The organism is Pseudomonas sp. MOIL14HWK12:I1 (genome assembly GCF_000510705.1).
Lineage (GTDB): Bacteria > Pseudomonadota > Gammaproteobacteria > Pseudomonadales > Pseudomonadaceae > Chryseomonas > Chryseomonas oryzihabitans.
The window spans coordinates 445,062-555,327 of sequence record NZ_KI783307.1 but is presented as its reverse complement, the minus strand read 5'-3'; the positions used below and the strand labels follow the sequence as shown (position 1 = coordinate 555,327).

Below are 110,266 nucleotides of genomic sequence, written 5' to 3'. Positions count from 1 at the left end.
CCCGCAAGAGGGACGAACATGATGACGATGGCATTGGCGCGGCCACGCTCGTGATCTGGGAACCAGTTCGCGACCATGGTCAGCACCACTGGCAACATCCCACCTTCGGCTACGCCTAGTGCAAAGCGCAGAAACAGCAATTCGTATTCGTTGCGTACCAGACCGGTGAGCACTGAAATGACCGCCCAGGCCAGCAGTGACCAACCGATAAAAGCTTTACCACTGCCATGCACGGCGATCTTGCCACCCGGAATCTGCAGGAACAGATAACCGATGAAGAAGATACCGCCCGCGAGTCCGACCATACTAGCCGACACTCCCAGATCGCTGGCCATGCCCCCGGGCATGGCAAACGCGATGCTGATGCGATCAACGTAGGACATTATGCAGGCGATAAGGATAGGCGGAATGACCCTGAGCCAGCGCTGCTGGGGCACCTGCGCATCAACCTTAGCTGCGGCGGACAGGCCAGATTCTTTAGTAAGGCTGCTCATGGCCGTAGCTCCTTCGCGAGCGAGACAGCCAAACGACGGGCAATAGCACCCATAGTGATACTCCTTTTTTGTTGTTGTGGAGGGACAAACCTTTAGCGTTTCGTGCTACCCATGCGACAGGCGACCTCGAACGCTTGGCGCGTAGCGCCAACGTTGGCGCTACCCAGACCAGCAATGTCGAAGGCGGTGCCATGGGCGGGCGTGGCGATGGGAATGGGCAAACCGCCCTGCACCGTCACGCCGCGGGAGAACCCCATTAGCTTGATCGCGATCTGGCCCTGGTCGTGGTACATGGTCACCACCGCGTCGAAGGCGCGGTTATCGCCCTGCACCTTGAGAAAGATGGTGTCAGCGGGATAGGGGCCATCGGTGTCAATGCCCAGCGCCTTTGCGCGCTCTATAGCCGGGCCGATGATGTCGATTTCCTCGCGGCCGAAGCTGCCGTTGTCGCCATTGTGCGGATTGAGGCCGCAGACACCGATACGCGGCCGTGCCAGGCCGCTGCGTTTGAGCTCGTTATCGATCAGTTTGATGGCTTCGATCACCCGCTCTTGGCTAAGCAGGTTTGGGACGTCCTTGAGGGCAACGTGGGAGGTCACCCGCGAGGTCCAGAGGTCGTCGAGCACGTTAAATTCGCAGAATGGTCCCTGGTAGTTCAAGTGCTCGGCGAACCAGTGCAGCTCGTCACTGTGGTCCATGCCTGCCAAATGCAGCGAGGTCTTGTTTAGGGGGCCGAAGAGGATGGCATCGGTGTAGCCGGTTTTGGTCAGGTCAAGGGCGACGGCTAGAGTGTCCAGGCTGTAGCGGCCGCCGACTACACTAGGTTCTCTGCGTGGAAAGCGACCTTCGGCGGCTCCGCGATACGGGTATAGCAGGGGGAGACCGTCTTCGAAATCTAGTGCATCGAGGCAGTCAATGGCACTGTAAGAGAAACTGCAGCCAGCAATGCGCATACCGTTACGCACTTCGTCCTCATCAGCGATCAGGATGATGTGCGCGCTGCGACGGACTGCCGGATCAGACAACAGACGTGCGATCAGCTCAGGACCGATGCCCGCCGGGTCGCCTAGAACTACGGCTAGTCGGGGCAGTGAAGAAGTCGTCATAGAAAATCCTCGGAACAGTAAAAACGCAGCGAAAATTGGCTGCTGGGGAGAGCGCTACAGGGCTTAGTTACCGGAAAGGTCATGATGCTGAGATATGCGGCGCGACCATGAATAGGCTTGCGCTACCCATGCGTGGGCACTACAAACTCGAAGGGCGATGTTCATGGGAGGCTTTGCTCAGTTGTTCTTCTGCACTGACTATCGCCATTGTCTGCCATAACCGTCCAATCAAAGCTGCTCATAGGTACATAGCCTACGGTTATGTCTAGCACGGGCGCTTCAGGCCCTAGGCAGGTCGCCGAACGCCAGCGCATACTCGGCTGATAATCGCGATAATAAGAAGTGTGCCGATGATTGATCTGCGTCAGATGCGCCAATTTGTGGCCGTGGCCGAGACACTCAACTTCCGACGTGCAGCGGAGCGTCTCAATATGGCCCAGCCTCCACTAAGTACGGCGATCCGCCGCCTCGAAGAGGAACTTGGCGTACTTTTGCTGGAGCGCGACAATCGCTCCACTCGCCTCACCGCGGCCGGTAGCCTGTTTCTGCTAGAAGTCCGACGAACCCTCGCCCAAGCCGAGCGCGCCTGCAGTGCGGCGCGCCAGGCGGCAGCGGGTCTGACTGGGTCGTTGAGAATTGGCTGCGTCGATAGCCAGGTCGGTGGCCTGCTGCCGCGCCTGTTGCGCCACTACCGGGCGCAACATCCTCACGTAGCCATAGAGCTGTTGGAGGCGACGCCACCAGAACAACTCGAGCTGCTGCGCCAGGATCGGCTCGACGCCGGAGTGCTGGTATTGCCCGTCGCCGATACCGGCGACATCCAGTTCGATCCGTTGTTCGAGGATCGTTTGGTGGTGGCGCTGCCCTTGGGGCATCACCTGGCCGAGCACCCGACACTCGGCCTCGCCGATTGCGCCTTGGAACCCTGGATCCTGTTCGCCCCTCATGATGGCCCGGGCATGTACGCCCGCATCCTGCTCGGCTGTGCCGAGGCCGGCTTCGTGCCTAGGGTGGCTCAGCATTCGAGGCAGATGCAGACCACCGCCGGCCTGGTCGCCGCGGGGCTCGGCATCGCCCTGATGCCACGCCAGTACGCCCGGCGGCAGACTGCGGAATTGGCTTGGCGTGAACTCGAAGGCGCTGGAACACCACTGCCCTATGCCTTGGCGTTGGCCTATCGCGAGCCTTCGCCCTGCGTGCAGGCCTTGCGTGAGCAAGCCCAGTCGCTGCTGGCGCCCGCGGAATAGGCGACGCTCCTGGATATTCATCCTAGCGTATGAGCCGGCTGATCGAAGGCAACGCGATAGAGCGAGGTGGTCGCCAGGATATAGAGCGCTTGCTCGTGCTCGTCGAAGGTCAGATTGCCGACCATCTCGGGGACGTTAATGAGCGCCAGCCGGGTACCATCGGGATGATAGACCTGCACGCCACAGGCACTGCTGGTATAAAGCCAGCCATTGCGCGAGACACGGAAGCCATCTGGCAGGCCAGGCCCCACCTCGGCGAAGATTCGCGGATTAACCAGCGAGCGACCAGCGATAACGTCGAACGCAACGATGTGATGGCGCCCGTCGGCGCGGCGCGCGGCCGAGGTATCGGAGACATAGAGGATGCTTTCGTCCGGCGAGAAAGCAAGGCCATTGGGGTCCTCGACGAAGTCGCTGACCACGTCCAGTTGGCCGTCCGCGGGATCATAGCGAAAGACGTACTGGTGACGTTGCTCTTGGGGCGCCAGGTGGCCCTCGCGATCTGAGAGGATTCCGTAGGGCGGATCACTGAACCAGATTGTCCCGTCGCGCTTGACCACCAGGTCATTGGGGGAATTGAGACGACGCTCCTGGTAGCGGTCAACCAATACCTCCTCTGTGTCGGCCAAACAGCCGTCCCGACATGGCGTTTTCAAGATCGCCCGGTGGCCGTGGGAACAATGCAGGACCGCCCCGTCCGCTGCTAGTGCATGGCCATTGGCAAAACCAACCGACTGCCGCCACACGCTCAGGCCATCCACTGCACTCCAGCGCAGCATGCGATCGTTGGGAATGTCGCTCCAGAGCAGCGCCTGCTCGGCGGGCAACCAGACCGGCCCCTCACTCCACAGAGCGCCACTGGCCAGGTGTTCCAGCGGGCGGCATGCGTGCTGCAGCGCGGCACCTCGGGCATCGAACAAGGTAACGGTGGATTCCGACATCGCGAAAGCTCCTTGATCTGTCAAACGAACGGCCAGATGCACGCGATACAGCCCAGGGCAAACAGGCTGGCCAGGGTGGTGAGCAGGGTCCAACTGCGCAGGCCGTCGGCGACGCTCAAACCGAGCAGGCGCGTGACGATCCAGAAGCCAGCATCGTTGACGTGGGATAGACCGATGCCACCAGCGCCCATAGCCAGCCCAACCAGCGCGGTCTGGTTGGGGTTCAGGCCCAGTGTCTGGATCATCGGCAGGATAATACCGGCGGTGGTCATCAGGGCTACGGTGGTGGGGCCCTGGGCGGCTCTGATCATCAGCGTGATGAGGTAGGCAAGCAGCAGGATCGGCAGTCCGGTGGCCTGCATGGCAGTAGCCAGCGCCGCACCGATGCCGGTCTGTACCATGATGCTGGCGAAGGCGCCGCCCGCGCCGGTGATGAGGATGATCATCGCAATGCCAGGGATAGCCGCCGCGAGCTGTGCGGATACGTCACGGAGCGGCATGCCCCGTGCCAACCCCAAGAGTCCCATGGCGAGAAAGACGTCCGCGAGCAAAGCCACATAAGGCACCCCCAGGACCTCCAGGGTGGCCCGCATCGCGGGCGGCAGTGGCAGGCTGGGGGCTAGCACACCCAGCAGGATCAGCACGATGGGGCAGACGATCACCAACACTACCCGTCCCGCCGCGGGCCGCTCTTCTACCAGGCCGGCCACCGGAGCCTGGGGTTCACTGGCGAAAGCACTGGCCCGGTAGGAGCGTTCGAACAACCGCCGCCCCGTGATCAGTAGAAGTACGCAGGTCATGGCAGCGATCGGCAAACCGAAGGCGAGTACCCTGCCCACTTCCACGCCGAAGGCTGTGGCAACGGCGACCGCGCCCGGGTGAGGCGGCAAGAGGGCGTGAACCACCAGCAGGACGCCGCACATGGGCAGGCCGAGCCGATACAGCGGCCATTGCCGTTCCGTGGCCAGTCCCGCGGCCAGAGGGATGAGCATGATGACGCCCACCTCGAAGAACACTGGCACACCGACCGCGAAGGCCGCCAGGGCCAGCGCCAGCAACACCCGATGACTACCCAGGCGGGTGACTAGCAGTCGCGACAGCGCCGTGGCACCTCCGGAGATTTCAATCATCCGACCGACCATGGCACCGAGAGCGATGATCACAGAGACATGCCCCAGTGTTTTACCCAGCCCGCCCTCCACGGCTTGCGCCAACTGCGCTGGTGCGACGCCGGATACCAGCGCGGTAGCGGTGGCCACACTGATCAAGGCGATGAAAGGTGGCAACTTCAAGGGAATGATCAATATCAACAGCGACAGGATCGATAACAAACCGATCAACAGCAGATTAGTCGTGGCCATGGCATGCTCTTTTTATTGTGAGAAAAATGGCGATAACAGCAAGTTAAAGCGTTGCTAGCCGCGCACGAAGCGTGCACACGATTGAATTTCCGGCCGCATAGATGTCTCTCGTTCAGGGTGGCGAAATACGCCCCACCCTATGGGCCTCAGATGGTTACCGGGGTGACAGTCAGCCGGCCCCCAGATAGCTTGGTATGTATCCAAGCAACCACGCCGCCGCTGTAGAGCGATCATTAGAATGACCAAGGTCGTCCACCATAGAATCAACACTAGGAACATCCAGCGCGGTGCATCGGCCACTACCAACCCAGCCAGAACGACGGGCACGGACAGCACCAAGGCCAACCACCCCAGCGTCTTGTGGACGTATTCGAAAACCAAGCGGCGAGGAGTCATGAGGTAGTGATCTCCCGGGATGCCCGGTCCACCTTTGGTGCCTCTCAAGCGTCCGCCGACGACTTGGATGACTACACCGGCGACCAGGCCCCACCCCCCCAGCGCATGCCAGCGCGCCAGGCTCGACGCGCCCTGCGCGGCGACCAAAATAAGGCCGAGCGCCAGAAGCATGAGCAGGCTACCTAGGCTTTGCAGAAGCAAGTGCAGACGCCACCAGAGCCTGTTATCCAGCTCATCAGGCCAGCGCTGTCGTGGTGTGACCTTGACGTATCGAGCGATCAGGATGCCTGCAGGAAATAACAGCCCCCAGGTCAGTACCATCAAGCGCCCATGCCAGGCGGCCAATGGCGTCAGGTGATGTTCGGCGGCACCCGATAGCGGCCGCCACAGCCAGTTAGAAGGCCCCAGCGCCAAACCTAGCCCAAGCGCAACCAGGCTGCACAGACCCGCGGCATACAGATACAGAGCAGTTCGGGACATCATCGTGTACCTCGATAGCCGCCGAGCACAGGCCCAATCATCTGGACATGCAGGCAGCCATCACGGGAAAATTCCCGCGTCATCAGTTATTTTTGTTGTTTGACCGAGAAATAGTAATCCGCGGCCTATTTAAGACAGGCGAACATGCCTTTCGCTACTGAGCATCAGCTAAAGCCACCGACTTGCCCAATACTTTAAAACAGCTCGATATATATAAAAAAAATATCAGTCCGCTCTAATTCACGTCATGAGTGAGGGAGCGATATATCCCAGTGCGCAAACAGGAAGAACGAAAAGACAAACGGTAGCGGCCGTAAGAAGCGAGGCAAAGAGATGCCGATCCAGACGATCTACTACTAAAAAAGAATGCGCTGATTGCGAGTGGCGCTGGCACCTAGCCGTGCTCCTGCTCATAGCCACGCTGATTGTAATACTGGCTGGCCTAGTGCTCACCTGCATGGGCTCCGGCGCCGCTTTGCCGCAATTCCAGCAACTACCTTGACCTTTCTCAGCCACCGGACTCTGGCCACCGACAGCGGACTGATTAGCTCCGTGAGCAGCATCGTCTCCTCCACCGTGCCGTTGTTCATCGGCTGGACGCGCGACACCATCCAGAGCAGCACCTTGACGCTGCAGGTACTTGCCCTGCTCATCACTCTCGGCGCTCTGCTGGTACTGCGCATCACCTAGGTAGTGGGGCTGGCCATCAGCGTCTGGAAGCGCATGATCGACCTGCAGGACGCCGGCGTGCAGATCACCCACGACGGCTACCTCAAGCTCTACCAGATGAGCCGCCCGGACCTGTCCAACCGCTTCGGCGCCATCCTGCTCGATGAGGGCCAGGACGTGAACCCGGTAATCGCCGACCTGGTGCAGCGGCAGCGCACCATCCAGGTGATGGTGGGCGATCGCCACCAGCAGCTCTACCGCTTTCGCGGTGCCCAAGATGCCCTTAGCGCGGCCTGGATGGCCGATGCCGAGAAGCACTACCTGACCCAGTCGTTCCGCTTCGGCCCCGCCGTGGCCCATGTGGCCAACGTCATCCTGTCGTTCAAGGGTGAGACGGTGAAGCTGCAGGGCCTCGGCCAGCGCACCCTGGTGAAGCGCTCGCTGCCTGAGGACCTCGCGCACCGGACCTGGCTGCATCGCACAGTCAGCGGCGTGATCGAGAACGCCCTGCGCCTGGAGAAACAGGGTGGTCACCGCATGTTCTGGATTGGCGGGATCGACAGCTATTCGCTGCGCGAGCTCGAGGATCTGTTCCAGTTCAGCCGAGGCCGCAATGATCTGGTGCAGCAGAAGAAGCTCTTGCGCGACTACCGGGACTTCGAGCAATACGAGGAGATCGCCAAGGCTACCCAGGATCCGGAGATGCAGCGCTCGGTGCGGATCATCGAGGCCTACTTCGACCTGCCCAAGCGGATCGAGCAGCTACGGCGCTGCGCGGTGGCCAGCGAGCTGGATGCCACGGTCACCCTGACGACCGCGCACAAGGCCAAGGGCCTGGAGTGGGACTTCGTGGGGCTGTACGACGATTTCAGTGCGGATCCGCTTGCACCCGAGATCGATCGGGCCAGCCGCGACGATGAGCTGAACCTGCTGTACGTGTCGGTGACCCGGGCCATGCAGATCCTGGCGATAAACTTGCTGGTGATCGACATCATGCAGCGGTACAAGGATCTGCATGGCAGTATAGCCACTCACGATAGGTCGGCTTAGTGCTCGATACCGATACGCAAGGCCTAAGTTCATCAGCGAAGTTTACGCACACCGATAGGGTCGCGGGCCAACACAAGCCATACTGCCAATCCGACAACCAAAGCGCCCACAATAGCTTTCGGTGAAAAGGTCTCGCCCAACACTGAATATCCCCAAAGCACACCGAAAGGCGGAATTAAAAAAGTGACGCTTAGCGTTTGCAAAGGACCGATATCGTTTAGCAGGCTAAAGTACAGAATGTAGGCCAGGGCAGTACACAGCAGGCCTAGTGTGATTACGCATAGCCAAGCTTCTAACGGTGGCCAGGCCAGAGGAGGGGAAACGACAATAGAGCTGAGGCAGAAAGGCAGGAGAAATACCGTAGCTCCCAGCTGGCTACCTAACGCTATCACCCTTGAGTCCAGATTTACGCAGTCTGTGATCCAACGCTTCGTCAAGAAACTCGCTATTGCATAGCACGCCGTCGCAAGAAGACATGTTAGAACGCCTATCGCTACTTTACTGTCAGCTGCCAGAGCGCCATGCGGAATAATGAGCGCAACGCCTATGATACCGGCCCCTACGCCTAGCCACTTCCGCCAGCTCAGCGTCTCGCCAAAAAAAGCAAAGCCAATTATTGCGCCCATCAGCGGTGTAGTAGCGTTTAGCGTTGCCGAATAGCCAGTCGGCAAGTATTGAGCCGCGATGCAATACAAGCCGAATGGCAGCCCAGAGTTAATTACGCCTATGAATGCTACGGCTTTCAGCTGGCCAGCGAATCGATAAGGAATCCTAAGGATCAGCAACAAAGCGAGCAGCCCCACCGCCCCGAATAACACTCTAAGAAAAGCGGTGTTAAATGCGCCAAAGAAAGGCACGGCGATCCGCATAAAAAGGAAGCTCGCGCCCCAAATTGCCGCCAGAAAAAATAGTCTCATGCCAGCTGCCATACGCATTTGCAGTTCCTCGCCACAAAGCCTTTTGATGAGCAGCAGTGTCTTGAATTGCATTAGGTAGTACTGGCCGTTTTCGGCCGCTAATGGAAAAATGTAGATACCAAATGCTCGGTAGCGGTCTTTTTACCAGCGACCCAGCAGGATGCTTCGAAGCTGATAACCAGTCCTTCCACGCCGGTAGCAAAGAATTGGTCCACCTATGATCGCAACCTAAAAGGACGTAGGTACGGTTTCACCTGGTGAGCTTCACGTGGCGAGCTGAGGATGGCCGACCCCATCGAACTGGAGCCGTCCATGTCCCCTGCCCGCTTCGAATACCACACCGAATTCTCCCCCCTCACCTACCGCGTCCAAGAGCGCGGCTGGCTGATGTTCAAGCACGAACAGCAGACTGGCACCCCTGACGTCGCTGCTTTCCTAGCCGATCCAGAACGGAAGGCTCGCCTGCAGGCCCTGGGCGCGAACGGCTGGGAATTGGTCAGCGTGCAGCCAGTGCTGGAAGGCCGCGCCCAGATTGGTCAGCAGACCGCCCAGGGCAACCAGGGGTGGGGCGTGGGCTACGCGGTGGCCACCGGCTTTCTGCTGTTTTTCAAACGCCTCATCGTCCCTGCGTAAAGTCAGTAACCAAGCGGGTTTGCAACCTATTTGGGTGCAGTAATGGTTTCCCGCTGACCTCCTTGGTGGCCCTCGGCATCCTGTGCGGCATCAACCCGCTGCCCAGGGCCCCGCTGTGAAACTGTCCTCTTCCCCACGCAAGCCTTTCGTTCACTTCGGACTCGTCAGTGGCCTGGTCGTCGCACTCGGACTTATGGCGGGTCCCGCACTCGCCGCTGGCACCGCCAGCGAGCAGGCCAACGTCGACGTGATGATCCGCCAGCTCAACGCCGTCGAGGCGGTCGCCCGACGCAGCGCCGAGCTGCCACGCGACGGCAGCTCCCGCTATCACTTGGACTACAACCGTCTCGCCGCCGACATCGCCCGGATCCGCCAGGGCCTGCAGGACTATCTGGCCCCAAGCCGTGCCCAGCCCCGCGATGCGGCCGAACTCTCCGGCCAGTATCAGCACGAAGGCGCCCAGCCATGAGCATGACCGCCGCTCAGACCGCTGCCTTTCAGGCGGCCAGCGGCCTTACGCCGGCGGCCAGCAACACCTTCTGGCTTTCGGTAGCCATGGCCATCACCACCCTCTGGTTCGCCTGGCTGTGCACCAGCCTCTACAAGGGCTGGGCGAACCAGAACCTCAAAGCAGCCGCCGCCAAGGGCGCCCTCATTCGTGGGCTGCTCCTGTACTGCGTCCTGAGCTTTCTCATTTTGCATTAACCCCTCGAGGAGAAATCCATGCTGTCCCTCAAACACCTGTTCACCCTCGGCGCCCGCGCCAGGACGCAAGCCGCCCTGGCAAGCGCCGCATTCCTGCCGACAATCAGCCTGGCAGCTCTGCCCCAGGCGCAGGCCCCTTCGCGCGGCGAAGGCGCTACCTGGCTGGAAACGCTCAAGAACTATGGCTACGACGGATTCATGCTCATTGGCCTGGCGCTCTGCGCACTGGGCCTGGTCGTGGTCGCAGCTCATGGCATCGGGGTCTACCACGAGATCCATACCGGCAAGAAAACGTGGAAAGACCTCGGCTCGACGGTAATCGTCGGCGTGATCCTTATTGGCCTGGTGATCTTCATCGTCACCAAAGCCACCAGCATCATGTAAGGCAGGACGGGCGCCCAGATGGATATCACCCAGGACCTGAATGAGGACGGCACCCTTCGGTTTCTACCGAATCGCCTCAACACCCAACCCGTCGTCGTGGGCGGCCTGACCACCGATGAAATGTTCGCCACTGTCGCCATCTGCGCGTCCTCCGGCTTTTTGATTGGCATTCCACTCGCGTTCTTCACCACGCCAGCTATGCCGATCTTTTCTGCACTGGCCTGCGGCTCGCTGGGCCTTGCGCTCGCTGGACGGATCCTGCGCCGCTGGAAGCGCGGCCGCCCGGAAACCTGGCTCTGGCGCCAAGCCGAGTGGCGCCTCGCGCATTGGGGACTGGCGGGTCGCCGCCTGGTCATCCGTAGCGGTGCCTGGACCTGCAAGCGGATGGTGGGGCTATGAGCCGCGCGTGGAAGCTGTCAGATTCGCAGCGCGCTCACATCACCACCCTGCGCCTTGCCCTGTGCCTAGTCAGCGGCATCGCGATCTGGAATGGCTACGGCTGGTACAGCGCGCCCAAGGACCTGACTGTGCACGTGCCACCGGACCTACGCTCGGGGAGCACACGTCCCTGGTGGGAGATCCCTCCCGAGTCGGTCTATTCCTACGCCTTCTACATCTTCCAGCAGATGAACAGCTGGCCAGCTGACGGCGAGAAAAACTACAGCGACAACATCACTCGCCTGACCCCTTTCATCACCCCTTCGTGCAAGACCTATCTGGAGGGGGACGAAGCGCTCAAACGCAACAGCGGCGAGCTGCGCAAGCGCGTGCGCAACGTCGCGGAGATCCCAGGATCAGGCTACGGCGACGACCCCACCCGCCGCGTCCAGGTGCTCGGCAATAGCGAGTGGACGGTCATGCTCGATGTCGTTGCCAACGAGTACCTAGGTGGCGAGAAGGTCAAGACGGCGCTCACGCGCTACCCGCTCCATATCGTCAGATCCGACGTCGATCCCGAGAAGAACCCCTGGGGCATGAAGTGGGACTGCTACAGCGGTCAGCCGCAGCGGATCGAGGCCGGCGTCGAAGTCAAAGTTCGAGGTACACCATGAGATACCGCCCCTCCCTCGCCCTGGTGCTGGGCGGCCTGCTGCTGAGCAGCCTTGCCCAGGCCATCGAGATCCGCAAGTGGGAGCGTGTTCCCCTGGCCATCCCGCTCGTGGTGGGCCAGGAGCGAATCCTATTCGTTGATGCCAACGTTCGGGTCGGCGTCCCTCCCGCCATCGCTGACAAACTCAGGGTGCAAAGCACCGGCGGAGCGATCTATCTCCGGGCCAAAGACCCGATCGAGCCCAGCCGGCTGCAGCTGCAGAATGCGGCCACCGGCGAGATCATGCTGGTCGACATCGCCGCAACGCCGGCCCAGGAAGGCCAGGCTGCGCTTGAGCCGATCAAGATCGTGCCAGGTGACACGACCCCGGCCCGCTATGGTCAGGCGGTAGCGGCCGCTCCCAAGTCGTCGGCCAAGGCAAGCCGGCAAACCGATGAGGATGAGGACGAGCCAGCCCCTCCCAAGCGGGAGACGCCGATTCCTGTCGTGCTCACCCGCTACGCCGCCCAAATGCTCTATGCGCCGCTGCGCACCGTGGAGCCGGTCGACGGCGTCGCCCAGGTCAGGATCGACAAGCGCCTGGACCTGTCGACGCTGCTGCCGGCGCTACCGGTTGAGGCCAGTCAGCTGGGCGCCTGGCGCCTGGACGATCACTGGGTAACTGCCGTGAAGCTGCGCAACCAGACCGGCCAGCGCCTGGCCCTGGATCCGCGTGAGCTCATGGGCGACTTCGCCACCGCGACCTTCCAGCATCCCTACCTCGGCGCCCGGGGCGATGCCAGCGACACCACCGTGCTCTACCTGGTCACCCGGAATCATGGCCTTGGTCAGTCACTGCTGCCCAGCCTGGGCGCTGCAGATCCTCGCGTCACCACGGAGGCCCGCCATGCAGCTCAGAAGTAATCCACTCCTCAAGTATGCACTGCTGGGGGTTCTGGTCCTGGTGGTCTATGTCGGCGTGACCCTACTGGGTAAGAGCAAGCCTCAAACGCCCGAACAGCCACAGTCCGCCCAGCTCACGCCTGAGCAGGCCAAGGCGCTGGGGATCGAGGGCGACACGGCAAACGACACCTTGCGCACCATCGTCGTCGAGAGCCGGCAGCTCAAAGAGCAGATGAGCAAGGCCCTAAGGGACAACGAGGAGGCCAAGCGGGAGAACGACGCTCTCAAGGCTCAGCTGAACAATATCAACGCCACGGTCGATAGTCGCGTCCAGGCGGGCATCAACCAGAGCCTGGAGAACCAACAGAAGCAGACACAGGGTCTGTTCGATGGTCTGCAGAAGCAGCTCAACACCCTGTCGCAGATGGGCAACCAGACGGGCAGTGGCACTGGCTCCAGCGCCGACATGCCCATCGGGCTCGGCATCGCTCCTGGGGAAGGCAATCAGTTCAAGAAGGGCAGCGGCAGTTCGGACCTGGTCTGGATCGAGCCGCAGGACGCGACGGCCATTGACGCCAACGGCAAGCCGATTAGCGCCGGCAACAGCCAGGCCGCCAGCGGCTTCGCCTTTCCGACCGCCTTCGGCGCCGCTGGCCAGAAGACCCTGGATGCTGCCTCAGGTGGTGCGCAGCGCGCAGCCGATGGCATGGGCGGGGATGAGCAGTCCCGCAAGAAGGTCCGCAAGGTCTACACCCTGCCGCAGAACTCGACGCTGATGGGTTCGGTGTCCATGACCGCCCTGGTGGGCCGCGTGCCGGTGGACGGCACGGTCAACGACCCCTACCCCTTCAAGGTCCTGATCGGCCCCGACAATCTGACCGCCAACGGCATCGACCTGCCCGACGTCGCCGGCGCCGTGGTAAGCGGGACGGCCTCGGGCGACTGGACGCTGTCCTGCGTGCGCGGCCAGATCCGCAGCATGACCTTCGTCTTCACCGACGGCACCGTGCGCACCCTGCCCGCGCCGCAGGAAAACGCTGGTCAGCAGAACAACGGCCAGAACAATCAGAACGCCTCCACCAATGGCCAGCCTGCCGCGGTTCAGGGTGGCATGGGCTGGATCAGCGATCCCTACGGCATCCCGTGCATCGCCGGCGAGCGCCGCAGCAACGCCGCCCAGTACATCGGCTCTCAGGCCCTCATCACCGCCGCCGGCGCCGGCGCCGCCTCGCTGATCAAGAACGACGGCACGACCTCAAGCTACGTCCAGACCCCGAACGGCACCATCGGCACGAGCGGCATGTCCGGCAACAAAGCCATGGGCAAGATCATCGGCCAAGGCGTCAACGACATCTCGACCTGGGTGAACAAGCTCTACGGCCAGGCCTTCGCCGCTGTGTACGTGCAGCCCGGGGCGAAGGTGGCTATCCACCTCGACCAGGAGCTGGCCATCGACTACGAACTCAAGGGCCGCAAGGTCGACTATCGGACAGGAGCTCGCCATGCCTCGGCTGCCCTCGATTAATCGCACACGACTTCAGATAGCGGCTGTACTGGCCCTGGCCCTGCTGGCCAGCGGCTGCGCGGTCGACAAGGAGAAGATGCTCCCCCATGGCGACCAGACCATGATGGACGTCTGGAACGCCGGTACTACCGGCACGGCCGGCAGCAGCCAGGGTCGCCAACTGGTCGATGCCCGGGCGGAGCTGCGCCGTCCGGTGGACACGAGCCAGGCTCGGCCGCTGGCTGACAACGCCGACTATTCGCGCACCGCGCAGAACGAGATCTACAGCCAGTTCAAGCGCCTGCCCAATCCGGACCTGGTCATGTACGTCTTCCCGCACCTGGCCGGCTCCGACCCGGCCCCCATCCCCGGCTACACCACCGTGTTCCCGCTCTACCAGCGTGTGCAGTACGCCATGCCCGGTGAGCGGGTGGAGAACTACTGATGGGCATCTTCGAACGCCTACGCGGCAAGAAAACCACCGACACCTCGACGGCGGAGCCAGATCCTGTACCAAGCCAGTCAGAGCTTACTGAGCCGGTTGAGGAAGCGGATCTATCAGCCAGAGCTGAGCCGGCTCTGCATCCCGAATCCATCCGTGCCACCCGCGCCCTCGAGGTCGACGAGGAAGCCGCCTACCAGCGCTACCTGGATCGGCTGAAAGCGCACGGTATCCCGGAGCCAGGTGCCTGGATGACCGGCAAGGAGAAACCGGCAACTGTGGCAGATGTGGCCAGGCTCTACGACGTCAACCCTAGCTTCACCAACCTGCTGCCTTGGGTCGAATACCTGCCCGAGCACCAGGCCATGCTGCTGGAGGACGGCAAGTCGCTGGCCGCCTTTTTCGACCTGGTGCCGATCGGCACCGAGGGCCGCGAAGCCAATTGGCTTCGCCAGGCCCGCGACGCCCTGGAGAACGCCCTGCAGGACGCCTTCGATGAGCTGGAGCAGAGTCCCTGGGTCATCCAGTTCTATGCCTTCGACGAAATCCAGTTCGATGGCTATCTCACCGGGCTGGCCAACTACATCCAGCCGCGGGCTCGCGGCTCCGAATTCACTCAGCTTTATCAGAGCCTGATGAAGCACCACCTGCATGCCATCGCCAAGCCTGGCGGTCTGTTCAAAGACACGGCCGTATCCCACCTGCCCTGGCGTGGTCAGCATCGGCGGGTGCGGATGGTCGTTTCCCGCCGCAGCATCGGCGACGGTCTGGTCAGGGGGCAGGCACCTGCCGCCTACCTTGCGAACATCTGCAGCCGGCTGACCGGCGCCCTGCGCAACGCCGGCGTGACGGCTCACCGGATGGACGAGCGCGCCATTCGCCACTGGCTCCTGCAGTGGTTCAATCCGTGCCCGGATCATCTGGGCACCTCGACCAAGGACCAGCAGCGATTCTTCGAGGTGGTCAACAGCGCCGTCGACCAGGACGAGCTGCTGGCCGAAGGCACCATTCCCTTCCTGGCCAGCGGGACCGATTTCTCCCAGTGCCTGATGTACCGCGAGCCTCGCTCGGATGCCCAGAAGGGCCTGTGGTTTTTCGATGGCCAGCCCCATCGTGTCGTGATGCTGGATCGGCTGCGTAAAGCGCCGATGACCGGCCACATGACTGGCGAGCGCACCTTTGGCGAAGCCTTGCACGCCCTCTTCGATAAAATACCCGAGGACACGGTGCTGGCTATCACGCTGGTGGCCACGCCCCAAGACACGCTGGAAGCCCACCTCAACAACCTGCACAAGAAGGCCGTCGGCGACAACCAGGCCTCTGCCCTCACCCGTGAGGCCATCAAGGACGCCCGCCAGCTGATCGGGCGTAAGCACAAGCTCTACCAAGGCAGCGTGGCCTTCTATGTTCGGGGCAAAGACGAGCAGGAGCTGGAGCAGCGCTGCAACGACCTCACCAGCATCCTGATCGGCGCCGATATCGAGCCTGTGCGGCCGGAGGATGAGGTGGCTGCACTCAACAGCTACCTGCGCTGGCTGCCCGGCAACTTCGATCCCAACCAGCCGCGGGCGCTGCAGTGGTACACCCAGCTCATGCTGGTTCAGCATGTCGCCAACCTGGTGCCCATCTGGGGCCGCTCAACCGGAACGGGACATCCGGGCATCACTCAATTTAACCGCGGTGGCAGTCCGCTGACCTTCGATCCGCTCAGCAAGCTCGATCGGCAGATGAATGCGCATGGCTTCGTCTTCGGTCCTACCGGTGCTGGCAAATCGGCGACGCTCAACAACCTCTTGATTCAGTGGCTGGCCATCTACCGGCCGCGCATCTTCGTGGCCGAAGCCGGTAACAGCTTCGGGCTGCTGGCGGACTTTGCCCAACGCCTCGGCTTGACTGTCCACAAGGTCCGCCTGGTTCCCGGCGCTGGCGTCAGCCTAGCGCCGTTCGCCGACGCCATCCGCCTGGCCGAGGATCCGGCTCACGTCGCCGTGCTCGATGCCGAGGACCTCGACGCCTCAGACAAGGCCAGCAGCCCGAAGCCCGACCTGGAGGACGATCAACGCGACGTGCTCGGCGAGATGGAGATCGTGGCTCGCCTGATGATCACCGGCGGCGAAGAGAAGGAAGACGCACGCATGACACGCGCCGACCGTGCGGCCATCCGGCACGCCATCATCAATGCCGCCAAGGCCTGCTCCAAGGCAGAAAGGACAGTGCTCACCCAAGATGTGCGCGACGCACTGAGCGAGGCCGCGCACGACGAGAATATCCCTGAGAAAAGACGCGAGCGCCTGCAGGAGATGGCCGAAGCCATGGAGATGTTCTGCATGGGCGCTGATGGCGAGATGTTCAACCGCCCCGGCACGCCCTGGCCGGAGGCTGACCTGACCGTGGTGGACTTTGCCACCTATGCACGCGAGGGCTACCAGGCGCAGCTCGGCATCGCCTACATCTCACTGCTGAACTCGATCAACAACATCGCCGAGCGTGACCAGTACAAGGGCCGGCCGCTGATCAAGCTGACCGACGAAGGCCACATCATCACCAAGCACCCGCTGCTGCTGCCCTATGCGATGAAAATCACCAAGATGTGGCGGAAGCTCGGCGCCTGGTTCTGGCTGGCGACCCAGAACATTGATGACATCCCGGTTTCCGGCGCGCCGATGCTCAACATGATCGAGTGGTGGATCTGCCTAAACATGCCGCCGGATGAAGTCGAGAAGATCTCCAAATTCCGCAATCTGAGTACCGCGCAGAAGGAGCTGATGCTGTCGGCGCGCAAGCAGAGCGGCGCCTATACCGAAGGCGTGGTGCTCTCCAAGTCGATGGAGACACTCTTCCGCGCGGTGCCGCCCAGTCTCTATCTGGCGCTGGCTATGACGGAGCCTGAGGAGAAGGCGGAGCGCGCCCAGCTGATGGAAGAGCTCGGCACCGACGAGCTGGGCGCCGCGCTCGCCGTCGCCGCCCGTTTGGACCGGCTACGGGGGATCGAACCCTACCCCTTCAAGCTGCCACCGGCTCGAGGAGCCCGGCGATGAGAGTGATGGACCAATTCACCCAGGACCTCATCGACAGCCTGACCGGCTTGCTTCGGCAGCCGCATCTGCCGGAGACGCTCACCGCCCTGCAGATCTGCGCGCCGGTCTTGATCAGCAACCTGCAGGCAGTGAAATCACGCGCGGTGGATCGCCGTGAGATCGAGGCCCAGCTCGACACGGCGCTCAAGGACTGGCTGGCCAAGCATCCGCAGCCGGATGACGCACAACAGGCGCTGCTGGAGGTGCTGCATCGCGACGTGTTGAGCCGGCAACTCGATCAGCCTTCTGCCCATGAGGCTTTGGCATGATTAGGGGAGCTATATCTCGGCAACCAGCGGCAATGGCTCTCATACTGCTCGCCGTTTTGCTCTATGTCCTATGGCACCTCTTTGGATGGCTCGCAACAGTAGAGCCACGAGTCACTCCTGAGCCACCGACGTTCATCTATGGGGCTGCCAAAGCCCGCTTCACGCTGATCGAGTACGGCGACCTGGAATGCCTTTACTGCAAGGAAGCCTTCCCGCAGGTCAAGCAGCTGATCGATCGGCACGAAGCGCTGAACTGGCAGTGGCATCACCTGCCGCTGCCCATGCACGGCGAAGCAGCGCAGCAGGAGGCACGCCTAGTTACGTGTGCGGGATGGCTGGGCGGTAATCCGGTGTTCTGGCAGGCGGTTAAAGCGGTCTACCAGCACAGCCGTGGCAACGGTGCCGGCCTGGCAGTCCCGATCGAACAACTCGGCCTGCAACCCGCCGTATCGCTGCAGCACCTGCAGGCGTGCATCCAGGAAAATACGACCGTGCGGCGAGTAGTGGCTAAGCAGACCGCAACCGCAGGGCAGAAGCGGATCGATGCCACCCCGACCTTCGAGCTCCGGGACAATCGGTCCGGTCGTACGATCCGGCTTCCATCGTTGCTGGACGACTCCGGCATGCTATCGGCCATGGACTGGCTGGCGAGTCAGGGAGGTGCGGATGCGCAGCAGCGCCAATGACATCCTCCCCTGGCTTGCCAGCCTTTCCGATCAGACCCTACGGCGGCTCAACAGCCGCCTCACCCATCTGCTGCGGATGATCGATGCCGAGATGCAACGCCGCGATGCCCCGCACCAACGTTCTCCACTGCCAGGCAACTGCGATGAGCAATCCCGCTGATGACTCCCTCCCCCGTGTGACCGGTGAATTGCCGAAGCCCATGATCGTGTTTGAAAGCGGCAGCGCACTTCCGCCGATCAAGCTGGCACGAGTCACCCAGGTATACCAGTCACCAGTGGCTGTTCCGAGTGGGCGCCTATGAACATCAAAAGTCATACGGCAGTGAACGCGAAGCCATGGAATCGGCCGAGCGATTGCTCTTCACCCTTTTTCGTGACATCGCGGATGAACAGATACTGGCTGCCCTTAGCCGAGGTGATACTGCCCTCGCGGTGCGGTATGCCGAACGCCGAGGCTATTGGCAGGGACGTCGAGAAGAGAAACATCTGCACCAGGTAGCCGTAGGCAGTGCCTTGGCAGCGCTGAGACATCTCACATGAAGCAGACGCCGGCTTTTAAAATCGTTGTGGAATTCTGAAATTACCGAAATAGCGAATGACAGCAATCGACCCATAGCGGACGTTGGGCAGTCAGTCTGGCCGAGTCAGAGCGGTCGGCTTGCCGGCGTCGAGGTAACTGGCCGCTAGTTCCAGAGTGCCTCTTCCTCCACGACGTAGGCACGCCTGAAGTGATAGTCATGGTATGTCGGTGACTATCACTTCTACCGCTGGGAGGGCCCTGACCTCACCAGCTGTACCTCCGGTTGGGCCGCCATCAGGGATATAGAACAGCAGCCAATCTCCTTGGGTTTCCAGGATCAAGCCCAGTCGAAAGCCACCACCTTCGCTGACCATTCCGACTCCTGCACCTTCGATATTTCCAAGGCCGGCAAGCACCTGGTTTACCGCCTCGCGTTTGAAGGATTCGGGAAACGTCGTCTGGTCTGGGTCATGAACACTTCTTGCGGTGGATATTCTCCACATTAAGTCAGTGTCCACTCAGCCCGGGGCGGACCACCCTGAAAGCTTCATGGTCAGTACGCTGCGCCTTCAACGGATTCGAAAGGATTGACTTTGCAGAGCCACTCACGGCTAGATAGCGGCTGGAATCGCCTAAACGGCATTCCTTGGACACGAGGCGTGGGCATCTCCTGTCTGTGAACCACCTACGTACAAAGTGCGTTACTGACGGCCATTAGCTTGCCAATGGCTGTCCCGTTCATCCGCGGATTGGTCCGTGGGTGCGCTAGGAAAACAAGCCCACAACGAAAGTTTTCTTAGTCCACCTCACATGGCACAAAAACCGAGGATCACCATGAGCGCACAGACGCGTTTCAAACTGCTCGTATCCCACCTTACGAAGCTGCTCAACGAACACCCCACCATCAGCAAGCTGGAGAACTTCTCTCCGCGCCACGCTGAAACTCTTGCAGCAGCCGGCTTCGGCTATCGCAACCAATTCGACTACCTCAAAGCCGTCAAAAACCGCGTAGAACACTGCGTTGGGTACTACATCCCCGACAGCAAGATGATCGCGCAACGGATGGTTAACGGCCTCCAGTACCCCGAGCAACTGCTGCCGGTGCTGGTCAGACTGTTTGAGAGCGCCGGCACCTACGGTGCTGCAGTCAAATGCCGCATGGGATATGACGATGACCTCTCCGGTCCCCGGAAACTCATAAACGGTACCAAGGACTACGCCAACCGCGAGAGGTTGAAGCGCGAGTTCATCGATGATCTGGATGACGATGAACACCGCCCCCTGCGCCGGTGGTTCTGGAAATTCATTCGTGACGACAACCCAGAAGACCACTTCACCTACGAGCTCAATGTCCCGCGCGACTTCCCAAGCAGCTACCACCTGGGCCGCACCACCAGCTTTCCGCTGACCGTCAGCTACGACCTTGATCTGGGCGCCGATCAAGAAGCCTCGTTTTTCAAATACAACCGCCAGCTCGCCTTCAGTGGAACCGTACGGATAGTGCCCAGTGGCCGTAGAGGCTGGCGTTACCCCACGTTCAAGCTGAACGAAACGCCCACATACGATCAACGCACCGACGCTGAACGGGATAAGGTACCGTACGTGCAGCCTGGCGAAGACCTCGACGATGACGAATTCGAAGCGGGTAGGGCCGCAGGGCGCATGTGCGCCGAAATCCCCGTAGAGAAAAACGGTTCGCTCGCGTGGATGGCTGGCTACGTCCTGAACTGGAAGGACGGCCTGGCCTGGGGCCACATGTCCACGGGGCAGTCGTACAAGGCCTTCCATTTGGCGCTTGATACTGCTGAGTCACTCGACCTCCTAGAACTGGAGCCTCTGAGAGTTGCGGCGGAAGGCTGTCGCCACCTGGCGTCGACCCGATGCTCCAGGCAACTGGAAGACGCCATCGCGGATGAAATCGCAGAGCGCCAGGCGCTCTGATTCGAGCCATTCCCAACGCTGACCCTGAGTGCGCGAGCTAGAGAGCAGCCGCGCGCTTCTACTCCCTATTCAGGAGATCCGACATGAAAGAGTTCACCCCCAGCACCCAGGTTGAGCACACTGAACAGAACATCGGCATGCCCAATGGGGTCATGCATTACACCGACGCCACCGCAGACGCCATGCGCATCCATCTGCGCCTTGTTCTCAGCACTGGTGGAGATGTCGCAAAGAGCATCGACGCCGCAACAGTCATCACGAAACTTGCAGCCCGAGCACTGGTGAAAGAGGACCTGGGCAACCTAAGCGGCTCGGAATTTACCCATCACCTGGCGAGCCTGCCGAAGGTCCCCGAACTGCACCATGCAAAGCCCGCCGCGGTGACTGGTACTTGCGCTGATGCAATCGAGTCCTTGTTCGAGGAAATCAACACCTGATCCAACGGTTGGGTGGGGGGCCAAAGCCTCCGCCCAACCCATCCAGGTAGTCACCAAGCCCCCGACACTAAACCGACCCAGTCCCCCGAAACGCGGTGAATCGCGCGCCTAGCTTCCTAGACGCCAGACGATCCCTAATGGCCGGTTCAAGCCATCCACAAAGGGCAGCAATTGGCCGCTAGCTGCCCTACGGCAACGGCTGCTTTGGGTCGATAGCAGCCCCACGAGCTTTGCCGAGGCCATTAAAGCCATCCCACGACAGTCCACGCGAAATCCCGCAGACAGTCGCAATTACTTCGGAAACATGCAGCAGGCTCCTTCCGTCCGGATGTGGGTATCTCAACCTCCAGCGACGTAGATATGGTTTCCCACTGACCCAGCCCTCCTGATCGCGTTTCCTGTACCAGCCACTTCTCTGCCTGGTACCGCGCATGTCCATTTCCCCCCCTACCCTCTCAGCAGGCTTGAAAGCCCCCCTGCTGGGCTTTGTCCTGGCCACCGCCTGCGTCCTCTTCGCCAAAGCGGACGTACTGGCCATCTCCGACGCCGCTCATCCGCTCGTCAACAGCGCCGGCGCACGGGTTGTGCTCTTGGATGCCCCGGAGCGCTTTGAGCAGCAGCTTTCCGAAGGCCTGCCGGCGGATCCGCGACAGGCCGTAGCCATCATGCAGCAGCGGATGCGTTCGGCCTCCGCCCAGCAGCTGGGACGTGACCTCGCCAAGGCGCACCAGGACGTAGCCGATGCCTGGAGCCTGGGCGTGGCCAAGCTGCCAGCAGTCGTGGTGGATCGTCGGTATGTGGTCTATGGCCAGCCTGATGTGGCGGCCGCCGTGGCCAGCATCGAGCGCTACCGGAGCAGCGGACGATGAGCCGCCCCTCTTCACGCGGATCTGTGCAACGTCTACGGCGCCTTGCCCTGGCGATCCCGCTGGCTACCAGCCTGCAGGCCACCGCGGCGGTCACCACCGCAACCATCGTGTCGTCCTCGCTCTCGCCCGACTGCCTCGAATACAAGGTGGTCGGCATCTGCTACTGGCTGTTCTGCACCCCATACGGATGCAAGGTGAAGACCTCGGCCAAGGTACGCCACTTCGTGCCCGATGCCGTGGTGTCCAGCTATGCCAATACCGGCGAGAACCCATGGACGGAGATGGCCTCTTTCAGCCCCGTCAGCAGTGTCGCCGCCGGCGGCAATGACCCGGGCGACAGCGCGACCCAGGCCAACACCACCATCAGCGCGCGCTTCAAGAACACGGATGTCATCGGCCACCCGGGCGGCTACGCGTTCAGCCAGTTCGCCAGCGGCTCTGGCTATGTCTGCAAGGGCGCCGGTACCGCCTACATGCCGTATCTGCTGAGCAACTACGACTACCTGGCTTGGCGGTACGGCATCCCCGAGGTCGTCTATCCGGGGGCCCTTATCCCGGGCAAGCGCGAAGTGGGCGGCACCTTGTCCGGCGACCTGTGGGGCAACGTCTATCCGCGCAGTGGATTCCTGCATCAGCCCGATGACTACAAGGCCGCGGCGGTAATGGCGCAGCGCGCCGGCGATGTGGTCACGCGCTCCGGCCAGGTCCACGTCTACCAGTCGCTGCTGGCCCAGGCCGAGGACGGCTACTGGCCTGCAGGCGAGCTGCTTGAGGGCGATGCCACCACAGGCAAGTGGCAGGAGCTCACGCCCACGCTGAGCCAGAGCTGCGCAGCCTTCCCCAACCCGGGCCCACACGTCCAGGACGCCGTGGGCGCCTATGCCTGGGCGCTGTGGCGCCCCTACAGCTGCTGCAAGCGTGAAGGCCAGGTCTTCCTGGGCAGCACCGACTTTCAATGATCAGGAAGCCGTCGATCATGAACACTACTCGCCTTACCCTGCTGGCCAGCACCTGCCTGGCTGGCCTTCTCCTCGGCAACGCTGTCCAGGCAGCCGAACCCTACCGTGTGCAGTCCCAGGGCAGCGTCATCGGTGACGACGTGCTCTACAGCATCGGCGGCGGCAATGCCGTGTCGATGGGCAGCGTCGGCAACATGGACAGCATCCAGATTGGGGGTGGCTGGAACACCAACCTGATCTGCGGAAACATGAGCCTCACCAACACCCTGCAGAACCAGCTCAACGGGGCCACTCAGGGCTTCCAGACCATCATGAGTTCGGTGATACAGAACGCCACCGCCGCGGTAGGCTCCCTTCCAGGCCTGATCCTGCAGCGCGCCAACCCGGGGCTGTACAACCTCATCACCAACGGCATTGGCCAGGCACGCCTGGACTTTGATCGCTCGAAGGGCACCTGCCGCGCGATCGGCGACAAGATGCTCGATGTCGCCGGCGGCCAGGTCGGCTGGAACAAGCTCGCCGAGGGTGAAGCGATGAAATCGGCCGCTGCCGGCACCACTGATGCGGTGGCCGCAATCAACCAGGTCGAGCAGAAGAGCGGGAATGAGGGCGTCACCTGGGTCGGCGGGAGCAAAGCCGGGGGCAGCGGCCAGCAGCCTATCAAGGTGGTCGGCGACGTCACCAAGGCCGGCTACAACATGCTCAGTGGCCGCTCACCCACCGCTACCGGCTCGATCCCGGCCAGCAGCTGCAACGGTGGCCTCGTTTGCAGCACCTGGTCGTCGCCGCAGGAGGCCGCGACCTTCGCCACCCGCGTCTTGGGCGAGCAACAGCAGCAGACCTGCGACAACTGCCAGAAGAACGTGACCCAGGCCGGGGTCGGGCTCACCCCGCTGATTCAGGAAACCTACGACACCAAGCTCAAGGCGGTGAATGCGCTGATCGCCGGCACCCAGCCGATGACAGCTGAGAACCTGGCCGCGGCCGGTAGCAACTCCATCCCGATTACCCGCGGCATCATCGAATCGCTGCGCACCGAGCAGGACCAGGACGTACTGGCCAAGCGGCTTGTGTCCGAGGTGTCCCTGGCAGATGTCATCGAGAAGGCGCTGTCGCTGGTTCGTACCTTGGCCGCTGGCCGTCAGGAGCCCAACGTCGCCGCCAACCAGGTCGCCCAGACGCAGGTCGACCAGAACGCCGCCAACCTGCAGGCCGAGATCCAGAACCTCAAGACCGAGCTGGACATGCGCCGGGAGCTGGCCGGCAATTCGCCCACCACCATCCTGCAGCGCGCTGCGCTGCGCAAGGATGCTTCCAAGACCATCTTCCAGGGCGACCCCATGCCGAACCGGCTGGATCGCGTCGAAAACCCCGTCAAGAAGGGCGAGTGATCATGAGCAATGTTTCTTCGGATAGTCGTTCGCAGATCAACCGTGAGCGGAAGCAGAGCCCGGTATTACGACTCGCCAAGGGCGGCTTGAAGCGCTCCGCATGGGTGGCGGTGATCTTGCTCACCACGGTGCTGCTGGCGCTGGCCAGCAGTCTGCTGATCCAACAGCTGTTTGGCGACGTTGCGGGTTACCGGCAGTGGGCAGAGGCCCACCGTAGCGGTCTGCAGGTCTGGAGATTGATCGTGTATGCAGCCTTGGCAGCCGGCTGGTGGCCCGTTCGCCAGCGGTTGCGAACGCTGCCAGAGGGTGCCGGGCGCCTGGCCCGTTGTGAGTGGTTGGCGATAGCCGTCATTGCGCTCTACGAACTGCAACTCCACCTGTAGCGCCACGCAGAGAAAGACACCCATGGTTCTCTACACCAACGACTACCTCGAGTATTACCTGACCCTGGTGGGCTGGCTGATCAATAGCGCTATCTGGGATTTGATAGGAAGCACCGGCCTATTCGCTGCGCCCTTTGCTGCCATCGTCATTCAGGAGTGGTTGCGCGCCCGCGGCGAAGGCCAAGACGAGGGCAACAAGGGGGCGCTGAGCCTGGCGCGGATCGAAAACCGATTCTATGTCGCCATCTTCGTCATCATGCTCGGGCTCATGCCCTTGCCGAACTCGGTGCTGAGTTTCTCCACCCTTGAGTACGATAAGACACGCTCCAAGCAGTGTCAGGTCGACGTGCTGAAGCCATCCGAGACGGGGTGGGGCACCAGCTTCAGCACCCTCAATGGCAAGAGCGCCCGGATTCCCATCTGGTGGGCAGTGGTACATGCCCTTTCGAAGGGCTTTACTGCAGGTGCGGTCGCCGGCATTCCATGCGGACTGGATCTGCAACAGCTACGCATGGAGGTGAACGCCACCAGGATCGGCAATCCGCTGCTGGCCCAGGAGGTCGCGGACTTCACAAATGACTGCTACGCCCAGGCCCGAGCCAAGCTGTTCATGACGCAGCCGAACCTGTCCGCCTCGCAGTTCGAAGATGTCAGCTGGATTGGCTCGAAATTCTTTCTGAGCACCAGCGGCTACTACAGCGATGGTGCTTCAGGGTTTCGCTCACACACACCGCGCAAGGCCTGGCCCTATGACAAAACGCGTGATGCGGGACTGGCCGAGACCACCGGGGGCGGCGGCTACCCAACGTGCTCGCAGTGGTGGTCTGACGGCACAATCGGATTGCGTGCACGGCTGTTGGCGGCGGTGGAGCCCAGCCTGATCACTCAGCTCGCCCAGTGGGCGAAACTGATGAACCAGCAAGAGGTAGAAGACCAGGTGATCCGCGACCTGGTATCGCCCCGCAAGCAGGTACTGACCCAAGGGCAGGTCTATGGAGACTACGGTGGCCAGGTAGGCGGCAGCATCGGCAGCAGCATTTCGCGCGTCGCAGCCACTGCAGGTCAGGCAGTGGGATCGCTAGCGATGTACCCGGCCATCGACAGTGTTCGTCAGGCTGCGCCGATGGTCCTGGCCTTCCTGAAGATGGCCTTCATCATCTGCATCCCCATCGTGCTGGTGCTGGGCACCTATGATTTGAAGGTTGCCATGACGCTGACCTTCGCCCAGTTCGCACTGATCTTTGTCGACTTCTGGCTGCAGCTGGCCCGCTGGGTCGACAGCACGATTCTCGACGCACTGTACGGAAACATCATGGGTGCCTCACCCCATCTGAACTTCAACATCATGATGGGCATGAACAACGCCCAGGGCGACCTGCTGCTGGACTTCGTGATGGGCACGATGTTCTTGGTGCTGCCGGCGTTTTGGATCACAGCGATGAGCTGGACTGGCGCGAAGATAGGATCTTTGGCGGATGGGTTGGTTACAGGTACTAAGCCTGCTCATGAGGCAGGCGCTAAAGGTGTAAACACTCTCACCAAAAGCATTTTGTAACTATCACAGCAAGTACCTCTACGACATTAGAGGTACTTGCTATCGTCCTCGAACCAGCCCTTCGTTTGCCCGAAAACATTCCGCTCTACGCCGTAGGCAGGCTCATCATCATGGCGAACTTTGTCGTATCTCCCGCTCGATTGAGCGAACAGCCACAAAGCTAGGCAGATGAGGATGAGGGGGACGAACAAATACAAGGAGTAGACGGCTGCAGCAGCCAGGACGAAGGCACGCACCGTCCATTTCAACACCTTGATGATGCCGGCCGGAACACCCACCGCAGCCAAACCGGTCCAAATGGCGCCTTCAGCCCGTACGAGCAAACGGCTCGTATCCAGCTTTCCAAGGTGAGTCCAGTCTTCGGTAGATCCCGGTTTGCGAGTGGTCATGGCTACTGCCTCATTCCATGGAGCGCGATGGCTCTATGGTGGCACTTATACGTCGCAATTGATGACGCCGCAAGTGCCATGGCATAAGATGCCAATCACCTTCACCTCCACCTGGAGTTGCCATGCCGACCCGAAATATCGTCATCCCAGACCCCCTCTCTTACGAGATCGATCGCTTGGTCGCGAGCGGCCGCTACCAAAACGCTAGCGAGGTGGTACGCAATGGGCTCCGCCTACTGATTCAGCAAGAGGCTATGGTCTCGGCCAAGGTCGAGGCCTTGCGCAACGCCACGGGCTCAGCCCTCGAGCAGCTGGAGCAGGGAAGATTCGACGAGGTGAACGGGGGGGACCTGGAGCAGTACCTGGAAGGCTTGTCGGTTGAAGACAGCCGCATAGGCCACTGAACCGATGAAGTACCGTATCTCCGTCGAGGCCCGACAGGACCTGGCCGACATCCTGGTGTATTCCGCTCAGCAATTCGGCTCAGCGGCCCGGAAGCGCTACCAGAGCTTGCTAGTAGGCAGCTTCAATCTGATTGCAACCGATCCCTATGGGCCTGTGAGTCGCGCCCGCGATGAGCTGCACGAGGGCCTGCGCAGCCTCCACCTGGCCCATGCCCAAAGGGGTATCCCGTCCGAGCAGCGCGTCGGCCAGCCTCGTCATGTGGTGTTCTACCGGATCGCGGCTGACGACGTCATCGAGATAGTGCGGCTGCTGCACGACCTAATGGAGCCCAAGGAACATCTGGCCAGCCCCCGGTAACCGAAAGGGCCAAATGGGCCGGAGCAAAGGGGGGGAATGGAAGGGGGCTCTAAGGGTAAAAGCCCTACCAGAAAGGGCTCCGCCGCTGGCTGCGAAGAGCAAAGGGTACCCAGGCTTCCGGCCATAGTAGCCATATGCCGCCCCAACCTTCCGAGTAGTGATAGCGGTTTACCATTGTTCGCTTACCGCTGCTGATCGACAACGCAGGCCCAAGAATTACCAAGGGCATGCCATGTTCGATCTCTTTTTCAGGAAGAAAGCCCCACCCTCTGCGCCTGCAGGGTCCAGCAAACAGGGCTTCACCCAGCCGTCTGCAGGCCAGGATCTCCTGGCGCTCCCCCGCCGGCAGAAGCTCATGGAGAACATCTGGCAGCGGACGTCGCTGTCCCGCGAGCAGTTCGCCTCACTCTATCGGGATCCTCTCGGGCGCTACGCTGACTTGGTCCAGCAGCTTCCCGCTTCGGAGAACCACCACCACGCCTATCCCGGGGGCCTGCTCGATCACGGGCTGGAAATCGTCGCCTACGCACTGAAGATCAGGCAGAACTACCTCCTACCCATCGGCGCACCGCCCGAATCCCAAGCAGCCCAGGCGGAGGCGTGGTCAGCAGCGGTAGCTTACGGCGCCCTCCTCCACGACTTGGGCAAGATCGCCGTCGACATCGAGGTCGTCCTCGAGGACGGCAAGCCATGGCATCCCTGGCACGGTCGCATTGAGAAGCCCTACCGCTTCAGGTACGTCAAAGGTCGCGACTATCAGCTTCATGGCGCTGCCTCAGCACTCGTCTATTTCCAGGTGCTGCCTCCCCACGTGCTGGACTGGCTCAGTGGCTACCGTGAGCTATGGTCATCGCTGATCTTCGTGTTGGCCGGGCAATGCCAGCACGCTGGCGTACTGGGCGAGATGATCGTCCAGGCCGACCAGGCGAGTGTCGCCCAGGAGCTCGGTGCCAACCCGCAACGTGCGATGGAGGCCCCCAGGAACTCGATCCAGCGGCAGCTGGCCGATGGGTTGCGGACCCTGGTCATTGAGAAGTTCAAGCTGAACCAGCCAGAAGGGCCCTCGGACGGGTGGCTGACCCAGGATGCGCTATGGCTCGTCAGCAAGCCTGCCTCAGACCAGCTGCGGGCACTGATGCTCTCCCAAGGCGTAGAAGGTATCCCCACGTCGAACGCCCCGTTCTTCAACCTAATCCAGGACCAGGCCATCATCCAGGTCAATGCTCAGGACAAGGCTATCTGGAAGGCAACGATCGACACGGGCCACGGCTGGAAGAACACCTTCACCTTACTCAAGGTTTCTCCTGCACTGATCTGGCCAGATCCTGCAGATCGACCAGCTCCCTTTACCGGCACACTCACACTCGAGCAGCCAGACGGCGCAGAGCCAGATCAGCAGCGGCCTGAACAAGTGAGTGGTAGCGTTGGGCCAGCATTTCCGCTAACACAAAATGTGACACATGTCACATCTTCACAAGAGATGCCTTCATCCGAAACACTGCCGCCGCCCGCATTCCAGACCGGTTTAGACTCCATGGACGAGACCCTTGCGCTAGCAGATGAACTCTTTGGTGAGGCGGCTCCATCTGCCGCAATTCCAACCCATCAGCCACTTCCTGACGTTGTCGAAGACGGCTTTATCGACCACATCACCGAGCACTTAGCTAAGGCACCTATTTCGTCTACGAACGCAGCTGATCTCGGTCAGGCTTTCGTAGCCTGGACAAGGCAAGGCGTGCTTTCACACAAGCTAGTGATTAACGATGCCAAGGCACTGATCCACACAGTGGATGGCACCGCATTTCTTGTCAGTCCGGGATTATTCAAGCGCTATGCCCTGGAGCATCCTCACATACATGCGGATGCCAAGGCGCGTGGAATTGAAGCCTGGCAATTGGTCCAACGAGCTTTTGAAAAGCTCAAAACTAATCGTAAGACAGCGGACAATCTGAATATCTGGATATGCGAGGTCATCGGCCCGCGAAAATCTAAAACGCTTAAAGGCTATCTGCTGGAGAACCCTACTGCGATCTTTACGCATCCGCCCTTCGATAATGTAAGTCTGCGACTGCAGGTCACAGGAGCTAGCGAAAGTTGAATATCATTGATATCGCTAGCGAATACAACGAAACTCACGACCTCAGACCAGCGACTAGAGTTATATATCTAGCAGCGGCCCGAGCACTAAGTCGCAGATTCGGTGACGACGTCGAACTGGAGAAGTTACATCATCGCGACATTCTGATCTGGCGCAAAGAAGCTCTAGATTCCGGACTGGCCAAACGCAGCTGGAATACGTACGCGAGCCATCTCAGAACACTCTTTAGGTACGCCATTTCTCAGGACCTATTGAGCATCCGGAAAAACCCCTTTACCGACACCTCTGTAGTTCCGCCTAGGAAGCGGAAGAAGACCGTACCTCACGAGGCCATTACCCAGGGTCGCAACCAGCTGATCAGACTCCAAGAGATAGAACGGGTGTCAGGCGAACGCAGCAGCATAACCCCTGCTTGGTTCTGGCTAGCCGTGTACGAGACCTTTCACTACACCGGGATACGTCTAAACTCTTTATTGAGCATACAGAGGCGAGACATCTGCTTAAGACGCAGAACAATTAACATTAGAAGCGAAGGAGATAAGACTCACAAAGAATTTCTCCTACCAATTCCTGGTCCTCTTTATGAGCACATAGACCGCATTGCAGCATGGGCAGATTCTTTGCACTTCAAAGCCACGGACCAACTATTTAATGTCAATAGGTTCTCCTCACATTACAGACGAGAAACTATGGATATCAATCAGATTGAAGCAATGTATAGAAAGCTCACGGCCATGGTAGGGACTCGGATGACTCCCCACCGGTTCAGGCACACCTTGGCGTCTGACTTGATGCGACAAGCTGATCGTAATATCCACGTAGCTAAGGCCCTACTGAACCACTCCAGTATCGCTACCACGATGGAATACATCGAGACGGATCCACACCAGATGCGTCATGTGCTGGAAGAACGTGCCGATAAGGTACCGAAGAACATGATCGTTCGAGTTGATTACAGCGCCCGGCAGCACCAGGAGCAACCACTAGATTCACCCAAGCCTTCCTCCCTGCCCTTTCAGCAGCCGGCGAGCATCGCAGGACCTGCCACGCTAGAAGCGTTCGATCAGCTCGCAGAATGGATCAGCAACGGGGCACGACCGCTTACAGCGGTAGTAAGACGTGGATAGCTGAGCAGCGGAATACAAAGCGAAATGGCGCCCAGACCAGTTTGTGCCAGGCTCCGGGCGCCAGTTGATTCAGTTTGACATCATCAAACTGCGGGGCTAGATTCCGCCACAGACGGCTGCTTGTCTGAGCTGAGGGAACGCAAAAACCCTCCTTGCGGAGGGTTTCTGGTGAAGATGGTGGGTCGTGTGGGATTCGAACCTACGACCAATTGGTTAAAAGCCAACTGCTCTACCGACTGAGCTAACGACCCGTTAGTGGGCGCCATTCTAGCGATTTTCTCAGGAGAATCAACACCCTAGATGAAATTTTTTACTGGTAGCGCGTAGGGTCGGAAATTCCCGCCGCCTTGAAGCCTTCGGCGCGCAGGCGGCAGCTGTCGCAGCGACCGCAGGCCTGGCCTTCATCGTCGGCCTGGTAGCAGGAGACGGTCAGGGCATAGTCGACGCCCAGCTGGCTGCCAGCCTGGACGATCTGCGCCTTGGAAAGGAACTGCAGCGGGGCCTCGATCTTGAAGGTATCCCCTTCCACACCGGCCTTGGTGGCGAGATTGGCCAGGCGCTCGAAGGCCTCGACGAACTCCGGCCGGCAATCCGGATAGCCGGAGTAGTCCACCGCATTGACCCCGATGAAGAGATGACGGGCACCGAGCACCTCGGCCCAGCCCAGGGCTAGCGACAGGAACACGGTATTGCGTGCCGGTACGTAGGTGACCGGGATGCCCTCGCCCGGGGTCTCCGGGACGGCGATGTTTGGGTCGGTGAGCGCCGAGCCACCGATGCCATTGAGATCCAGGCCGATCACCTTGTGCTCGACGACGCCCAGCTGGCGCGCCACGCGTTCGGCGGCTTGCAGCTCGGCGCGATGGCGCTGGCCGTAGTCGAAGCTCATGGTGTAGCAGGCGAAGCCCTGGGCCTTGGCCATGGCGACGATGGTGGCGGAATCCAGGCCGCCGGAAAGAAGGATGACCGCTTTGGGCTGACTCATGCTCAGTGTCCCGGTTCGTCGTTCCAGAGAATCTTGTGCAGCTGCAGCTGGAAGCGCACCGGCAGGTTATCCGCCACGATCCACTCTGCCAGCTCACGCGGCGCCACCTGGCCATGGCTGGGTGAGAACAGCACCTCGCCCGCCCGTTGCTCCAGGCGATATTCGATCAGCTTGGAGACGGACCAGTCATAGTCCTCGCGGGAGCAGATGACGAACTTGACCTGATCGTTGGGCGTCAGGTGGTCGAGGTTGGCGTACAGGTTGCGCCCCACCTCCCCCGAGCCCGGCGTCTTGAGGTCGACGACCTTGCTGACACGCCCGTCCACGCCACTGACATCCAGGGCGCCACTGGTTTCCAGCGACACCTCGTAGCCGGCGTCGCACAGCTGCTCGAGCAGCTTGAGGCAGTTGGGCTGGGCCAGCGGCTCGCCGCCGGTCACGCAGATGTGCCGCGGGCGGTAGCTCGCGACCTGCTCCAGGATGGCATCGAGATGATGGATCTCGCCGCCGGTGAAGGCATAGGCCGTGTCGCAATAGTGACAGCGCAGCGGGCAGCCGGTGAGCCGGACGAAGACGGTAGGAAGACCGGCGGTGCGGGCTTCACCCTGGAGCGAATAGAAAATCTCGGTAAGACGTAGGGTATCTTTTTGCATGGAAGCCACGGGCGTGACGGCTACACAGGCCATCCGCCTCCGTTGCGGTAGATAGAAGAAAAAAGCCTGCGCTAGGGCAGGCTTTTCAGATCCCGCTGCGCCAGTTGCGCAGCGGAGGTTCCGGGATATTGGCTGATGACCTGCTGGTACATGCCCTTGGCCCGATCGGTGCGGCCGAGCTTCTGCTCGACGCCACCCAGTTTGTACAGCGAATCCGGCACCTTGTTGCTGGTGGGATAGGCCTGACTGACCTTGGCGAAGGCCTGGCCAGCAGCCTGCAGATCGCCCTTGGCCAGATTCACTTCACCCAGCCAGTACTGGGCATTGCCCGCATACTGGCTGTTGGGATACTTGCGCAGGAAGGCATTGAATGCCTGGCTGGCTTTGTCGAAATCCTTGGCCTTGATCAGATCGAAGGCAGCGTCGTAGTACAGCTTTTCCTTCGCCGGATCACCCGGTTCACTGCTGGCAGCCGGTGCTCCTGCGGAAGCAGGCGGTGTCGGCGCATTGTTGGCCGCGATGGCACCACCCTGGGCGGCACCGGCAGCGGATCCGCCGCCCGCATTGGCAGGCGCGGAAGAAAGCTGGGAAATACGGCCATCCAGATCCTGGTAACGATCCAATCCTTCCTGCTTGAGCTGGCGGATCTCGTTTTCCTGAACCTCGACCTGGCCACGCAGGCGAGCGATATCGTCCTGCATCTGTTGCAACTGCATGAACAGTTGACCCATGCCGGAAACGGGAGCCCCGTTTCCGGCACTGGCCGCGCCTGCATTGCCATAGCCTTGCCCAGCGGACTGGGCAACGCCATAACTACCATCCTGTACGGGGACCTGAGCCCCGGCGACAACCGGTACACCAAGGGTCAGGGCGATCAAGAACTGCAGGCGCTTGGACATCGTTTATTACTTCTTCAGCTCGACGCGACGGTTCTGAGCCCAGGAAGCTTCGTCGTGACCGACGGCAACCGGACGCTCTTTACCGTAGGAAACCAGCTCCAGCTGAGCCGGGGACACGCCCTGCAGCACCAGGTAGCGCTGAACGGCCTTGGCACGACGCTCGCCCAGAGCCAGGTTGTACTCGCGGGTACCGCGTTCGTCGGTGTTGCCTTCCAGAACGACGCGCTGGCCGCTGGCCTTCAGGTCACGAGCGTGAACGTCCAGAGCGCGCATGGCTTCCGGCTTCAGGTCGGAGCTGTCGTACTCGAAGTAGAAGGTGGTGATGGCGCGCAGAGCGGCTTCGTCGCCCATGCTGCCGTCAACGGCACCCGAGTTGGCGCCGTAGCCAGCGTTCGGGTCGACAGCACCGGCACCAGCGCCAGCACCAGCGCCTTCACCGGAGGCGTCGCCGCCCTTGGAGGAACAGCCCACGGCCACGGCCATGGCCAGAGCCAGTGCAGCGAACTTGCCGAATTTCAGCATTTCCATCATGTAACTCCTAAAAGAACCGCAATGTTGGTGTAACTAAGGACTTTTCTAATTAGCCGTCAGTTCAGGTAAGGAGACCAGGAAGGCTCGCGCACGTCACCCTGGGCGGTGGGAATAGGAATCCGGACGCGACCATTGATGGAGACAAGCATCAGGACGCCTCGGTCCTGCTGGCGGGTGGCGTAGATTAGCATGGTGCCATTGGGCGCAACAGTGGGCGAGTCGTTGAGGCTGGTGTTGGAAAGTACCCGCACAGAGCCGCGTTGGAGGTCTTGCGCAGCGATCTGGAAGTTGGTGAAACCTTCCTGGCGATGCACCATGACCAGCGTCTTTTCATCCGCCGAAAGTTTCGGGTTGGCGTTGTAGTTACCGACGAAAGTCACGCGCTCAGCACCCCCGCCATTGGCGTTGGTCTTGTAGATCTGCGGCTTGCCGGAACGGTCGGAGGTGAAATAGATGGTCTGACCATCCTTGCCCCAGAAGGGCTCGGTATCGATGGCCGAGTCATTCGTCACACGACGAATGGCACGCGAGCCGAGGTCCATCACATAGATCTCGGGGTTGCCGTCCTTGGACAGCACGAAGGCCAGGCGATTGCCGTCGGGCGAAAACGCCGGCGCGCCATTCAGGCCTTCGAAGTTGGTCAGCTGCTCGCGGCGACCGGTGTCGATGTACTGCATGAAGATGCGCGGGCGCTGCTGCTCGAAGGAGACATAGGCGATGCGCTTGCCATCCGGCGCGAAACGCGGCGACAGGATCGGCTCGCGTGACTGCAGCAGGGTAACGGCACGGGCACCGTCATAGTCGGCGCGCTGCAGGGTGTAACGGGTGTTGGTGGCGGAGAAGCGCTCGGCGGTCACATAGAGGATGCGCGTCGAGAAGGCACCCTTCACACCGGTCAGCTTTTCATAGGCCTGGTCGGAGATGAAGTGGGCCATGTCGCGCAGCTGATCGGTGCCGCCGCCGACGTTGCCGGTCAGGACCTGCTGTTCGGTGGAAACGTTGAACAGGGCGTAGTTGATCTGCAGCCGACCGCCATTGGGCACGATGTTGCCCACCAGCACGTAGTTGGCACCCAGGGCCTTCCAGTCACGGAAGATGACTTCGCTGGCCTGGCTCGGCTGGCTCAGCATGTTCTGGCGCGGAATCGGCGAGAACACCCCGGAATTGCGCAGGTCGTCGCTGACGATGTTGGCCAGGTCTTCCGGCAGTGGCTGACCACCCTGCCACCCGAAGGGCACGACGGCGATCGGGATGGCGCGATCACTACCGCTGGAAATCACCAGCGGATCGGCCGCCTGGGCGGAGCCCACCACCAGGACCAGGCCCAGCAGGATGTAACGGATCAGGGTGTTCACAGACTCAGGTCCTCCGGTTTGAAGATCATGCGGCGCTGACGATACAGCTGATCGAAGGTCTTGCGATCCAGCTGCTGCAGCTCACGGATACGACCGACGTTACGCACGGCCGATACCGCTGAATTATCGAATTCCTTGTTGCCACTGGAGCGGGTCACCGTCGCGCTGGTGATGGTGCCGTCCGGCAGCATGTTGATCTGCACCTCGACGCTCATGCCGTTGCGCGCCGACTGCGGACGCGTCCACTGCTCGCTGACCAGCCGCACGATCAGGTCATCGAAACTCGATGCCACCTCGTCGCCCTGCTCTTCGGCCAGTGCCTGCTGCCGCTGGGTATCATCGGACAACAACTCGGCGAGGGCCTGCGCCTTCTTGTCTTCCGCTGCCTTGCGCGCAGCCGCCTGGGCAGCCTTCTTCTTGGCGTCGTCCGCCGCTTTCTTCTTGGCGGCCTCCGCAGCAGCCTCTTTCTTGGCCGCCTCGGCTGCAGCCTTCTGCTTGGCTTCTTCGGCCGACTTCTGCTTGGCTGCCTCTGCCGCAGCCTTCTTCGCCGCTTCCTCGGCCGCTTTCTGCTTGGCTGCTTCGTCAGCCTTCTTCTTGGCGATGTCCGCCTGCTTCTTCTGCTCGGCGGCCTGCTTGGCTTCCGCAGCCGCCTTGGCGGCCTCGGACTGTTTCTCGGCCTCAGCCTTGGCTTCGGCGGCCTTGGCCGCCGCTTCCGCTTGCTGCGCCTTTCGAGCGTCGTCGGCTTTCTTTTGTTCCGCGGCCTGTTGCTGGGCTTCCTTCTGTTGCTGAGCCGCCTTGGCCGCCGCCGCTTCACGCTGGGCTTCCTGTTGCTGACGACGCTGCTCCAGTTGTTCCTGCTCGTACTGCTTGGCCGCGGTCTTCTTCGCCTCCCCCGCCAGTTTCTGCTCGGTCTGCACCTGCGCCGAACTCTTGGATTTGAGCTGGACCAGGGTCGCCTGGACGACCGGACGCGACTGGGGCAATTCAGGGGTGAAGGCGAAGCTGACAAACAGCAGGCCGAAGATCAGCACATGCAGGGCGACTGCCCAGATGACCGGCCAGAAATAACTTTCGGACGACGAACGCTCGCGGTGTCGCATCAAGGCGCCTCGGTAATCAACCCGACGTTGGGGACGCCGGCCTGTTGCAAGGCACCCATGGCGCCGGCGACGACGCCATAGTTGGCGGCCTTGTCACCGCGGATGAACACCTGGGTGTCCGCACGCTGACGCATGATGGCACCGACCTGCTGACTCAGTTGCGGCAGGGACACCGCGGTGGAGGACTTGGCCTTCTGATCGGTATCCACCTCGGAACCGACGTTCCAGTAGTAGGTACCGTCGGCTTTCACCGAGACGGTGAGGATCTGCTTGTCGTTGTCCTGCGGCAGGGCCTGGCTGTCGACCTTGGGCAGGTCGACCTTGACGCCCTGGTTGAGCATGGGCGCCGTCACCATGAAGATGACGAGGAGCACCAACATCACGTCGATGTAGGGCACCACGTTCATCTCGGCGACGGGCTTGCGTTTCTGGCGGCGAGGGACCATGGGATACCTCTTTATTCGTCGCTGGTGTGGACTTTGCGGTGCAGGATGGCCTGGAATTCATCCGCAAAGGTGTAGTAGCGGTTGATCAGCATTTCCGAGCGGGCGGCGAAACGGTTGTAGGCCACGACGGCAGGAATGGCGGCGAACAGACCGATGGCGGTAGCGATCAGGGCTTCGGCGATGCCGGGTGCCACGGTGGCCAGGGTCGCCTGCTGGGCGGTGGACAGGCCGCGGAAGGAGTTCATGATGCCCCAGACGGTACCGAACAGACCCACGTAGGGGCTGGTGGAGCCGACGGTGGCCAGGAACGGCAGGGCCTGTTCGAGCTTTTCTTCCTCGCGGGAGATGGCCACGCGCATGGCGCGGGAGACACCTTCCATGACCGCATCGGGATCCACGCCGGGCTGCTGACGCAGACGGGAGAATTCCTTGAACCCGGCGCGGAAGATCTGCTCGACGCCGGAATCCGGATCGGGGTTGCTGCCAGCCTGGCGGTACAGCTTGGACAGATCGATGCCCGACCAGAATTTCTCTTCGAAGGCATCCAGGGAACGCTTGGCGGCGCGCATGGCGTTGCCACGCTGGATGATCATGATCCAGGACGTGACAGAGGCTGCGACCAGGATGAGCATCACCAGTTGCACCACCAGACTGGCGTTGGCGATGAGGCTCCACATGGACGTATGGTCGACGTTGGGTTGCACGCTTAATCTCCTGATTGAATTGACGCCGGACTTCCGGCAAGAACCGTTCGCATGGCTTCGGGCATGGCCCTCGGCCTGAAGCTGTCAGCACGCACGCAGGCGACCGTTACCCACCCTTCGCAGAGCAGGACATCGTCCTTAGCACGCCGGACCTCCTGGTGAAACCTGAGGCTGGCGCGCTTCGCTTCAACCACCTCGGCACCGATCAGCAACTCGTCATCCAGCCGCGCGGGCGCATGGTAGCGCGCTTCGCTGCTGTGGACGACGAAGAGCAGACCGTCCCGGGCGAGTTCGGACTGGGCATAGCCCAGCGCGCGCAGTCGCTCGGTGCGGGCGCGTTCCATGAACTTGAGGTAGTTGACGTAATAGACGATGCCGCCGGCATCGGTATCTTCGTAGTAGACACGACACCTGAGGACGGACGGCGACGGGCTCCGCGATTGCGCGTGCATACTCTAGAACCTAGCCTCGCCGTTGCCAATCAGAAATGTTCGCAACTGCATTTAGTTACCATTGACCTCGAACAGATCGGGCGTACCGCCCTGGGCCAGACGCGTCGGCAGGTTGAGTCCGAAGTGCAGATAGGCATGCCGGGTCACCACCCGCCCGCGCGGCGTGCGCATGATATAGCCTTGCTGAATCAAATAGGGTTCCAGAACGTCTTCGATGGTGTGACGCTCTTCGCTGATGGCCGCCGCCAGGCTGTCCACGCCCACCGGACCGCCGTCGAACTTGTCGATCATGGTCAGCAGCAGCCGGCGATCCTGGTGATCGAAGCCCTGGGCATCCACGTCCAGCAGATCGAGGGCACGACTGGCGATGTCGTGGCTGATATGGCCCTGCCCACGCACCTCGGCGAAGTCGCGCACCCGCCGCAGCAGGCGATTGGCGATCCGCGGCGTGCCCCGCGCGCGGCGGGCAATTTCCATTGCGCCCTCGGCTTCGATGGCGAGGCCGAGGATGCCGGCGGAGCGGGTGACGATGGTGGCCAGGTCCGCGGTGCCGTAGAACTCCAGGCGCTGGACGATCCCGAAGCGGTCGCGCAGCGGATTGGTCAGCATGCCGGCACGGGTGGTCGCGCCGACCAGGGTGAAGGGCGGCAGATCCAGCTTGATGGAGCGCGCCGCCGGCCCTTCGCCGATCATGATGTCGAGCTGGTAGTCCTCCATCGCCGGATAGAGGACCTCCTCGACGATGGGCGAGAGGCGATGGATCTCGTCGATGAAGAGCACATCGCCCGCTTCCAGGTTGGTCAGCAGCGCGGCGAGATCACCCGGGCGTTCCAGTACCGGACCGGAGGTGCTCTTCAGGGACACCCGCATTTCCTGGGCGATGATGTTGGCCAGGGTGGTCTTGCCCAGACCGGGCGGGCCAAAGATCAGGGTGTGGTCGAGGGCCTCGCCCCTGCCCTTGGCCGCCTGGATGAACAGGCCCATCTGGTCGCGCACCACCGGCTGACCGATGTAGTCCGCCAGCCGCACCGGGCGAATGGCGCGATCCTGGACTTCTTCGCGGTCGCGGCCACCGGCCGAGATGAGACGATCGGTTTCTATCATGGGATCAGACCATGCCCTTCAGGGCGCGACGGATGAGTTCCTCGCTGGAAAGGTCTTCCCCTTCCACGGCGGCGACGGCGCGGCTGGCTTCCTGGGGCTTGAAGCCCAGGGCGACCAGGGCGCTGACCGCGTCGGCCTCGGCGCTGGCCGCGACGGCGGCCTGGTTCGGCAGGACCAGGGGGGCGATGGCGGGCAGATTTTCCCAGGCCTTGAACCTGTCCTTGAGCTCGACCAGCAGACGCTCGGCGGTCTTCTTGCCCACCCCGGGCACCTTGACCAGGGCGGCCGTGTCCTGGGCTTGCACACAGCGAACCAATTCATCCACCTCGAGACTGGACATCAACGCCAGGGCCAGCTTGGGGCCGACACCATTGAGTCGGATCAACTCGCGAAACAGCTCTCGCTCGCGTTTTTCCCCGAACCCATAGAGCAGGTGCGCATCTTCCCGTACCACGAGGTGGGTATGCAATGTGACGACTTCGCCCTGGGCCGGCAGCCGATAAAGGGTCGTCATGGGCACTTCGACCTCGTAGCCGACTCCGCCCACGTCGAGCAGGAGATGGGGCGGCTGCTTTTCCGCCAGGGTGCCACGTAGACGACCGATCACTGGGATACCTTCCTAACGTTGGAGCGAGATGAGAGAGCGGATGGCGCTAGAGACGCAGGCGACCGCCGCGGCGGCGGGTCGCCAGCAGGCCATGGGGAACCAGGCTCTGCCGGGTGTGGGCATGGCACAGGGCAATGGCCAGGGCGTCGGAGGCGTCGATCTGGGGTTTCTCGGTCAGGCGCAGCAGGTGCATGACCATCAGCATCACCTGCTGCTTGTCCGCCCCACCGTTGCCGACCACGGCCTGCTTGACCTGGCTCGCGGTGTATTCGGAAATCTCCAGACCACCTTCGGCGCCGGCGACGATGGCCGCTCCCCGGGCCTGACCCAGCTTGAGCGCCGAATCGGCGTTGCGCGCCATGAACACCTGCTCGATGCCCATGGTGACCGGCCCGTACTGGGCGATGACGTCGCGCACCCCGCGATAGACGATCTGCAGCCGCTCCGGCAACGGACCGTTACCGGTCCGGATGCAGCCGGAGGCGACGTACTCGCAGCCGCGCCCGGTGTCGCGCACCACGCCGAAGCCGGTCAGCCGCGAACCCGGGTCGATGCCCAGCACCAGGGTGCCGGGCGCATCGGGCGGCAGGCGCTCGTAGAGGGACATCAGCCGAGCTGCGCCATGACATCCTCGGGGATGTCGGCGTTGGAGTAGACGTTCTGCACGTCGTCCAGGTCTTCGAGCATGTCGATCAGCTTGAGCACCTTCTGCGCGGTTTCCAGATCCAGGGTCGCGGAGGTCGAGGGGATCATGGTCACCTCAGCTTCGTCGGCCTTGTAGCCGGCGGCGGTCAGGGCTTCGTTGACGGCGATGAAGTCGGCAAAGCTGGTGAAGACGTCGATGGAGCCATCGTCGTTGGCGACCACGTCGTCGGCACCCGCTTCCAGGGCGGCTTCCATCAGGGCGTCCTCGTCCAGGCCGGGGGCGTAGCTGATCTGGCCCTTGCGCTCGAACAGATAGGCCACCGAACCGTCGGTGCCCAGGTTGCCACCGCACTTGTTGAAGGCATGGCGGACTTCGGCCGCGGTGCGGTTGCGGTTGTCGGTCATGGCCTCGACGATGATGGCGACACCGCTCGGGGCGTAGCCTTCATAGGTCAGTTCCTCGACGTTCTCGCCTTCGCCGGCGCCCACGCCCCGGGCGATGGCCCGGTCGATGGTGTCGCGGGTCATGTTGGCGGTCAGCGCCTTGTCCACCGCCAGGCGCAGGCGGGGGTTGTCGGCCGGAACGCCGCCACCCTGGCGCGCGGCCACGGTCAGCTCACGGATGATCTTGGTGAAGATCTTGCCCTTCTTGGCATCCTGACGCTCTTTGCGATGCTTGATGTTGGCCCATTTGGAATGACCGGCCATAAGCTACTCCAATGTCTTGACGAAGACGGCGCCGCGGCGATGACCGCGGCGCACTGAAAAGGGAAACGGCGGGCACCCGTCCGGGCGCCCTCCTCCGATAAGGCTTATTCCGCCTTGGGCTGCTCGCGCAGGCGGATGTGCAGCTCGCGCAGCGCCTTGGCGTCGACGGCGCCGGGCGCCTGGGTCATGACGTCGGCGGCGCTCTGGGTCTTCGGGAAGGCGATGACTTCACGAATGGACGAGGCGCCGGTCATCAGCATCACCAGGCGATCCAGGCCGAAGGCCAGGCCGCCATGGGGTGGCGCGCCGAACTTCAGGGCGTCCAGCAGGAAGCCGAACTTCTCTTCCTGTTCCGCTGCGCTGATCCCCAGCACCTCGAACACCGCCTGCTGCATCTTCTTGTCGTGGATGCGGATGGAACCGCCGCCCAGCTCGGTGCCGTTGAGCACCATGTCGTAGGCGCGCGACAGCGCCGCACCCGGGTTGGCCTTGAGCTCGTCCGGGCCGCACTTGGGCGAGGTGAAGGGGTGGTGCATGGCGGTCAGGCTGCCATCGTCGTTTTCCTCGAACATCGGGAAGTCGACCACCCACAGCGGCGCCCACTGGCAGGTCAGCAGATTGAGGTCGTGACCGAGCTTGATGCGCAGCGCGCCCAGGGCCTCGGAAACGATCTTGGTCTTGTCCGCGCCAAAGAACACGATGTCGCCATCCACCGCGCCGACGCGGTCGAGGATGACGTTGATGTTGTCCAGGGGGATGTTCTTGACGATGGGCGACTGCAGGCCCTCGACGCCGGCGGCGCGCTCGTTGACCTTGATGTAGGCCAGCCCCTTGGCGCCGTAGATGCCGACGAACTTGGTGTAGTCGTCGATCTGCTTGCGCGGCATGCTCGCCCCGCCCGGTACGCGCAGGGCGGCGACACGGCACTTGGGATCGTTGGCCGGACCGGCGAAGACCTTGAAGTCGACGTCCTTGAGCTGGTCTTCCACGTCCACCAGTTCCAGCGGGATACGCAGGTCCGGCTTGTCGGAACCGAAGCGACGCATGGCCTCGGCCAGGGTCATGTGCGGCAGCTCGCCAAATTCGACGTCCAGGACTTCCTTGAACAGGTTGCGCACCATGGTCTCGGTGATGTCCATGATGTCTTTTTCATCGAGGAAGCTGGTCTCGATGTCGATCTGAGTGAATTCCGGCTGGCGGTCGGCCCGCAGGTCTTCGTCGCGGAAGCACTTGGCGATCTGGTAGTAGCGATCGAAGCCGGCGACCATCAGCAACTGCTTGAACAGCTGGGGCGACTGCGGCAGCGCGAAGAAGCTGCCGGGGTGGGTGCGGCTGGGCACCAGGTAGTCGCGGGCACCCTCGGGGGTGGCCCGGGTCAGGATCGGGGTTTCCACGTCGAGGAAACCGTTCTCGTCCAGGTAGCGGCGGATGCTGGAGGTGATGCGCGAACGCAGCTTCAGCTTCTCGGCCATCTCCGGACGGCGCAGATCGATGAAGCGATAGCGCAGGCGGGTCTCTTCGCCGACATCGGTGTATTCGTTGAGCGGGAACGGCGGGGTTTCCGCCTCGTTGAGCACTTCCAGCTCGTAGCCCAGCACCTCGATGGCGCCGGAGGCCATGTTGGCGTTGCGCGCGCCTTCGGGACGCAGGCGCACCTTGCCGGTGAGCTTGACGACGTACTCGCTGCGCACGCGGTCGGCCTTGGCGAAGGTTTCGGCGCGATCCGGATCGAACACCACCTGGGCCAGGCCTTCGCGATCGCGGATGTCGAGGAAGATGACCCCGCCGTGGTCACGGCGGCGGTGGACCCAACCGCAGAGGGTGATTTCCTGGCCGTCCAGGCTCTCGTTCAACTGGCCGCAATAGTGGCTGCGCATCATGGTCGTGGTTTCGCTTCTCTAGAACAGGCTGAATGCGTGGAGGCGCCGGGCCGGCAAGACCGGGCGCTCGACTGAACGGGAGATTCTATATCATCCGTCACGATTTTACCGTAGCCGGGCACGCAGCTCGACGTGCGAACACTGGCTAAACGGCCAGCGGTTCTGTGATAGCCTCGGAGCCCTTCGCAACCGACGCACAGGAGCCGTCAGCATGGAAATCAACATCGGAATCGCCGAACAGGATCGTGCCCAGATCGCCGAGGGCCTGTCGCGCCTCCTGGCCGACACCTACACCCTGTATCTGAAGACCCACAACTTCCACTGGAACGTGACCGGGCCGATGTTCAACACTCTGCACCTGATGTTCGAGACCCAGTACACCGAGCTGGCCGTGGCGGTGGACGACATCGCCGAGCGCATCCGCGCCCTGGGCTTCCCGGCGCCGGGTACCTACGCCGCCTATGCCCGCCTGTCGAGCATCAAGGAAGAGGAAGGGGTGCCGGACGCCCAGGACATGATCCGCCTGCTGGTGCAGGGTCAGGAAGCCGTGGTGCGGACTGCGCGGGGCATCTTCCCGTTGCTGGACAAGGTCAGCGACGAGCCCACCGCCGATCTGCTGACCCAGCGCATGCAGACCCACGAGAAGACCGCCTGGATGCTGCGCAGCCTGCTCGCCGCCTAGCTCCGGCTGCCGTCGCGGGCCGCGGCCCGCGACGGTGCCACGATTGAGCGGCCCTCACCTTTTGGGTTAAATAAGGACGCGCTTTTCGCGCCGGGTCACTCCGCTGTCGGGCACCGCTCCGGCAGTTTCGGCAGACCCGTGTTCTCTATCCCAAGGTGATTTCACATTGAACACGTTATCTACTGTCCATGTCGTGGTGGGCGCTGCCGCGCTCCTGTTATCGGCAATTCCCGGACTGCAGTCCGACACCTCGTCCTTCGATCAACCCGAGTCCATCCATCTGGCCCTGCTGGGTCTTGCCACCCTCCTCTTCACGCCTTTCTCCCGCAGCCGCAGCAGCGGTGCCCAGAAACTCGCCAGCGCCCTGCTGGTGATCGCCGTGGTGGCCCAGACCTTTATCCTGCTGGCGCCCCTCGAGCAGATCGGCGGCCTGCCGGCCGAATTGCTGCCGCTGGGGCTGACCCTGGTCGCCGCCCTGGCCAGCCTGCCGGAAAAGTTTCGTGCCCCGGCGGGCAACGCCGCGGTGGCCGACAGCGAGGTTCGTCCGCGTCAGGCGGCGCGTCCCGCCCCTGCCGCCGCCGCTCCGGCCCGTCCGCTGGCCGATGACCGCGAGCGCGGCACGGTGAAGTGGTTCAACACCTCCAAGGGCTTCGGCTTCATCTCCCGCGACACCGGCGACGACATCTTCGTGCACTTCCGCGCGATCCGTGGCGAAGGTCATCGGGTGCTGATGGAAGGCCAGCGCGTGGAATTCTCGGTGATCCAGCGCGACAAGGGCCTGCAGGCCGAAGACGTGGTCATCGCGGCCTGATCGCTGCCGGCAAAAAAGAAAGGCCGCCCTCGCGCGGCCTTTTTCATGGGCGACGAGACTACTGCCGCTGGGCGGCCGCGGCCTTGCTGTCGTTCATGCCGGTGGTGTTGCCGAGCAGGCTGGCGGTCGCGGTCTGGATGAAGGCCTCCAGGCGCTTCTGCAGCTCGGGCGCGCTGGCGTCGCCCTTGAGCACCTCGCCACCGGCCTGGGTGCCCAGGTGATAGCGATAGAGCACGGCGTCGCGGTCGCGCGGCTTGACCAGGATGCGATCGCCCGTGACCAGGGCCACGGTCTGGTCGCTGCCCGACGGCTTGATCACCGCCACGCCCGGATCGCCCTGGGGCAGACCCAACAGATCACGGCCCCAGCACTGGTGCTGGGTTGGCTTGCCGAAGCGGGCCAGCACCGTGGGCACCACGTCGATCTGGCTACCCACGGTGTCACGACGGGCGCCAAAGGTTTCCTGCACGCCCGGACCGATCAGCAGGAGCGGTACGTTGAAGCGCGACAGGTCCATCTCGGTGATCTGCTCGTTGTTGCCGAAGCCGTGGTCACCGACGATGACGAACAGGGTGTCCTGGTACCAGGGCTCGTTCTTGACCTTGGCGAAGAACTGACCCAGCGACCAGTCGGCGTAGCGCATGGCGGTGAGGTGTTCGTCGAGCGAGCCGTGACCGGTGACCGGGGTGACCGGCAGGTCCTTGGGCAGCGCATAGGGGGTGTGGTTGGACAGGGTCTGCAGCAGCGCATAGAAGGGCTTGCCGTCCGGCGCCTTGGCCAGCTTGTCCAGCTCCTGCACCGAGCGGTCGAACATGTCCTGGTCGGAAACGCCCCAGGTCGGATCCATGAACACCGGATTCACGAAGTCCTCGCGGCCGACGAAGCGGGTCATGCCCTGGTTGCTGAAGAAGCCGGACTGGTTGTCCCACTGGAAGTTGCCGTTGTAGACGTAGACGTCGTCGAAGCCGCGGGTGCTGAGCAGTTGCGGCAGACCGGAGAACTGGTGCGCGCCCTCGGGCATGCGCATCAGATACTCGAAGGCCGGCAGGTTGGGGAAGCAGGCCATGGTGGCGAACATGCCCTGGTGGGTATGGGTGCCGTTGGAGAAGAAGCGGGTGAACAGCGTGCCCTGCTTGGCCAGGGCGTCGAAGTTCGGGGTGATGCCGTCTTCGTTGCCGAGGGCGCCGATATAGCGACCGGCCATGCTTTCCATGAGGATCACCACGACGTTGCGCACCTTGGGCAACTGGCCGGCGGTGGGCGGGGTGTAGATCCGGCGGATGGCGGCCTTGTCGGCGTCGATCAGCTCGTCACGCGGGGTCAGCAGCAGTTGCCGGGTCACCGCCAGGGCGTCGGCGGCCGGCATGGTGGCCTTCCAGCTGTTGTCGCGATGGTCGGAGAAGCTGTTCTCAGCGGCATTGATCAGGGTCAGGGTGCCGTTCAGACCGAGGTGGTTGGCGAACATGGAATCGGTGGTGTAGGCGTCGCCCCAGCGCAGCGGCGGCCCGGATCTCAGGGTGCCGCGGGCAGCGATGACGGCCACCACCAGGCAGAGCAGAAACACCGCGCCCCGGCGATACCAGGCGGCCGGTCGCGCCGCGGCATACCGGCGGGTGGCTCGCTCCACGCCAAAGAACACCAGGCCCAGCAGCAGGGTCGCCACGGCCCAGGCCAGGAGCAGGCGCAGCACCGGGAAGCCGTTCCAGATCATGCTGGTGACGGTGTGCAGGTCTTCCTGCATGTACTGGAACACCAGGCTGTTCAGGCGCTGGTGGAATTCACGGTAGAAGTTCAGCTCGCCGACGCCCAGCAGCAGGCAGAGGCTGGCGGCCAGGGTGAACCAGCCGGCCTGCAGGCGGCGGGCGGCCATGGCTCTGGCGCTGAGCAGGCAGAGCAACGAGGGCACGCAGATATAGACCACCAGGCGCAGGTCGAAGCGAGCGCCGTTGAAGAAGGCCTCGGCAAAGGTGGCGAAGGGCGAGTCGCCGATCAGATCGGTGTTGTAGCCCAGCAGCGCCAAGCGTAGCAGGGTGAACATGACCATCAGCGCCAGGGCGCAACCCAGCACGAAGCTGAGGTGGCTGCCCAGCGTCGGCACCGGTCGGATGCCAGCGGCGCGCGGGGTGTGGGGGACTTCCGTTTGCGACATGAAAACACCTTGTCAAAAGCAGCAGGGATTCGCGGCGCGTGGCCAGCGGCTCGGGATCGGCCACGCAGAGGCCTCGGGCGCGGTCGGCAGGCGTGGGAGTTTAACCATCCGGCGCGATCACGCCAGTCCTGGGCTGCGCGACGTGGGCGAAGCGAGACCTCCGCCGCGCCGACCAGCGCCCAGCCTGAGCAGGAGCTCGTCAAAATTTCGTCAAGGACTGCTCTGGATGCGACATCAGCGCAGGCATGGGCGGCAGCCGCCGCTTGCAGTAAAATCCAGCACCCTCGACCGCTCCAGCGCCGTATTCAGGATGCCCCATGGCTCACCGTGACGCTCTGCAGGTGCTTCGCACCTACCTCACCAGCCAGATCCTTGGCCAGGAAACCCTGGTGGAGCGTCTGCTCATCGCGGTGCTGGCGGACGGTCATCTGCTGGTGGAAGGCGCCCCCGGGCTGGCCAAGACCAAGGCCATCAAGGACCTGGCGGAAGGCCTGGAAGCGGATTTCCACCGCATCCAGTTCACCCCCGACCTGCTGCCGGCCGACATCACCGGCACCGAAATCTATCGCCCCGACACGGCGACCTTCTCCTTCCAGCAGGGGCCGATCTTCCACAACCTGGTGCTGGCCGACGAGATCAACCGGGCGCCGGCCAAGGTGCAATCCGCGCTGCTGGAAGCCATGGCCGAACGCCAGGTGAGCATCGGTCGCACCTCCTATGCCCTGCCCGACCTCTTCCTGGTGATGGCCACCCAGAATCCCATCGAGCAGGAAGGCACCTATCCCCTGCCCGAGGCCCAGCTCGACCGCTTCCTGATGCACGTCAAGATCGGCTACCCCGACGCCTCGGTGGAGCGGCGCATCCTCGCCCAGGCCCGTGGCGAAGCCCTGGACGGCGAGACCCTGCCGACCGAGCGCGTCACCCAGGCGGCCATCAACGCGGCCCGCCGCGAGGTGCTCGGGCTGTACATGGCCGACGCCGTGGAGGAATACCTGGTCCAGCTGATCATGGCGACCCGCACCCCGGGGCGCTTCGATCAGGACCTGGCGCACTGGATCACCTACGGCGCCAGTCCGCGCGGCTCCATCGCCCTGGATCGCTGCGCCCGCGCCCACGCCTGGCTGGCCGGGCGGGACTTCGTCAGCCCGGAGGACATCCAGGCGGTGGTCTTCGACGTCCTGCGCCACCGCATCATCCTGTCCTTCGAGGCGGAAGCCGCCGGCATCGACCACGACCGGGTGGTGCAGCGCATCCTCGATCTGGTGGCCGTGGCCTGAGATGGCCGAGCGCAACGGCGTGACCCTGGGCCTGGCCGAGCTCATCGAGATGCGCCACCGGGTGGTCGAGGTGCAGCTGTTTTCCGCCGCCGGACGGCGCAGTCCGCTGATCGGCCTGCACCACTCGCGCCTGCGCGGGCGCGGCGTGGACTTCGACCAGGTGCGCGCCTACCAGCCCGGCGATGACGTGCGCGCCATCGACTGGCGCGTCACCGCCCGCACCCGCGAGCCCCATACCAAGCTGTTCCACGAAGAACGCGAGCGGCCGGTCTATCTCCTGCTGGAACAGAGTCCGCGCACCTTCTTCGGCACCCGCCAGCAATTCAAGTCGGTGCTGGCCGGGCGCCTGGCCGCGCTGATCGGCTGGGCGGTGCTGGAGCACAACGACCGCATCGGCGGCATGATCTTTGGCGGCGAACGCCTGCACGAGGTACGGCCACGGCGCAGCAAGCAGAATCTGCTGCGTTTCTTCGATCACTTGATCAACGCCAATCGGGCGCTGCAGGATCAGGCCCTGGCCCAGGTGCCGCGCATCACCTTCAACCAGGTCCTGCGCCGCGCCCGCGAGGTGCTGCGTCCCGGCAGCCTGGCCCTGGTAATCTGCGACGAGCGCAGCCTGGACATAGCCACCGAGCAGCACCTCACGCTGCTTTCGCGGCACAGCGACCTGGTCCTGCTGCCGCTTTCCGATCCGCTGGATCACGAATTGCCCCAGGCCGGCCTGCTGCGCTTCACCAGCGGTCCGGCGGAAGTGGAACTGGACACCGACCGCGCCGACGTGCGCCAGGGCTACGCCGAGCAGGCCGCGCAGCGTCGCGAACGCTGGACCGAACTCAGCCTGCGCCTGGGCATTCCGCTGCTGCCGCTGTCCACGGCGGACGACCTGGTCGAGCAGTTGCGGCACCTCCTACGCCAGCACCGTCCGGGGTACACCTCGTGACCCCCGGCCTGCCGAATCTGGAGCCGCTGCGGTTGCCGCCGGAGCCGACCCTCTGGCCACCGGCGCCGGGCTGGTGGCTGTTGCTGCTGGTAGTGGTGGCGCTGGGCTTCTTTCTGCGCCATCGCCATGGCCGGCGGCCGCTGGTCAGCGCGCCCCTCGCCGAGGCGACCACCGAAGAGGATCTGCGCACGACCGCCCTGGCCGAACTGGCCCGCCTGCCGCGCCCCTATGGCGCGCCGGCCGGACCCTGGTTGCAGGCGCTGAACGCCCTGCTCAAGCGCCTCTGCCGCGCCAGCTATCCGGATCAGCTCAGCCAGACCCTGAGCGGCCGCGACTGGCTGGCCTTTCTCGATTCACGCTGTCCGGCGGCCGGCCTGACGCGCTACATGATCCTGGTCGACGGCGGCTATCGCCCGGATTGCCGGCTGGATGACCGCGCCATCGACGGCCTGCAGGACGCCGTCGCCACCTGGATCCGCAAGCATGTTTGAATTCGCCTGGCCCTGGTTGTGGCTGCTGCTGCCGCTGCCCTGGGCGCTGCGCGTGCTCCTGCCGGCGGCCGACAGCGGCCAGGCGGCCCTGCGGGTGGAATTCCTCGCTGAACTCGAACACCTGGGTGGACGCACCCGCCACACCGGCGGCCTGAGCGGCGCCCGCCGCCTGCTGCCCTTTCTGCTGGGCTGGCTGCTGATCCTGGCCGCCGCGGCGCGTCCGCAATGGGTGGGGCCACCCCAGCCGCTGGACGTGAGCGGGCGCGATCTGCTGCTGGCGGTGGATGTCTCCGGCTCGATGGACACCCCGGACATGCAACTGGGCGACGAGAACGTCAGTCGCCTGAGCCTGGTCAAGCAGTTGCTCGGCCGCTTCATCGACAGTCGCCAGGGCGATCGCGTCGGCCTGATCCTGTTCGGTTCCCAGGCCTATCTGCAGGCACCGCTGACCGCCGACCGGCGCACCGTGCATGCGCTCCTGGAAGAAGCCCAGATCGGCCTGGCCGGGCGCAACACCGCGGTGGGCGATGCCGTGGGTCTGGCGGTCAAGCACCTGCGCAAGCGCCCGGACAACAGTCGCACCCTGATTCTGGTCACCGACGGCGCCAGCAACGGCGGCGTGGTGACGCCCGAGGTGGCGGCCAGCCTGGCGGCCAGCGAGCGGGTCCGCGTCTATACCCTGGGCATCGGCGCCGACCCGGACATCCTGGGCGCCGGCGCGACGCCCAGCGATCTCGACGAACCCATGCTGCGCCACCTCGCCGAGGTTACCAACGGCGCCTATTTCCGGGTGAGATCCAGTACCGAGCTGGCCGCCGTGTCGCGCCAGCTCGATCGTCTCGAACCCATCCGCCAGCAACCGGACCAGGCCCGCCCCACCCGCGAACTCTATGCCTGGCCGCTGGCCGGGGCACTGCTGCTCGGCCTGGCCCTGGCGCTTGGCCGCCTGCCGTGGCCGACACGCTGGCAACGTGGAGGCAAGGCCCGATGAGCGACTGGCTGCCGCTACTCCTGCGTCCCTGGTGGCTGCTGGCCCTGGTGCCGGTCGCCCTGGTGATCGGCTCGCTGCGTCGGCGCCGGCATCGCCACGGGCGCTGGCAGGCGCTGCTGCCCCCGGCGCTGCAACCCTGGCTGCTCAGCGACAGCGATCGCCAGCGCTCGCCCCTCGGGCTGGTGCTGCTGGGTCTGGCCGGGGTGCTGGCCTGTCTGGCCCTGGCCGGTCCCAGCTGGCAGCAGGGCGAAGCGCAGAACTTTCGGCGCAACGATCCGCTGGTGGTGGTCTTGGCGCTGACGCCCGATCTGCTCGCCACCGACGTCACCCCCAATCGCCTGCTGGCCGTGCAGCGCAAGCTGCAGGACCTGCTCAAGGCGCGCCAGGACGGCGAGACCGCCATCGTCGTCTATGCCGGCAGCGCCCATACCCTGGTGCCCCTGACCGACGACCTGCCGACCATGGACAACCTGCTCAAGGCGTTGCGGCCGTCGATCATGCCGGTGCCCGGCCAGCGCGCCGACCTGGGTATCGCCCAGGCCCTGGAGCTGCTCGGCCCGGCGCCCAGCGCCAGCGCCCGGCTGCTGCTGATCGCCAGCGACCTGGACGACCGCGAGCGGCTGGGCCTCGAGCGCCAGCTGCAGGGTCGGCTGCGCCAGCTGGCGATCCTCGGCCCGGGTACGCCCCAGGGCGCCCCGGTGGCCGCCGAGACTGGCAACTACCTGAGCGACGCCGCCGGCGGCATCCGCATCGCCCGCCTGGCCGAAGGCCGCCTGCAGGACGTCGCCCGCGAGCTGGGTGGCCGCTATCAGCGCCTGCAACGCGATGACAGCGACCTGCGTCGCCTCGGTCTGCTGGAGCGACCCGACGATGTGCGGGCCAGCGAGGGTCAGGGACCTTCCGACTGGCGCGACCAGGGTTACCTGCTGCTCCTGCCCCTGCTGGTCCTGGTCGCCTGTGGCGCACGCCGCGGCTGGCTGCTATGTCTGCCCTTCTGCCTCTTGCTGACGCCGCCTCCGGCGCAGGCCGGCAGCTGGGACGATCTCTGGCTGCGTCGCGACCAGCAGGCCCTTCAGCTGCTGGCCGACGACCAGGCTGGCGCGGCCGCCGACCTCTTTACCGACGAGCGCTGGCGCGGCGTGGCGCTCTATCGCGCCGGCGACTTCAGCGGCGCCGCCGCGGCCTTCGCCCGGGATCCCTCGGCGGACGGCCACTACAATCGCGGCAATGCCCTGGCCATGGCCGGACGCCTGGACGAGGCCCTGCGCGCCTACCGGGCGGCGCTGGTGCTGCGTCCGGATCTGACCCCCGCCCTGCGCAATCGCAACCGCCTCGAACGACTGCTCGCCCAGCGTGCCGCGGCCCAGGCCGAGGCCGCCGCCCGCAGTCGCCAGGCCCAGAGCGCCAGTCAGAGCAGCGCCCAGGCGGACGAGCCGGCCAGCAGCAGTACCCCGCCGTCCACCGCGGCCGCTGCGGCCAGCCCGCAGCAGCAGGCCCAGGCCGGCGCGGACTGGCTCGTCAGTCCGCCCTACGCCGAAGATCCCCTGGCGGAGGAACAGCGTCAGGCCGCCGAACAGTGGCTGCGGGAGATTCCCGACAACCCGGCCGAGCTGCTGCGCCGCAAGTTCTGGTACCAGCAACAACAACGCGAGGAGAACGCGCTGCAATGAAGGCCTATCCCTTGCTGCTGCCCCTCGCGCTGCTCGCGCCCCTGGTGCAGGCGGCGGACCTCAGCGCCCGCCTGGAGCGCACTCAGCTCAGCCAGAACGAGACGCTCGAACTCATTCTCGAAACCACCGATCCCGCGCAGTTCGGCAAGCCCGATCTCGGCCCGCTGGAGCAGGACTTCCGGGTGCTCGGGGTCCGCCAGAACAGCCTGCCGCCCGGCGAGCGGGTGACCACCCGCTGGAACGTCACCCTGCAACCCAAGGCCAGCGGTGCCCTGACCATTCCCGCCCTGACCCTCGACGGCGCCCGCAGCCAGCCGCTGACCGTCACCGTGGAGGCCAGCGCCGCCAAACGCCAGGCCCGTGAGCCGGTCTATCTGGAAGCCTCGGTGGAGCGCACCCGGCTCTATGTGCAGGCGGAAACCATCCTGACCATTCGCCTCTACCACGCCGTGGCGCTCTATGACGATCATGTGCTCACCCCGCCCAATCCCAGCGAGGCGCGGGTGGATCTGCTCGGTACGCCGCAGGTCTACGAACGTGACGTCGAGGGCGTACGCCATGGCGTGATCGAGTGGCGCTACGCCATCCATCCGTTGCAGAGCGGCACCCTGGTATTGCCGCCCCAGACCTTCAGCGCCACCCTGGCCGGCGGTCTCGACGACAGCTCCAGGGCCGGCCAGCCGATCCAGCTGCGCACGCCGGCCCTGACCCTCGAAGTCCTGCCACAGCCCGCCAGCTATCCGCCACAGACGCCCTGGTTGCCGGCGCGCAACCTGACCCTGACGCAGCAATGGAATCCCGCCCCGGCAGAGGCTCGCGAAGGCAGTGCCCTGACCCGCACCCTGCAGGTGCGTGCCGAAGGCCTGGCGCCTGGCCAGCTGCCCCCACTGGTGCTGCCCGAGACCGAGGGGGTGAAGCGCTATGCCGAACAGCCGCGGCTGTCCATGCAGACCCAGGCGCGTGGGCTGGTCGGGCAACGCGAAGAGCGTGTCGCCCTGATTCCCACCTCCACGGGGGACAAGGTCCTGCCGCCAGTGGAGGTGGTCTGGTGGAACACCGAGACCGACACCCTCGAACGCGCCACCCTGCCCGCCCAGACCCTGGTGGTCGCCGAGGATCCGACGCTGCAGCCGGTGGCGACCGCCGCGGCCAAGATAAGCGGCAATGACCGCGGCCTCTGGCGCTGGCAGCTGGCAACGGCCTTTTTCGCCCTGACCACCCTGCTCGGCTTCGGCCTCTGGTGGCGTGCCCGCCGGCAGCCGGCGGTCCTGCCGACGGTGCCCGATCTCGACAGCCGCCTGCAGCGCGAAGAGCTGCGCCGCGCCTGTCAGAGCAACGACCCCCACGCCACCCGTCACGCCCTGGACGCCTGGGCACGACAGCAGCCGGAGACCCTGGCGGCCATGGGCGCGCGCTTCGAACCCCTGGCCGCGGCCCTCGATGACCTCAACGGTGCGCTCTACAGCGAAGCCGGTCAGCGCTGGCAGGGCGAGACGCTGTGGCAGGCGATCAATGCCCTGCCGCCGCTGACGCCCGCGGCCGTGCACGACACCCTGCCGCCGCTCTATCCGCGCTGAGCGCCTTCCTCCAGGCGCGCCAGCCGCTCTTCGAGCGCGGCGAGCCGGGCTTCCAGCGCCTCCAGCCGTCCTTCGCGCCCACCCGCGGGCGCACTGGCTTCGGCGGCGCTACCCAGTTGCGCGACCTGGGCATCGCGTTCCGCGGCGTTGCCGAACAGATGCAGATAGCGCTCTTCGCGCTGGCCGGGTTGCCGCCCCAGACCGGTGGCCAGGCCACGAGCGATCAGCCGCTCCAGGTGGTGACGCACCTGCTCGGTATCGTCGAAGGCATGCATCCGGCCGCTGCGGGCCAGCAATTCCCCCAGGGTCTGGGGTCCGCGCAGGAACAGCAGCGCGCAGAGCACCCACTGGGGCGGCGGAAGCTCCAGGGCCTTGTCCAGGCGCTGTTCCCAGCGATCCGCCCGGCTGCCCATGACCAGGCGCGCCAGACCGCGTTCTTCCAGGCGCCGCAGCCCCTGTCCCACCTCGCCCGGGGTCAGATTGAGCACCGGCTCGCGACTGGTCTTCTGGTTGCAGGCCAGCACCAGCGCATTGAGGGTCAGGGGATAGCTTTCCGGCGTGGTCAGCTGCTTTTCGATGAGGCTGCCGAGAACGCGGATCTCGTTGGCCTCCAGCGGCTCTTCGGCAAAGGCGGGGGTGACTGCTTGGCTCATGGCGGACTCCGCTTGGATGACGCGCCAGCCTAGCCTGCCCTCCGAGCCTGTTCAACGTCTCGCGAGCTAGAGCCAAGCAAGGCGAAAATGGCTGAGGAAGCGGAGTTTACGAGCGGTAAATGAGCATTCCGACGGGGCTGGCCTTCCAGGCCATTTTCAACGCAGTTTGGCCGACGCGCAGCAGACTTTGATCAGGCTCTCAGCGCCGTCGCCACTGCGGCAGCCCAATCAGCACCACGGCGCCGACGATGACCAGCATGGCCAGCATCTCCGCCGGCCCGATCCGTTCACCGACGAACAGGGTGCCCAGCAGCACCGCCACCACCGGATTGACGTAGGCATAGCTGGTGGCGGCCGCCGGTCGTACCCGCCCCAGAAGATAGAGATAAGCGCTGAAGGCGATCAGGGAGCCGAACACCACCAGATAGCCCAAGGCCAGCCAGCCGCCCAGGGGCGGCCAGTGCTGCAGGCGCTCACCGCTGAGGTAGCTGGCGCCGAGCAGCGCCGCACCGGCCACCAGCATCTCCACGGCGCTGGCCATGGCTCCCCGTGGCAACGGCAGGTAGCGACTCCAGATCGAGCCGAAGGCCCAGGCCGCCGCGGCGAGCAGGATCACCGCCGCACCCAGGGGCGTGGCGCTCATGGTATCGCCCAGGTTGAGCAGGGCTATCCCCACCAGACCCAGGGCGATGCCGGCCCATTCCAGCAGGGTATTGCGCTGTCCCCAGAGCAGGCCGAACAGCAGGGTGAACAGCGGCACCGTGGCGATCGACAAGGCCGCGATGCCGGAGGTCACGCCCCAGTGCTCGGCGAGGGTCACGCCGCCGTTGCCGATACCCAGCAGCAGGATGCCGATCACCGCGGCCGCGGCGGTCTCGCGCGCCGTCGGCCAGGGGGTTCCGCGCAGGCGCAGCCAGCCCAGCAGCAGGCTTCCGGCGATCAGGAACCTCAGCCCCGCCATCAGCAGCGGTGGCCAGTGGGCCACGCCGATGCGGATCACCAGATAGGTGGAACCCCAGACCACATAGAGCGCGAAAAAGGCCGCCAGCAGGGGCAGCCAGCGAGGTAGGCGCGGCGCGAGGCAGGGCGAGGCGGAGGTGTCCATGCGCGAGGGATTCCTGAGGGGTCAGGCAGCCATTGTAGGAGCGCACGCCGGGACGGCTAAGATACAGTCAGGGGATAAAGGGCCGATTAGGCTTTGATTCAGCAGACTTTAGGAGCAAGGACCTTCGATTCGAAGGCAGGGGAACGGACATGAACCATATCGATCGCCGTCTCATCGACCTGCTGCTGGTGGAGGGCCGCGCCAGCTACGCGGACCTGGGTCGCCGGCTGGGACTCTCCGCGCCAGCCATCGCCGAGCGCATCGCCAAGCTGGAAGACGCCGGGATCATCACCGGCTATGGCGCCCGTATCGATCGCCGCGCCCTGGGCTATGGCACCGAATGCCTGATCTCCCTGCGCCTGCACAGCACCAGTCAGGGCCCGGTATTGAAGAAGCTGGAGGCCCTGCCCCAGCTGCTCGCCTGCCACCGGGTCACGGGTGAAGACTGCCTGATGCTGCGCGTCGCCGTACGCGACATGGGTGAACTGGAGAGCCTCATCGATCAGCTGAACCAGTTCGGCATGAGCCGTACCGTGGTGGTGCTGTCGACGCCCTTCGAACGCCCCCTGCCGCTCCTGCCCGGCTGACGGCACGCAGAAAAAAGCCCCGGCGCCTCGCGGCACCAGGGCTGGCGGAGCGACGCCCCGTCAGATGAAGGAGTCGTCGTCGCCACTGTCGTCGAAGAAGCCGCCACCGCCGCCGGTATCGCCATAGTCGGCAGCGTCCTGGAAGCCCCCGTTATCCTGATAGCCACCGGCGTCCTGGAATCCGCCGCCATTGTCGTAGCTGGCGTTGTCCGCCCAGCCTCCCTGGGAGCCAGCATCGGCCAGGCCCTGGTCGGCAGCCGGGGTCTCATTGATGACGTTGACGATCTCCTCGGGTTGCGAATGGTGGAACAGGCCCGAAATCGCCTGAGCCGCCAGCACGCCACCGGCTACCCCGGCCGCCGTCTGCAGCGCACCGCCCATGAAACCGCCCATGCGCGAGGGCGCGGCCTGGGGTGCGCCATAGCCGGGCGCGGGCTGGGCATAGCCGGGATTGGGCTGGGCATACCCCGGATTGGCAGGCCGCGACGCCGCCGGACCCGGATCATTCCAGCCACGCGACGGCGCCGCGTTGGCCGCTGCCTGACCGCCCGCTGGCTGGCTGCTACCGCCACCGAAGAGGCTGGACAGGAAGCCACCGCTGCTTGGGCGATTCTGCTGGACCTGGGCCATCTGGCTTTCCAGTTCCCGGACGCGCTGGTCCAGCCGCTTGATGGCGGCTTCCTGGATCAGCATCGCCTGGGCCATGTAATAGGGCGCCGCGGGCTGCTCGCGCAGGCGCTGCTGGATCAGCGCCTCGGCTTCCCGGTCACGGGGCGCGGTCTGGGCTTCCGTGGTCTTGAGACGGTCGAACAGACCTTCGATCAGCTGGCTTTCTTCGCGTTGCATGATGACCCTCCCGCAGACGGTCTACTGGCGGCCTTCCCCGGGGAACGGCCTGGATGTCGAAAGGCGCAAGGCTGCGCACTGTTATGCCAGATAAAGGCGCAGCGGTTGCTTTTCAAGTTGCGTTCGCACGGCATTCAGCACAGGTTCAGCCAGAGGTCCACTGGCGCCCTTCCCATCTGAAGAGCCGCCCTGCCAGGGAGTTCCGGGTGGCGTCCAGGACTGGACAACCGGCCGGCGCTGCGGGAGCCTGAGTCTTTGCCCGCGAGGCCTGCGCATGCCGCCCCTGCTCATCCTGATCGACCAGCAACAGGGCATCCGCGCCCCGCACCTGGGCCCACGCAACCACCCCGAAGCCGAGCAGCGCCTGGCCGAGCTACTGGCGGCCTGGCGCCAGGCCCGGGCGCCCCTGCTGCATGTCCGGCACCTGTCGCGCAATCCGCATTCGGTGTTCTGGCCAGGGCAGCCCGGCGTGGAGTTCCAGCCGGCCCTGGCGCCCCTGCCCGGCGAGCCGGTGTTCGACAAGCAGGTCCCCGACGCCTTCGCCAACAGCGGGCTGGAGCGCTGGCTGCACCAGCGCGGCATCGCGTCGCTGCTGATCTGCGGCGTGGCCAGCGAGAATTCGGTGGAGGCCACGGCCCGCAGCGCCGGCAATCTGGACTTCACCACCTGGGTCGCCGAAGACGCCTGCTACACCTTTGCCAAGACCGACTTCGCCGGGCGGCCCCGCAGTGCCGAGGAGGTCCATGCGATGGCCATGGCCAACCTGCACGGCGAGTACGCCACCGTCACCTCCACCGCGGCCATGCTCGAACGCCTGCGAGCGAGCGGGTCGCCCTGCTAGACTGCCCCCCTGCCCGTCTGGAAGCGTTGCATGAACCCTGTCGATATCCTGCGCGACTCGCTGTCCTTCTTTGCCCGCAATCTGCGCCCCCTGGCCGTCCTCACCCTGCCCTGGCTGCTGCTCGAAGCCCTGCTGCGCTATCAGGTGCTGGAGCGCTTCGGCGCCAACGGCGGCCTGTGGGACATGCTGGTCAGTCTGCTCTGCTATCCGCTCTACACCGCCGCACTGCTGATCTTTCTGGAGGCGCGCACCCAGGGCAACACCCCGCGCCTGAGCGGCGTGTGGGGCGCCGCCCTGCTGCTCTGGCCGCGCTTCGCCGTCCTCGCAGCCGTGACCTCGGGGCTGGTGATGCTGGGCTTTTCGCTGTTGATCGTGCCGGGCTTTCTGATCATGGCCAAGCTGGCCTTTGCCGAGAACCTGCTGGTCCTGGAGGGACGGGCGCCGCTGGACGCCCTGCGCGGCAGCTTCCGGCTGAGCCGCGGGCATTTCTTCACCCTGCTGGCGTGCATCCTGGCCACGGTCCTGCCGGCCTGGCTGCTCGACGCCTGGATTACCCGGCATTTCGCCGAGGCCGCGGTGCCGGAGATCGTGCTGCAGACCCTGTCGGGCTTCCTGCAGCTGATCCCCAGCATCGCCGTCTACCGCATCTACATGCTGGTCAGGCAGAGCGCCTGACCAGGCCACTCACCACATCAGGTCGTCCGGCACCTGGTAGGCCGCGTAGGGATCGTCCGGATCCGGCTCGCCGCTCTGCACGTTGAGCAGCACCACCCGCTTGGGATCGCGCTCCTGGATGCGTTCGGCGGTAGCCCGGGGCACCACCTCGTAGCGGCCTTCGTAGCGCACGATGGCCAGACTGCCCTTGCTGAGCTTGTCTCTCATCATGACGTTGACCGACAGGCGCTTGACCTTCTTGTCGTCGACGAAGTTGTAGTAGTCCTCGGTGGTCAGCTTGGGCAGGCGACTGGTTTCGATCAGCTGCTTGATCTGCGCCTGCTCGGCCTTGCGCTTCTTCTTCTCTTCCTGAGCGCGATTGAGCTCCTGGTCCTTGGCCAGTTTTTCCGCCTGGGCCTGCTGGACGGCCAGCTCCTGGGAGCGATCCTTTTCCGCCTGCCCGCGATGCTCCATGCGGTTCTGCTTCTGCTTCTGCTTGACGGCCTGCTTGGCCTGCTTTTCATTGACCAATCCGGCTTTCAGCAGCTGGTCGCGTAGGGACATGCTCATCGATACGACTCGTCTAGATCATCCAAGGGGGCGCAGCTCGGAAGCGGCCGCGCGCCAGGGTGTCCATCCTGCGCAGCCGACGAACCGAGTGCAAGCCTTTCTCTGGGGTGAAATAATGCGGTCATGACCTATCCGCCCCTGGTTCGGGCGCTGCCGATCACAATTCGCCCATGATTACCTTAGCGATCGTCCTGCTCTTCGTCGCCAGCGTGCTTTTCGTTCACCTTCGCGGACGCGCTCGCCTGCCCTTCCTGCGTCAGCTGGTCAACCACTCGGCGGTGTTCGCGCCGTACAACGCCCTGATGTACCTGTTCTCCAGCGTGCCGTCCGAGCCCTATCTGGATCGCAGCCGCTTTCCCGAGCTGGATGTGCTCAAGGACAACTGGCAGGAGATCCGCGTCGAAGCCCTGCGACTGTTCGACGAGGGCTACATCCGCGCGGCGGAAAAGGACAATGACGCCGGCTTCGGTTCCTTCTTCAAAAAGGGCTGGAAGCGCTTCTACCTGACCTGGTACGGCGAGCCGCTGCCCTCCGCCCAAACCCTCTGCCCGCGCACCGTGGAGCTGGTGCGGCAGATCCCCAACGTCAAGGGCGCCATGTTCGCGCTGCTGCCGGGCGGCAGCCACCTGAATCCCCATCGCGATCCCTTCGGCGGCTCGCTGCGCTACCACTTGGGTCTGGCCACGCCCAACTCGGATGCCTGCCGCATCTATGTCGACGGCCAGCCCTATGCCTGGCGCGACGGCGAGGACGTGATGTTCGACGAGACCTATGTGCATTGGGTGAAGAACGAGACCGACCAGACCCGGGTCATCCTCTTCTGCGACGTCGAGCGGCCGCTGCGCAATCGCCTGCTGACCCGCGTCAACCAGGCGGTCAGCCGCTTCCTGGGCAGCGCCACGGCGCCGCAGAACGTCGAAGGCGAACGCGTCGGCGGCATCAACCAGGCCTATGCCTTCAGCAAGAGATTCGGGGATCGTATCGGTGGCGGCGTGAAGAAATTCAAGCGGCGCCATCCCAAGGCCTATCGCATCGCCAAGCCGGTGCTGGCGGTGCTGGTGGTGATCGCGCTCTACCACTGGATCGTCAGCTGAGGCGGCGATCCCGCGCCGGTGGCGTCAGCGACCCCTAGCCGGAACGCTGCTGGCGCTGTCGGTGCAGCCGGGCCACCAGCTCGGCTTCGGCCTGGGACAGACCACAGGCCTGGGTGAGATCGTCGGCACTGGCGCCCAGTCCCACCAGGCGCGCAGCCTGGGAAAAGGACAGACTGGTAGGGTCGCTCTGCTCGATCTGGGTCAACCGATCGGGCAAGGGCGCCACCACCTTGGCCAGTCCCTGCACCTGCTCACCCATGCGTACCTGCCCGGCCTGGTAGGTTTCCAGGCGCTTGAGCAGGATCTGCATGCGCTTGTCGACCAGGGCCTCCCGCTCGGCCAGCTTGGCCGCCTGCTGCTGCTGGCGTTGCCAGAGAAGCCAGCAGCAACCGCCGAGGCCGGCACAGGCCAACCCCAGGGCGACGCTGAGCAGGATCAGCCCGACGAGCATCAGATGCTTTCCAGCTCCGACCACTCTTCTTCGGTCATCAGCTTGTCGAGCTCGACCAGGATCAGCAGCTCGCCGTTCTTGTTGCACACACCCTGGATGAACTTGGCGGATTCGTCATTGCCGACGTTCGGTGCGGTCTCGATCTCCGACTGCCGCAGGTAGACCACCTCGGCCACGCTGTCGACCAGGATGCCAACGACCTGCTTGTCGGCCTCGATGATGACGATACGGGTGTTGTCGGTGACCTCGGTGGGCAGCAGACCGAAGCGCTGACGGGTGTCGATCACCGTCACCACGTTGCCACGCAGGTTGATGATGCCCAGCACATAGCTCGGCGCACCCGGGACCGGAGCGATTTCGGTGTAGCGCAGGACTTCCTGGACCTGCATCACGTTGATGCCGTAGGTCTCGTTATCCAGGCGGAAGGTGACCCATTGCAGGACCGGATCTTCGGAACCCTGTGCGGACGTTTTTTTCATGTTCCCTAGCCTCGTCAAATACCGCACGTGCGGCGAAGCGGGCGAACCCGCCGGTTAGTTGCAGCGGGCAGCCCTAGCGACGGCCACCCACCACCTGTTCAGCGAGCGCCGCCACATCCAGCAGCGCACACATCTGATCGATCACCGTACCGGCCAGCCACGGCCGGGTAGCGCGCTGGTTCCGCCATTTGACCTCGGCGGGATCCAGACGTACCGAATGGCTGACGCCGTGCACGGCCAGGCCCCAATCCAGACCTTGCAGCGATATCACGAATTTCAGCCCCTCGCGATAGTCGTCACGGTAACGCTCGGGCATCACCCAGCGCGCCGCGTCGAGCACACGCAGATTACCTGCCTGGCAGGGTAGCAGGCCCAGGAACCAGTCTGGCTGACCGAACAGCGGCGTCAACTCTTCGTCGGCCAGCGGATAGATGGAACCCAGGCACACCAGGGGCGCGGCCAGGGTCAGGCCGGCGACGTCGAACAGCAGGCATTCGAAAGGCTCTTCACCCCACTCCGGGCGACCGTCGAGATGCACGGCGCTGGGCGGTACGCCAGCCGCTGCCACCGGCTGCGTCACCGGGGTACCCACGGCGATGCCTTCCACCGCCGGACGGGCCGGCTCGGCGACCGGTGCCAGTTCGGGGACGCGCCAGTCCAGTTCGATATCGGTTTCGGGCGCGAGCAGCGGCTGGGGTGCAGGCAGCAGGACCTCGGGCAGGACGCGCTCGGCCAGGGCGACCGCGGGACGCCGGGCGGCCAGCGGCACGACCCGCGGCTGCCGTGCGGCATCCCGCTCGAGTTCTTCGCGTACCGCGGCGGCGAATTCGTCTTCGCTCACGCTGGCGATCGGCGCGGCCGGCACCACCACCGGCGCCACGACAGGCGTGGCTTCGGCAGTCGGCAGTTCCAGGAACGCGTCCAGCAGCAGGGCATCGAGATAGCCCTGGAGGACACGCTGAGGACGATTGTCGAGGGACGTCGGTTGGCTCATGGCGATCTACGTGAGTGAGTTGTCCAGCCTATCGGCCGGCGGAGTGGAAAACTTGAATCAGGCGACCTGGCTGCTGGGCGCACCGTCGAGCAGATGCCGCAGCAACGCCCGGTAGGCGATGACGCCGCGGCTGTTCAGCTCGTAGCGCGACGGCACCTGGCCGGAGCGACTGGCATCGCGCAGCCGGGTATCGATGGGGATGAAGGCCTGCCACAGCTGGGCCGGATAGGTGTTGCGCAGGACCTTGAGCGTGCCGATGGAGGCCTGGGTGCGGCGGTCGAACAGGGTCGGCACTATGGTGTAGGGCAGCGCCTGCTTGCGCGAACGGTTGATCATGGTCAGGGTGTTGACCATGCGTTCGAGCCCCTTGAGCGCGAGGAATTCGGTCTGGGTGGGAATCACCAGATGCTGGCTGGCTGCCAGGGCATTGACCATGAGGACGCCGAGCAACGGCGGACTATCGATCAGCACGTGATCGAAGTCGTTCCACAGCTGCGCCAGGCTCTTGGAGATCACCAGCCCCAGGCCGCTCTGGCCAGGCGACTGCCGCTCCAGGGTGGCCAGGGCCGTGCTGGATGGCAGCATGGACAGCTGCGGATGGCTGGTGGGCAGCAGCAGCCGCTGCGGCAGCCCTTCCGGAACCTGACCCCCGTGCTGGAACAGGTCGAACACGCTGTGTTCGAGGCTGTCCGGATCCTGACCGAAATAGCTGGTCAGGGAACCGTGGGGATCGAGATCCACCAGCAGGACGCGCTTGCCCTCATCGCCGAGCAACCCGGCGAGGGCAACGGTGGTGGTGGTCTTGCCCACCCCACCCTTCTGATTGGCGACAGCCCAGACTCTCATGTGCAGACTTCCTCCCGACGACACGACCAGCCGGGTCAAGGTGCCGGCGTAGGGGCCGGCGACGAAGATTTGACAGGCGCCACCCCGGGCACCCGTTCTCCAGGCGATGCTGCAGATTGTGTGCCAGTCGACGGATTTTGCAAGGTACTCTGCGGCCGGAACAGATCGAGATTGCGCGAGATCAGCAGCACCACCCGCCGATTGCGGGCGCGGTTGACGTCACTGGTGTTGTCGACCACCGGCTGATAGGCGCCATAGCCCACCACGGCCAGGCGTTGCGGCGCGATACCATTGCCGATCAGCAGGCGCACGATACTGGCGGCCCGGGCTGCCGACAGCTCCCAGTTGGTGGGATACAACGCCGTGCTGATCGGCCGGTCGTCCGTGTAGCCCTGGACCTGAATCGGATTCTTGAAGGGTGCCAGAATCTTGGCCACCTTCTCCATGAGGCCGAAGGCGGGATTGCTCGGCAGGGAATCGCCGCTGGCAAACAGCAGGTTGGAGCTGAGCTCGATTTCCAGCCACATCTCACTGGCCTTGATGTTCAGCTGATCGCCCGCGATGAGATCGCCGAAGGTGGCCCGCACACTGTCGGCGATCTGCTGCAGCGGATCGCTGGGGGTACCCTTGGCCGGCTGGGCGGCGCTGGCATCCATCACCGTCGGCGTCACGCCGGCGGGACGCTGGTCGCCGAGGGGGATGGGTTTGAGCGAACGCTCCGGCTGGCTGAAGATGCCCGACAGGCTGTCCGAGAGCACCTTGTATTTGCTTTCGTTCAGCGAGGAAATGGAATACATGACCACGAAGAAGGCGAACAGCAGGGTGATGAAGTCCGCGTAGGAGACCAGCCAGCGTTCGTGGTTCTCGTGCTCTTCGGGACGGCGGCGGCGACGAGGCATGCGGCGTCCTCCTAGTCCAGAAAACCTTGCAGCTTCATTTCGATGGAGCGGGGATTTTCGCCCTCGCCGATGGACATCAGCCCTTCCAGCAGCATTTCCCGGTAGCGGGACTGTTGCTGCGCCAGCGCCTTGAGCTTGTTGCCGACGGGCAGCAACAGCAGGTTGGCGAAGCCGACACCATAGATCGTGGCCACGAAGGCCACGGCGATGCCGCTGCCCAGTTGCGAGGGATCGGCAAGATTCTGCATGACGTGGATCAGGCCCATCACCGCGCCGATGATGCCCACCGTGGGCGCATAGCCGCCCATGGCCTCATAGACCTTGGCGGCGGCGATGTCGCGGTCTTCCTGGCCGTAGAGGTCCACCTCGAGGATGCTGCGCAGGGCTTCGGGCTCGGTGCCATCCACCAGCAGCTGCAGGCCCTTGGCGGCATAGGGATCGGCTTCGCGAGCGACCAGGGGCTCGAGCCCCAGAAGACCTTCCTTGCGCGCCACGTTGCTCCAGTTGACCACCTTGCGGATACCGCCGGTGAGGTCCAGCCGCGGCGGCATGAATACCCAGGCCAGCATGGTCAGGGCGCGCCGCAGCACCGGCAGGCGGGTCTGCAGCAGGACGGCACCCAGGGTGCCGCCGACCACGATCAATGCCGCCGGGCCATTGGCCAGGGCGGTAAAGGAGCCGCCCTCCAGCAGGTTGCCGCCCATGATGGCGGTAAAGGCCAGCAGGATGCCGATAAGACTGAGAACATCCACGCTCAATGCCCTTCTGGCCGGAGAACGCCTGCCGTCACGAACAGGCCTCGGTCAGGTGTCTGCCGATGTCGTCCAGGCCATAGATGGCGTCGGCCAGATTGGCCTTGGCGATGGCCATGGGCATGCCGTAGATGACGCAACTGGCTTCGTCCTGGGCCCACACCTGGCTGCCGACCTGCTTGAGCATCCGGGCGCCTTCGCGGCCGTCGGCGCCCATGCCGGTCAGGACCACCGCCAGCACCTTGTCGGCATAGGCCTTGGCCGCGGAGCCAAAGGTCACGTCGACGCAGGGCTTGTAGTTGAGGCGTTCGTCACCGGGCAGGATCTTCACCATGCCGCGGCCATCCACCATCATCTGCTTGCCACCTGGTGCCAGCAGGGCCAGGCCCGGACGCAACTGGTCACCGTCCTCGGCTTCCTTGACGCTGATGCGGCAGAGCTTGTCCAGGCGCTCGGCGAAGGCCTTGGTGAAGGCGGCAGGCATGTGCTGGATCAGCACCAGAGGCGCCGGGAAATTGGCTGGCAGCTGGGTGAGCACCCGCTGCAGAGCCACCGGCCCACCAGTGGAAGTGCCGATGGCTACCAGGCGATAGTGCTTGCGCTTGGGCGGCGGCGAAGCCGGGGCGGCGGGTGCATGACCTGCTGCAGCGCCGCTAGGCGCAGCCGGACGCGCTGCCGGGCGGGTCGTGGCCGGCGCCGCGGCAGCGCTTGCGGGCGCTGCCGGCGCGACGCTGGGCGCCACGGCGAAGCGCCGATTGGACCGGGCGATATGATGGATCTTCTCGCACAGCAGCTTCTGCACGCTGGCCGGATTGCGCGAGATGTCCTCGAAATTCTTGGGCAGGTAGTCGACCGCGCCGGCATCCAGGGCGTCCAGGGTGACCCGGGCGCCTTCATGGGTGAGCGAGGAAAACATCAGCACCGGGGTCGGGCACTTCTGCATGATGTGGCGGACCGCGGTGATGCCGTCCATCATCGGCATCTCGTAGTCCATGGTGATGACATCGGGTCGCAGCGCCAGGGCCTGGTCGACCCCTTCGCGCCCGTTGCTGGCCGTGCCCACCACCGAGATGTTGGGATCGGCCGCCAGGATCTCCTTGAGCCGACGCCGGAAGAAGCCGGAATCGTCCACCACCAGTACTTTTACCGGCATACGTTGAAACTCCTAACCTTGGGCGGCGCAGGCCACCCGATGGCGCCGGGCACGGGCCCGACGCCGCTCGTACCCGACCGACTCAGAGCCCGCGACGGGCGTAGCGCTTGAGCATGCTGGGCACATCGAGGATGAGCGCGATGCGGCCGTCGCCGGTGATGGTCGCCCCGGACATGCCGGGCGTTCCCTGCAGCATCTTGCCCAGTGGCTTGATGACCACCTCTTCCTGGCCCACCAGTTGATCGACCACGAAGCCGATGCGCTGGGTGCCCACCGAGAGGATCACCACATGCCCCTCCCCCTGTTCCACATGGGCCGCATTGGGCACCAGCCAGCGCTTGAGGTAGAACAGCGGCAGCGCCTTGTCGCGCACCACCACCACTTCCTGGCCATCCACCACGTTGGTGCGGGACAGGTCGAGGTGGAAGATCTCGTTGACGTTGACCAGCGGGAAGGCGAAGGCCTGGTTACCCAGCATCACCATCAGTGTCGGCATGATCGCCAGGGTCAGGGGGACCTTGATGACGATCTTGGAGCCCTGACCTTTGGTCGAGAAAACGTTCAGCGTGCCGTTGAGCTGGCTGATCTTGGTCTTGACCACGTCCATGCCCACACCGCGACCGGAGATGTCGGAGATCTCGGCCTTGGTCGAGAAACCCGGGGCGAAGATCAGGTTGAAGCACTCGGTCTCGGTCAGGCGATCGGCCGCGTCGCGGTCGAGCAGACCTTTTTCCACGGCCTTGTTGCGCAGCAGATCCGCGTCCATGCCCTTGCCGTCATCGGAGATCGACAGAAGGATATGGTCGCCTTCCTGCTCGGCGGAGAGCACTACCCGCCCCGCACGGGACTTGCCGTTCTCTTCACGCTCGGCCGGTCCTTCGATGCCGTGGTCGACCGCGTTGCGCACCAGGTGCACCAGCGGATCGGCCAGGGCCTCGACCAGGTTCTTGTCCAGGTCGGTTTCTTCACCGACCAGTTCCAGGTTGATCTCTTTCTTCAGGCTGCGCGCCAGATCGCGGACCAGGCGCGGGAAGCGACCAAAGACCTTCTTGATCGGCTGCATCCGGGTCTTCATGACCGAGGTCTGCAGATCGGCGGTGACCACGTCGAGGTTGGACACGGCCTTGGCCATGGCTTCGTCGCCGCTGTTCAGGCCTAGGCGTACCAGACGGTTACGCACCAGCACCAGTTCGCCGACCATGTTCATGATCTCGTCCAGCCGCGCGGTGTCGACCCGCACGGTGGTCTCCGCCTCGCTGGTGGGACGCTCGGCAGGCGCGGCGGCTGCCGGCTTGGGCACCGCGGCCTCGGCCACCGGCGCCGGCTTCGGCGCAGGCGCGGGAGCCGCCGGCTGAGGTGCGGCCACCGGTGCCGGCGCAGCGGCCACCGGAGCGGCTACCGCTTCCGCGGCTGCCGCGGGACCACTGAACTTGCCCTTGCCATGCAATTCGTCGAGCAGGGATTCGAATTCGTCGTCGGTGATCTCGTCACCGCTCGCTGCGGCTGCCGGAGCCGCTGCGGCCGGGGCTGCAGCAACGGGTGCCGCGGCTTCGTTGGCGACGAACTTGCCCTTGCCGTGCAATTCGTCGAGCAGGGCCTCGAATTCATCGTCGGTGATGTCGTCGCCACCGGGCGCGGCCGCGGCAGGGGCCGCAGCGGCAACCGGCGCAGCGGCCGGCGCCTCCTGGAACTTGCCCTTGCCATGCAGCTGGTCGAGCAGGGCTTCGAATTCGTCATCGGTGATGTCGTCGCCACCGGCGGCTGCCGGCGTTTCCGCTGCCGCGCTCGGCTCGCTGCCCAGGGCATCGAGCAGATTCTGGAAATCGGCATCGCTCAATTCCGGCTCGGCCGCCGCAGCGGCGACCGGAGCCGGTTCCGCGACCACTGCCGGAGCGGCAGCCACGGGCGCAACCGGAGCCGGCGCCGGCGCACTGCCGGCGGGCTCGGCCAGGCGGGCCAGGGCCGCCAGCAATTCGGGCGAGGCCGGGGTCGGCTCTTCGCGTTCACGGACCTGACCGAACATCTCGTTGACGGAATCCAGTGCCTGCAGCACCACATCCATCAGTTCGGCATCCACGCGGCGTTCACCCTTGCGCAGGATGTCGAAAACGTTTTCCGCGATATGGCAGCACTCGACCAGGGTATGGAGCTGCAGGAAACCGGCACCGCCCTTTACGGTATGGAAGCCACGGAAAATGGCGTTCAGCAGATCCATGTCATCCGGGCGGCTTTCCAGCTCGACCAATTGTTCGGACAACTGTTCGAGAATCTCGCCGGCCTCTACCAGGAAATCCTGGAGGATCTCTTCATCGGCGTCGAAGCTCATTCCTGCACTCCCCAAGAGGGTCTGGGTCAAAAGCCCAGACTGGATAGAAGATCGTCGACGTCGACCTGAGCGGCCACGACGTCTTCACGCTTATCGGCATGAATCTGCGGACCTTCACCCTTCATCGTCTTTTCTTTTCGATTCTGTTCGATCAGCGCGGTGTGATCGTGACTGAAGCCGGTATAGCGATCGACCTGGCTGGCCATCATCACCAGCTTGACGAGGTCTTTCTCGATCTGCCCGACGAGATTGACCACGCGCTTGATCACCTGACCGGTAAGGTCCTGGTAGTCCTGCGCCAGGAGGATGTCGTTGAGCTTGGCCGACAGTTGCTCGGCGCTGCTCTCGCTGTGACTGAGGAAGGCGTCGACGCGCTTGGCCAGCTCGCGGAATTCGTCCGCGCCCATTTCCCGGCGCATGAACTTCTTCCAGTCGGCATGCACGGCGCGGGCTTCGTCGCCGAAGTTGCCTACCAGCGGGGCGCTCTCCTCCACCAGATCCATGGTCCGGTTGGCGGCGTTCTCGGTCATCTTCACCACGTAGGAGAGACGATCGGTGGCATCGCTGATCTGGGAGACCTCTTCGCCGGCCATGCCGCGCGGATCGATCTCGAAGTTGACGATGGCGTTGTGCAACTCGCGGGTCAGCTTGCCGACTTCCTGGTAGAGACCCCGATCGCGCAACTGGTTGAGTTCATTGATGACGTGCACGGCCTGGGTGAAATCGCCGCTTTCCAGGCATTTCACCAGCTCTTGGGCGTGCTGTTTGAGATTCGACTCGAAGTCGCTGAAGCTGTTGGAGCCAAGCTGATCCATAACGTCCCCGCGGCTTTCTTCAGCCGTTCACCCGCTCGAAGATCTTGTCGATCTTTTCTTTCAGCACCTGGGCGGTGAAAGGCTTGACCACATAGCCGTTCACGCCGGCCTGAGCGGCTTCGATGATCTGCTCGCGCTTGGCTTCGGCGGTCACCATCAGCACTGGCAGGGTCTTCAGGCGCGCATCGGCGCGCACCTGGCGCAGCAGGTCGATGCCGGTCATGCCGGGCATGTTCCAGTCGGTGACGAGAAAATCGAAGTTGCCGCTCTGCAACATCGGCAGCGCGGTGTTGCCGTCGTCCGCTTCGGCGGTATTGGTGAATCCCAGATCGCGCAGCAAATTCTTGATGATGCGTCTCATCGTGGAAAAATCGTCCACGATGAGGATTTTCATGTTCTTGTCCAAGTCGACCTCCGTCCTAATCCGCACACACGCCGCAAGGCGCGTCTAAGCAATCGTAGTAGCCTGAGTACCAGCCGGTTAACGCGAACGCCATTCCGCCAGCCGCGCCCGCAGGCGTGCCGCGCATTGACTGTGAAGTTGGCAGACGCGTGACTCGCTCACGCCCAGCACCTCGCCGATTTCCTTGAGGTTGAGTTCCTCGTCGTAATACAGCGAGAGCACCAGACGTTCACGCTCCGGAAGATTGGCGATGGCGTCGGCCAGGGCCTTGCGGAAGCGCTCGTCCTCCAGACCGCGACCGGGTTCGAGTTCATGCGAACCGCTCTCCTCGAGCCCATGCTCACCACCCTCCATGAGGTCGTCGAAACTGAACAGGCGACTCCCCATGGTGTCGCCAAGGATGCCGTAGTACTCATCCAGACTCAATTTAAGTTCGGCCGCGACTTCGGAATCTTTAGCGTCGCGACCGGTGCGCGCTTCCACCGCGCGAATGGCGTCGGTGACCATGCGCGTGTTGCGGTGCACCGAGCGTGGCGCCCAGTCGCCCTTGCGGACCTCGTCGAGCATGGCGCCGCGGATGCGGATGCCGGCGTAGGTCTCGAAGCTGGCGCCCTTGCCGGCGTCATATTTGCGCGAGGCCTCCAGCAGGCCGATCATGCCGGCCTGCATCAGGTCCTCGACCTGCACACTGGCCGGCAGTCGCGCCAGGAGGTGGTAGGCGATGCGTTTCACCAACGGCGCATAGCGGTTGATGAGTTGCTCCTGCTGGGTACGTTCCGAGGTTTTGCTGTACATGCGAAGCCCGCTGGATGCTGTCATGCGTGGGTACCGATGGCTGGTTGCACAAGGCGCTCGACAAAGAACTCGAGATGGCCGCGCGGATTGGCGGGCAACGGCCAGCCATCGACTTTCTGAGCTACCGCACGAAAGGCCAGCGAGGCCTTGGCACGCGGAAAGGCTTCGAACACGGGGCGCTGTTTCTGCACGGCTTTGCGCACCGCCTCGTCGAACGGAATGGCGCCCACATACTGGAGGGCGACATCCAGGAATCTGTCGGTCACCTTGGTCAGCTTAGCAAAGAGATTGCGACCTTCCTGGGGCGTCAGCGCCATGTTCGCCAGGACCCGGAAACGGGTGACGCCATGGTCGCGATTGAGCAGCTTGATCAGGGCGTAGGCATCGGTGATGGAGGTGGGCTCGTCGCACACCACCACCAGGACTTCCTGGGCGGCGCGAACGAAGCTGACCACCTGGTCGCCGATGCCGGCCGCGGTATCGACGATGAGCACGTCGAGGTTTTCGCTGATGTCGCTGAAGGCCTGGATCAGACCGGCGTGCTGGGCCGGCGTCAGATTGACCATCGCCTGGGTGCCCGAGGCCGCCGGGACGATGCGGATGCCGCCCGGGCCGTGCAGCAGCACGTCGCGCAGCTCGCACTCGCCGGAGATGACGTCGGCCAGGGTGCGCTTGGGCGACAGGCCGAGCAGAACGTCGATGTTGGCAAGGCCCAGGTCGGCGTCGAGCAGCATGACGCGCCGCCCGATATCGGCCAGGGCCAAGGCCAGGTTGACCGACACGTTGGTCTTGCCGACACCGCCTTTACCGCCCGTGACCGCTATGACTTGGACGGGATGCATGCTACCCATTGCCTGATACCTTTGATTGAAATCCGTCACACTTTAGACCAAGTGCATTTGGCGTGCCCAGGCATGCGATGCACCACTACCGTTCGTCTGCGCTAACCGGCGCGGCGGGCATTGCTCTGATACAGGCCGGCAAGCATGCCCGCCATGGTTTCTTCGCTCGGTTCCTCGGGGGCCTGCAGGCTCACCGCGCGGCTCACCAGCTGGTGGCTGCGGGCCGGATGCAGGTCGTCCGGGATGCGGGGGCCGTCGGCAATGTAGGCCACCGGCAGGCGCTGGCTGATGGCCAGACCCAGGGCCTCGCCGAGACTGGCGGCTTCGTCCAGCTTGGTCAGCACGCAGCCGCTCAGGCCGCAGCGCCGATAGCTGTGGTAGGCCGCCTTGAGCACCTGGCTCTGGCTGGTGACACCCAATACCAGATAGTTGCGAATTTTCAGCTGGCGGTTGGCCAGGGCTTCGAGCTGCACCTTGAGCGCCGGATCATTGGCGGGCATGCCCGCGGTGTCGATCAGCACCAGGCGCTTGCGTGCCAGGGGTGCCAGCGCCTGGGCCAGGGACTGGCCCGGGTCGACCAGGGTCACCGGCACGTCGAGGATGCGGCCAAGGGTCTTGATCTGCTCCTGGGCACCGATGCGGAAGCTGTCCATGCTGACCAGCGCCAGACTCTGGGGACCGTACTTGAGCACGTAGCTGGCGGCGAGCTTGGCCAGGGTGGTGGTCTTGCCCATGCCGGCCGGACCGACGAAGGCGACGACACCGCCCTCCTCCAGAATCTTGGCGTCGGTGGTCTTGGCCAGCTGGGCGAAGTTGGCCAGCAGCATGCGCCAGGCATGGCGCGGGTCCTGGATCTTGGCGACGCTGTCGAGCAGGTGGCGGGCCAGATCGGCCGGCAGACCCATGCGCTGCAGACGACGCCAGAGGCCGGCCTGCTGCGGACGGGTGGACTGCACCTGGGTCCAGGCCATGGAGCCGAGCTGGACTTCCAGCAGTTCACGCAGACCGCTGAGTTCGCTGCGCATGGCTTCCAGGGCGCGACGGTCTTCCGGCGCGGCGCTGGCGGCAGGGGCGGCAGCGGCCGGCTGGGGCGCACGCGGCGGGGCGATCACCGGCTCGCGGCGGCTGTCGGCGGCGCTGATGGCGCCGAGCAGCTGCTTGTCCTTGGGTGCGGCCGAGGGCACGCCCGGCGCGCGGATGCTGAGGTCGGCATGGGCCTGGGCGATCTTCGCATGGGTCTTGCGCAACTCCGCCTGCAGCTCCGCGTTGGGCGCGGCCGGTGCCGGAGCCTGGTAGTCCAGCGCCGCGGTCAGCTCGACACCACCGGCGACCCGGCGGTTGCTGAGGATGGCGGCATCCGGGCCCAGCTCGTCGCGTACCAGCTTCATGGCTTGACGCATATCGGCGGCGAAGAAACGTTTGACTTGCATGATCTAGACCTCAGCCATTCTGGCCAACGGTAGCGACGATGGTGACCTGCTTGTTGTCCGGAATTTCCTGGTAGGCCAGTACACTCATGTTCGGCGCCGCCATCCGCGCGAAGCGGGACATCATCCCGCGGATCGCACCGGCTACCAGCAGCACCACTGGCTTACCCATCATTTCCTGACGCTGCGCTGCCTCGATGAGGGAACGCTGCAGTTTTTCAGCCATGCCAGGCTCGAGGAACATGCCGTCCTCGGCGCCTTGACCGGCCTTCTGCATACTACTTAGCAACATCTGTTCCAACCTTGGCTCAAGGGTGATAACAGGCAGCTCAGGCTCCATTCCAACGATGTTCTGGACGATTGCGCGGGACAAGGCGACCCGTACGGCACCGGCGATGGCGGCGGGATCTTGACTCCGCGGACCGACGTTGGCGATGGCTTCGGCGATGGTACGGATGTCGCGGACCGGGACCTGCTCCTGCAGCAGTTGCTGGAGGATCTTGAGCAGGGTCGACAGGGAGACGATGCCGGGCACCAGCTCCTCGGCCAGCTTGGGCGAACTCTTGGCCAGTACCTGCAGCAGTTGCTGGACCTCCTCGTGGCCGATCAGCTCGTGGGCGTGCTTGAAGAGCACCTGATTGAGGTGGGTGGCGACCACGGTGCTGGCATCGACCACGGTGTAGCCGAGGGACTGGGCCTGGTCGCGCTGGGTGACGTCGATCCAGACCGCCTCCAGACCGAATGCCGGATCCTTGGCGGCGACGCCGTTGAGGGAGCCATAGACCTGACCGGGGTTGATGGCCAGTTCGCGGTCGGGATAGATCTCGGCCTCGGCCACGCTGACGCCCATAAGAGTCAGACGATAGGCGTTGGGCAGCAGGTCCAGGTTGTCGCGGATGTGTACCGACGGCATGAGGAAACCGAGGTCCTGGGACAGCTTCTTGCGCACGCCCTTGATCCGCGCCAGCAACTGGCCACCCTGGTTGCGATCGACCATGGGGATCAGCCGATAGCCGACTTCCAGACCAACCATGTCCACCGGGGTAACGTCGTCCCAGCCCAGCTCCTTGGCCTCGGCCGGACGCTGTACGGGAGCCAGGTCCTGCTGCTTCTTGGCTTCGACCTCGGCGGTCTGCTTGGCCTGGCGCTGACGCTTGTAGATCAGCCAGGCACCGGCGGCGGCGGCGCCACCCAGGCCGAGGAACGGCAGGTGCGGCATGCCCGGCACCAGGCCCATGGCGATGATGATGAAAGCCGAGACCGCCAGCGCCTTGGGCGAGGCGAACATCTGACGATTGACCTGCTGACCCATGTCTTCGGCGGAGGACACCCGGGTGACCATGATGGCCGCGGCGACCGACAGCAGCAGCGAGGGAACCTGGGCGACCAGGCCGTCACCGATGGTCAGCAGGGCGTAGATGCGCGCCGCTTCGCCGAACGGCAGACCGTGCTGGGCCATGCCGATGGCCATGCCGCCGATGAGGTTGATGAAGAGGATCAGCAGACCGGCGACGGCGTCACCACGGACGAACTTGCTGGCACCGTCCATGGAACCGTAGAAGTCGGCTTCCTGGCCCACTTCGGTCCGACGCTTCTTGGCTTCGGCCTGGTCGATGATGCCGGCGTTCAGGTCGGCGTCGATGGCCATCTGCTTGCCGGGCATGGCGTCCAGAGTGAAACGCGCCGACACCTCGGAGATGCGGCCGGCACCCTTGGTCACCACCACGAAGTTGATGATCATGAGGATGGCGAACACCACCGCACCGACCACGTAGTTGCCGCCGACCACCACCTCGCCGAAGGCCTGGATGACCTTGCCCGCGGCGTCGTGACCGTCCTGGCCGTGCAACAGCACCACGCGGCTCGAGGCCACGTTCAGCGCCAGGCGCAGCAGGGTCGACACCAGCAGGATGGTCGGGAAGACCGCGAAATCCAGCGGCCGCAGGGCGTAGACGCTGACCAGCAGGACCACGATCGACAGGGCGATGTTGAAGGTGAACAGCACGTCCAGCAGGAACGGCGGCATCGGCAGGGTCATCATGGCGAGCATCGCCAGGACGGCCAGCGGCACGCCCAGGTTGCCGCGAGCCAGACCGCGCATGTTGCCCATCATCATGGATTTGTCGACTTTCACACCCATTCCTCGCTTGCCGGTGCCGTCGTCACGGAAAGTTGACGCAGCGCACTGTTCGCAGGGGCTTGAGCAAGCTCCGGGCCAACTGCTCAAGACCTTGAATCAGCGGGGTTTTCCCGGAGGTGATACAGGACTGGTTACGGATCGCCGGACTCGTCGGCTGAACCGTGGGCGGAGGCCATGAGTCTGTCTAGGGACCCGCGCTAGCGCGCCTATCCGAGGAACATCACCATGAAAATCTGGACCGCGACCCTGTTGGCCACCTGTCTGGTCGGCACCGCCCAGGCAGCCGAATCCCTGACGATCCCGCTGAACAAGGTCACGACCGACGGTGTGGGCGAAAGCGTCGGCAGTGTGCAGGTGACCCGCTCCAAGTACGGCCTGGTCTTCACGCCGGATCTCAAGGGCCTGGAGCCCGGCATCCATGGCTTCCACGTTCACACTAAGCCCAACTGCGGCGCGGCCGAGGTGAACGGCACCCTGACCGCGGGCGGCGCGGCGGGCGGCCATCTGGATCCGCGCAACACCGGCAAGCATAGCGCGCCCTGGTCGGACGACGGCCACCTGGGCGAATTGCCGGCGCTCTATGTGACCGCCGACGGCCAGGCCACCCAGCCGGTGCTGGCGCCCCGCCTGAAGCGCCTGGAAGAGCTCAAGGGCCATGCGTTGATGGTGCATGCCGGTGGCGACAACTACGCCGACCAGCCCAAGCCGCTGGGTGGTGGCGGCGCACGCGTCGCCTGCGGCGTCATCAAGTAGGCGCCTTCCCCTCCTCATCCCGCCGCAGATCCGGCGGGATGGGCAGATCGGACAATTTGGGCTTGCGCCCGCGTCCGGCCCGGAATTGCCTGAGCTGATAGACATAGGCCAGGACCTGGGCCACGGCCACATAGAGTCCGGCCGGAATCTCCTGATCCACCTCGGTGGAGAAATACACCGCGCGCGCCAGCCCTGGCGACTCCAGCAGCGAGACCTGGTGTTCCTGGGCGATCTCGCGGATCTTCAGCGCGGTGAAATCGCTGCCCTTGGCCACCAGCACCGGCGCCCCGCCCTTGGCCGCGTCGTACTTGAGCGCCACGGCGAAGTGGGTCGGGTTGGTGATGACCACATCGGCATTGGGCACTTCGGCCATCATCCGACGCTGGGCCATCTGCCGCTGCATCTGGCGGATCTTGCCCTTGACCTCGGGCTTGCCCTCGGCGTCCTTGTATTCGTCCTTGATCTCCTGCTTGGTCATCATCAGCTTCTTGCGGTTGCTGAAGATCTGGAAGGGCACGTCCACCGCGGCGATGATCAGCAGCCCCAGGGCCAGCAGCAGGGTGGCATGCCCCACCACCTGCATGCTGTGCAGGAGCGCCTGCTCGGTCGGCAGCTTGGCGATCTGCAACAGGGCCGTGCGCTCGCTCATCAGCACCAGCACCGATACGCCGAGGATGATGAAGAACTTGCCCAGGGCCTTGAGCAACTCCACCAGGGAATTCTTGGAAAACATCCGGGCGATGCCGGACATGGGATTCATCCGGCTCGGCTTGGGCGCCAGCATCTTGCCGGAAAAGAGGAAGCCACCCAGGGCGATGTGGCCAACGATGGCGGCGATCACCACCAAGGCGATCATCGGCAGCATCCCGATCATCGCCGCCTTGCCCGAGGCCAGCAGGAAGGTGCCCATGAAGCGTTCGTCCATGACCTCTTCGCGCCGCAGGGAGAAGTTGCTGCGCATCACCTCCAGCAGCTTGCCGCCCAGGAAGGCGCCGTACATCAGCAGGCCGCCGACCCCCGAGAGCATGACCGCCACCGTGCCGAGTTCGCGTGATCGCGGGAGCTGCCCCTCCTCCCGGGAGTCACGCTTGCGTTTCTCTGTGGGGTCTTCTGTACGGTCTTCGCCATCGGATTCAGCCATGCGGCATATCTCCTAGCGGGCTCGGGCGAGTTCGCGCAGCCATTGCAGCGCCTCGCTGGCGAGACTTTCATAGTGGGAGAGGATGTCGGCGGTGCCGAGCCAGACGATGACCATGCCCAGCACCACGATCAGCGGCATGCCGACGGAAAAGATGTTCAGCTGCGGCGCGGCGCGGGTCATGATGCCAAAGGCGATGTTGACCACCAGCAGCGCGGTGATGGCCGGCAGCACCAGCAGGATGCCGGCGCCCATGACCCAGCCCAGCCGCCCGGCGACCTGCCAGAAGTGCTCGACGCTCAGGGTATCGCCCACCGGCAGGGTAACGAAGCTTTCGGCGAGGATCTCGAACACCACCAGATGGCCGTTCATGGCCAGGAACAGCAGCGTCACCAGCATGGTGAAGAACTGGCCCATGACCGGGGCCGAGGCGCCGTTGACCGGGTCGATCATGGACGCGAAGCTCAGACCCGCCTGGGTCGAGATGATCTGCCCCGCCACCACGAAGACATGGAAGAACAGCTGCAGGCTGAACCCCATCACCGCGCCGATGAGGATCTGTTCGACGATCAGCGGCAGCGCCTGGGGACTGATGGCATCCACCTGTGGCATCGGCGGCAGGGTCGGCACCAGCACCAGGCTCAGGGCCAGGGCCAGATACATCCGCACCCGCACCGGGACCAGGGTGGTGCCGATGATCGGCATGGTCATCAGCAGCGCGGCGATGCGAAACAGCGGAAACAGGAAGCTGCCGACCCAGCCGCCGATCTGGGCGTCGCTGAGGGCGAGCATGGGCTAGCCGATCAGCCGCGGGATGTTGGCGACCGAGGTCTGGATGAATTCCATCAGTTGCCGGACCATCCAGGGCCCCAGCACGATCAGCGTCAACAGGGTGACGATCAGCCGCGGCAGAAAGCTCAGGGTCTGTTCGTTGATCTGGGTCGCCGCCTGGAAGACCGCCACGATCAGACCGACGATCAGACTCGGCACCACCAGCACCGCCACCAGCAGCGCGGTAAGCCAGAGACCCTGGCGGAACAGATCGACGGCGACTTCAGGGGTCATTTCGCTTCTCCACGCAAAGGGGGCACCGCTAGACGGTGCCGAAGCTGCTGGCCAGGGTACCCATGATCAGCGCCCAGCCATCCACCAGCACGAACAGCATCAGCTTGAACGGCAGGGAGATGATCATCGGCGACAGCATCATCATGCCCATGGCCATCAGCACGCTGGCGATCACCAGGTCGATGACCAGGAAGGGAATGAAGATCATGAAGCCGATCTGGAAGGCGGTCTTGAGTTCGGAGGTGACAAAGGCCGGCACCAGGATCGACAAGGGCGCCTGGTCGGCGCTGGGGATGTCGGTGCGCTTGGACAGCCGCATGAACAGGTCCAGGTCCGATTGCCGGGTCTGCCCCAGCATGAAGTCCTTCATCGGCACCTGCGCCCGGGCGATGGCGTCCTGGGCGCTGAGTTGTTCGTTCAGATAGGGCTGCACGGCGGTGCTGTTGATGCGGTCGAACACCGGCGCCATGATGAACAGCGAGAGAAACAGCGCCATGCCCACCAGCACCTGGTTGGACGGCGTGGTCTGCAGGCCCAGCGCCTGGCGCAGGATGGCGAAGACGATGACGATGCGGGTGAAGCTGGTCATCAGCATGACGAACGCCGGGATGAAGCTCAGCGCCGTCATGATCAGCAGGATCTGCAGGCTGACCGAATACTCCTGCTGCCCCTGGCCGTTGGTGCTCAGGGTAATGGCCGGGATCGACAGCGGATTGGCCTGCCCGGCCTGCTGCGCCAGCGCCAGGGGCGCGAACAGCAGCACGGCCAGGCCCAGCAGCCAGCCCAGGGTGCGCCCGAGGTTGGCCGGGAGACGCGAAGAGATCATGGTTTCGCCTTGGGATCGCGGCTGATGAGTTCCAGCAGGCGCTGGGCGAATTCCGGCGCCGGCGCCTCGGTCTCGCCCGGTCGCACCGGCTCGCGCAGGCTGTGCAGCGGCGTGATCCGTCCGCCGGCGACGCCGATCAGCAACTGCTCCTGGCCGACCTGAACCAGCACCAGCCGCTCGCGCGGGCCCAGGTGCTGGGTGGAGATGACCTTGATCACCTGCTGACCGCGCGGACCCTGCTGCTGCACCCGGCGCACCAGCCAGGCCAGGCCGAGAATCAGCGCGATCACCAACAGCAGACCGAGCAGCAACTGACCGACCTGCGCCCCCACATCCAGCCCCGGCGAGGTGGCTTCGGCGGCACGCGCGGTCAGGGGCAGGAGACCCAGCGGCAGGAGCAGACTCTTCATGGATCACCGCAGCTTCTTGATACGTTCCGTGGGGCTGATGACGTCGGTCAGGCGGATCCCGAACTTCTCGTTCACCACCACCACTTCACCATGGGCGATCAGCGTACCATTCACCAGCACGTCCAGCGGCTCGCCAGCCAGACGGTCGAGCTCGATGACCGAGCCCTGGTTGAGTTGCAGCAGGTTGCGGATGGAGATGTCGGTGTGGCCGACCTCCATGGAGATGGTCACCGGGATGTCCAGGATCACATCCAGGTTGGGCCCTTCCATGCCGCTCACTGCCAACCCCCCACTGCTCTGACCAAATTCTTCCACCGGCGCCTTGGGCGGCTTGGGGGCTTCGACCTGGGTACCCTGGGCCATCAGGGCGTCGATGTCGTCCTGACTGGCGTCACCGGCTTCGGCCAGGGCCGCGGCCCACTCGTCCGCCAGGGCTTGTTCTTCTGGGTTGTCTGCCATCGTCTGGGTCTCGTGCTACGCCGGGCCCGGGCCCGGACGGAAAAAACGGTTGTCGCTCAGCGGCCGCGGCTGACCGGTTCGAGAATCTGCAGGGCCAGGTTGCCCTTGCGCGCGCCCATCTTGACCTTGAAGGTGGGCATGCCATTGGCGCGCATGAGCATCTCCTCGGGCATTTCCACCGGAATCACGTCGCCGGGCTGCATGTTGAGAATATCGCGGAGTTTGAGTTGGCGCCGGACAACCGTCGCCTCCAGGGGCACGCGCACATCGAGCAGGTCCTCGCGCAAGGCCTTGACCCAGCGTTCGTCCTGATCGTCCACGTCCGACTGGAAGCCGGCGTCGAGCATCTCGCGGATCGGCTCGATCATCGAATAGGGCATGGTCACGTGCAATTCGCCGCCGCCGCCATCCAGTTCGATGTTGAAGGTGCTCACCACCACCACTTCGCTGGGGCTGACGATGTTGGCCAGGGCCGGGTTGACCTCGGAGTTCATGTACTCGAACTGGCAGTCGAGCATGGCGCCCCAGGCTTCCTTGAGATCGATGAAGCACTGGTCGAGCACCATGCGCACCACGCGCAACTCGGTGGGGGTGAATTCACGACCTTCGATCTTGGCGTGACGCCCGTCGCCGCCAAAGAAGTTGTCCACCAGCTTGAACACCAGGCGGGCGTCGAGGATGAACAGCGCGGTACCGCGCAGGGGCTTCATCTTGACCATGTTGAGGCTGGTGGGCACGTACAGCGAGTGGATGTACTCGCCGAACTTGGTGACCTGCACCCCTCCCACGGAGACGTCCGCCGAGCGGCGCAGCAGGTTGAACATGCTGACCCGGGTATAGCGGGCGAAGCGTTCGTTGATCATCTCCAGGGTCGGCATGCGTCCGCGGACGATGCGATCCTGGCTGGTGAGGTCATAGCCCTTGATGGTGCCCGGCTCGGCATCGGTCTCGGTCTCGACGATGCCATCGTCGACCCCGTGCAGCAGGGCATCGATTTCATCCTGAGAGAGCAGATCTTGCACGGCCATGGCGTTACCTATTGCAGGACGAGATTGGTGAACAATACCTGTTCGATGGCAGTCTGGCCGGTCAGTTTCTTCGCCAGTTCCTGAACCTTGCTGGTGGCCTGCTGGCGCAGCATCTCCTTGCCCACCGGCGTCAGCAGGCTATTGAAGTCCTGCCCGGAAAACAGCATCACCAGCTGGTTGCGGACCTGCGGCAGTTGCGCCTTGAGCGCATCCATCTGCGCCTGGTCGCGCCCCATCAGGGTCACCGTGACCTGCATGTAGCGCTGACGACCGTCGGCGTTGTAGTTGACCACGAAGGCCGGCACCAGCGCCTGGTAGACCGCGGCCAGATGCACCGGTGCCGCCGGAGCGGCCGGCGCGGCGTGCTCGGGCTCGGCGCTCTTCTTGCCGAGCAGGAACCAGGTCGCACCCACCGAGGCGCCGATGACCAGCAGCAGGGCCACGACGATGATGATGATGAGTTTGAGCTTGCCCTTGCCCTTGCCTTCCGCGGCTGCGCCCTCTGCCGCGGGCGCCTGCTTCTTCGCCATAAGTGTTCGACCGAATCCTGTGCGGCTCGTCACCCCTGTTGGGTGACGCAGCTAACCTATTGATACGAAGGGGATATAGCAGGTGCGGCCCAGGCTGTCACCTGGGAGGCGTTGGCCTGTCAGGCGTAGTAGTCGACCAGACTGCGCGCGGCGAGGGTCGCCGAGCCGCGGGTTTCGGCGACGTTCGCCACCGCTTCGTCCGCGCCATCCCCTGCGACACCCCCGCGGCCCCGGCGCGAGCCCTCGTGCTGAGCGCCCTGCTGGGACTGCTGCCAGGCCTGGCCGGACGACTGATCGGAGACGTTGACGTTGGCCAGGTTCATGCCCTGCTGGGCGAAGAGCTCCCGCAGACGCTGGCTGCCGTTGTCCAGCGCCTCGCGCACGTCGGCGTGGGGACTGGCGAAGGTGACCTGGGTCTGGTCCTGGGTCATGTCGATGCGCACCTCCAGTTTGCCCAGTTGCGCCGGCTCCATCTGGATGTCGGCGGTCTTGAGGTTCTGGCTGGACATCCACATGACCTTGTCGACCACCGCCTCGCTGAAGTTGCCGGCCTGGGGATTGAGCGGCTGGCCCGGTACGGCAGCGGTGACCGGACGAGCGGTCTGCGCCGGACTGCTGAGCGCCTGCGACAGGGCGGTGAGCTTGTCGGCGAAGGCATCGGTCTTGCTCGGGGCCGCCGCGTCCTGACCATCGCCCTTGTCCAGGGTCGCGGCCAGGGCCGCACTGGCTGCCTGATCCGCCGCCTGGGCGGGCGTGCCATCCGCCGGCAACAGCCCTTGCAGCTGGGTGGCCGCCAGGTTGTTGGCGTTGCTGGTGAGCTTGGGGGCGTCACCCTGGGCCTGGGGCACCTGGCCCAGCAGCTGTGCCAGACCATCGTCGGTCGTCTGCTGCTCGCCGGGCTTGGCCGGGGTGGCCGTGGCGCCCGCGCCGATACCCGGGGTGGTCGTCTGGGCTACGGTTGCCACGGCAGCGCCCAGCAGCGCCGCCGGATCCAGGGCCTGGGCAGTGGCGGTGGCTGCGGCGTCCGCGGCCGTCCCGGTGGGCAGCTGAGGCGTTGCCACAGGCGTGGCTACCGGCTGTGGGAACTGGCCGGTCATGCCGAACATGAACAGCGGATCCAGAACCGCGTCCACCGGCGCCTTGGCGTCTTCGCCCTGGGCCACCGGCAAGGTCTTGCCGCTGTCGTCGGCGGTGGTTGCCGACGGCGCGTCGCTCTTGGCGGTGCTGTCGGCCTCGGGCTTGGCGTCCGCCGTGCGGTCGTCATCGCCCGCGCGTTTCACCCGGTCATCCCCATCACGGGCACGCCCGGATTCGCTCTTGCGCGCCTGGCTGGGGGCCTTGCTGTCGCTGGTGTCACGCGGCTTTTCGCTGCGCACCGGCTCACGCGGCTGCTCCTGGGCAAAGACATCGGCGAAGCGCTCCTGCGCGGCCGGGCGATCCTGGGAAGGGGTCTTGGCCGCCGCCCGGCCGGTGCTGGCTGGCGAGGTGGCGGTGTTCAGAAGGAAATCGGGCACGACGGCCATGGAGGACTCCGAAGGACGGGTTTTCGGACGGGTTTTCGGATCACTAGCAAGTTGCGCGCCAGCCCTAAACGCCAGCGCTTTGACGAGGTCAGCCCGCGTAGCGCTGCCGCTCGACCTTGAACAGGATGCGGACGATGGCGAATTCGCGCTCCATGGCGGATACCCCCATGGCCAGCTCGGCGGTGGTCGCCCGACGCCGCGCGCCCTCCTCCACGGCTCGGCACAGCTCCGCCAGCGGTGCGGCCCCCATGTTGCCGGCACTGCCCTTGAAGCTGTGCGCCAGCTGGCGGACCTGTTCGGCATCGCCGCCGATCACGCTGCGCTTGAGTTCGGCGATACGTTCTTCGCAATCCACCAGAAAGGTTTCGATGAGGTCGACGTACTCCTCCTCCATGCAGTCGCGCAGGGCGGCGAGCGTTTCCGGATCGAGGTGGGAGGAAAACATCGGCATTCTCACTGGCTAAGACAAGGGACGAGGGGCAAGGCCCGGCCTAGATATAGGTCGAGCGCGCCCGCTGGGCGTATTCGTCCATCTGTTTCTGTTCGCGCTTGTCCTCGACCAGGCGCTGCTCCTGGCGATAGCGCTCGACCAGCTTGCGCAGGCCTTCGAGGCGCGCATAGTGCTCCTGCCACTGGGTGCGGGCCTTGGCCACCACATCGCGGTGCCACTGGGCGTTGCGCTCCTGCTGGCCGATCGCCTCTTCCAGCTGGCTGAGAAAGCGCTGATAGCCGATCAGCCACTGGCCGGTGACGCCGCGGCTACCATTGGCCACCAGGCGCTGCTGGTAATCCTCGCGATAGCGCTGCAATTCGCCGAGCTTGAACTCGGCCTGGGCCAGTTGCTGCTGGCACTGCCCCAGGCGCTGGGCCGCGTCACGCTCGTCGCGCTCGCTCATCTCCACCACGGGGCCCAGACGTTCGGCTCTGCCTTTCATGATCTATCAGCCTCCCAACACAGCTTGGAGATTGGCGGCACTCTGTTCCAGCGATTCGCTCTCGCGCAGCCCCTGGCGCAGGAAGTGCTGCATGGGGGCGTAGCGAGCGATCGCCAGATCGGTTTCGGCATTTCCGCCGGGCACATAGGCACCGACGCTGAGCAGGTCCTTGGCCTGCTGATAGAGCGACCAGAGCTGCTTGACGCGCTGGGCGTTGCGCAGGTGCTCCGGGCTGACCACCTGGGGCATGACCCGGCTGATGGACGCCTCGATGTCGATCGCCGGATAGTGGCCTTCCTCGGCCAGGCGCCGCGACAGCACGAAGTGGCCATCCAGCACGCCCCGCGCCGAGTCGGCGATGGGATCCTGCTGATCGTCGCCTTCCGAGAGCACAGTATAAAACGCCGTGATCGAACCCCCACCTTTTTCTGCATTGCCGGCCCGCTCCACCAGCCGCGGCAGCTTGGCGAACACCGACGGCGGATAGCCCTTGGTCGCCGGCGGCTCGCCGATGGCCAGGGCGATCTCCCGCTGCGCCTGGGCATAGCGGGTCAGGGAATCCATCAGCAGGAGCACGTTCTTGCCCTTGTCGCGAAAGTATTCGGCGATGCGGGTGCAGTACATGGCCGCACGCAGGCGCAGCAGGGGCGCATCGTCCGCCGGCGAGGCCACGACCACCGCCCGCTTGATGCCCTCCTCGCCCAGGATGTGCTCGATGAATTCCTTCACCTCGCGGCCCCGTTCGCCGATCAGCCCGACCACGATGATCTCGGCCTTGGTCAGCCGGGTCATCATGCCGAGCAGCACGCTCTTACCCACGCCGGTACCGGCGAACAGGCCGAGACGCTGGCCGCGACCCACCGTCAACAAACCGTTGATGCTACGGATGCCGACGTCCAGGGGCTCGCTGATGGGCTCGCGCTTGAGCGGGTTGATGGTGGGGCCGTCCATCGGCACCCAGTCTTCGGCACGCATGCGGCCCTTGCCGTCCAGGGCATTGCCCAGGCCATCCAGCACGCGACCGAGCATGGACATGCCCATGGGCAGACGGCCGGTATCCGGCACCGGCACCACCCGGGCGCCGGGCGCGATACCGGCGAGGCTGCCCACCGGCATGAGAAAGGTCTTGTTGCCGTTGAAGCCCATCACCTCGGCCTCGACTTCCACCGGCTGGTAGCCACCGCCATTGATCAGCCGGCAGCGGCTGCCGACGGCGGCACGCAGGCCCTCGGCTTCCAGGGTCAGGCCGACCATGCGCAGCAGGCGGCCCTCGATCACCGGCTGCTGTTCGACCCGGATGGCTTCATCGTAACCGCCGAGGCGGCGTTCGAAACTCAGACGCTCAAGACGCATGGGGGGCATCCTCGATGTCGATGTGCAGATCGGCTTCCTGGGGCTGGGTCGCCTGGTGACGCTGCTGTTCGGCCAGCTGCGTCAGTGCCTGGGTCAGACGGGTCTCGATGCTGGCATCGATGACGCTGCTCTCGGTCTCGATCCGGCAGCCGCCAGGCATCAGGGTCTCGTCCTCGAGGATGCGCCATTTCTCCTCGTGGCGGTCACGCAGGGCCTTCATCAGCTCGAAGTCCTGGGGGCTGACCTGGATGCGGATGTTCTCGGCCCCCATGGGCAGCAGCTTCAGCGCCGTGCGCACCACCTGACCCAGTTGACTGGAGTCTAGCGCGAGTTCGCGCTGGATGACTTCGCGGGTGATGTGCCGGACCAGCTGCACCATCCCGGCTTCCAGGGCCTGGTCCTGTTCGCCGATGGGATCGAGCAGATGGCTCATCAGGGTTTCCAGGCTGGCCAGCCGGGCGGCCAGCGCCGCCTCGGCTTCCTGGCGCGCCTTGAGCTGACCGGCGTGGTAGCCGTCGCGCTCGCCGGTGACGAAGCCTTCGTTGTAGGCCTCCTGGCGGATCGCCTCCAGCTCTTCGAGGGTGATCGGCTGGACCTCTTCGACCGGCACCTCTTCGATCTGCGGCTCCGGCTGGGGCTCGGGCTCTGCCGCCGCGGGCGCAGGGATCTCCTCGGGCTCGTCGAAACTGTCGAAGGCCGGCAGTCGCCAGACATCGAAGGCTTCCAGATCCCGCGCCCTGATCAGTTCGCTCGCCGCTTCTTTGCTCATTACCTGTCCGTCAGAAAACCGCTACTGAGCAGACATTAGCAAAGCACAGGCCAACCCCGGCAAGCCGTCAGACCATTTCCTCGCCACCCTTGCCGCCCAGAACGATCTCGCCGGCATCGGCCATGCGACGAGCGACGGCGAGGACCTCCTTCTGCGCGCCCTCCACCTCGGACAGTCGCACCGGGCCCTTGGCTTCCAGGTCGTCGCGCAGCAGCTCGGCCGCGCGCTTGGACATGTTGCGGAAGAACTTCTCCTTGATGCCGTCGTCGGCGCCCTTGAGCGCCAGCACCAGCACATCGGAAGACACCTCGCGCAGGAGCGCCTGGATGCCGCGGTCGTCGACGTCGGCCAGGTTGTCGAAGACGAACATCAGGTCCTCGATCTGCCCCGACAGATCCTGGTCCGCGTCGCGGATCGCATCCATCAGCGGGCCTTCGACCGAGCTGTCCAGGTAGTTCATGATGTCGGCGGCGCGCTTCACGCCGCCCAGGGCGGTACGGGTGGTGCTGGCGCTGCCGGAGAACTGCTTCTCCAGGATCAGGTTCAGCTCCTTGAGCGCCGCCGGTTGCACGGTGTTCAGCGAGGAAACGCGCAGGACGATGTCCAGGCGCACCTTGTGATCGAAGTGACCGAGCACCTCGGCCGCCTGGTCCGGGTCAAGATAGGCCACCACGATGGCCTGGATCTGCGGGTGTTCGTAGCGTATCACGTCCGCCACCGCCCGCGGCTCCATCCACTTCAGGCTGTCCAGGCCGCTGGTGTTGCCGCCCAGCAGGATGCGGTCGATCAGGCCGCTGGCCTTGTCCTCGCCAAGGGCCTGGGTGAGCATCTTGCGGATGTAGCCGTCGGCGCCCACGCCCAGGCTGGTCTGGTCGCCCACCACCTCGATGAAGTCGCCCAGTACCCGCTCGACCTGCTCGCGGTTGACGTTGCGCATCTGCGCCATGGCGGTACCGACCTTCTGTACCTCCTTGGGTCCCATGTGGCGCAGGATCTGCGCGGCATCGGCCTCACCCAGCGACAGGAGGAAGATCGCGGCCTTCTCGACCTTGGAAAGTTGCGCGTCATTCGTCGCCATTGATCCAATCCTTCACTACCTGGGCGACACGGCCCGGATCATCGTTGACCAGCTGCTTGATGGCGGTCAGTTGAGCGTCATAACCCTCGCTGGGGCTGGGCAGCAACAGCGGCGCAGGCCCGGCCAGGCTCACCTTGTCGTCGGCCAGATCGTCCGACAGCCCATCCAGACCGCCGGCACCCAGGGCACCGGCACCACCGGCAGCGGCCAGGGCAGCGGCGTCCTTGGTGTTGCCGCCGGACAGGTTCTTCAGCACCGGACGCAGCACCCCAAAGACTAGCACCAGGATGAAGAGGACGCCGAGGGCCTGCTTGACCACACCCCAGAACCAGGGCTGCTGGTAGAAGGGAATGCTCTCGATCTCTTCCTGCTGCACCGGGGCGAAGGGCGCATTGATCACGCTCACGCTGTCGCCACGGCTGGCGTCGAAGCCCACGGCATCCTGCACCAGACGGGTGAAGCGAGCCAGGTCTTCGGTGGTCCAGGGCTGGTGGCTGACCTTGCCGGCGGCATCGACCTTGACCTGGTCGTCCAGTACCACGGCGACGGAAAGCCGACGCAGACGACCCTGCTGCTGACGGGTGTAGCTGATGCTGCGGTCCAGTTCGTAGTTGCGGGTGTTCTGCTCACGCTTGTCGGTCGGGTACGGCAGGGTCGCCGGCAGGCTGGTCTTGCTGTCGTAGATGAACTGGTCATTGGCGTCGCGCAGCGGCTGGCCGGGAGCGATGTAGTTCGCACCGCCACCCTGGGCACCGGCCTTTTCCGGGGTCGAGGACGGACCGGGCGGCTGGTTGGACAGGGCCCCCGGCACGCCCTGGGCGCCGCCGCCGGAAGTCTGACGCTGTTCGCTGTTCTGTTGCTCGCTGCGCAACGCCGGCTGATCCGGGTTGAACTGCTCGGAGGTCGACTCCACGGCATTGAAGTCCACGTCGGCGGCCACCTCGGCCTTGAAGCGGCCATTGCCCACCACCGGCTGCATGATGTTCTGCACGCGCTGGGTCAGGGAGCCTTCCATCTTGCGGGTGTAGTCCAGTTGCTTGCCGGCGATCGACAGCTCGGAAAGATTCTGCTGGTCGGACAGCAGCTGGCCCTTCTGGTCGACGATGGTGACCTGGGACTTGTCCAGTTCCGGCACGCTGGTGGCGACCAGGTTGATGATGGCCATGACCTGACCGGCATCCAGGGTACGGCCAGGGTACATCTCTACCAGTACCGAGGCGCTCGGCTTGCGCTCGTCACGAACGAACACCGAACTCTTCGGGATCGCCAGGTGCACCCGGGCGCCCTTGATGTTGTTGAGGCTGGAAATGGTCCGGGCCAGTTCGCCTTCCAGGCTGCGACGGTAGTTGGCCGCCTCCATGAACTGGCTGGTGCCCAGCGGCTGCTCCTTGTCCAGCAGCTCGAAGCCGACGTTGCCATCGGAGGCGGTGATGCCGGCCGCGGCCATCTTCATGCGCGCCCGGCCGAGGTCATCGGACTTGACCAGCAGGGCACCGGAATTCGGATCGACCTTGTAGCCGATGTCGGCCGCGCCCAGGGCCTGCAGCACCTGGTTGGCGTCGAGACCGTTCATGCTGGTGTACAGCGGCCGATAGTCCGGCTGCTGGGTCCAGAGCACCACGGCGAAACCCAGGGCGACGCTGGCGGCCAGGCCGATCAGCAGCCCCATCTGCCGCAGCAGCGGCATGTCGGACAGGTTGTCGAGAAAGCTGAGACCCAGCAGCGACTTCTTGGGCTTGTCTTCAGCCGCAGGTTGGGTCGTCGGGACGGGTGCGTTGGTAAGAGCGTCAGCCATTTTCTAGACCGTCCTCAAATCGACATTTGCATGATGTCTTGGTACGCCTGCACGAACTTGTTGCGTACCTGGGTCAAGGCCTGCACGGAGACGCTGGCCTTCTGCGAAGCGATCATGACTTGAGTGAGGTCGACGCCGCCCTGACCCAGCTCGAAGGCCTTGGCCAGCTCGCCGGCGGTCTGCTGGGTTTCGTTGACGGAGCCCACGGCCTTGCTGAGCATGTCGGCGAAGCTCGGACCCTGGACCTGTTCCGCGCCGGCAGCCGGAGCTACGACGGCTTTCGACCGGGCCATGGCTTCGGTCTGCATGGAACGCATTTCCAGCATCAACCGATTGAACTCGACACCTTGAACCATTTGCTCTGCTCCTCTGGCACGGGAAATTGACGCCGTACCCACTCGTGTCAGAGATAGAGCAATGCCTGTGCCAGATCCTAAAAATCCAGCGAAAACAATGGCTTGGTAAAAAGGTGCCGAGAACCGACTAAAGTTTGCCGAAAATCAGTCGACGCTGAGGCGGTCGCGGTTGCGCTGCAGCAGGGCCTTGCCGATCCCCTTGACCTCGAGCAACTCGTCCACCGAGGCAAAGGCGCCATGGGCTTGGCGATGGTCGACGATCGCCTGGGCCTTGACGGCCCCTATCCCCCGCAGCCCTTGCAGCGCGGTGGCGTCGGCGACATTGATGTTCAGGGGCACCAGGTTGGCCGTGGAGGCTGGCTTGATTGCAGCCCCTGGGCCGGACTCGCAGGCATTGGCCCAGGAGCCGAACAGGGCCAGCAACGTCACTATCCAGATGAATCTCATAGAGGAACCTCCGTGTTCCGCTGTTTGATTCGCAGAGCTTAACGCAAAGGCTCAGGCGGTCAACTCACCAGCGAGCCCGCCTGGGCACGCTCGGTCCGCAGCGCCAGCAAGGTCTGGCGAACGCCCTGGCGCCAGTCGCTGGGCGGGATGCCGAAGCGCTGCTCCAGCGCGCTGGAATCCAGCATGGAATAGGCCGGACGCTTGGCGAGGGTCGGAAATTCGGAGGTGGCGATGCCGGTGATGAGCGGCGCCCGCTCCAGCATGCCCAGCTCCTGGCCGGCGTCGATGATGTAGCGCGCGAAGTCGCACCAGCTCAGGCCGCTGTCACCGCCGAAGTGATAGAGGCCGTAGGCCGTCTGCTCAGGCTGAGCATGAGCCTGGGCGGCGACCTGCAGCAGGGCGTCGGCGATATGGCCAGCGTAGGTCGGGCAACCCACCTGATCACTCACCACCCGCAGTTCGTCGCGATCGGCAGCGAGCCGCAGCATGGTCTTGAGGAAGTTGTTGCAGTGTTCGCTGAACACCCAGGCGGTTCTCAGCACCACCGAGCGCGGGCAGGCGGAGAGCACGCGATTCTCCCCTTCCAGCTTGGTCATGCCGTAGACCCCGGACGGGCTGACCGGATCCTCGACCTGATAGGGTTCGGTGGCGGTGCCGTCGAACACGTAGTCGGTGGACAGGTGCAGCAGCGCGATGCCGGCGGCGCCGCAGGCCTGGGCAAGCACCGCAGGGCCTTCGATATTGCCGCGGGCGGCGATCTCCGGCTCCTGCTCGGCCTTGTCGACCGCCGTGTAGGCGGCCGCGTTGATCACGACGTCGGGAGCGAATCGCTCGAGATGGCTGGTTACCGAGCCTTCGTCAGCGATATCCAGAGTGGCACGTCCATGGGCCTCCCATGCCAGTTCTGAACGCTGAAGACGATCGGTCAGACAACGTCCGACCTGACCGTTCGCTCCGGTAACCAGTATCTTCATCTATACAGCTCCGCCAATCGAAGGCCTTGTGCATCTTTGGCGGACAGGATGGGATCCGTAACCCGCCAGTCGATATTCAGATCCGGATCATTCCAGATCAAAGACCCTTCATCAGAGGGATCGTAATAATCTGTGCACTTGTATTCAAAATCAGCGGTTTCCGACAGCACCACGAAGCCGTGGGCCAGACCCGGCGGTATCCAGAGCTGACGTTTGTTGTCTTCCGAGAGGATCTCGGCGACCACGTTGCCGAAGGTGGGCGAACCGCGACGGATGTCGACGGCCACGTCCAGCACCTCGCCACGCACGACACGCACCAGCTTGCCTTGCGGCTTGCTGCGCTGGAAGTGCAGGCCACGCAGCACGTTGCGGGCGGAACGCGAATGGTTGTCCTGCACGAACGCCAGGGTGATCCCCGCCTGCTCGGCATAGCGCTCCGCCTGGAAGGATTCCAGGAAGAAGCCGCGGTCGTCACCGAAGACCTTGGGTTCGATCAGCTTGACGTCCGGGATCGCGGTTTCGAAGACCTGCATCAGTCCTGCTCCTTGCACAGACGCGCCAGGTACTGGCCATAACCGGTCTTGCTCAGGGCTTCGGCCTGCAGCGCCATCTGCTCGCAGGTGATCCAGCCTTTCTGGAAGGCGATCTCTTCGAGGCAGGCGACCTTCAGCCCCTGACGCTTCTCGATGGTCTGGACGAAGTGGCCGGCTTCCAGCAGGGCGTCGTGGGTACCGGTATCCAGCCAGGCGAAACCACGGCCCAGCAGGGAGACGTTCAGCGAGCCACGGCGCAGGTACTCGTTGTTGACGTCGGTGATTTCCAGCTCGCCGCGGGGCGACGGCTTGATGTTGGCGGCGATATCCAGCACGTCGTTGTCGTAGAAGTACAGACCGGTGACGGCGTAGTTGGACTTCGGCTTCTTGGGCTTCTCTTCGATGCTCAGGGCCTTGCCCTGCTCGTCGAACTCGACCACACCGAAACGCTCGGGGTCGGCGACGTAGTAGCCGAACACGGTGGCGCCCTTCTCCACGCTCGCCGCCTTGAGCAGCGTCTCGCTGAAGCGCTGGCCATAGAAGATGTTGTCGCCGAGGACCAGGCAGACGTTGTCATCGCCGACGAATTCGCGACCGATGATGAAGGCCTGGGCCAGGCCGTCCGGGCTGGGCTGCTCGGCATAGCTCAGCTGCATGCCGAAGTGGCTGCCGTCGCCGAGCATGCGCTGGAAGCCGGGCAGGTCGGCAGGCGTCGAGATGATCAGCACTTCCTGGATACCGGCCAGCATCAGCACGGACAACGGATAGTAGATCATGGGTTTGTCGTAGATCGGCAGCGACTGCTTGGACACGCCCAGGGTAATGGGGTGCAAACGGGTACCGGAGCCACCGGCCAGCAGAATTCCCTTGTATTTGCTCATGGCAATCGTCCTCTGAAAATTGACTGTTGCTGTCGGTCGGACACGCCCAAGGGCGTGTCCGCGATAGGATCGTTAAACGGCTTCGCCGAGACGCTCGAGGCGGTAGGCGCCGGACAGCACCCGCTGCCACCACTCGCGATTGTTCAGGTACCAGGTGACGGTCTTGCGCATGCCGGTCTCGAAGGTCTCTGCCGGCGTCCAGCCCAGCTCGCGGCCGATCTTGCTGGCATCGATGGCGTATCTCATGTCGTGACCGGGACGATCCTTGACGAAGGTGATCAGGTCGCGATAGCGCTCGACGCCCTCGGGCTTCTGCGGCGCCAGCTCTTCGAGCAGGTCGCAGATGGTCTCGACGACCTGCAGGTTGCGCTTCTCGTTGTGGCCGCCGATGTTGTAGGTCTCACCGACCTCGCCCTGGGTCACCACGGTGTAGAGGGCGCGGGCATGGTCTTCGACGAACAGCCAGTCACGCACCTGGGAGCCGTCGCCATAGATCGGCAGCGGCTTGCCATGGATGGCATTGAGAATGACGTGGGGGATCAGCTTCTCGGGGAAGTGATAGGGGCCGTAGTTGTTCGAGCAGTTGGTCACCAGAACCGGCAGGCCGTAGGTCCGGCCCCAGGCGCGCACCAGATGGTCGCTGCCGGCCTTGCTGGCCGAATAGGGCGAGCTCGGGGAATAGGGGGTGGTCTCGGTGAAGAGGTCGTCGGTGCCGTGCAGGTCGCCGTATACCTCGTCGGTGGAGATGTGGTGGAACCGGAAGGCCGCCTTGGCTTCCGGCGCCAGCTCGTTCCAGTAGGCACGGGTCACTTCCAGGATGACGCCGGTGCCGACCACGTTGGTCTGGATGAAGGCGGCAGGGCCCTCGATGGAGCGGTCCACGTGGGACTCGGCAGCCAGGTGCATGACCACGTCGGGCTGGAAGGACGTGAAGACCTGCTGCAGCGCGGCGAAATCGCAGATGTCCACCTGGTGGAATTCGTAGCGGTCGGAGTCGGCGACTTCGACCAGGGAGTCCACGTTACCGGCGTACGTCAGCTTGTCGACGTTGGCAACCTTGCATTGGGTTTCGTTGATAAGAAAACGTACTACGGCGGAACCAATGAAACCCGCGCCACCTGTTACCAGTACCTTCATCCTGAATCCTGCCTATATCGATTTGTACATCATCGCGCCCGGCGCTGCGGGCGAGACATCGGAGGACGGCGCAGCCATCCCTGGCTCGGGTCACAGCTACAGCTATGCACCCAAAGACCTGAGTTAAACAGTGGCAGGAAAAGAAAGTTCAGCCTAGCGGGGGGAGGCTGCCGCTTCTGTGCTCGGCTTCAAATCCAGGCCGAAAGAAAGCGTGGACGGGATCACTCGATGGATCGCTTGCCGTGCAGCCAGTCGACGATATCGCCTTCGGGGGAATAGCCGGCGACGACGTCCCGCAACAGTTGCCGGACGCGGAGGTAATCACCCGCATCGATCGCGCGACTGAGCTCGACGAGGGCGGCGCGGAAGGCCTCCCAGGCCAGGAAGTCTTCGCTCGCACGCATGATCTTGGGATGGGACGTCGGACTCACGTCGTCACCGATGAGCAACTCTTCATAGAGCTTTTCGCCGGGGCGCAGGCCGGTGAACTCGATGGCGACATCGCCATGAGGGTTGGCCGGCGAGCGCACGCTCAGACCCGACAGCTTGATCATCTGCTCGGCCAGCTCGACGATGCGCACCGGCTCGCCCATGTCCAGCACGAAGACGTCGCCGCCCTCGCCCATGGCGCCGGCCTGGATGACCAGCTGGGCGGCCTCGGTGATGGTCATGAAGAAGCGGGTGATCTTGGGATGGGTGACGGTGACCGGCCCTCCCTTGCGGATCTGCGTCCGGAACAGCGGGATGACCGAACCGGAGGAACCCAGCACGTTGCCGAATCTCACCATGGTGAAGCGGGTGCGATTGACCTGGTGGATACCGTCGGCCTGGCCGTGCAGCACGGGCGCCGCTTCGCGACTGAGCGCCTGCAGGATCATCTCGGCCAGGCGCTTGGTGCTGCCCATGATGTTGGTGGGCCGTACCGCCTTGTCGGTGGAGATCAGCACGAAGCTGGTGACGCCGGCCTGGATGGCCGCCTGGGCGGCATTCAGGGTCCCCAGGACGTTGTTGCCGAACCCTTCGGCGATGTTGTGCTCGACCATGGGCACGTGCTTGTAGGCCGCCGCATGGTAGAGGGTGGCCACCTTCCAGTGCCGCATCACCTGCAGGAGCAGCGGAGCGTTGCGGATGGAGCCCAGCACCGGCACCAGGGTGACCGGCAGGGCTTCGCGTTGGAGATGGGCGTCCAGCTCGCGATGGATGCTGTAGAGATTGAATTCGGCGTGGTCGAGCAGGATCAGGGTGCGCGGTTTCTGGCCGATGATCTGCCGACACAGCTCGGAACCGATGGACCCCCCTGCCCCGGTCACCATCACTACCTGACCGGTGATACAGCGCGCGAACAACTCGGGCCGGGGCGTGACTGGATCTCGTCCCAGCAGGTCGGCGATATCGACCTCCTGGAGGTCGTCCACCTGTACCTTGCCGCAGGCCAGGTCGCTGATCCGCGGCACGGTTCTGACGTGCAGCGGATAGGGTTCCAGCAGGCCGAGCACCTCGCGCCGCCGTGCCCGGGTGGCAGAGGGAATCGCCAGGAGGATCTCTTCGGCACCCGTCTCGTCGATCATCTGCTGGATGTGCTTGGGGGTGTAGACCTTGAGCCCGGCGATGATGCGATTGGCGATGCTCTTGTCGTCGTCGATGAAGGCCACCGGACGCATGGCGCGACCCATGCGCAGCGCCGCGACCAGCTGGTTGCCCGCCGAGCCGGCGCCATAGATGGCAACCCGCGGCAACTCGTCCGGCTGCTTGATGAAGGGCACCGTGATGGCGCGATACCAGTCGCCCAGAAAGTACTGGCGCAGCGCGAGGCGCAGGCCGCCGATCAGGATCAGGCTGACGATCCAGTAGTTGAAGATCATCGAGCGCGGGACGATCTCCGGCAGGTCGCGATACCAGTAGATGACCACCGACAGCAGCAGCGTCGACAGCGTCACCGCCTTGGCGATGGCGATCAAGGCATCGTTGCCCAGGTAACGCATGACCGCGCGGTACATGCCGAAGCGAATGAACAGGGGAATGGCGATGGCCGGCGCGGTGATGAACAGCCAGGCATGCCCGCTGAAGGGCTCGATCATCTGCACGGAGCCCAGGCGCAGATAGAAGGCCAACCAGAGCGAGAGCCAGATCAGCAGGAGGTCGACCGCGACCTGGATGACTCTCTTGGTACGCCGGTTCAGCTTGACCAGATGGTCACGCAACATGTCAGTGTCCCTAATCCCTGAATCCCGTGGACTGCGCAGCCATGGCTACCTCATCGGTCCCAGCATGGTATCGGAGGGCCAGGCAAAGCAAGGGCCCATAGGCAAGCAAGAGCCCCAGTATGGCACTTAAAAGCCCCAGCCCCACCAGCAAAGCGATAGGCAGCAACCAGAACAGGTTGATGGCCAGCACCGCCAGGGTCACTGGCCGATGGGCGCCATGCCGCCGCGAGGCCCACTGGTAGGCGTGGGTGCGATGGGCCTCGTAGGGTTTCTTGCCCCGACTCAGACGCCGCAACAGGGTCCAGGTCGCATCGACCACGAAGACGCCGAGCAGGATCAGCCAGGCCCAGAACAGCGACAGCTCGATCAGCGCCGCCTGCAAGGACAACATGCCGAGGATCAGGCCGAGAAAGCCACTGCCCACATCGCCCATGAAGATGCGCGCCGGCGGGAAGTTCCAGCACAGGAACCCCCCTACGGCCGCGGCCAGCAGCAGAGGCGCACCCAGCAAGGTCCCATGGCCGGTCATGGCATAGATCAGCGCCATGCCCAGACAGACGACGAGCGCTTCGCCGCCGGCGATGCCGTCGATGCCATCCATGAAGTTGTAGAGATTCAGCAGCCAGACCAGATAGAGGACGCCCAGGATCATCACCAGCCAGTCGGGCAGTCCCAGCACCGCGGAGAGCTGCGCCGGCAAGGCGCCATAGCCGCCCAGCCACAGCAGCGCAGCGATCGCGGCCAGGAAATGGCCGAGCAGACGCCAGCCGGCGCCCACGTGCCGATGATCGTCGACGAAGCCGAGCACGGCCACCAGCAGCCCCGCCCCTATCAGGACGCCGCAGGAAACCGGATCAAGCTGTCCCAGCAGGCGCAGCACGACACAACCGAGCACGAACGTTACGACGATCGCCAGACCACCGCCGCGGGGCGTCGCCACCTGGTGCGAACTGCGGGCGTTGGGCTCGTCGAGCAGGCGGCCGGACAGAGCGTAGCGACGGAGCGCCGCGGTGCCCAGCCAACTGCAGCCACCGGCCAGGAGCAAGAGCAGTGGCATCATCTGCGTCCCTCCGCAGCGGCCCGCTGCGCCCCCAGCGCACGCAAGGCGGCTCGCGCCGACACGGGGGGCTGCCAGCCCAGCAGGGTCTTGGTGGGTCGGATGTCGACCTGCAGTGAACCACAGAGGCGTTGCGCCACCTCGCCTCGGCCAAGCAGTCGGGCACCCCATTCGAGCCAGGCGGGCGGAACGGCGATCAGCCTGGGCTTGCGACCCAAGCCTTCACCTAGCAATTCGAGCAGCTCGGCGGTGGAAATATCTTCATCGTCGCTGACCAGCAGGATGGCGCCAGCGGCCTCCGGCGCGGTGATGCACAGGATCAACAGATCGAGCAGGTTCTCCAGCGCCAGCAGGCTACGCCTGTTGTGCCGAACGCCCCCCAGGGGCAGCGGCACGCCCCGCGCCAGGGTGTCCAGCAGGCGCGCCACATTGGCCTTTACCCCGGGTCCGTAGATCAGTGGGGGGCGCACGATGACCACCTCCAGTCCGGTCTCGGCCATCAGCGCCAGCAGTTGCCGCTCGGCCGCCGCCTTGGAACGTGCGTAGGCATCGGTGGGCGCAGGCTGGTCGTCGGCGCGAAAAGGCTTGCCGGGGAGGGTCCAGTCGCCATTGACCTTGATGCTGCTGACAAAGATGAGGCGACGGACGCCGGCAGCCTGGGCGTCCCGGGCCAGCTTGAGGGTCGCGGCCCGATTCACCTCGTCGTAGCGCGCCTCGCTGGCGGCCCCTGGCTGCTCGCCCAGCTGGTGGACGTGGGCCGCGAGGTGGATGACGGTGTCCACCCCTGCCAGAGGCGCGGACCAGTCGGTAGCGGCGGAGAGGTCGCGGATCACCGGAATGACCCCGCCATCAACCGCGGCGGCTGTCGGCCGGCGTTGCGCGGCGACCACCGGATAACCCCGGGTCTGCAGCTGCCGAACCAGGGCCGCGCCGACGAAGCCCCCTGCCCCTGTCACCAGAATCTTGCGTTCCATCAATGCGTTGCGCCGTGCCAGTCAGCCAGGAAAGGGCGCTTATGGTAAGACATTGCCCCGCAGGGGCCTAGCGACGCAAAACGCAGGCATAAAAAAGCCCGCCGAACCTGAGCGCGGCGGGCCGAAAAAACGTGAGAACCTTAGAAGGTCTTGGCGGAAGTCTGGACTTCAACGGCCTGGAAGCGCGCGGCCGGTTGGGCGACGTAGTGGCGCGAGAAGCTCTCGACGCGCTGAGCAGGCTGCAGGAACAGGGCAACCATCCAGCTACCGGCCAGAGCGGCTACAGCCAGGAAAGGGTGACCGAGTTGCATGCTGGTGAAGCAGGCGGCGATACCGATCCAGATGAAAAGATAGTGGCGCATGACAACTTCCTCACTCGGCGTGGACTACGAGGTCACCCAAGACCTTATGTGAAGGAAGTCTCATACAAAAATCGGAACTCGTCTACAAAAATATCAAAAAGACTTGACTTTTTTTGTAAACGTCAAAAATCCGCTAGTGGCTTGCTCGATAACGCTTTTTTGACGACCGCAACAGAAACTAAAAATACAGAGAAATCAGTGGTTTGCCAGAAAGCAGCGGACAAAGGAAAAAGGGGCGACGGCTTTATGGCTCCAGCTCATTGACCCTGTCTCTCAACTCCTTGCCAGGCTTGAAGTGCGGGACGAACTTGCCGTCCAGCAGCACCGACTCGCCGGTCTTGGGATTGCGTCCGGTACGGGGAGCCCGATAGTGCAGCGAGAAGCTGCCAAAGCCCCGAATCTCGATACGGTCCCCGGTGGAAAGCGCCTGGGCCATCTGCTCCAGCATGGTCTTGATCGCCAGCTCGACATCCCTGGACGACAGCTGCCCCTGATAGGAAACGATGCGCTCGATCAACTCCGACTTGGTCATGGATTTTTCCTTCGTTATCAAGCGGCTAGATCACCTTCAAGGACTTTTAGCACGCTGGCCGATTTTTGAAAAGTCAAGCCGGCGGCTTCACCTCCACAACTTTTTACGGGCCGTGACCACCCTGCCCGCTTTCTTCCGGACAAAAAAAAGCGACCCCGAAGGGTCGCCTTTTATTCAAGCTCGAACTTAGTTCTGGCTTTCCATCTGCGCCTTGATCAGGTCGCCGATGGTGGTGGGGCCAGCAGCAGGCTCTTGCTTGCTACGCAGGGAGCTCATGGCTTCCTTCTCGTCGTCGACGTCCTTGGACTTGACGGAGAGGCTGATCACGCGGCTCTTGCGATCGATGCTGATGATCTTGGCTTCGACTTCGTCGCCTTCCTTCAGCACGTTACGGGCGTCTTCGACGCGGTCACGGCTGATTTCGGACGCCTTCAGGACGCCTTCGATCTCGTTGGCCAGGGTGATGACAGCGCCCTTGGCATCGACTTCCTTGACGGTACCGCGCACGATGGTGCCTTTCTCGTTCAGGGAGGCGTAGTTGGAGAACGGATCGTCTTCCAGCTGCTTGATGCCCAGAGAGATGCGCTCGCGCTCCGGGTCGACCGACAGGATCACGGTGTCCAGCTCGTCACCCTTCTTGAAGCGACGCACGGCTTCTTCGCCGGTTTCGTTCCAGGAGATGTCGGACAGGTGTACCAGGCCGTCGATGCCGCCTTCCAGACCAATGAAGATACCGAAATCGGTGATCGACTTGATGGTGCCGGAGATGCGGTCGCCCTTGTTGAACTGACCCGAGAACTCTTCCCACGGGTTAGCGCGGCACTGCTTGATGCCCAGGGAGATACGACGACGCTCTTCGTCGATATCCAGGACCATGACTTCCACTTCGTCGCCGACCTGAACGACCTTGGACGGGTGGATGTTCTTGTTGGTCCAGTCCATTTCGGACACGTGCACCAGGCCTTCCACGCCCTCTTCCAGCTCGGCGAAGCAGCCGTAGTCGGTGAGGTTGGTGACGCGCGCCTGAACGCGGGTGCCTTCCGGGTAACGGGCCTTGATGGCGACCCACGGATCCTCGCCCAGCTGCTTCAGACCCAGGGAGACGCGGTTGCGCTCGCGGTCGAACTTCAGCACCTTGACGTCGATCTCGTCGCCGACGTTGACGATTTCCGACGGATGCTTGATGCGCTTCCAAGCCATGTCGGTGATGTGCAGCAGGCCGTCTACGCCGCCCAGGTCGACGAACGCACCGTAGTCGGTGAGGTTCTTGACGATACCCTTGACTTGCTGGCCTTCCTGCAGGGATTCCAGCAGAGCTTCACGCTCGGCGCTGTTCTCGGCTTCCAGGACGCTACGACGGGAAACGACAACGTTGTTGCGCTTCTGGTCCAGCTTGATGACCTTGAACTCGAGTTCCTTGCCTTCCAGGTGGGTGGTGTCACGCACCGGACGGACATCGACCAGGGAGCCCGGCAGGAACGCGCGGATGCCGCTGACGTCGACGGTGAAACCGCCCTTGACCTTGCCGTTGATGACACCCTTGACCACTTCGTCGGCGCTGAACGCGGCTTCCAGGACCAGCCAGGACTCGGCGCGCTTGGCCTTTTCGCGAGACACTTTGGTTTCGCCGAAACCGTCTTCGACGGCATCCAGGGCTACGTGGACTTCGTCACCCACGTTGATGGTCAGCTCGCCTTGTTCGTTGTAGAACTGCTCGAGCGGAACCAGGCCTTCGGATTTCAGGCCGGTATCGACCACAACCCAGTCGCCATCGATCGACACCACGGTGCCGACGATGATGGCGCCCGGCTGCATGTCGAGGGATTTCAGACTTTCTTCAAAGAGTTCTGCGAAGCTTTCGCTCATGTTCATACCTGTTGTATGGATACCCGATGTATCCGGCTACCGCATGACCAGCCCATGCGGGGTGAGTGGTTACCATCCGGCTGCCGGGATGCGACTGGTTCCCGGCAGCTTTCACCGACGACTCGGATGAGTCTCGGCCTTCATCCCGCCAGGTCGCGCTCGGCGGCCAGGGTCAGGATGCGTTCCAATACCTGTTGTATGGAGAGATGCGTGGAATCCAGCTCGACGGCATCGTCGGCCGGCTTGAGCGGAGCAACGCTACGCTGACTATCGCGGGCGTCCCGCTCACGGATCTCTTCCAGGAGGGCAGGCAAGCTAACATTTTCGCCCTTCTGCTTCAACTGAAGATAACGCCTCTGTGCCCGTTCCTCGGCACCGGCGGTCAGAAAGATCTTCAGCTCGGCGTCCGGGAACACCACGGTGCCCATGTCGCGACCGTCGGCGACCAGACCGGGCGCCTCACGGAAGGCCTGCTGGCGCTGCAGCAGGGCATCGCGCACGGCCGGCAGGGTGGCGACCTGGGAGGCACCGGCGCCGACTTCCTCGGTCCGGATGACGTCGGTGACGTCCTCGCCTTCGAGAATGATGCGCTGGCCGTGCTCATGCCCGGCAAGGAACTGGACGTCCAGATGGGCCGCCAGCAGCTTGAGCGACTCCTCGTTGGTGTAGTCCACGCCATGGTTGCGCGCAGCGAAGGCCAGCAGGCGATAGAGCGCGCCGGAATCCAGCAGATTCCAGCCCAACTGACGGGCGACCAGCGCCGCAAGGGTGCCCTTCCCCGAACCGCCGGGACCATCGAGGGTGATGACGGGTGCGGTACTGCTCATGAGTGCCCCTCCGTAAGAGAATGATGGGCGGCGACCTGGGCGCCGGCCTGGGTACGACTGGCGAGGATGCGCCCGAAATATTCGCGTGCGCCGCGCGCATGGGTCAGCACCTCCATGAGGAACTGACCATCGCCGGCCTGGATGGCGCCACGCAGTTCGTCGAGATCGGCGCGATAGGTGTCCAGGGCCTGCAGCACGGCTTCGCGATTGGCGATGAAGATGTCGTGCCACATGGTCGGATCGCTGCCGGCGATGCGGGTGAAGTCGCGGAAGCCGCCGGCGGCATAGTGGAAGATCTCGCGGTTCTCGCTGCGCTTGGCCAGGGAGTCCACCAGATTGAAGGCCAGCAGATGCGGCAAATGGCTGGTCGCGGCGAGGACCTGGTCGTGGTGCTCGACGGTCATGTGCTCGACATCGGCCCCTATGGCGCGCCAGAGCCGATCGACCTTGTCCAGATCGGCCGGCAGGGTCTCTTCCAGCGGTGTGAGGATGACCTTGTGACGATTGAACAGCGCCGCGTTGGCCGCCGTCACGCCGCTGCGTTCGGAGCCGGCGATGGGATGACCCGGCACGAAGCGCAGCGACTGGCCGGCGAAGGCCTGACGCGCGGCGCGCACCACGTTGCCCTTGGCGCTGCCGACGTCGGTGAGGATGGCGCCCTGCAGCGGCAGGGCCGCAAGCTCGGCCAGCACCCGCTCCATGGCGAGAATCGGCACGGCAAGCTGGATGACGTCGGCACCCGGGCAGGCATCGGCCAGCTCGGCGACGCAGCGGTCGACGACGCCCAGCTCGACCGCCAGCCGGCGGGTCTCCGGATCGCGATCGACCCCGACCACCTCACGGCAGAGACCGCTGGCGCGGGCGCCCTTGGCGAAGGAGCCGCCGATCAGGCCCAGGCCGACAACGACGAGACGTTCGATCAGGGGGGTGGCCACTTCAGCCACGACCCAGGACCTTGCTCAGCGCCGCCAGGAAACGGGCATTTTCCGCTTCGGTGCCGATGGAGACGCGCAGGAAGGTGGGCATGCCATAGCCGGCGACGGGCCGCACGATGACGCCCTCCTGCAGCAGCCCCTGATTGATCGGCGCAGCGTCGCGCCCCAGGTCCACGGCGATGAAATTGCCACGGGAGGGAATCCACTTGAGGTCGAGATCGCGGAAACCAGCTTCCAGCTGGGCCATGCCGGCATCGTTGAGCGCCCGGCTGCGGGCCAGGTAGTCGCTGTCGGCCAGGGCCGCACAGGCCGCGGCCTGGGCCAGGCTGTTGACATTGAACGGCTGGCGCACCCGGTTGAGGACATCGGCCACGGTCGGCGAGGAGAAGGCATAGCCGACGCGCAGGGCGGCCAGGCCATAGGCCTTGGAAAAGGTCCGCGAGACGATGAGGTTGGGGTACTGGGCCAGGAACGCCAGGCCGTCCGGCAACTCGTCGCCTTCGGCGTATTCGATGTAGGCCTCGTCCAGCACCACCAGGACATGCTCGGGTACGCGGGCGAGGAAGCGTGCCAGGGCCTCGCTGTCGAACCAGGTACCCGTGGGGTTGTTGGGATTGGCGACAAAGACCACCCGGGTATCGGCATCGATGGCGGCGAGCATGGCCTCGAGGTCATGCCCGTAGTCCTTGGCCGGGACGCTGCGGCCTTCGGCACCGATCGCCAGGGTCACCAGTGGATAGACGGCGAAGGCGTGCTCGCTGAACACGGCGTTGTAGCCGGGCGCCAGGTAGGCACGGGCGACCAGTTCGAGGATGTCGTTGGAGCCGTTGCCCAGGGTGATGCCGTTGGCGGCCACGCCGAACCTCTGGCTCAGGGCCTGCTTGAGGTCGAAGCCGCCGCCATCGGGATAGCGGGTCAGCTCGGCCAGTTCGGCGCGGATGGCCTCGAGCGCCTTGGCACTGGGGCCGAGGGGATTCTCGTTGCTGGCGAGCTTGACGATGCTGGCGGGCGCCAGGCCCAGTTCGCGGGCCAGTTCATCGACGGGCTTGCCGGGCACGTAGGGCGAGAGTTTCTGTACGCCGGGAAGGGCTTGTGCCAGGAAATCGCAGCTCATGGAGACCTCTTCAACTTGCGATGACGACGGCTGGGCCGCCGAAAATGGGCGCCATCTTAAAGCCAAGGCGGGTCGCGGACCAATCGAAGTTGCGCCTGCGCGACGGAAAGCCCCTAGCTGATGGCGCTGTAACGCCCCGGCCGATGGTTGATCGCCAGGGTCAGATTGAGGATCACGGCGCCCAGGATGGAGACGAGGATGGCACCTGGCTCGACGACCCACAGCGCCAGCAGGACGATCAGGCAATCGATGCCCATCTGCACCTTGCCCGCCCGCCAGCCATAGCGCTGCTGCAGATAGAGCACGGCGATGTTGATGCCGCCGAGGCTGGCCTGGTGGCGGAAGAGGATCAGCAGCCCCACGCCCATCAGTACGCCGCCCATCACGGCGGCATAGAGGGGTTGCAGGGCACTGAAGGCGACGAAGTGCGGGGTCAGCTCGGTAAGCAGCGACACCAGGGTCACCGCCGCCAGGGTCCGCAGGGTAAAGGCCCAGCCCATGCGCCGCACGGCCAGCCAGTAGAACGGCAGGTTGATGAGAAAGAACGCCTGCCCGAAGGAGAGGCGCGTGCCGTACTGGGCGAGAAAGGCCAGGCCCGCGGTACCGCCGGTGAGCAGGCCCGCGTGGCGATAGAGATTGACCGCCAGGGCGATCATCAGGGTCGCGCTGAGCAAGGCCAGTACGTCTTCGAGCAGATTGTGCCGCTGGGGAGTCACGGAGGTCATCGGGGCCATCCTGGCGCGAGGAGGAAGCCGACCCCGACGTCGGGGTCGGTCGGGCGACTGTCAGCCGAGTTCGGCCAACAGTTTCTCCCACTCCTTGGTTTCCTTCTTGGAGGGCGCGCCCAGCAACTCGACCGCCTGGCGCAGGCGGAAGCGGGTGAGGTCCGGCCCAAGGATCTCCATGGCGTCGAGCACCGAGACCGAACTGGCCTGGCCGGTGATGGCGGCGAACAGCAGCGGCATGACGTCCCGCAGCTTGAGCTGCTGGTGCTCGGCGACCACCTGGATCACCGCGGTGATGCGCTCCTTGTCCCACTGGCGCAGGGCTTCGAGCTTCCACAGCAGCAGCTGCATGACCAGGCGGACCTGGTCGGCGGACAGCTTCTTGTGCTGGAACAGCGCCGGATCCAGATTCAGGGCGCCGCTGAAGAAGAAGCCGGCCAGCGGGGCGATCTGGCTGAAGGTCTCGACCCGCTGTTGCACCAGCGGGGCGATCTTGAGCAGGTACTCGGGATTGAGCGCCCAGTGCTGTACCTCGGCGGCGAAGCGCTCGGGGCTCAGCTCGCGCAGCCACTGGCCGTTGAGCCAGGAGAGCTTCTCGACGTCGAAGATCGGACCGCCGAGGGAGACGCGCTGGAGGTCGAAGTGCTCGACCATCTCGTCCAGGGTGAATTTCTCGCGCTCGTCCGGCATGGACCAGCCCATGCGGCCGAGGTAGTTGAGCATGGCTTCGGGCAGGTAACCCATGCGCTGATAGAAGGTCACCGAGGTGGGATTCTTGCGCTTGGAGAGCTTGCTCTTGTCCGGGTTGCGCAGCAGCGGCATGTAGCACAGCTGCGGCTGCTCCCAGCCGAAGTATTCGTAGAGCTTGATCAGCTTGGGCGCCGAGGGCAGCCACTCTTCGCCACGCAGGACGTGGGTGATGCCCATCAGGTGGTCGTCGACCACGTTGGCGAGGAAGTAGGTGGGCAGGCCGTCGGCCTTCATCAGCACCTGCATGTCCATGCGATCCCAGGGGATCTCGACATCGCCGCGCAGCAGGTCGGGGACGACGCAGACACCCTCCTCCGGCACCTTCATGCGGATCACATAGGGCTGACCAGCGTCCAGGCGCTGCTGCACTTCTTCCGGGGTCAGGCGCAGGCCGCGACCGTCGTAGCGGGGGGTCTCGCCGCGCGCCTGCTGTTCGGCACGCATCTGGTCGAGCTCTTCGGGCGTGGCGAAGCAGTAGAAGGCATGGCCCTTCTCCACCAGCTCCCGGGCGTATTTCCAGTAGATCTCGCCGCGTTCGCTCTGCCGATAGGGACCATGGGGGCCACCGACGTCCGGGCCCTCGTCCCACTCGATGCCCAGCCAGCGCAGGGCGTCGTAGATCTGCTGTTCGGATTCGCGGGTCGAGCGGACCTGGTCGGTATCCTCAATGCGCAGGATGAACTGACCGCCGTGCTGACGGGCGAAGCAGAGGTTGAACAGGGCGATATAGGCGGTACCGACATGCGGGTCGCCAGTGGGCGACGGCGCGATGCGCGTGCGAACGGTGGTCATCGGCTTTCTCGAGAAACGCGAAGGGACAAAGGCGGAATGGTAGCAGCGCCAGCCCTGGCGCTGCCAGTTGGAGCGGGTTCAGACCTGGACCAGGCGCTCGCGCAGGGCCTGGATCTCGTCGCGCAGCTGGGCGGCGGACTCGAACTGCAGGTCGCGCGCCAGTTGCAGCATCTTCTCTTCGAGCTGGCGGATACGCTTGCCGATCTCGCTGGGCGAACGCAGTTCGGCGGCGTATTCGCCCTTGTCCTCGGCCGCCTTGGCCACCCGCCGCTTGCCCTTGGCACCCGGAGCCGCGGCGCCTTCCATGATGTCGCGGATGTCCTTCTTGATGCCCTGGGGCACGATGCCGTGTTCTTCGTTGAAGGCCAGCTGCTTGTTACGGCGGCGCTCGGTCTCGTCGATGGCACGCTGCATGGAGCCGGTGATGCTGTCGGCGTAGAGGATGGCCTTGCCGTTGAGGTTGCGCGCCGCCCGGCCGATGGTCTGGATCAGCGAGCGCTCGGAACGCAGGAAGCCCTCCTTGTCGGCGTCGAGCACCGCCACCAAGGAGACCTCGGGCATGTCCAGACCTTCGCGCAGGAGGTTGATGCCCACCAGGACGTCGAAGGTGCCCAGGCGCAGGTCGCGGATGATCTCCACCCGCTCCACGGTATCGATGTCCGAGTGCAGATAGCGCACCCGCACATCGTGGTCGGCTAGGTAGTCGGTGAGGTCCTCGGCCATGCGCTTGGTCAGGGTGGTGCAGAGTACCCGTTCCTCCTGGGCCACCCGCAGGCGGATCTCGGAGAGCAGGTCGTCCACCTGGGTGGTGGCCGGGCGGATCTCGATCACCGGATCGACCAGGCCGGTGGGTCGTACCACCTGCTCGACCACGCGCCCGGCGTGTTCTTCCTCATAGGGCCCCGGGGTCGCCGAAACAAAGATGGTCTGGGGCGCACCGGCTTCCCACTCCTCGAACTTCAGCGGCCGGTTGTCCAGCGCCGAGGGTAGGCGGAAGCCGTATTCCACGAGGGTTTCCTTGCGCGAGCGGTCGCCCTTGAACATGGCGCCGATCTGCGGAACGGTGACGTGGGATTCGTCGATCACCAGCAGGGCGTTGCTCGGGAGATAGTCGTAGAGGGTGGGTGGCGGCTCGCCCGGACCACGGCCCGACAGATAGCGACTGTAGTTCTCGATGCCGTTGCAGTAGCCCAGTTCGAGGATCATCTCCAGGTCGAAGCGGGTGCGCTGTTCCAGGCGCTGGGCCTCGAGCAGACGATTCTGGCCGCGCAGCCATTCCAGGCGATCGGCCAGTTCCAGCTTGATGTTCTCGATGGCGCCCAGCAGGGTCTCGCGGGGCGTGGCGTAGTGGGTCTTGGGATAGAAGGTGAAGCGCGGCAGCTTGCGGATCACCTCGCCGGTCAGGGGATCGAAGGCCGACAGGCTTTCCACCTCGTCGTCGAACAACTCGACGCGCACGGCTTCCAGGTCGGATTCCGCCGGGAAGATGTCGATGACGTCGCCGCGCACCCGGAAGGTGGCGCGGGCGAATTCCATGTCGTTGCGGCTGTATTGCAGCTCGGCCAGCCGGCGCAGGATGGTGCGCTGGTCGATGCGATCACCGCGATCCAGGTGCAGCACCATCTTTAGGTAGGCCTCGGGACTGCCCAGGCCATAGATGGAGGACACCGAGGCGACGATGATGGCGTCCTTGCGCTCCAGCAGCGCCTTGGTGGCGGACAGGCGCATCTGCTCGATGTGGTCGTTGATGGACGAATCCTTCTCGATGAAGGTGTCCGACGAGGGCACATAGGCTTCCGGCTGGTAGTAGTCGTAGTAGGAGACGAAGTATTCCACCGAGTTGTTCGGGAAGAAGGCCTTGAATTCGCCATAGAGCTGGGCGGCCAGGGTCTTGTTAGGCGCCAGCACCATGGTCGGGCGCTGCACCTGGGCGATGACGTTGGCGATGCTGAAGGTCTTGCCCGAGCCGGTCACGCCGAGCAGGGTCTGGTGCGACAGACCTGCCTCCAGGCCTTCCACCATCTGGCGAATGGCTTCGGGCTGGTCGCCGGCCGGGGTGTAGCGGGTGGAGAGCTGGAATGCGGACATGGCTGCCTCAATAGCGCGAAAATGCACGGACGACAGCGCGCCGACCGGAGGCCGGAGCGATGCGGACGAGGAAAGGACTGGAACCACCCAGATGAGGTCGCCAGCGCCCTTTTGCAATCTGCCCGCGTCGCCGCACGTCAGGAAAACTCCGACGGAGGTCGGGTCGCGATGGCGACTGCAGGGGGCTATACTTCCGCTTCCCGAGCGTTCCGCCCTTCCCTTCACCCCTCATTCGAGCCGCTGCCCCATGAGTTTGTTCTCCGCCGTCGAAATGGCACCCCGTGACCCCATCCTTGGCCTGAACGAGGCCTATAACGCCGATGCCCGTCCGCACAAGGTCAATCTGGGCGTGGGGGTCTACTACGACGAGCAGGGCCGCATCCCGCTGCTGCGCGCCGTGGCCGAGGCCGAGAAGCAGCGCGTGGCCGCCCAGGCGCCGCGTGGCTACCTGCCCATCGAGGGCATCGCCGCCTATGACCAGGCCGTGCAGCACCTGCTGTTCGGTGCCGAGTCGAGCCTGGTCCGCGACGGCCGCGCCATCACGGTCCAGGCCGTCGGTGGCACCGGCGCGTTGAAGATCGGCGCCGACTTTCTCAAGCGGCTGCTGCCGGACGCCGTGGTCGCCATCAGCGACCCGAGCTGGGAAAACCACCGTGCGCTGTTTGAAAGCGCCGGCTTCCCCGTGCAGAGCTATCGCTACTACGACGCGGCCAGCAACGGCCTGAATCGCGAAGGCTTCCTGGCCGATCTCCAGGCCTTGCCGGAGCGCTCGGTGGTGGTGCTGCACGCCTGCTGCCACAACCCCACCGGCGTCGATCTGCAGCCGGCCGACTGGCAGGCGGTGCTGGACGTGGTCAAGGCGCGCAACCTGGTGCCCTTCCTCGACATCGCCTACCAGGGCTTTGGCGACGGCATCGAGGAAGACGCCCAGGCCGTGCGCCTGTTCGCCGACTCCGGCCTGACCTTCCTGGTCTCCAGCTCCTTCTCCAAGTCCTTCTCGCTGTATGGCGAGCGGGTAGGCGCCCTGACCCTGGTCAGCGAGAGCCGCGAGGAAAGCGCCCGGGTGCTGTCCCAGGTCAAGCGCGTGATCCGCACCAACTATTCCAACCCGCCGACCCATGGCGCCACCATCGTCGCCACGGTGCTGAGCAATCCCGAGCTGCGCGCGCTGTGGGAAGCCGAGCTGGGCGAGATGCGCCAGCGCATCCGCAGCATGCGCAACGCCCTGGTGGAAGGCCTGGCCGCCGCTGGCGCCAATCGCGACTTTGCCTTCGTGAACGCCCAGCGCGGCATGTTCTCCTACTCCGGCCTCACCGCCGAGCAGGTCGAGCGGCTGAAGAGCGAATTCGGCATCTATGCGGTCAGCACCGGACGCATCTGCGTGGCAGCGCTGAACGAGCGCAATCTGCCCCCGACCATCCAGGCCATCGCCGCGGTGCTGCAGGGCTAAGGCAGCCGCTTTGGCGGCGCCGTTTTCCAGTGTCGCCGAGGCTTGACTTCCCGTTATCTATCAGTAAGATACGCTCCGTTGTTCCGCGATAGCTCAGTCGGTAGAGCAAATGACTGTTAATCATTGGGTCCCTGGTTCGAGTCCAGGTCGCGGAGCCAAAATCTGAAAAGCCCGTAGCGGGTAACCGCTACGGGCTTTTTTCATGGCTGCGATTCACTCGCCACAACGCTGACGACCGCCTAGACGAGATTCACTTGGGCCCCGGGCGTGGGGCAACTGCGGTGCAATGCCTCCAGATCCCAGGGCTTGGGCAAAAAGGTCGCCCGTGCCGCGCGGGCGGGATTGTCGTCGCAATAACCCGAGGTGATGACGATGGGCAGATTGGCCTGCCGTCCTCGCGCCTGCAGCGCCAAGTCGACGCCGCTCAGGATTCCCGGCATGCGCACATCGGTGAAGAGCAGATCCAGCTGCGGCTGCTCGTCTTGCAGAAAGGCACAGGCGGCGTCGGCGCTGCCGAAGGCATGCACCTGATAACCCCAGCTCTCGAACAATTCCTGCAGCAGATCGAGCAGGACAGGCTCATCTTCGGCGACCAATACGCGCTGGCGATTCATGAGCGGATCCTGTGATGGTTGAGACGCAATCGTTCGACCATAGCGTTTCGTTGCCGTCCTGCCCTGTACGACCAAGGGAAAGCCTGTACAAGAAAATACGCCGCGAAAGGCGCGTTGCCGGCAGTTCCAGCCATGCCGGTGTAAGTCTTGTACAGGAAGCCGCCGTCGGGCTGGGCAGAGCCACCTTTGGGCCTGTCGTACCCCCAAGCGAGACGGCTTTGCGTTAAGCTGGCGCCGCCGCCGTCTACTCCGCAGGTCAGAGCTTTGGATCCGTCGTCTCGTCGTCATTGGATCAGCGATCTCAGCAGCAGGATCCGCGCTCGCCCGGCATTGGCCTACAGCCTCGCGCTGCTGGCGTTCGGCCTGGCCCTGGCGGCACGCTTCGCCCTGGTGGACGTCCTGCTGCAGGGCTTTCCCTACCTGACCTTCTTTCCCGCCGTCATCCTGACCGCCTTCTTCTGCGGCAGCGGCGCCGGTACCCTGTGCGCCGTGCTGTCCGGCCTGGCCGCCTGGTACTTCTTCATCCCGCCGGGCTGGACCTTCGTCGTCGGTCCCCAGGGCGCCCTGGCGCTGGCCTTCTATGTGGTCATCGTCAGCGTCGACATCGTGCTGATCCATTACATGCACACGGCCAGCGCCCGGCTGCGCGCCGAGCAGCAGGTAATCCGCGACCTCTACAACGTCCAGACCACGATGTTCCAGGAGTTGCAGCACCGGGTCGCCAACAACATCCAGTTCATCGCCTCGCTGCTCATGCTGCAGCAACTCAAGTTGCCCGGCGACAGCCAGGCGTCCCAGGCCCTGGAAGAGGCCCGCTCGCGACTGGAGAGCATTTCGCGTATCCACCGGCGCCTGCACGATCCCGCCGATGCCGATCAGCCGGTGGCCCACCACCTGCAGCTGCTGACCAGCGATCTGCTGGCCGCCGCGGGACAGGCCAACGTCTCCTGCGCCATCACCGCCGAACCGCTCAATTTCGACCTGCCCCGCCTGACCACCCTGTCGATGCTGGTGGCCGAGGTGGTGACCAACTCCCTCAAGCACGCCTTCGACGCCAGCCAGCGCGGCCTCATCAGCATCAGCCTGCAGCGCGGCGACGATCAGCAGCTGCTGTTGCGTATCGCCGACAACGGCCGCGGCATGCCGCAGCAGTTCAATCCGCGTACCAGCCAGCGCCTGGGCTTCAAGATCATCAACAGCCTGGCCGAACAGCTCGGCGGCGAGGCCCGCTACCGCAACGACAACGGCACCGTGGTCGAGGTACAGCTGGCCGCCTAGGCCCAGGGGGATCGAGTCCACCCGGACGCGCCTAAAACCCTATACAATGCGCGGCTTTTCCAGCCAGGTGCTCACACCATGACCGCTTTGCCGCCCTGCCCCCGCTGCGCTTCCGAATACACCTACGCCGACGGCGACCAGCTGATCTGCCCGGAATGCGCCCATGAATGGACGCCCGGCGACGCCGGCGCCGCGGACGAGGCCAAGGTGATCCGCGATGCGGTCGGCAATACCCTGCAGGACGGCGATACCGTCAGCGTGATCAAGGACCTCAAGGTCAAGGGCTCGTCGCTGGTGGTCAAGGTCGGCACCAAGGTCAAGAACATCCGCCTGGTCGACGGCGACCACGACATCGACTGCAAGATCGATGGCATAGGTGCGATGAAGCTCAAATCCGAGTTCGTCAAAAAGGTCTGATCGTCGTGCCGGGGTGTTCCCTGGCGGAGCGATGCCCTACCCTTGAGGCTCTTTTTTTCCTGCCAAGGACTCTCCATGTCTCAGCGCTTCCTCCGCCCGGCCCTGTTCCTCGCGCCCCTGCTGCTCGCCGGCCAGGCCTTCGCCCAGTCCGCGCCCAACAACGCCCAGGAACCCCAGCCGTCGGTCACGGAGAAGTATGGCGACTGGCAGGTGATCTGCCGCATCGCCCGCAACGCG

The 110,266-nt window shown here is 64.3% G+C and carries 116 protein-coding genes, 2 tRNA genes and 3 pseudogenes (2 of these 121 only partly in view); 46 read left to right on the top strand and 75 right to left on the bottom strand.

Annotated features, from left to right (window positions below; genetic code table 11):
• Positions 1–494: the 5' portion of an MFS transporter gene (locus PSEK12I1_RS23740; protein WP_051399105.1), read on the bottom strand. The gene continues 805 nt to the left of window position 1, outside the view; only the first 494 of its 1,299 coding nucleotides appear in the window; its start codon is at positions 492–494; its stop codon lies off the left edge, out of view.
• A gap of 92 nt (positions 495–586) precedes the next feature.
• Complete coding sequence (locus tag PSEK12I1_RS0112615) at positions 587–1,600, bottom strand: 4-hydroxythreonine-4-phosphate dehydrogenase PdxA (protein ID WP_027601739.1); 1,014 nt, start codon at positions 1,598–1,600, stop codon at positions 587–589.
• Between the two features lie 350 nt (positions 1,601–1,950).
• Between PSEK12I1_RS0112615 and PSEK12I1_RS0112610 the strand changes: the two genes are divergently transcribed.
• Entirely contained in the window at positions 1,951–2,847 is an 897-nt protein-coding gene (locus PSEK12I1_RS0112610; protein ID WP_027601738.1) for a LysR family transcriptional regulator, read from the top strand.
• 17 nt (positions 2,848–2,864) lie between these two features.
• Here the strand turns inward: PSEK12I1_RS0112610 and PSEK12I1_RS0112605 are convergent, their stop codons facing one another.
• Genes PSEK12I1_RS0112605 through PSEK12I1_RS23735 form a run of 3 tightly spaced genes read right to left on the bottom strand, consistent with a single transcriptional unit; the run spans position 2,865 to position 6,025 of the window.
• Positions 2,865–3,788, bottom strand: coding sequence for an SMP-30/gluconolactonase/LRE family protein (locus tag PSEK12I1_RS0112605; protein ID WP_027601737.1), 924 nt, complete (start codon positions 3,786–3,788; stop codon positions 2,865–2,867).
• Between the two features lie 20 nt (positions 3,789–3,808).
• Positions 3,809–5,149, bottom strand: coding sequence for a gluconate:H+ symporter (locus tag PSEK12I1_RS0112600; RefSeq protein ID WP_027601736.1), 1,341 nt, complete (start codon positions 5,147–5,149; stop codon positions 3,809–3,811).
• 54 nt (positions 5,150–5,203) lie between these two features.
• Positions 5,204–6,025 carry a cytochrome b561 domain-containing protein gene (locus tag PSEK12I1_RS23735; RefSeq protein ID WP_197027412.1) on the bottom strand — a complete coding sequence of 274 codons (822 nt, stop codon included), beginning with the start codon at positions 6,023–6,025 and terminating at the stop codon, positions 5,204–5,206.
• Between the two features lie 552 nt (positions 6,026–6,577).
• Here PSEK12I1_RS23735 and PSEK12I1_RS24590 point away from each other — a divergent pair.
• Both PSEK12I1_RS24590 and PSEK12I1_RS23730 read left to right on the top strand, forming a co-directional pair.
• Positions 6,578–6,715: a hypothetical protein gene (locus tag PSEK12I1_RS24590; RefSeq protein ID WP_155951368.1), complete on the top strand. Its 138-nt coding sequence runs from the start codon at positions 6,578–6,580 to the stop codon at positions 6,713–6,715.
• Positions 6,716–6,760: 45 nt separating this feature from the next.
• Positions 6,761–7,744 (top strand): annotated as a pseudogene (locus tag PSEK12I1_RS23730) (3'-5' exonuclease); the annotation flags it as partial.
• Between the two features lie 32 nt (positions 7,745–7,776).
• Here PSEK12I1_RS23730 and PSEK12I1_RS0112585 read toward each other — a convergent pair.
• Positions 7,777–8,733 carry an EamA family transporter gene (locus tag PSEK12I1_RS0112585; RefSeq protein WP_331280031.1) on the bottom strand — a complete coding sequence of 319 codons (957 nt, stop codon included), beginning with the start codon at positions 8,731–8,733 and terminating at the stop codon, positions 7,777–7,779.
• Positions 8,734–8,943: 210 nt separating this feature from the next.
• Between PSEK12I1_RS0112585 and PSEK12I1_RS0112580 the strand changes: the two genes are divergently transcribed.
• The 20 genes from PSEK12I1_RS0112580 to PSEK12I1_RS0112480 all read left to right on the top strand — a co-directional run bounded on the left by PSEK12I1_RS0112580 (position 8,944) and on the right by PSEK12I1_RS0112480 (position 26,349).
• Positions 8,944–9,294, top strand: coding sequence for a DUF4177 domain-containing protein (locus PSEK12I1_RS0112580; protein ID WP_231500996.1), 351 nt, complete (start codon positions 8,944–8,946; stop codon positions 9,292–9,294).
• A gap of 172 nt (positions 9,295–9,466) precedes the next feature.
• Complete coding sequence (locus PSEK12I1_RS0112575; RefSeq protein ID WP_231501023.1) at positions 9,467–9,763, top strand: RAQPRD family integrative conjugative element protein; 297 nt, start codon at positions 9,467–9,469, stop codon at positions 9,761–9,763.
• Positions 9,760–9,999, top strand: a complete 240-nt coding sequence (locus tag PSEK12I1_RS0112570; RefSeq protein WP_027601732.1) for a TIGR03758 family integrating conjugative element protein — start codon at positions 9,760–9,762, stop codon at positions 9,997–9,999. The genes PSEK12I1_RS0112575 and PSEK12I1_RS0112570 overlap by 4 nt, the downstream gene beginning before the upstream one ends.
• An 18-nt stretch (positions 10,000–10,017) precedes the next feature.
• Complete coding sequence (locus PSEK12I1_RS0112565; protein ID WP_051399103.1) at positions 10,018–10,383, top strand: TIGR03745 family integrating conjugative element membrane protein; 366 nt, start codon at positions 10,018–10,020, stop codon at positions 10,381–10,383.
• Positions 10,384–10,401: 18 nt separating this feature from the next.
• Positions 10,402–10,782: a TIGR03750 family conjugal transfer protein gene (locus PSEK12I1_RS0112560; protein WP_027601730.1), complete on the top strand. Its 381-nt coding sequence runs from the start codon at positions 10,402–10,404 to the stop codon at positions 10,780–10,782.
• Positions 10,779–11,435 carry a PFL_4703 family integrating conjugative element protein gene (locus PSEK12I1_RS0112555; protein WP_027601729.1) on the top strand — a complete coding sequence of 219 codons (657 nt, stop codon included), beginning with the start codon at positions 10,779–10,781 and terminating at the stop codon, positions 11,433–11,435. The genes PSEK12I1_RS0112560 and PSEK12I1_RS0112555 overlap by 4 nt, the downstream gene beginning before the upstream one ends.
• Positions 11,432–12,337, top strand: a complete 906-nt coding sequence (locus PSEK12I1_RS0112550) for a TIGR03749 family integrating conjugative element protein (RefSeq protein WP_037006962.1) — start codon at positions 11,432–11,434, stop codon at positions 12,335–12,337. Before PSEK12I1_RS0112555 ends, PSEK12I1_RS0112550 begins: the two co-directional genes overlap by 4 nt.
• A complete protein-coding gene (locus PSEK12I1_RS0112545; protein WP_027601727.1) occupies positions 12,321–13,841 on the top strand; it encodes a TIGR03752 family integrating conjugative element protein in 1,521 nt (506 codons plus the stop codon). Before PSEK12I1_RS0112550 ends, PSEK12I1_RS0112545 begins: the two co-directional genes overlap by 17 nt.
• The gene (locus PSEK12I1_RS0112540) at positions 13,819–14,265 is read left to right on the top strand and encodes a TIGR03751 family conjugal transfer lipoprotein (protein ID WP_027601726.1); all 447 of its coding nucleotides are present in this window, start codon (positions 13,819–13,821) and stop codon (positions 14,263–14,265) included. The genes PSEK12I1_RS0112545 and PSEK12I1_RS0112540 overlap by 23 nt, the downstream gene beginning before the upstream one ends.
• Positions 14,265–17,300 (top strand): conjugative transfer ATPase, encoded by a 3,036-nt coding sequence (locus PSEK12I1_RS23725; protein WP_051399102.1) that lies wholly within the window; start codon positions 14,265–14,267, stop codon positions 17,298–17,300. The genes PSEK12I1_RS0112540 and PSEK12I1_RS23725 overlap by 1 nt, the downstream gene beginning before the upstream one ends.
• A complete protein-coding gene (locus PSEK12I1_RS0112530; RefSeq protein ID WP_027601725.1) occupies positions 17,297–17,608 on the top strand; it encodes a hypothetical protein in 312 nt (103 codons plus the stop codon). Before PSEK12I1_RS23725 ends, PSEK12I1_RS0112530 begins: the two co-directional genes overlap by 4 nt.
• Before the next feature lie 32 nt (positions 17,609–17,640).
• Positions 17,641–18,294, top strand: coding sequence for a thioredoxin domain-containing protein (locus PSEK12I1_RS23720; RefSeq protein WP_051399101.1), 654 nt, complete (start codon positions 17,641–17,643; stop codon positions 18,292–18,294).
• Positions 18,275–18,454: a hypothetical protein gene (locus PSEK12I1_RS0112520; RefSeq protein ID WP_027601724.1), complete on the top strand. Its 180-nt coding sequence runs from the start codon at positions 18,275–18,277 to the stop codon at positions 18,452–18,454. Before PSEK12I1_RS23720 ends, PSEK12I1_RS0112520 begins: the two co-directional genes overlap by 20 nt.
• A 1,194-nt stretch (positions 18,455–19,648) precedes the next feature.
• Complete coding sequence (locus PSEK12I1_RS0112510) at positions 19,649–20,755, top strand: hypothetical protein (protein ID WP_027601722.1); 1,107 nt, start codon at positions 19,649–19,651, stop codon at positions 20,753–20,755.
• A gap of 83 nt (positions 20,756–20,838) precedes the next feature.
• Positions 20,839–21,192 (top strand): hypothetical protein, encoded by a 354-nt coding sequence (locus tag PSEK12I1_RS0112505; protein WP_027601721.1) that lies wholly within the window; start codon positions 20,839–20,841, stop codon positions 21,190–21,192.
• Between the two features lie 431 nt (positions 21,193–21,623).
• On the top strand, positions 21,624–22,061 hold the full coding sequence (locus tag PSEK12I1_RS0112500) for a TIGR03757 family integrating conjugative element protein (RefSeq protein WP_051399100.1): 438 nt from the start codon (positions 21,624–21,626) through the stop codon (positions 22,059–22,061).
• 23 nt (positions 22,062–22,084) lie between these two features.
• Entirely contained in the window at positions 22,085–23,020 is a 936-nt protein-coding gene (locus tag PSEK12I1_RS0112495) for a TIGR03756 family integrating conjugative element protein (RefSeq protein WP_027601719.1), read from the top strand.
• A 17-nt stretch (positions 23,021–23,037) separates the two neighbouring features.
• Complete coding sequence (locus PSEK12I1_RS0112490; RefSeq protein ID WP_027601718.1) at positions 23,038–24,411, top strand: integrating conjugative element protein; 1,374 nt, start codon at positions 23,038–23,040, stop codon at positions 24,409–24,411.
• Positions 24,412–24,413: 2 nt separating this feature from the next.
• Positions 24,414–24,794: a hypothetical protein gene (locus PSEK12I1_RS0112485; RefSeq protein ID WP_155951366.1), complete on the top strand. Its 381-nt coding sequence runs from the start codon at positions 24,414–24,416 to the stop codon at positions 24,792–24,794.
• Positions 24,795–24,816: 22 nt separating this feature from the next.
• Complete coding sequence (locus PSEK12I1_RS0112480; protein WP_027601716.1) at positions 24,817–26,349, top strand: conjugal transfer protein TraG N-terminal domain-containing protein; 1,533 nt, start codon at positions 24,817–24,819, stop codon at positions 26,347–26,349.
• Positions 26,350–26,375: 26 nt separating this feature from the next.
• On the opposite strand, the gene PSEK12I1_RS0112475 is transcribed toward PSEK12I1_RS0112480, so the two are convergent.
• Positions 26,376–26,738 carry a DUF3742 family protein gene (locus PSEK12I1_RS0112475; RefSeq protein WP_037006957.1) on the bottom strand — a complete coding sequence of 121 codons (363 nt, stop codon included), beginning with the start codon at positions 26,736–26,738 and terminating at the stop codon, positions 26,376–26,378.
• A 122-nt stretch (positions 26,739–26,860) separates the two neighbouring features.
• Here PSEK12I1_RS0112475 and PSEK12I1_RS0112470 point away from each other — a divergent pair, with 122 nt between their 5' ends.
• From PSEK12I1_RS0112470 to PSEK12I1_RS24970, 4 genes are all read left to right on the top strand, one after another.
• A complete protein-coding gene (locus PSEK12I1_RS0112470; protein ID WP_027601714.1) occupies positions 26,861–27,142 on the top strand; it encodes a type II toxin-antitoxin system ParD family antitoxin in 282 nt (93 codons plus the stop codon).
• A 4-nt stretch (positions 27,143–27,146) separates the two neighbouring features.
• A complete protein-coding gene (locus PSEK12I1_RS0112465; protein ID WP_027601713.1) occupies positions 27,147–27,500 on the top strand; it encodes a type II toxin-antitoxin system RelE/ParE family toxin in 354 nt (117 codons plus the stop codon).
• Between the two features lie 232 nt (positions 27,501–27,732).
• Positions 27,733–29,598: a MobH family relaxase gene (mobH, locus tag PSEK12I1_RS0112460; protein ID WP_027601712.1), complete on the top strand. Its 1,866-nt coding sequence runs from the start codon at positions 27,733–27,735 to the stop codon at positions 29,596–29,598.
• Between the two features lie 380 nt (positions 29,599–29,978).
• Positions 29,979–30,725, top strand: coding sequence for a site-specific integrase (locus tag PSEK12I1_RS24970; RefSeq protein ID WP_331280033.1), 747 nt, complete (start codon positions 29,979–29,981; stop codon positions 30,723–30,725).
• Positions 30,726–30,900: 175 nt separating this feature from the next.
• Here the strand turns inward: PSEK12I1_RS24970 and PSEK12I1_RS0112450 are convergent.
• From PSEK12I1_RS0112450 to aspS, 15 genes are all read right to left on the bottom strand, one after another.
• Positions 30,901–30,976: transfer RNA gene (locus PSEK12I1_RS0112450), tRNA-Lys, on the bottom strand.
• A gap of 59 nt (positions 30,977–31,035) precedes the next feature.
• Positions 31,036–31,710, bottom strand: coding sequence for a 7-cyano-7-deazaguanine synthase QueC (queC, locus tag PSEK12I1_RS0112445; RefSeq protein ID WP_027601711.1), 675 nt, complete (start codon positions 31,708–31,710; stop codon positions 31,036–31,038).
• Positions 31,711–31,712: 2 nt separating this feature from the next.
• Entirely contained in the window at positions 31,713–32,363 is a 651-nt protein-coding gene (gene queE / locus PSEK12I1_RS0112440) for a 7-carboxy-7-deazaguanine synthase QueE (RefSeq protein WP_027601710.1), read from the bottom strand.
• A gap of 71 nt (positions 32,364–32,434) precedes the next feature.
• Positions 32,435–33,262, bottom strand: coding sequence for a tol-pal system protein YbgF (gene ybgF, locus PSEK12I1_RS0112435; protein ID WP_027601709.1), 828 nt, complete (start codon positions 33,260–33,262; stop codon positions 32,435–32,437).
• 6 nt (positions 33,263–33,268) lie between these two features.
• Complete coding sequence (gene pal, locus PSEK12I1_RS0112430; RefSeq protein ID WP_007160328.1) at positions 33,269–33,790, bottom strand: peptidoglycan-associated lipoprotein Pal; 522 nt, start codon at positions 33,788–33,790, stop codon at positions 33,269–33,271.
• A gap of 59 nt (positions 33,791–33,849) precedes the next feature.
• Positions 33,850–35,148: a Tol-Pal system beta propeller repeat protein TolB gene (gene tolB, locus PSEK12I1_RS0112425; protein WP_027597944.1), complete on the bottom strand. Its 1,299-nt coding sequence runs from the start codon at positions 35,146–35,148 to the stop codon at positions 33,850–33,852.
• Complete coding sequence (gene tolA / locus PSEK12I1_RS0112420; RefSeq protein ID WP_037006956.1) at positions 35,145–36,248, bottom strand: cell envelope integrity protein TolA; 1,104 nt, start codon at positions 36,246–36,248, stop codon at positions 35,145–35,147. The genes tolB and tolA overlap by 4 nt, the downstream gene beginning before the upstream one ends.
• Complete coding sequence (tolR, locus tag PSEK12I1_RS0112415) at positions 36,248–36,694, bottom strand: protein TolR (protein ID WP_007160331.1); 447 nt, start codon at positions 36,692–36,694, stop codon at positions 36,248–36,250. The genes tolA and tolR overlap by 1 nt, the downstream gene beginning before the upstream one ends.
• A gap of 11 nt (positions 36,695–36,705) precedes the next feature.
• Positions 36,706–37,398, bottom strand: a complete 693-nt coding sequence (gene tolQ / locus PSEK12I1_RS0112410) for a protein TolQ (protein ID WP_007160332.1) — start codon at positions 37,396–37,398, stop codon at positions 36,706–36,708.
• A 2-nt stretch (positions 37,399–37,400) separates the two neighbouring features.
• Positions 37,401–37,850, bottom strand: a complete 450-nt coding sequence (gene ybgC / locus PSEK12I1_RS0112405) for a tol-pal system-associated acyl-CoA thioesterase (RefSeq protein WP_027601708.1) — start codon at positions 37,848–37,850, stop codon at positions 37,401–37,403.
• 51 nt (positions 37,851–37,901) lie between these two features.
• The gene (gene ruvB / locus PSEK12I1_RS0112400) at positions 37,902–38,954 is read right to left on the bottom strand and encodes a Holliday junction branch migration DNA helicase RuvB (protein ID WP_007160334.1); all 1,053 of its coding nucleotides are present in this window, start codon (positions 38,952–38,954) and stop codon (positions 37,902–37,904) included.
• A gap of 4 nt (positions 38,955–38,958) precedes the next feature.
• Positions 38,959–39,561, bottom strand: coding sequence for a Holliday junction branch migration protein RuvA (gene ruvA, locus PSEK12I1_RS0112395; protein ID WP_007160335.1), 603 nt, complete (start codon positions 39,559–39,561; stop codon positions 38,959–38,961).
• Between the two features lie 46 nt (positions 39,562–39,607).
• Positions 39,608–40,168: a crossover junction endodeoxyribonuclease RuvC gene (gene ruvC / locus PSEK12I1_RS0112390; protein ID WP_007160336.1), complete on the bottom strand. Its 561-nt coding sequence runs from the start codon at positions 40,166–40,168 to the stop codon at positions 39,608–39,610.
• Positions 40,168–40,914 (bottom strand): YebC/PmpR family DNA-binding transcriptional regulator, encoded by a 747-nt coding sequence (locus PSEK12I1_RS0112385; RefSeq protein ID WP_007160337.1) that lies wholly within the window; start codon positions 40,912–40,914, stop codon positions 40,168–40,170. Before PSEK12I1_RS0112385 ends, ruvC begins: the two co-directional genes overlap by 1 nt.
• Positions 40,915–41,018: 104 nt before the next feature.
• Positions 41,019–42,794, bottom strand: coding sequence for an aspartate--tRNA ligase (gene aspS, locus PSEK12I1_RS0112380; protein WP_027601707.1), 1,776 nt, complete (start codon positions 42,792–42,794; stop codon positions 41,019–41,021).
• 211 nt (positions 42,795–43,005) lie between these two features.
• Between aspS and PSEK12I1_RS0112375 the strand changes: the two genes are divergently transcribed.
• From PSEK12I1_RS0112375 to PSEK12I1_RS24965, 3 genes and pseudogenes are all read left to right on the top strand, one after another.
• A complete protein-coding gene (locus PSEK12I1_RS0112375) occupies positions 43,006–43,476 on the top strand; it encodes a Dps family protein (protein ID WP_007160339.1) in 471 nt (156 codons plus the stop codon).
• Between the two features lie 166 nt (positions 43,477–43,642).
• Positions 43,643–43,951 (top strand): annotated as a pseudogene (locus PSEK12I1_RS25100) (cold shock domain-containing protein membrane protein); the annotation flags it as partial.
• Positions 43,952–44,071: 120 nt separating this feature from the next.
• Positions 44,072–44,287 carry a cold shock domain-containing protein gene (locus tag PSEK12I1_RS24965; RefSeq protein ID WP_160923550.1) on the top strand — a complete coding sequence of 72 codons (216 nt, stop codon included), beginning with the start codon at positions 44,072–44,074 and terminating at the stop codon, positions 44,285–44,287.
• A gap of 58 nt (positions 44,288–44,345) precedes the next feature.
• Here the strand turns inward: PSEK12I1_RS24965 and PSEK12I1_RS0112365 are convergent, their stop codons facing one another.
• Positions 44,346–46,436 (bottom strand): LTA synthase family protein, encoded by a 2,091-nt coding sequence (locus PSEK12I1_RS0112365; protein WP_027601706.1) that lies wholly within the window; start codon positions 46,434–46,436, stop codon positions 44,346–44,348.
• A 317-nt stretch (positions 46,437–46,753) separates the two neighbouring features.
• Here PSEK12I1_RS0112365 and PSEK12I1_RS0112360 point away from each other — a divergent pair, with 317 nt between their 5' ends.
• From PSEK12I1_RS0112360 to PSEK12I1_RS0112335, 6 genes are read left to right on the top strand one after another with little or no spacing between them, the layout of a single operon-like run.
• A complete protein-coding gene (locus tag PSEK12I1_RS0112360; protein WP_007160342.1) occupies positions 46,754–47,713 on the top strand; it encodes a MoxR family ATPase in 960 nt (319 codons plus the stop codon).
• Position 47,714: 1 nt separating this feature from the next.
• On the top strand, positions 47,715–48,653 hold the full coding sequence (locus tag PSEK12I1_RS0112355; protein ID WP_027601705.1) for a DUF58 domain-containing protein: 939 nt from the start codon (positions 47,715–47,717) through the stop codon (positions 48,651–48,653).
• A complete protein-coding gene (locus tag PSEK12I1_RS0112350) occupies positions 48,650–49,144 on the top strand; it encodes a DUF4381 domain-containing protein (RefSeq protein ID WP_007160344.1) in 495 nt (164 codons plus the stop codon). Before PSEK12I1_RS0112355 ends, PSEK12I1_RS0112350 begins: the two co-directional genes overlap by 4 nt.
• On the top strand, positions 49,137–50,135 hold the full coding sequence (locus tag PSEK12I1_RS0112345) for a VWA domain-containing protein (RefSeq protein WP_027601704.1): 999 nt from the start codon (positions 49,137–49,139) through the stop codon (positions 50,133–50,135). Before PSEK12I1_RS0112350 ends, PSEK12I1_RS0112345 begins: the two co-directional genes overlap by 8 nt.
• A complete protein-coding gene (locus tag PSEK12I1_RS0112340) occupies positions 50,132–51,805 on the top strand; it encodes a tetratricopeptide repeat protein (RefSeq protein ID WP_027601703.1) in 1,674 nt (557 codons plus the stop codon). The genes PSEK12I1_RS0112345 and PSEK12I1_RS0112340 overlap by 4 nt, the downstream gene beginning before the upstream one ends.
• Entirely contained in the window at positions 51,802–53,382 is a 1,581-nt protein-coding gene (locus PSEK12I1_RS0112335; RefSeq protein WP_027601702.1) for a BatD family protein, read from the top strand. The genes PSEK12I1_RS0112340 and PSEK12I1_RS0112335 overlap by 4 nt, the downstream gene beginning before the upstream one ends.
• Here the strand turns inward: PSEK12I1_RS0112335 and PSEK12I1_RS0112330 are convergent.
• Together PSEK12I1_RS0112330 and yedA are read right to left on the bottom strand one after the other, a co-directional pair.
• Positions 53,370–54,035 (bottom strand): YceH family protein, encoded by a 666-nt coding sequence (locus tag PSEK12I1_RS0112330; RefSeq protein ID WP_027601701.1) that lies wholly within the window; start codon positions 54,033–54,035, stop codon positions 53,370–53,372. The genes PSEK12I1_RS0112335 and PSEK12I1_RS0112330 overlap by 13 nt on opposite strands.
• Positions 54,036–54,234: 199 nt before the next feature.
• Positions 54,235–55,140: a drug/metabolite exporter YedA gene (gene yedA, locus PSEK12I1_RS0112325; RefSeq protein ID WP_037006955.1), complete on the bottom strand. Its 906-nt coding sequence runs from the start codon at positions 55,138–55,140 to the stop codon at positions 54,235–54,237.
• Between the two features lie 149 nt (positions 55,141–55,289).
• Here yedA and PSEK12I1_RS0112320 point away from each other — a divergent pair, with 149 nt between their 5' ends.
• The gene (locus PSEK12I1_RS0112320) at positions 55,290–55,727 is read left to right on the top strand and encodes an Lrp/AsnC family transcriptional regulator (protein WP_027601699.1); all 438 of its coding nucleotides are present in this window, start codon (positions 55,290–55,292) and stop codon (positions 55,725–55,727) included.
• A gap of 60 nt (positions 55,728–55,787) precedes the next feature.
• On the opposite strand, the gene PSEK12I1_RS0112315 is transcribed toward PSEK12I1_RS0112320, so the two are convergent.
• Positions 55,788–56,573, bottom strand: coding sequence for a DUF2076 domain-containing protein (locus PSEK12I1_RS0112315; protein ID WP_027597958.1), 786 nt, complete (start codon positions 56,571–56,573; stop codon positions 55,788–55,790).
• A gap of 274 nt (positions 56,574–56,847) precedes the next feature.
• Here PSEK12I1_RS0112315 and PSEK12I1_RS0112310 point away from each other — a divergent pair, with 274 nt between their 5' ends.
• Positions 56,848–57,414: a cysteine hydrolase family protein gene (locus tag PSEK12I1_RS0112310; RefSeq protein ID WP_027601698.1), complete on the top strand. Its 567-nt coding sequence runs from the start codon at positions 56,848–56,850 to the stop codon at positions 57,412–57,414.
• A gap of 30 nt (positions 57,415–57,444) precedes the next feature.
• Positions 57,445–58,089, top strand: coding sequence for a YciC family protein (locus PSEK12I1_RS0112305; protein WP_027601697.1), 645 nt, complete (start codon positions 57,445–57,447; stop codon positions 58,087–58,089).
• A gap of 9 nt (positions 58,090–58,098) precedes the next feature.
• Here the strand turns inward: PSEK12I1_RS0112305 and PSEK12I1_RS0112300 are convergent, their stop codons facing one another.
• A complete protein-coding gene (locus tag PSEK12I1_RS0112300) occupies positions 58,099–58,638 on the bottom strand; it encodes a DUF2058 domain-containing protein (protein ID WP_007160354.1) in 540 nt (179 codons plus the stop codon).
• Between the two features lie 170 nt (positions 58,639–58,808).
• Between PSEK12I1_RS0112300 and PSEK12I1_RS0112295 the strand changes: the two genes are divergently transcribed.
• Positions 58,809–59,732 (top strand): aspartyl/asparaginyl beta-hydroxylase domain-containing protein, encoded by a 924-nt coding sequence (locus PSEK12I1_RS0112295; protein WP_027601696.1) that lies wholly within the window; start codon positions 58,809–58,811, stop codon positions 59,730–59,732.
• Between the two features lie 34 nt (positions 59,733–59,766).
• On the opposite strand, the gene PSEK12I1_RS0112290 is transcribed toward PSEK12I1_RS0112295, so the two are convergent.
• The 14 genes from PSEK12I1_RS0112290 to flhA all read right to left on the bottom strand — a co-directional run bounded on the left by PSEK12I1_RS0112290 (position 59,767) and on the right by flhA (position 74,054).
• Entirely contained in the window at positions 59,767–60,183 is a 417-nt protein-coding gene (locus PSEK12I1_RS0112290) for a DUF2802 domain-containing protein (RefSeq protein WP_007160356.1), read from the bottom strand.
• Entirely contained in the window at positions 60,183–60,662 is a 480-nt protein-coding gene (locus PSEK12I1_RS0112285) for a chemotaxis protein CheW (protein WP_007160357.1), read from the bottom strand. Before PSEK12I1_RS0112285 ends, PSEK12I1_RS0112290 begins: the two co-directional genes overlap by 1 nt.
• Before the next feature lie 73 nt (positions 60,663–60,735).
• Positions 60,736–61,656: a chemotaxis protein CheW gene (locus tag PSEK12I1_RS0112280; protein ID WP_027601695.1), complete on the bottom strand. Its 921-nt coding sequence runs from the start codon at positions 61,654–61,656 to the stop codon at positions 60,736–60,738.
• Positions 61,657–61,713: 57 nt separating this feature from the next.
• Positions 61,714–62,502: a ParA family protein gene (locus tag PSEK12I1_RS0112275; RefSeq protein WP_027597964.1), complete on the bottom strand. Its 789-nt coding sequence runs from the start codon at positions 62,500–62,502 to the stop codon at positions 61,714–61,716.
• Positions 62,503–62,537: 35 nt separating this feature from the next.
• Positions 62,538–63,401: a flagellar motor protein MotD gene (gene motD / locus PSEK12I1_RS0112270; RefSeq protein WP_027601694.1), complete on the bottom strand. Its 864-nt coding sequence runs from the start codon at positions 63,399–63,401 to the stop codon at positions 62,538–62,540.
• A gap of 11 nt (positions 63,402–63,412) precedes the next feature.
• Positions 63,413–64,153 carry a flagellar motor protein gene (locus PSEK12I1_RS0112265; protein ID WP_027601693.1) on the bottom strand — a complete coding sequence of 247 codons (741 nt, stop codon included), beginning with the start codon at positions 64,151–64,153 and terminating at the stop codon, positions 63,413–63,415.
• 34 nt (positions 64,154–64,187) lie between these two features.
• Complete coding sequence (locus tag PSEK12I1_RS0112260; RefSeq protein ID WP_027601692.1) at positions 64,188–65,306, bottom strand: chemotaxis response regulator protein-glutamate methylesterase; 1,119 nt, start codon at positions 65,304–65,306, stop codon at positions 64,188–64,190.
• An 82-nt stretch (positions 65,307–65,388) separates the two neighbouring features.
• A complete protein-coding gene (locus PSEK12I1_RS0112255) occupies positions 65,389–67,632 on the bottom strand; it encodes a chemotaxis protein CheA (RefSeq protein WP_027601691.1) in 2,244 nt (747 codons plus the stop codon).
• Between the two features lie 26 nt (positions 67,633–67,658).
• A complete protein-coding gene (locus PSEK12I1_RS0112250) occupies positions 67,659–68,447 on the bottom strand; it encodes a protein phosphatase CheZ (protein ID WP_007160364.1) in 789 nt (262 codons plus the stop codon).
• A 19-nt stretch (positions 68,448–68,466) separates the two neighbouring features.
• A complete protein-coding gene (locus PSEK12I1_RS0112245; protein ID WP_169853335.1) occupies positions 68,467–68,841 on the bottom strand; it encodes a chemotaxis response regulator CheY in 375 nt (124 codons plus the stop codon).
• 87 nt (positions 68,842–68,928) lie between these two features.
• Entirely contained in the window at positions 68,929–69,669 is a 741-nt protein-coding gene (gene fliA, locus PSEK12I1_RS0112240; protein WP_027597968.1) for an RNA polymerase sigma factor FliA, read from the bottom strand.
• Positions 69,666–70,496 carry a flagellar synthesis regulator FleN gene (gene fleN, locus PSEK12I1_RS0112235; protein ID WP_017642087.1) on the bottom strand — a complete coding sequence of 277 codons (831 nt, stop codon included), beginning with the start codon at positions 70,494–70,496 and terminating at the stop codon, positions 69,666–69,668. Before fleN ends, fliA begins: the two co-directional genes overlap by 4 nt.
• A gap of 92 nt (positions 70,497–70,588) precedes the next feature.
• Positions 70,589–71,917, bottom strand: coding sequence for a flagellar biosynthesis protein FlhF (gene flhF, locus PSEK12I1_RS0112230; protein ID WP_027597969.1), 1,329 nt, complete (start codon positions 71,915–71,917; stop codon positions 70,589–70,591).
• A gap of 10 nt (positions 71,918–71,927) precedes the next feature.
• Positions 71,928–74,054, bottom strand: a complete 2,127-nt coding sequence (gene flhA, locus PSEK12I1_RS0112225; protein WP_027601690.1) for a flagellar biosynthesis protein FlhA — start codon at positions 74,052–74,054, stop codon at positions 71,928–71,930.
• Positions 74,055–74,279: 225 nt separating this feature from the next.
• On the opposite strand from flhA, the gene sodC reads away from it, so the two are divergent.
• A complete protein-coding gene (gene sodC, locus PSEK12I1_RS0112220) occupies positions 74,280–74,807 on the top strand; it encodes a superoxide dismutase family protein (RefSeq protein ID WP_007160370.1) in 528 nt (175 codons plus the stop codon).
• Here the strand turns inward: sodC and flhB are convergent.
• The 33 genes and pseudogenes from flhB to uvrB all read right to left on the bottom strand — a co-directional run bounded on the left by flhB (position 74,800) and on the right by uvrB (position 106,270).
• Positions 74,800–75,948, bottom strand: coding sequence for a flagellar biosynthesis protein FlhB (gene flhB, locus PSEK12I1_RS0112215; RefSeq protein WP_007160371.1), 1,149 nt, complete (start codon positions 75,946–75,948; stop codon positions 74,800–74,802). The two genes, sodC and flhB, sit on opposite strands and share 8 nt — an antisense overlap.
• A gap of 12 nt (positions 75,949–75,960) precedes the next feature.
• Positions 75,961–76,737, bottom strand: coding sequence for a flagellar biosynthetic protein FliR (fliR, locus tag PSEK12I1_RS0112210; protein ID WP_027597971.1), 777 nt, complete (start codon positions 76,735–76,737; stop codon positions 75,961–75,963).
• Positions 76,738–76,740: 3 nt separating this feature from the next.
• On the bottom strand, positions 76,741–77,010 hold the full coding sequence (fliQ, locus tag PSEK12I1_RS0112205; protein WP_027597972.1) for a flagellar biosynthesis protein FliQ: 270 nt from the start codon (positions 77,008–77,010) through the stop codon (positions 76,741–76,743).
• Positions 77,011–77,038: 28 nt separating this feature from the next.
• Positions 77,039–77,836, bottom strand: a complete 798-nt coding sequence (gene fliP, locus PSEK12I1_RS0112200; protein WP_027597973.1) for a flagellar type III secretion system pore protein FliP — start codon at positions 77,834–77,836, stop codon at positions 77,039–77,041.
• Complete coding sequence (fliO, locus tag PSEK12I1_RS0112195; protein ID WP_027597974.1) at positions 77,833–78,246, bottom strand: flagellar biosynthetic protein FliO; 414 nt, start codon at positions 78,244–78,246, stop codon at positions 77,833–77,835. The genes fliP and fliO overlap by 4 nt, the downstream gene beginning before the upstream one ends.
• A 3-nt stretch (positions 78,247–78,249) precedes the next feature.
• Positions 78,250–78,705, bottom strand: a complete 456-nt coding sequence (fliN, locus tag PSEK12I1_RS0112190) for a flagellar motor switch protein FliN (RefSeq protein ID WP_007160376.1) — start codon at positions 78,703–78,705, stop codon at positions 78,250–78,252.
• Between the two features lie 56 nt (positions 78,706–78,761).
• Positions 78,762–79,733, bottom strand: coding sequence for a flagellar motor switch protein FliM (fliM, locus tag PSEK12I1_RS0112185; protein ID WP_007160377.1), 972 nt, complete (start codon positions 79,731–79,733; stop codon positions 78,762–78,764).
• 8 nt (positions 79,734–79,741) lie between these two features.
• Complete coding sequence (fliL, locus tag PSEK12I1_RS0112180; RefSeq protein ID WP_027597975.1) at positions 79,742–80,263, bottom strand: flagellar basal body-associated protein FliL; 522 nt, start codon at positions 80,261–80,263, stop codon at positions 79,742–79,744.
• Positions 80,264–80,382: 119 nt separating this feature from the next.
• On the bottom strand, positions 80,383–81,786 hold the full coding sequence (locus PSEK12I1_RS0112175) for a flagellar hook-length control protein FliK (protein WP_027601689.1): 1,404 nt from the start codon (positions 81,784–81,786) through the stop codon (positions 80,383–80,385).
• Positions 81,787–81,874: 88 nt separating this feature from the next.
• The gene (locus PSEK12I1_RS0112170) at positions 81,875–82,231 is read right to left on the bottom strand and encodes an Hpt domain-containing protein (protein WP_007160380.1); all 357 of its coding nucleotides are present in this window, start codon (positions 82,229–82,231) and stop codon (positions 81,875–81,877) included.
• 46 nt (positions 82,232–82,277) lie between these two features.
• Positions 82,278–82,721: a flagellar export protein FliJ gene (gene fliJ / locus PSEK12I1_RS0112165; protein WP_027597978.1), complete on the bottom strand. Its 444-nt coding sequence runs from the start codon at positions 82,719–82,721 to the stop codon at positions 82,278–82,280.
• Between the two features lie 6 nt (positions 82,722–82,727).
• On the bottom strand, positions 82,728–84,074 hold the full coding sequence (fliI, locus tag PSEK12I1_RS0112160; protein ID WP_027601688.1) for a flagellar protein export ATPase FliI: 1,347 nt from the start codon (positions 84,072–84,074) through the stop codon (positions 82,728–82,730).
• Positions 84,064–84,843, bottom strand: coding sequence for a flagellar assembly protein FliH (gene fliH, locus PSEK12I1_RS0112155; protein WP_027601687.1), 780 nt, complete (start codon positions 84,841–84,843; stop codon positions 84,064–84,066). Before fliH ends, fliI begins: the two co-directional genes overlap by 11 nt.
• Positions 84,844–84,910: 67 nt before the next feature.
• On the bottom strand, positions 84,911–85,921 hold the full coding sequence (fliG, locus tag PSEK12I1_RS0112150) for a flagellar motor switch protein FliG (RefSeq protein WP_007160384.1): 1,011 nt from the start codon (positions 85,919–85,921) through the stop codon (positions 84,911–84,913).
• Entirely contained in the window at positions 85,908–87,716 is a 1,809-nt protein-coding gene (gene fliF / locus PSEK12I1_RS0112145) for a flagellar basal-body MS-ring/collar protein FliF (RefSeq protein ID WP_027601686.1), read from the bottom strand. The genes fliG and fliF overlap by 14 nt, the downstream gene beginning before the upstream one ends.
• A 14-nt stretch (positions 87,717–87,730) precedes the next feature.
• Positions 87,731–88,072 carry a flagellar hook-basal body complex protein FliE gene (fliE, locus tag PSEK12I1_RS0112140; protein WP_007160386.1) on the bottom strand — a complete coding sequence of 114 codons (342 nt, stop codon included), beginning with the start codon at positions 88,070–88,072 and terminating at the stop codon, positions 87,731–87,733.
• 144 nt (positions 88,073–88,216) lie between these two features.
• Positions 88,217–88,519, bottom strand: a complete 303-nt coding sequence (locus tag PSEK12I1_RS0112135) for a ComEA family DNA-binding protein (protein ID WP_027601685.1) — start codon at positions 88,517–88,519, stop codon at positions 88,217–88,219.
• Between the two features lie 59 nt (positions 88,520–88,578).
• Entirely contained in the window at positions 88,579–89,493 is a 915-nt protein-coding gene (rfbD, locus tag PSEK12I1_RS0112130) for a dTDP-4-dehydrorhamnose reductase (RefSeq protein ID WP_027601684.1), read from the bottom strand.
• Complete coding sequence (gene rfbC, locus PSEK12I1_RS0112125; RefSeq protein ID WP_007160389.1) at positions 89,490–90,026, bottom strand: dTDP-4-dehydrorhamnose 3,5-epimerase; 537 nt, start codon at positions 90,024–90,026, stop codon at positions 89,490–89,492. The genes rfbD and rfbC overlap by 4 nt, the downstream gene beginning before the upstream one ends.
• A complete protein-coding gene (rfbA, locus tag PSEK12I1_RS0112120; protein ID WP_007160390.1) occupies positions 90,026–90,907 on the bottom strand; it encodes a glucose-1-phosphate thymidylyltransferase RfbA in 882 nt (293 codons plus the stop codon). The genes rfbC and rfbA overlap by 1 nt, the downstream gene beginning before the upstream one ends.
• Positions 90,908–90,979: 72 nt before the next feature.
• Positions 90,980–92,044, bottom strand: a complete 1,065-nt coding sequence (rfbB, locus tag PSEK12I1_RS0112115) for a dTDP-glucose 4,6-dehydratase (RefSeq protein ID WP_027601683.1) — start codon at positions 92,042–92,044, stop codon at positions 90,980–90,982.
• A 221-nt stretch (positions 92,045–92,265) separates the two neighbouring features.
• The gene (locus PSEK12I1_RS0112110) at positions 92,266–94,248 is read right to left on the bottom strand and encodes a nucleoside-diphosphate sugar epimerase/dehydratase (RefSeq protein WP_037006952.1); all 1,983 of its coding nucleotides are present in this window, start codon (positions 94,246–94,248) and stop codon (positions 92,266–92,268) included.
• A 10-nt stretch (positions 94,249–94,258) separates the two neighbouring features.
• On the bottom strand, positions 94,259–95,308 hold the full coding sequence (locus tag PSEK12I1_RS0112105) for a glycosyltransferase family 4 protein (RefSeq protein WP_081737481.1): 1,050 nt from the start codon (positions 95,306–95,308) through the stop codon (positions 94,259–94,261).
• Entirely contained in the window at positions 95,305–96,279 is a 975-nt protein-coding gene (locus PSEK12I1_RS0112100; RefSeq protein ID WP_027601681.1) for an NAD-dependent epimerase/dehydratase family protein, read from the bottom strand. The genes PSEK12I1_RS0112105 and PSEK12I1_RS0112100 overlap by 4 nt, the downstream gene beginning before the upstream one ends.
• Positions 96,280–96,419: 140 nt before the next feature.
• Positions 96,420–96,641 carry a hypothetical protein gene (locus tag PSEK12I1_RS0112095; RefSeq protein WP_007160395.1) on the bottom strand — a complete coding sequence of 74 codons (222 nt, stop codon included), beginning with the start codon at positions 96,639–96,641 and terminating at the stop codon, positions 96,420–96,422.
• 244 nt (positions 96,642–96,885) lie between these two features.
• Positions 96,886–97,173, bottom strand: coding sequence for an integration host factor subunit beta (ihfB, locus tag PSEK12I1_RS0112090; RefSeq protein WP_007160396.1), 288 nt, complete (start codon positions 97,171–97,173; stop codon positions 96,886–96,888).
• A 186-nt stretch (positions 97,174–97,359) separates the two neighbouring features.
• Entirely contained in the window at positions 97,360–99,039 is a 1,680-nt protein-coding gene (gene rpsA, locus PSEK12I1_RS0112085) for a 30S ribosomal protein S1 (protein ID WP_007160397.1), read from the bottom strand.
• A 140-nt stretch (positions 99,040–99,179) separates the two neighbouring features.
• Complete coding sequence (cmk, locus tag PSEK12I1_RS0112080; protein ID WP_007160398.1) at positions 99,180–99,866, bottom strand: (d)CMP kinase; 687 nt, start codon at positions 99,864–99,866, stop codon at positions 99,180–99,182.
• 20 nt (positions 99,867–99,886) lie between these two features.
• Positions 99,887–100,810 (bottom strand): annotated as a pseudogene (locus PSEK12I1_RS0112075) (prephenate dehydrogenase/arogenate dehydrogenase family protein); the annotation flags it as partial.
• Entirely contained in the window at positions 100,803–101,915 is a 1,113-nt protein-coding gene (gene hisC / locus PSEK12I1_RS0112070; protein WP_027601679.1) for a histidinol-phosphate transaminase, read from the bottom strand. The pseudogene PSEK12I1_RS0112075 and the gene hisC, both read right to left, overlap by 8 nt.
• A gap of 113 nt (positions 101,916–102,028) precedes the next feature.
• Positions 102,029–102,640 (bottom strand): YitT family protein, encoded by a 612-nt coding sequence (locus PSEK12I1_RS0112065; protein WP_007160401.1) that lies wholly within the window; start codon positions 102,638–102,640, stop codon positions 102,029–102,031.
• A 60-nt stretch (positions 102,641–102,700) separates the two neighbouring features.
• Positions 102,701–104,182 (bottom strand): glutamate--tRNA ligase, encoded by a 1,482-nt coding sequence (gltX, locus tag PSEK12I1_RS0112060; protein ID WP_027601677.1) that lies wholly within the window; start codon positions 104,180–104,182, stop codon positions 102,701–102,703.
• A gap of 78 nt (positions 104,183–104,260) precedes the next feature.
• Positions 104,261–106,270, bottom strand: a complete 2,010-nt coding sequence (uvrB, locus tag PSEK12I1_RS0112055; protein ID WP_027597992.1) for an excinuclease ABC subunit UvrB — start codon at positions 106,268–106,270, stop codon at positions 104,261–104,263.
• A gap of 247 nt (positions 106,271–106,517) precedes the next feature.
• Here uvrB and PSEK12I1_RS0112050 point away from each other — a divergent pair, with 247 nt between their 5' ends.
• On the top strand, positions 106,518–107,720 hold the full coding sequence (locus PSEK12I1_RS0112050) for an amino acid aminotransferase (RefSeq protein ID WP_027601676.1): 1,203 nt from the start codon (positions 106,518–106,520) through the stop codon (positions 107,718–107,720).
• 82 nt (positions 107,721–107,802) lie between these two features.
• Positions 107,803–107,878 (top strand) — tRNA-Asn (locus tag PSEK12I1_RS0112045).
• Between the two features lie 81 nt (positions 107,879–107,959).
• Here PSEK12I1_RS0112045 and PSEK12I1_RS23710 read toward each other — a convergent pair.
• Entirely contained in the window at positions 107,960–108,334 is a 375-nt protein-coding gene (locus tag PSEK12I1_RS23710) for a response regulator (protein WP_027597994.1), read from the bottom strand.
• A gap of 264 nt (positions 108,335–108,598) precedes the next feature.
• Here PSEK12I1_RS23710 and PSEK12I1_RS0112035 point away from each other — a divergent pair, with 264 nt between their 5' ends.
• From PSEK12I1_RS0112035 to PSEK12I1_RS0112025, 3 genes are all read left to right on the top strand, one after another.
• Positions 108,599–109,612, top strand: a complete 1,014-nt coding sequence (locus tag PSEK12I1_RS0112035; RefSeq protein WP_027597995.1) for a sensor histidine kinase — start codon at positions 108,599–108,601, stop codon at positions 109,610–109,612.
• Positions 109,613–109,690: 78 nt separating this feature from the next.
• Positions 109,691–110,029 (top strand): zinc ribbon domain-containing protein YjdM, encoded by a 339-nt coding sequence (locus tag PSEK12I1_RS0112030; protein ID WP_027601675.1) that lies wholly within the window; start codon positions 109,691–109,693, stop codon positions 110,027–110,029.
• Positions 110,030–110,104: 75 nt separating this feature from the next.
• Positions 110,105–110,266: the 5' portion of an invasion associated locus B family protein gene (locus PSEK12I1_RS0112025; RefSeq protein WP_007160408.1), read on the top strand. The gene runs 381 nt beyond the window's last position; only the first 162 of its 543 coding nucleotides appear in the window; the start codon lies at positions 110,105–110,107; its stop codon lies off the right edge, out of view.

Coding starts and splice junctions, on each gene's coding strand:
- PSEK12I1_RS0112615 (WP_027601739.1), bottom strand. CDS start 1,600: ATGACGACTTCTTCACTGCCCCGACTAGCCGTAGTTCTAGGCGACCCG.
- PSEK12I1_RS0112610 (WP_027601738.1), top strand. CDS start 1,951: ATGATTGATCTGCGTCAGATGCGCCAATTTGTGGCCGTGGCCGAGACA.
- PSEK12I1_RS0112605 (WP_027601737.1), bottom strand. CDS start 3,788: ATGTCGGAATCCACCGTTACCTTGTTCGATGCCCGAGGTGCCGCGCTG.
- PSEK12I1_RS0112600 (WP_027601736.1), bottom strand. CDS start 5,149: ATGGCCACGACTAATCTGCTGTTGATCGGTTTGTTATCGATCCTGTCG.
- PSEK12I1_RS23735 (WP_197027412.1), bottom strand. CDS start 6,025: ATGTCCCGAACTGCTCTGTATCTGTATGCCGCGGGTCTGTGCAGCCTG.
- PSEK12I1_RS0112585 (WP_331280031.1), bottom strand. CDS start 8,733: ATGCAATTCAAGACACTGCTGCTCATCAAAAGGCTTTGTGGCGAGGAA.
- PSEK12I1_RS0112580 (WP_231500996.1), top strand. CDS start 8,944: ATGGCCGACCCCATCGAACTGGAGCCGTCCATGTCCCCTGCCCGCTTC.
- PSEK12I1_RS0112570 (WP_027601732.1), top strand. CDS start 9,760: ATGAGCATGACCGCCGCTCAGACCGCTGCCTTTCAGGCGGCCAGCGGC.
- PSEK12I1_RS0112565 (WP_051399103.1), top strand. CDS start 10,018: ATGCTGTCCCTCAAACACCTGTTCACCCTCGGCGCCCGCGCCAGGACG.
- PSEK12I1_RS0112560 (WP_027601730.1), top strand. CDS start 10,402: ATGGATATCACCCAGGACCTGAATGAGGACGGCACCCTTCGGTTTCTA.
- PSEK12I1_RS0112555 (WP_027601729.1), top strand. CDS start 10,779: ATGAGCCGCGCGTGGAAGCTGTCAGATTCGCAGCGCGCTCACATCACC.
- PSEK12I1_RS0112550 (WP_037006962.1), top strand. CDS start 11,432: ATGAGATACCGCCCCTCCCTCGCCCTGGTGCTGGGCGGCCTGCTGCTG.
- PSEK12I1_RS0112545 (WP_027601727.1), top strand. CDS start 12,321: ATGCAGCTCAGAAGTAATCCACTCCTCAAGTATGCACTGCTGGGGGTT.
- PSEK12I1_RS0112540 (WP_027601726.1), top strand. CDS start 13,819: ATGCCTCGGCTGCCCTCGATTAATCGCACACGACTTCAGATAGCGGCT.
- PSEK12I1_RS23725 (WP_051399102.1), top strand. CDS start 14,265: ATGGGCATCTTCGAACGCCTACGCGGCAAGAAAACCACCGACACCTCG.
- PSEK12I1_RS0112530 (WP_027601725.1), top strand. CDS start 17,297: ATGAGAGTGATGGACCAATTCACCCAGGACCTCATCGACAGCCTGACC.
- PSEK12I1_RS23720 (WP_051399101.1), top strand. CDS start 17,641: ATGGCTCTCATACTGCTCGCCGTTTTGCTCTATGTCCTATGGCACCTC.
- PSEK12I1_RS0112520 (WP_027601724.1), top strand. CDS start 18,275: ATGCGCAGCAGCGCCAATGACATCCTCCCCTGGCTTGCCAGCCTTTCC.
- PSEK12I1_RS0112510 (WP_027601722.1), top strand. CDS start 19,649: ATGAGCGCACAGACGCGTTTCAAACTGCTCGTATCCCACCTTACGAAG.
- PSEK12I1_RS0112505 (WP_027601721.1), top strand. CDS start 20,839: ATGAAAGAGTTCACCCCCAGCACCCAGGTTGAGCACACTGAACAGAAC.
- PSEK12I1_RS0112500 (WP_051399100.1), top strand. CDS start 21,624: ATGTCCATTTCCCCCCCTACCCTCTCAGCAGGCTTGAAAGCCCCCCTG.
- PSEK12I1_RS0112490 (WP_027601718.1), top strand. CDS start 23,038: ATGAACACTACTCGCCTTACCCTGCTGGCCAGCACCTGCCTGGCTGGC.
- PSEK12I1_RS0112485 (WP_155951366.1), top strand. CDS start 24,414: ATGAGCAATGTTTCTTCGGATAGTCGTTCGCAGATCAACCGTGAGCGG.
- PSEK12I1_RS0112480 (WP_027601716.1), top strand. CDS start 24,817: ATGGTTCTCTACACCAACGACTACCTCGAGTATTACCTGACCCTGGTG.
- PSEK12I1_RS0112475 (WP_037006957.1), bottom strand. CDS start 26,738: ATGACCACTCGCAAACCGGGATCTACCGAAGACTGGACTCACCTTGGA.
- PSEK12I1_RS0112470 (WP_027601714.1), top strand. CDS start 26,861: ATGCCGACCCGAAATATCGTCATCCCAGACCCCCTCTCTTACGAGATC.
- PSEK12I1_RS0112465 (WP_027601713.1), top strand. CDS start 27,147: ATGAAGTACCGTATCTCCGTCGAGGCCCGACAGGACCTGGCCGACATC.
- mobH (WP_027601712.1), top strand. CDS start 27,733: ATGTTCGATCTCTTTTTCAGGAAGAAAGCCCCACCCTCTGCGCCTGCA.
- queC (WP_027601711.1), bottom strand. CDS start 31,710: ATGAGTCAGCCCAAAGCGGTCATCCTTCTTTCCGGCGGCCTGGATTCC.
- queE (WP_027601710.1), bottom strand. CDS start 32,363: ATGCAAAAAGATACCCTACGTCTTACCGAGATTTTCTATTCGCTCCAG.
- ybgF (WP_027601709.1), bottom strand. CDS start 33,262: ATGTCCAAGCGCCTGCAGTTCTTGATCGCCCTGACCCTTGGTGTACCG.
- pal (WP_007160328.1), bottom strand. CDS start 33,790: ATGGAAATGCTGAAATTCGGCAAGTTCGCTGCACTGGCTCTGGCCATG.
- tolA (WP_037006956.1), bottom strand. CDS start 36,248: ATGCGACACCGCGAGCGTTCGTCGTCCGAAAGTTATTTCTGGCCGGTC.
- tolR (WP_007160331.1), bottom strand. CDS start 36,694: ATGGTCCCTCGCCGCCAGAAACGCAAGCCCGTCGCCGAGATGAACGTG.
- ybgC (WP_027601708.1), bottom strand. CDS start 37,850: ATGCACGCGCAATCGCGGAGCCCGTCGCCGTCCGTCCTCAGGTGTCGT.
- ruvB (WP_007160334.1), bottom strand. CDS start 38,954: ATGATAGAAACCGATCGTCTCATCTCGGCCGGTGGCCGCGACCGCGAA.
- ruvC (WP_007160336.1), bottom strand. CDS start 40,168: ATGTCCCTCTACGAGCGCCTGCCGCCCGATGCGCCCGGCACCCTGGTG.
- PSEK12I1_RS0112385 (WP_007160337.1), bottom strand. CDS start 40,914: ATGGCCGGTCATTCCAAATGGGCCAACATCAAGCATCGCAAAGAGCGT.
- aspS (WP_027601707.1), bottom strand. CDS start 42,794: ATGATGCGCAGCCACTATTGCGGCCAGTTGAACGAGAGCCTGGACGGC.
- PSEK12I1_RS0112375 (WP_007160339.1), top strand. CDS start 43,006: ATGGAAATCAACATCGGAATCGCCGAACAGGATCGTGCCCAGATCGCC.
- PSEK12I1_RS0112365 (WP_027601706.1), bottom strand. CDS start 46,436: ATGTCGCAAACGGAAGTCCCCCACACCCCGCGCGCCGCTGGCATCCGA.
- PSEK12I1_RS0112360 (WP_007160342.1), top strand. CDS start 46,754: ATGGCTCACCGTGACGCTCTGCAGGTGCTTCGCACCTACCTCACCAGC.
- PSEK12I1_RS0112355 (WP_027601705.1), top strand. CDS start 47,715: ATGGCCGAGCGCAACGGCGTGACCCTGGGCCTGGCCGAGCTCATCGAG.
- PSEK12I1_RS0112345 (WP_027601704.1), top strand. CDS start 49,137: ATGTTTGAATTCGCCTGGCCCTGGTTGTGGCTGCTGCTGCCGCTGCCC.
- PSEK12I1_RS0112340 (WP_027601703.1), top strand. CDS start 50,132: ATGAGCGACTGGCTGCCGCTACTCCTGCGTCCCTGGTGGCTGCTGGCC.
- PSEK12I1_RS0112335 (WP_027601702.1), top strand. CDS start 51,802: ATGAAGGCCTATCCCTTGCTGCTGCCCCTCGCGCTGCTCGCGCCCCTG.
- PSEK12I1_RS0112330 (WP_027601701.1), bottom strand. CDS start 54,035: ATGAGCCAAGCAGTCACCCCCGCCTTTGCCGAAGAGCCGCTGGAGGCC.
- yedA (WP_037006955.1), bottom strand. CDS start 55,140: ATGGACACCTCCGCCTCGCCCTGCCTCGCGCCGCGCCTACCTCGCTGG.
- PSEK12I1_RS0112320 (WP_027601699.1), top strand. CDS start 55,290: ATGAACCATATCGATCGCCGTCTCATCGACCTGCTGCTGGTGGAGGGC.
- PSEK12I1_RS0112315 (WP_027597958.1), bottom strand. CDS start 56,573: ATGCAACGCGAAGAAAGCCAGCTGATCGAAGGTCTGTTCGACCGTCTC.
- PSEK12I1_RS0112310 (WP_027601698.1), top strand. CDS start 56,848: ATGCCGCCCCTGCTCATCCTGATCGACCAGCAACAGGGCATCCGCGCC.
- PSEK12I1_RS0112305 (WP_027601697.1), top strand. CDS start 57,445: ATGAACCCTGTCGATATCCTGCGCGACTCGCTGTCCTTCTTTGCCCGC.
- PSEK12I1_RS0112300 (WP_007160354.1), bottom strand. CDS start 58,638: ATGAGCATGTCCCTACGCGACCAGCTGCTGAAAGCCGGATTGGTCAAT.
- PSEK12I1_RS0112295 (WP_027601696.1), top strand. CDS start 58,809: ATGATTACCTTAGCGATCGTCCTGCTCTTCGTCGCCAGCGTGCTTTTC.
- PSEK12I1_RS0112290 (WP_007160356.1), bottom strand. CDS start 60,183: ATGCTCGTCGGGCTGATCCTGCTCAGCGTCGCCCTGGGGTTGGCCTGT.
- PSEK12I1_RS0112285 (WP_007160357.1), bottom strand. CDS start 60,662: ATGAAAAAAACGTCCGCACAGGGTTCCGAAGATCCGGTCCTGCAATGG.
- PSEK12I1_RS0112280 (WP_027601695.1), bottom strand. CDS start 61,656: ATGAGCCAACCGACGTCCCTCGACAATCGTCCTCAGCGTGTCCTCCAG.
- PSEK12I1_RS0112275 (WP_027597964.1), bottom strand. CDS start 62,502: ATGAGAGTCTGGGCTGTCGCCAATCAGAAGGGTGGGGTGGGCAAGACC.
- motD (WP_027601694.1), bottom strand. CDS start 63,401: ATGCCTCGTCGCCGCCGCCGTCCCGAAGAGCACGAGAACCACGAACGC.
- PSEK12I1_RS0112260 (WP_027601692.1), bottom strand. CDS start 65,306: ATGCCGGTAAAAGTACTGGTGGTGGACGATTCCGGCTTCTTCCGGCGT.
- PSEK12I1_RS0112255 (WP_027601691.1), bottom strand. CDS start 67,632: ATGAGCTTCGACGCCGATGAAGAGATCCTCCAGGATTTCCTGGTAGAG.
- PSEK12I1_RS0112250 (WP_007160364.1), bottom strand. CDS start 68,447: ATGGATCAGCTTGGCTCCAACAGCTTCAGCGACTTCGAGTCGAATCTC.
- PSEK12I1_RS0112245 (WP_169853335.1), bottom strand. CDS start 68,841: ATGAAAATCCTCATCGTGGACGATTTTTCCACGATGAGACGCATCATC.
- fliA (WP_027597968.1), bottom strand. CDS start 69,669: ATGACAGCATCCAGCGGGCTTCGCATGTACAGCAAAACCTCGGAACGT.
- fleN (WP_017642087.1), bottom strand. CDS start 70,496: ATGGGTAGCATGCATCCCGTCCAAGTCATAGCGGTCACGGGCGGTAAA.
- flhF (WP_027597969.1), bottom strand. CDS start 71,917: ATGCAAGTCAAACGTTTCTTCGCCGCCGATATGCGTCAAGCCATGAAG.
- flhA (WP_027601690.1), bottom strand. CDS start 74,054: ATGGGTGTGAAAGTCGACAAATCCATGATGATGGGCAACATGCGCGGT.
- sodC (WP_007160370.1), top strand. CDS start 74,280: ATGAAAATCTGGACCGCGACCCTGTTGGCCACCTGTCTGGTCGGCACC.
- flhB (WP_007160371.1), bottom strand. CDS start 75,948: ATGGCTGAATCCGATGGCGAAGACCGTACAGAAGACCCCACAGAGAAA.
- fliR (WP_027597971.1), bottom strand. CDS start 76,737: ATGCTCGCCCTCAGCGACGCCCAGATCGGCGGCTGGGTCGGCAGCTTC.
- fliQ (WP_027597972.1), bottom strand. CDS start 77,010: ATGACCCCTGAAGTCGCCGTCGATCTGTTCCGCCAGGGTCTCTGGCTT.
- fliP (WP_027597973.1), bottom strand. CDS start 77,836: ATGATCTCTTCGCGTCTCCCGGCCAACCTCGGGCGCACCCTGGGCTGG.
- fliO (WP_027597974.1), bottom strand. CDS start 78,246: ATGAAGAGTCTGCTCCTGCCGCTGGGTCTCCTGCCCCTGACCGCGCGT.
- fliN (WP_007160376.1), bottom strand. CDS start 78,705: ATGGCAGACAACCCAGAAGAACAAGCCCTGGCGGACGAGTGGGCCGCG.
- fliM (WP_007160377.1), bottom strand. CDS start 79,733: ATGGCCGTGCAAGATCTGCTCTCTCAGGATGAAATCGATGCCCTGCTG.
- fliL (WP_027597975.1), bottom strand. CDS start 80,263: ATGGCGAAGAAGCAGGCGCCCGCGGCAGAGGGCGCAGCCGCGGAAGGC.
- PSEK12I1_RS0112175 (WP_027601689.1), bottom strand. CDS start 81,786: ATGGCCGTCGTGCCCGATTTCCTTCTGAACACCGCCACCTCGCCAGCC.
- PSEK12I1_RS0112170 (WP_007160380.1), bottom strand. CDS start 82,231: ATGTTTTCCTCCCACCTCGATCCGGAAACGCTCGCCGCCCTGCGCGAC.
- fliJ (WP_027597978.1), bottom strand. CDS start 82,721: ATGAAAGGCAGAGCCGAACGTCTGGGCCCCGTGGTGGAGATGAGCGAG.
- fliI (WP_027601688.1), bottom strand. CDS start 84,074: ATGCGTCTTGAGCGTCTGAGTTTCGAACGCCGCCTCGGCGGTTACGAT.
- fliH (WP_027601687.1), bottom strand. CDS start 84,843: ATGAGCAAAGAAGCGGCGAGCGAACTGATCAGGGCGCGGGATCTGGAA.
- fliG (WP_007160384.1), bottom strand. CDS start 85,921: ATGGCGACGAATGACGCGCAACTTTCCAAGGTCGAGAAGGCCGCGATC.
- fliF (WP_027601686.1), bottom strand. CDS start 87,716: ATGGCTGACGCTCTTACCAACGCACCCGTCCCGACGACCCAACCTGCG.
- fliE (WP_007160386.1), bottom strand. CDS start 88,072: ATGGTTCAAGGTGTCGAGTTCAATCGGTTGATGCTGGAAATGCGTTCC.
- PSEK12I1_RS0112135 (WP_027601685.1), bottom strand. CDS start 88,519: ATGAGATTCATCTGGATAGTGACGTTGCTGGCCCTGTTCGGCTCCTGG.
- rfbD (WP_027601684.1), bottom strand. CDS start 89,493: ATGAAGATACTGGTTACCGGAGCGAACGGTCAGGTCGGACGTTGTCTG.
- rfbC (WP_007160389.1), bottom strand. CDS start 90,026: ATGCAGGTCTTCGAAACCGCGATCCCGGACGTCAAGCTGATCGAACCC.
- rfbA (WP_007160390.1), bottom strand. CDS start 90,907: ATGAGCAAATACAAGGGAATTCTGCTGGCCGGTGGCTCCGGTACCCGT.
- rfbB (WP_027601683.1), bottom strand. CDS start 92,044: ATGAAGGTACTGGTAACAGGTGGCGCGGGTTTCATTGGTTCCGCCGTA.
- PSEK12I1_RS0112110 (WP_037006952.1), bottom strand. CDS start 94,248: ATGTTGCGTGACCATCTGGTCAAGCTGAACCGGCGTACCAAGAGAGTC.
- PSEK12I1_RS0112105 (WP_081737481.1), bottom strand. CDS start 95,308: ATGATGCCACTGCTCTTGCTCCTGGCCGGTGGCTGCAGTTGGCTGGGC.
- PSEK12I1_RS0112100 (WP_027601681.1), bottom strand. CDS start 96,279: ATGGAACGCAAGATTCTGGTGACAGGGGCAGGGGGCTTCGTCGGCGCG.
- PSEK12I1_RS0112095 (WP_007160395.1), bottom strand. CDS start 96,641: ATGCGCCACTATCTTTTCATCTGGATCGGTATCGCCGCCTGCTTCACC.
- ihfB (WP_007160396.1), bottom strand. CDS start 97,173: ATGACCAAGTCGGAGTTGATCGAGCGCATCGTTTCCTATCAGGGGCAG.
- rpsA (WP_007160397.1), bottom strand. CDS start 99,039: ATGAGCGAAAGCTTCGCAGAACTCTTTGAAGAAAGTCTGAAATCCCTC.
- cmk (WP_007160398.1), bottom strand. CDS start 99,866: ATGAGCAGTACCGCACCCGTCATCACCCTCGATGGTCCCGGCGGTTCG.
- hisC (WP_027601679.1), bottom strand. CDS start 101,915: ATGAGCTGCGATTTCCTGGCACAAGCCCTTCCCGGCGTACAGAAACTC.
- PSEK12I1_RS0112065 (WP_007160401.1), bottom strand. CDS start 102,640: ATGACCTCCGTGACTCCCCAGCGGCACAATCTGCTCGAAGACGTACTG.
- gltX (WP_027601677.1), bottom strand. CDS start 104,182: ATGACCACCGTTCGCACGCGCATCGCGCCGTCGCCCACTGGCGACCCG.
- uvrB (WP_027597992.1), bottom strand. CDS start 106,270: ATGTCCGCATTCCAGCTCTCCACCCGCTACACCCCGGCCGGCGACCAG.
- PSEK12I1_RS0112050 (WP_027601676.1), top strand. CDS start 106,518: ATGAGTTTGTTCTCCGCCGTCGAAATGGCACCCCGTGACCCCATCCTT.
- PSEK12I1_RS23710 (WP_027597994.1), bottom strand. CDS start 108,334: ATGAATCGCCAGCGCGTATTGGTCGCCGAAGATGAGCCTGTCCTGCTC.
- PSEK12I1_RS0112030 (WP_027601675.1), top strand. CDS start 109,691: ATGACCGCTTTGCCGCCCTGCCCCCGCTGCGCTTCCGAATACACCTAC.